Annotated in this window: 95 protein-coding genes, 1 pseudogene, 3 riboswitches and 1 other annotated feature (1 of these 100 running past the window's edge); of the genes and pseudogenes, 64 read left to right on the forward strand and 32 right to left on the reverse strand. The window is 45.2% G+C overall.

The genetic code is table 11. From position 1 onward, the window contains the following. Positions 1–183: 183 nt before the first annotated feature. Together ACFQ0C_RS27225 and ACFQ0C_RS27230 are read right to left on the reverse strand one after the other, a co-directional pair. Positions 184–894, reverse strand: coding sequence for a DNA alkylation repair protein (locus ACFQ0C_RS27225; RefSeq protein WP_379371337.1), 711 nt, complete (start codon positions 892–894; stop codon positions 184–186). A 142-nt stretch (positions 895–1,036) separates the two neighbouring features. Continuing rightward, positions 1,037–1,810, reverse strand: coding sequence for a hypothetical protein (locus ACFQ0C_RS27230; protein ID WP_379371339.1), 774 nt, complete (start codon positions 1,808–1,810; stop codon positions 1,037–1,039). A 131-nt stretch (positions 1,811–1,941) separates the two neighbouring features. Between ACFQ0C_RS27230 and ACFQ0C_RS27235 the strand changes: the two genes are divergently transcribed. Continuing rightward, complete coding sequence (locus ACFQ0C_RS27235; protein ID WP_379371341.1) at positions 1,942–2,859, forward strand: M15 family metallopeptidase; 918 nt, start codon at positions 1,942–1,944, stop codon at positions 2,857–2,859. Positions 2,860–2,993: 134 nt separating this feature from the next. Here the strand turns inward: ACFQ0C_RS27235 and ACFQ0C_RS27240 are convergent, their stop codons facing one another. Beyond that, positions 2,994–3,995 (reverse strand): DoxX family membrane protein, encoded by a 1,002-nt coding sequence (locus ACFQ0C_RS27240; RefSeq protein WP_379371343.1) that lies wholly within the window; start codon positions 3,993–3,995, stop codon positions 2,994–2,996. 89 nt (positions 3,996–4,084) lie between these two features. Continuing rightward, positions 4,085–4,690 (reverse strand): DUF2087 domain-containing protein, encoded by a 606-nt coding sequence (locus ACFQ0C_RS27245; RefSeq protein WP_379371345.1) that lies wholly within the window; start codon positions 4,688–4,690, stop codon positions 4,085–4,087. Between the two features lie 190 nt (positions 4,691–4,880). Between ACFQ0C_RS27245 and ACFQ0C_RS27250 the strand changes: the two genes are divergently transcribed. Both ACFQ0C_RS27250 and ACFQ0C_RS27255 read left to right on the forward strand, forming a co-directional pair. Continuing rightward, complete coding sequence (locus ACFQ0C_RS27250; RefSeq protein WP_379371347.1) at positions 4,881–8,084, forward strand: bifunctional cytochrome P450/NADPH--P450 reductase; 3,204 nt, start codon at positions 4,881–4,883, stop codon at positions 8,082–8,084. Positions 8,085–8,316: 232 nt separating this feature from the next. Beyond that, positions 8,317–8,553, forward strand: coding sequence for a DUF6953 family protein (locus ACFQ0C_RS27255; RefSeq protein ID WP_258214110.1), 237 nt, complete (start codon positions 8,317–8,319; stop codon positions 8,551–8,553). 21 nt (positions 8,554–8,574) lie between these two features. Here the strand turns inward: ACFQ0C_RS27255 and map are convergent, their stop codons facing one another. From map to ACFQ0C_RS27280, 5 genes are all read right to left on the reverse strand, one after another. Beyond that, positions 8,575–9,324 carry a type I methionyl aminopeptidase gene (gene map / locus ACFQ0C_RS27260; RefSeq protein ID WP_379371349.1) on the reverse strand — a complete coding sequence of 250 codons (750 nt, stop codon included), beginning with the start codon at positions 9,322–9,324 and terminating at the stop codon, positions 8,575–8,577. Between the two features lie 3 nt (positions 9,325–9,327). After that, on the reverse strand, positions 9,328–10,026 hold the full coding sequence (locus ACFQ0C_RS27265; protein WP_379371351.1) for a TetR/AcrR family transcriptional regulator: 699 nt from the start codon (positions 10,024–10,026) through the stop codon (positions 9,328–9,330). Positions 10,027–10,070: 44 nt separating this feature from the next. Further along, entirely contained in the window at positions 10,071–11,000 is a 930-nt protein-coding gene (locus ACFQ0C_RS27270) for a hypothetical protein (RefSeq protein WP_379371353.1), read from the reverse strand. A 231-nt stretch (positions 11,001–11,231) separates the two neighbouring features. Beyond that, entirely contained in the window at positions 11,232–11,531 is a 300-nt protein-coding gene (locus tag ACFQ0C_RS27275) for a helix-turn-helix domain-containing protein (RefSeq protein ID WP_379371356.1), read from the reverse strand. A gap of 651 nt (positions 11,532–12,182) precedes the next feature. After that, positions 12,183–12,371 (reverse strand): hypothetical protein, encoded by a 189-nt coding sequence (locus tag ACFQ0C_RS27280; RefSeq protein WP_379371358.1) that lies wholly within the window; start codon positions 12,369–12,371, stop codon positions 12,183–12,185. 309 nt (positions 12,372–12,680) lie between these two features. Between ACFQ0C_RS27280 and ACFQ0C_RS27285 the strand changes: the two genes are divergently transcribed. The 17 genes and pseudogenes from ACFQ0C_RS27285 (at position 12,681) to mgrA (ending at position 34,084) form a co-directional block, all read left to right on the forward strand. Next, positions 12,681–13,358 (forward strand): response regulator transcription factor, encoded by a 678-nt coding sequence (locus ACFQ0C_RS27285; protein ID WP_379371360.1) that lies wholly within the window; start codon positions 12,681–12,683, stop codon positions 13,356–13,358. A gap of 3 nt (positions 13,359–13,361) precedes the next feature. Continuing rightward, a complete protein-coding gene (locus ACFQ0C_RS27290) occupies positions 13,362–14,777 on the forward strand; it encodes a sensor histidine kinase (protein ID WP_379371362.1) in 1,416 nt (471 codons plus the stop codon). A gap of 73 nt (positions 14,778–14,850) precedes the next feature. Further along, positions 14,851–15,636: a DUF3919 family protein gene (locus ACFQ0C_RS27295; RefSeq protein ID WP_379371364.1), complete on the forward strand. Its 786-nt coding sequence runs from the start codon at positions 14,851–14,853 to the stop codon at positions 15,634–15,636. A gap of 27 nt (positions 15,637–15,663) precedes the next feature. Next, a complete protein-coding gene (locus ACFQ0C_RS27300) occupies positions 15,664–16,698 on the forward strand; it encodes an ABC transporter substrate-binding protein (protein WP_258214120.1) in 1,035 nt (344 codons plus the stop codon). 84 nt (positions 16,699–16,782) lie between these two features. After that, a complete protein-coding gene (locus ACFQ0C_RS27305) occupies positions 16,783–18,438 on the forward strand; it encodes an ABC transporter permease (protein WP_258214121.1) in 1,656 nt (551 codons plus the stop codon). Between the two features lie 18 nt (positions 18,439–18,456). Then, the gene (locus tag ACFQ0C_RS27310; protein ID WP_379371367.1) at positions 18,457–19,542 is read left to right on the forward strand and encodes an ABC transporter ATP-binding protein; all 1,086 of its coding nucleotides are present in this window, start codon (positions 18,457–18,459) and stop codon (positions 19,540–19,542) included. A 139-nt stretch (positions 19,543–19,681) separates the two neighbouring features. After that, entirely contained in the window at positions 19,682–20,692 is a 1,011-nt protein-coding gene (locus ACFQ0C_RS27315; protein ID WP_258214123.1) for an extracellular solute-binding protein, read from the forward strand. A 602-nt stretch (positions 20,693–21,294) separates the two neighbouring features. Then, positions 21,295–21,407: pseudogene (locus ACFQ0C_RS27320) on the forward strand (carbohydrate ABC transporter permease); the annotation flags it as partial. Positions 21,408–21,460: 53 nt separating this feature from the next. Then, positions 21,461–22,414 (forward strand): uroporphyrinogen decarboxylase family protein, encoded by a 954-nt coding sequence (locus ACFQ0C_RS27325; protein WP_379371370.1) that lies wholly within the window; start codon positions 21,461–21,463, stop codon positions 22,412–22,414. A gap of 46 nt (positions 22,415–22,460) precedes the next feature. After that, positions 22,461–23,795 carry a Sapep family Mn(2+)-dependent dipeptidase gene (locus ACFQ0C_RS27330; RefSeq protein ID WP_379371372.1) on the forward strand — a complete coding sequence of 445 codons (1,335 nt, stop codon included), beginning with the start codon at positions 22,461–22,463 and terminating at the stop codon, positions 23,793–23,795. 42 nt (positions 23,796–23,837) lie between these two features. Further along, positions 23,838–25,037, forward strand: a complete 1,200-nt coding sequence (locus ACFQ0C_RS27335) for a trans-sulfuration enzyme family protein (protein ID WP_379371374.1) — start codon at positions 23,838–23,840, stop codon at positions 25,035–25,037. Between the two features lie 1,240 nt (positions 25,038–26,277). Beyond that, positions 26,278–27,999 carry a sensor histidine kinase gene (locus tag ACFQ0C_RS27340; RefSeq protein WP_379371376.1) on the forward strand — a complete coding sequence of 574 codons (1,722 nt, stop codon included), beginning with the start codon at positions 26,278–26,280 and terminating at the stop codon, positions 27,997–27,999. A gap of 122 nt (positions 28,000–28,121) precedes the next feature. Beyond that, the gene (locus tag ACFQ0C_RS27345) at positions 28,122–29,702 is read left to right on the forward strand and encodes a response regulator transcription factor (RefSeq protein WP_379371378.1); all 1,581 of its coding nucleotides are present in this window, start codon (positions 28,122–28,124) and stop codon (positions 29,700–29,702) included. A gap of 144 nt (positions 29,703–29,846) precedes the next feature. Further along, positions 29,847–31,196, forward strand: a complete 1,350-nt coding sequence (locus tag ACFQ0C_RS27350) for an ABC transporter substrate-binding protein (protein WP_379371380.1) — start codon at positions 29,847–29,849, stop codon at positions 31,194–31,196. Positions 31,197–31,278: 82 nt separating this feature from the next. Beyond that, positions 31,279–32,190 carry a carbohydrate ABC transporter permease gene (locus ACFQ0C_RS27355; RefSeq protein ID WP_379371382.1) on the forward strand — a complete coding sequence of 304 codons (912 nt, stop codon included), beginning with the start codon at positions 31,279–31,281 and terminating at the stop codon, positions 32,188–32,190. A gap of 3 nt (positions 32,191–32,193) precedes the next feature. Continuing rightward, the gene (locus tag ACFQ0C_RS27360) at positions 32,194–33,048 is read left to right on the forward strand and encodes a carbohydrate ABC transporter permease (RefSeq protein ID WP_379371384.1); all 855 of its coding nucleotides are present in this window, start codon (positions 32,194–32,196) and stop codon (positions 33,046–33,048) included. Between the two features lie 40 nt (positions 33,049–33,088). Further along, positions 33,089–34,084, forward strand: coding sequence for an L-glyceraldehyde 3-phosphate reductase (gene mgrA, locus ACFQ0C_RS27365; protein WP_379371386.1), 996 nt, complete (start codon positions 33,089–33,091; stop codon positions 34,082–34,084). Between the two features lie 118 nt (positions 34,085–34,202). Here the strand turns inward: mgrA and ACFQ0C_RS27370 are convergent, their stop codons facing one another. The 4 genes from ACFQ0C_RS27370 to ACFQ0C_RS27385 form a co-directional block, all read right to left on the reverse strand. After that, positions 34,203–34,766 (reverse strand): guanylate kinase, encoded by a 564-nt coding sequence (locus tag ACFQ0C_RS27370; protein ID WP_379371388.1) that lies wholly within the window; start codon positions 34,764–34,766, stop codon positions 34,203–34,205. A 251-nt stretch (positions 34,767–35,017) separates the two neighbouring features. After that, a complete protein-coding gene (locus ACFQ0C_RS27375; RefSeq protein WP_379371390.1) occupies positions 35,018–35,557 on the reverse strand; it encodes a DinB family protein in 540 nt (179 codons plus the stop codon). A 67-nt stretch (positions 35,558–35,624) separates the two neighbouring features. Beyond that, positions 35,625–36,572, reverse strand: a complete 948-nt coding sequence (locus ACFQ0C_RS27380) for a helix-turn-helix transcriptional regulator (RefSeq protein WP_379371392.1) — start codon at positions 36,570–36,572, stop codon at positions 35,625–35,627. A 50-nt stretch (positions 36,573–36,622) separates the two neighbouring features. Next, positions 36,623–37,558 carry an RluA family pseudouridine synthase gene (locus tag ACFQ0C_RS27385; protein WP_379371394.1) on the reverse strand — a complete coding sequence of 312 codons (936 nt, stop codon included), beginning with the start codon at positions 37,556–37,558 and terminating at the stop codon, positions 36,623–36,625. Between the two features lie 199 nt (positions 37,559–37,757). Here ACFQ0C_RS27385 and ACFQ0C_RS27390 point away from each other — a divergent pair, with 199 nt between their 5' ends. Further along, a complete protein-coding gene (locus ACFQ0C_RS27390; RefSeq protein WP_258214139.1) occupies positions 37,758–38,717 on the forward strand; it encodes an ABC transporter ATP-binding protein in 960 nt (319 codons plus the stop codon). Between the two features lie 28 nt (positions 38,718–38,745). After that, entirely contained in the window at positions 38,746–39,846 is a 1,101-nt protein-coding gene (locus ACFQ0C_RS27395) for an ABC transporter permease (protein WP_379371396.1), read from the forward strand. A gap of 743 nt (positions 39,847–40,589) precedes the next feature. On the opposite strand, the gene ACFQ0C_RS27400 is transcribed toward ACFQ0C_RS27395, so the two are convergent. Both ACFQ0C_RS27400 and ACFQ0C_RS27405 read right to left on the reverse strand, forming a co-directional pair. Then, the gene (locus ACFQ0C_RS27400; RefSeq protein ID WP_379371398.1) at positions 40,590–40,964 is read right to left on the reverse strand and encodes a hypothetical protein; all 375 of its coding nucleotides are present in this window, start codon (positions 40,962–40,964) and stop codon (positions 40,590–40,592) included. A gap of 40 nt (positions 40,965–41,004) precedes the next feature. After that, positions 41,005–41,466, reverse strand: coding sequence for a hypothetical protein (locus ACFQ0C_RS27405; RefSeq protein WP_379371400.1), 462 nt, complete (start codon positions 41,464–41,466; stop codon positions 41,005–41,007). 109 nt (positions 41,467–41,575) lie between these two features. Beyond that, a riboswitch (cyclic di-AMP (ydaO/yuaA leader) is annotated at positions 41,576–41,749 on the reverse strand. 331 nt (positions 41,750–42,080) lie between these two features. Beyond that, positions 42,081–42,274, forward strand: a riboswitch (cyclic di-AMP (ydaO/yuaA leader). A 76-nt stretch (positions 42,275–42,350) separates the two neighbouring features. Then, a riboswitch (cyclic di-AMP (ydaO/yuaA leader) is annotated at positions 42,351–42,559 on the forward strand. Between the two features lie 232 nt (positions 42,560–42,791). Here ACFQ0C_RS27405 and ACFQ0C_RS27410 point away from each other — a divergent pair. From ACFQ0C_RS27410 to ACFQ0C_RS27455, 10 genes are all read left to right on the forward strand, one after another. Beyond that, complete coding sequence (locus ACFQ0C_RS27410; protein WP_379371402.1) at positions 42,792–43,199, forward strand: hypothetical protein; 408 nt, start codon at positions 42,792–42,794, stop codon at positions 43,197–43,199. A gap of 147 nt (positions 43,200–43,346) precedes the next feature. After that, positions 43,347–43,424: a K(+)-transporting ATPase subunit F gene (kdpF, locus tag ACFQ0C_RS27415; protein WP_379371498.1), complete on the forward strand. Its 78-nt coding sequence runs from the start codon at positions 43,347–43,349 to the stop codon at positions 43,422–43,424. Between the two features lie 38 nt (positions 43,425–43,462). Further along, on the forward strand, positions 43,463–45,142 hold the full coding sequence (kdpA, locus tag ACFQ0C_RS27420) for a potassium-transporting ATPase subunit KdpA (protein WP_379371404.1): 1,680 nt from the start codon (positions 43,463–43,465) through the stop codon (positions 45,140–45,142). A gap of 28 nt (positions 45,143–45,170) precedes the next feature. After that, on the forward strand, positions 45,171–47,201 hold the full coding sequence (gene kdpB / locus ACFQ0C_RS27425) for a potassium-transporting ATPase subunit KdpB (RefSeq protein WP_379371406.1): 2,031 nt from the start codon (positions 45,171–45,173) through the stop codon (positions 47,199–47,201). Positions 47,202–47,257: 56 nt separating this feature from the next. Continuing rightward, a complete protein-coding gene (kdpC, locus tag ACFQ0C_RS27430; RefSeq protein WP_379371409.1) occupies positions 47,258–47,875 on the forward strand; it encodes a potassium-transporting ATPase subunit KdpC in 618 nt (205 codons plus the stop codon). A 75-nt stretch (positions 47,876–47,950) separates the two neighbouring features. Next, on the forward strand, positions 47,951–50,299 hold the full coding sequence (locus ACFQ0C_RS27435) for a universal stress protein (protein WP_379371411.1): 2,349 nt from the start codon (positions 47,951–47,953) through the stop codon (positions 50,297–50,299). Positions 50,300–50,502: 203 nt separating this feature from the next. Then, positions 50,503–50,733 (forward strand): hypothetical protein, encoded by a 231-nt coding sequence (locus ACFQ0C_RS27440; RefSeq protein ID WP_379371413.1) that lies wholly within the window; start codon positions 50,503–50,505, stop codon positions 50,731–50,733. Between the two features lie 157 nt (positions 50,734–50,890). Further along, positions 50,891–52,654 carry a B12-binding domain-containing radical SAM protein gene (locus ACFQ0C_RS27445; protein WP_379371415.1) on the forward strand — a complete coding sequence of 588 codons (1,764 nt, stop codon included), beginning with the start codon at positions 50,891–50,893 and terminating at the stop codon, positions 52,652–52,654. Positions 52,655–53,412: 758 nt separating this feature from the next. Further along, the gene (locus ACFQ0C_RS27450; RefSeq protein WP_379371417.1) at positions 53,413–55,503 is read left to right on the forward strand and encodes a hypothetical protein; all 2,091 of its coding nucleotides are present in this window, start codon (positions 53,413–53,415) and stop codon (positions 55,501–55,503) included. Between the two features lie 457 nt (positions 55,504–55,960). Next, a complete protein-coding gene (locus ACFQ0C_RS27455; RefSeq protein WP_379371419.1) occupies positions 55,961–61,675 on the forward strand; it encodes an S-layer homology domain-containing protein in 5,715 nt (1,904 codons plus the stop codon). Between the two features lie 243 nt (positions 61,676–61,918). Here ACFQ0C_RS27455 and ACFQ0C_RS27460 read toward each other — a convergent pair whose 3' ends face one another. From ACFQ0C_RS27460 to mnmL, 4 genes are all read right to left on the reverse strand, one after another. Then, a complete protein-coding gene (locus ACFQ0C_RS27460) occupies positions 61,919–62,884 on the reverse strand; it encodes a type I phosphomannose isomerase catalytic subunit (protein ID WP_379371421.1) in 966 nt (321 codons plus the stop codon). Between the two features lie 49 nt (positions 62,885–62,933). After that, positions 62,934–63,518, reverse strand: coding sequence for a tRNA 5-(aminomethyl)-2-thiouridylate-methyltransferase MnmM (gene mnmM / locus ACFQ0C_RS27465; RefSeq protein ID WP_379371423.1), 585 nt, complete (start codon positions 63,516–63,518; stop codon positions 62,934–62,936). Positions 63,519–63,542: 24 nt separating this feature from the next. Beyond that, complete coding sequence (locus tag ACFQ0C_RS27470; RefSeq protein WP_379371425.1) at positions 63,543–64,226, reverse strand: c-type cytochrome; 684 nt, start codon at positions 64,224–64,226, stop codon at positions 63,543–63,545. Positions 64,227–64,355: 129 nt separating this feature from the next. Further along, positions 64,356–65,312, reverse strand: a complete 957-nt coding sequence (gene mnmL, locus ACFQ0C_RS27475) for a tRNA modification radical SAM protein MnmL/YtqA (protein WP_258214152.1) — start codon at positions 65,310–65,312, stop codon at positions 64,356–64,358. A gap of 260 nt (positions 65,313–65,572) precedes the next feature. Between mnmL and ACFQ0C_RS27480 the strand changes: the two genes are divergently transcribed. The 3 genes from ACFQ0C_RS27480 (at position 65,573) to trmB (ending at position 67,279) form a co-directional block, all read left to right on the forward strand. Further along, positions 65,573–66,139 carry a WGxxGxxG-CTERM domain-containing protein gene (locus ACFQ0C_RS27480; protein WP_379371428.1) on the forward strand — a complete coding sequence of 189 codons (567 nt, stop codon included), beginning with the start codon at positions 65,573–65,575 and terminating at the stop codon, positions 66,137–66,139. A gap of 24 nt (positions 66,140–66,163) precedes the next feature. Next, a complete protein-coding gene (locus ACFQ0C_RS27485) occupies positions 66,164–66,367 on the forward strand; it encodes a hypothetical protein (RefSeq protein WP_379371430.1) in 204 nt (67 codons plus the stop codon). A gap of 162 nt (positions 66,368–66,529) precedes the next feature. Beyond that, positions 66,530–67,279 carry a tRNA (guanosine(46)-N7)-methyltransferase TrmB gene (gene trmB, locus ACFQ0C_RS27490; protein ID WP_379371432.1) on the forward strand — a complete coding sequence of 250 codons (750 nt, stop codon included), beginning with the start codon at positions 66,530–66,532 and terminating at the stop codon, positions 67,277–67,279. A 91-nt stretch (positions 67,280–67,370) separates the two neighbouring features. Here trmB and ACFQ0C_RS27495 read toward each other — a convergent pair whose 3' ends face one another. Further along, positions 67,371–68,495: an MGDG synthase family glycosyltransferase gene (locus tag ACFQ0C_RS27495; RefSeq protein WP_379371434.1), complete on the reverse strand. Its 1,125-nt coding sequence runs from the start codon at positions 68,493–68,495 to the stop codon at positions 67,371–67,373. Between the two features lie 74 nt (positions 68,496–68,569). After that, positions 68,570–69,097 (reverse strand): phosphatase PAP2 family protein, encoded by a 528-nt coding sequence (locus tag ACFQ0C_RS27500; RefSeq protein WP_379371436.1) that lies wholly within the window; start codon positions 69,095–69,097, stop codon positions 68,570–68,572. A gap of 330 nt (positions 69,098–69,427) precedes the next feature. Here ACFQ0C_RS27500 and ACFQ0C_RS27505 point away from each other — a divergent pair, with 330 nt between their 5' ends. The 14 genes from ACFQ0C_RS27505 to ACFQ0C_RS27570 all read left to right on the forward strand — a co-directional run bounded on the left by ACFQ0C_RS27505 (position 69,428) and on the right by ACFQ0C_RS27570 (position 82,990). After that, positions 69,428–70,600, forward strand: a complete 1,173-nt coding sequence (locus ACFQ0C_RS27505; protein WP_379371438.1) for a glycosyltransferase family 4 protein — start codon at positions 69,428–69,430, stop codon at positions 70,598–70,600. 272 nt (positions 70,601–70,872) lie between these two features. After that, positions 70,873–72,108, forward strand: coding sequence for a glycosyltransferase family 2 protein (locus ACFQ0C_RS27510; protein ID WP_258214159.1), 1,236 nt, complete (start codon positions 70,873–70,875; stop codon positions 72,106–72,108). Between the two features lie 282 nt (positions 72,109–72,390). Continuing rightward, positions 72,391–72,529, forward strand: a sequence feature (ribosomal protein L20 leader region). A 22-nt stretch (positions 72,530–72,551) separates the two neighbouring features. Continuing rightward, positions 72,552–73,067, forward strand: coding sequence for a translation initiation factor IF-3 (gene infC, locus ACFQ0C_RS27515; RefSeq protein WP_258214268.1), 516 nt, complete (start codon positions 72,552–72,554; stop codon positions 73,065–73,067). 24 nt (positions 73,068–73,091) lie between these two features. Continuing rightward, on the forward strand, positions 73,092–73,295 hold the full coding sequence (gene rpmI / locus ACFQ0C_RS27520; RefSeq protein ID WP_171651260.1) for a 50S ribosomal protein L35: 204 nt from the start codon (positions 73,092–73,094) through the stop codon (positions 73,293–73,295). A 40-nt stretch (positions 73,296–73,335) separates the two neighbouring features. After that, complete coding sequence (rplT, locus tag ACFQ0C_RS27525; RefSeq protein WP_171651261.1) at positions 73,336–73,695, forward strand: 50S ribosomal protein L20; 360 nt, start codon at positions 73,336–73,338, stop codon at positions 73,693–73,695. Positions 73,696–74,084: 389 nt separating this feature from the next. Further along, entirely contained in the window at positions 74,085–75,089 is a 1,005-nt protein-coding gene (locus ACFQ0C_RS27530; RefSeq protein ID WP_379371441.1) for a sugar phosphate nucleotidyltransferase, read from the forward strand. A gap of 5 nt (positions 75,090–75,094) precedes the next feature. Beyond that, entirely contained in the window at positions 75,095–75,325 is a 231-nt protein-coding gene (locus ACFQ0C_RS27535; protein ID WP_379371443.1) for a hypothetical protein, read from the forward strand. After that, positions 75,301–77,658, forward strand: coding sequence for a cyclic di-GMP-binding domain-containing protein, MshE-related (locus tag ACFQ0C_RS27540; RefSeq protein ID WP_379371445.1), 2,358 nt, complete (start codon positions 75,301–75,303; stop codon positions 77,656–77,658). Before ACFQ0C_RS27535 ends, ACFQ0C_RS27540 begins: the two co-directional genes overlap by 25 nt. 57 nt (positions 77,659–77,715) lie before the next feature. Beyond that, on the forward strand, positions 77,716–78,825 hold the full coding sequence (locus tag ACFQ0C_RS27545) for an NAD(P)-binding protein (RefSeq protein ID WP_379371447.1): 1,110 nt from the start codon (positions 77,716–77,718) through the stop codon (positions 78,823–78,825). A 9-nt stretch (positions 78,826–78,834) separates the two neighbouring features. Further along, positions 78,835–79,737: a glycosyltransferase gene (locus tag ACFQ0C_RS27550; RefSeq protein WP_379371449.1), complete on the forward strand. Its 903-nt coding sequence runs from the start codon at positions 78,835–78,837 to the stop codon at positions 79,735–79,737. A 22-nt stretch (positions 79,738–79,759) separates the two neighbouring features. Continuing rightward, on the forward strand, positions 79,760–80,704 hold the full coding sequence (locus ACFQ0C_RS27555; protein WP_379371451.1) for a glycosyltransferase: 945 nt from the start codon (positions 79,760–79,762) through the stop codon (positions 80,702–80,704). Positions 80,705–80,730: 26 nt separating this feature from the next. Continuing rightward, entirely contained in the window at positions 80,731–81,672 is a 942-nt protein-coding gene (locus ACFQ0C_RS27560; protein WP_379371453.1) for an aldo/keto reductase family protein, read from the forward strand. A 21-nt stretch (positions 81,673–81,693) separates the two neighbouring features. Beyond that, the gene (locus ACFQ0C_RS27565; protein ID WP_379371455.1) at positions 81,694–82,509 is read left to right on the forward strand and encodes a sugar phosphate isomerase/epimerase family protein; all 816 of its coding nucleotides are present in this window, start codon (positions 81,694–81,696) and stop codon (positions 82,507–82,509) included. 43 nt (positions 82,510–82,552) lie between these two features. Then, a complete protein-coding gene (locus tag ACFQ0C_RS27570) occupies positions 82,553–82,990 on the forward strand; it encodes a GtrA family protein (RefSeq protein WP_379371458.1) in 438 nt (145 codons plus the stop codon). Between the two features lie 75 nt (positions 82,991–83,065). On the opposite strand, the gene ACFQ0C_RS27575 is transcribed toward ACFQ0C_RS27570, so the two are convergent. Then, positions 83,066–84,637 carry a glycosyltransferase family 39 protein gene (locus ACFQ0C_RS27575; RefSeq protein ID WP_379371459.1) on the reverse strand — a complete coding sequence of 524 codons (1,572 nt, stop codon included), beginning with the start codon at positions 84,635–84,637 and terminating at the stop codon, positions 83,066–83,068. A 648-nt stretch (positions 84,638–85,285) separates the two neighbouring features. Here ACFQ0C_RS27575 and ilvB point away from each other — a divergent pair. The 4 genes from ilvB (at position 85,286) to ACFQ0C_RS27595 (ending at position 90,450) form a co-directional block, all read left to right on the forward strand. After that, positions 85,286–87,028: a biosynthetic-type acetolactate synthase large subunit gene (gene ilvB, locus ACFQ0C_RS27580; protein WP_379371460.1), complete on the forward strand. Its 1,743-nt coding sequence runs from the start codon at positions 85,286–85,288 to the stop codon at positions 87,026–87,028. Further along, positions 87,025–87,513: an acetolactate synthase small subunit gene (gene ilvN, locus ACFQ0C_RS27585; RefSeq protein ID WP_379371461.1), complete on the forward strand. Its 489-nt coding sequence runs from the start codon at positions 87,025–87,027 to the stop codon at positions 87,511–87,513. The genes ilvB and ilvN overlap by 4 nt, the downstream gene beginning before the upstream one ends. Before the next feature lie 240 nt (positions 87,514–87,753). After that, positions 87,754–88,746, forward strand: coding sequence for a ketol-acid reductoisomerase (gene ilvC / locus ACFQ0C_RS27590; RefSeq protein WP_258214167.1), 993 nt, complete (start codon positions 87,754–87,756; stop codon positions 88,744–88,746). A 153-nt stretch (positions 88,747–88,899) separates the two neighbouring features. Further along, positions 88,900–90,450 carry a 2-isopropylmalate synthase gene (locus tag ACFQ0C_RS27595; RefSeq protein ID WP_379371462.1) on the forward strand — a complete coding sequence of 517 codons (1,551 nt, stop codon included), beginning with the start codon at positions 88,900–88,902 and terminating at the stop codon, positions 90,448–90,450. A 101-nt stretch (positions 90,451–90,551) separates the two neighbouring features. On the opposite strand, the gene ACFQ0C_RS27600 is transcribed toward ACFQ0C_RS27595, so the two are convergent. The 5 genes from ACFQ0C_RS27600 to yiaK are packed head-to-tail and all read right to left on the reverse strand — an operon-like array spanning position 90,552 to position 96,170. Continuing rightward, the gene (locus ACFQ0C_RS27600) at positions 90,552–91,433 is read right to left on the reverse strand and encodes a carbohydrate ABC transporter permease (RefSeq protein ID WP_379371463.1); all 882 of its coding nucleotides are present in this window, start codon (positions 91,431–91,433) and stop codon (positions 90,552–90,554) included. A 37-nt stretch (positions 91,434–91,470) separates the two neighbouring features. Next, positions 91,471–92,418, reverse strand: a complete 948-nt coding sequence (locus ACFQ0C_RS27605; protein ID WP_379371464.1) for an ABC transporter permease — start codon at positions 92,416–92,418, stop codon at positions 91,471–91,473. Between the two features lie 3 nt (positions 92,419–92,421). After that, a complete protein-coding gene (locus ACFQ0C_RS27610; RefSeq protein ID WP_379371501.1) occupies positions 92,422–93,933 on the reverse strand; it encodes an extracellular solute-binding protein in 1,512 nt (503 codons plus the stop codon). Between the two features lie 36 nt (positions 93,934–93,969). Further along, on the reverse strand, positions 93,970–95,133 hold the full coding sequence (locus tag ACFQ0C_RS27615) for an oligogalacturonate lyase family protein (RefSeq protein WP_379371465.1): 1,164 nt from the start codon (positions 95,131–95,133) through the stop codon (positions 93,970–93,972). A gap of 38 nt (positions 95,134–95,171) precedes the next feature. Then, positions 95,172–96,170: a 3-dehydro-L-gulonate 2-dehydrogenase gene (yiaK, locus tag ACFQ0C_RS27620; protein ID WP_379371466.1), complete on the reverse strand. Its 999-nt coding sequence runs from the start codon at positions 96,168–96,170 to the stop codon at positions 95,172–95,174. A gap of 268 nt (positions 96,171–96,438) precedes the next feature. Here yiaK and ACFQ0C_RS27625 point away from each other — a divergent pair, with 268 nt between their 5' ends. Then, positions 96,439–98,769 carry a helix-turn-helix domain-containing protein gene (locus ACFQ0C_RS27625; protein WP_379371467.1) on the forward strand — a complete coding sequence of 777 codons (2,331 nt, stop codon included), beginning with the start codon at positions 96,439–96,441 and terminating at the stop codon, positions 98,767–98,769. A 110-nt stretch (positions 98,770–98,879) separates the two neighbouring features. Next, entirely contained in the window at positions 98,880–98,990 is a 111-nt protein-coding gene (locus tag ACFQ0C_RS27630; protein ID WP_379371468.1) for a YjcZ family sporulation protein, read from the forward strand. A gap of 766 nt (positions 98,991–99,756) precedes the next feature. On the opposite strand, the gene ACFQ0C_RS27635 is transcribed toward ACFQ0C_RS27630, so the two are convergent. Both ACFQ0C_RS27635 and ACFQ0C_RS27640 read right to left on the reverse strand, forming a co-directional pair. Further along, positions 99,757–100,953, reverse strand: a complete 1,197-nt coding sequence (locus tag ACFQ0C_RS27635) for an aminotransferase-like domain-containing protein (RefSeq protein WP_379371470.1) — start codon at positions 100,951–100,953, stop codon at positions 99,757–99,759. A gap of 498 nt (positions 100,954–101,451) precedes the next feature. Next, on the reverse strand, positions 101,452–102,027 hold the full coding sequence (locus tag ACFQ0C_RS27640; RefSeq protein WP_379371472.1) for a hypothetical protein: 576 nt from the start codon (positions 102,025–102,027) through the stop codon (positions 101,452–101,454). 202 nt (positions 102,028–102,229) lie between these two features. Between ACFQ0C_RS27640 and leuB the strand changes: the two genes are divergently transcribed. From leuB to gcvH, 3 genes are all read left to right on the forward strand, one after another. Then, on the forward strand, positions 102,230–103,309 hold the full coding sequence (gene leuB, locus ACFQ0C_RS27645; protein ID WP_258214178.1) for a 3-isopropylmalate dehydrogenase: 1,080 nt from the start codon (positions 102,230–102,232) through the stop codon (positions 103,307–103,309). Positions 103,310–103,519: 210 nt separating this feature from the next. Beyond that, positions 103,520–104,068 carry a peroxiredoxin gene (locus ACFQ0C_RS27650; protein WP_171651278.1) on the forward strand — a complete coding sequence of 183 codons (549 nt, stop codon included), beginning with the start codon at positions 103,520–103,522 and terminating at the stop codon, positions 104,066–104,068. A 106-nt stretch (positions 104,069–104,174) separates the two neighbouring features. Then, positions 104,175–104,558: a glycine cleavage system protein GcvH gene (gene gcvH / locus ACFQ0C_RS27655; protein WP_379371475.1), complete on the forward strand. Its 384-nt coding sequence runs from the start codon at positions 104,175–104,177 to the stop codon at positions 104,556–104,558. Between the two features lie 103 nt (positions 104,559–104,661). Here gcvH and ACFQ0C_RS27660 read toward each other — a convergent pair whose 3' ends face one another. Together ACFQ0C_RS27660 and ACFQ0C_RS27665 are read right to left on the reverse strand one after the other, a co-directional pair. After that, a complete protein-coding gene (locus tag ACFQ0C_RS27660; RefSeq protein ID WP_258214180.1) occupies positions 104,662–106,626 on the reverse strand; it encodes a glycoside hydrolase family 15 protein in 1,965 nt (654 codons plus the stop codon). A 318-nt stretch (positions 106,627–106,944) separates the two neighbouring features. After that, the gene (locus tag ACFQ0C_RS27665) at positions 106,945–107,160 is read right to left on the reverse strand and encodes a KTSC domain-containing protein (RefSeq protein WP_258214181.1); all 216 of its coding nucleotides are present in this window, start codon (positions 107,158–107,160) and stop codon (positions 106,945–106,947) included. A gap of 356 nt (positions 107,161–107,516) precedes the next feature. On the opposite strand from ACFQ0C_RS27665, the gene ACFQ0C_RS27670 reads away from it, so the two are divergent. The 5 genes from ACFQ0C_RS27670 (at position 107,517) to ACFQ0C_RS27690 (ending at position 113,420) form a co-directional block, all read left to right on the forward strand. Then, entirely contained in the window at positions 107,517–107,945 is a 429-nt protein-coding gene (locus tag ACFQ0C_RS27670) for a hypothetical protein (RefSeq protein WP_258214182.1), read from the forward strand. A 228-nt stretch (positions 107,946–108,173) separates the two neighbouring features. Continuing rightward, positions 108,174–108,968, forward strand: coding sequence for an RNA polymerase sigma factor SigI (gene sigI, locus ACFQ0C_RS27675; protein WP_258214183.1), 795 nt, complete (start codon positions 108,174–108,176; stop codon positions 108,966–108,968). A 17-nt stretch (positions 108,969–108,985) separates the two neighbouring features. After that, positions 108,986–110,485, forward strand: a complete 1,500-nt coding sequence (locus tag ACFQ0C_RS27680; protein WP_379371479.1) for an anti-sigma-I factor RsgI family protein — start codon at positions 108,986–108,988, stop codon at positions 110,483–110,485. Between the two features lie 256 nt (positions 110,486–110,741). Beyond that, complete coding sequence (locus ACFQ0C_RS27685) at positions 110,742–111,758, forward strand: aldo/keto reductase (protein ID WP_379371481.1); 1,017 nt, start codon at positions 110,742–110,744, stop codon at positions 111,756–111,758. Between the two features lie 177 nt (positions 111,759–111,935). Beyond that, positions 111,936–113,420, forward strand: coding sequence for a leucyl aminopeptidase (locus ACFQ0C_RS27690; RefSeq protein WP_379371503.1), 1,485 nt, complete (start codon positions 111,936–111,938; stop codon positions 113,418–113,420). A 3-nt stretch (positions 113,421–113,423) separates the two neighbouring features. On the opposite strand, the gene ACFQ0C_RS27695 is transcribed toward ACFQ0C_RS27690, so the two are convergent. Beyond that, positions 113,424–113,999: a hypothetical protein gene (locus ACFQ0C_RS27695; protein WP_379371483.1), complete on the reverse strand. Its 576-nt coding sequence runs from the start codon at positions 113,997–113,999 to the stop codon at positions 113,424–113,426. 155 nt (positions 114,000–114,154) lie between these two features. On the opposite strand from ACFQ0C_RS27695, the gene ACFQ0C_RS27700 reads away from it, so the two are divergent. Continuing rightward, positions 114,155–115,343, forward strand: partial view of an MFS transporter gene (locus ACFQ0C_RS27700; protein ID WP_379371485.1) — the 5' portion only. Its footprint extends 89 nt past the window's final position; the window shows 1,189 of its 1,278 coding nt (coding positions 1–1,189); its start codon is at positions 114,155–114,157; the stop codon falls past the right edge of the window.

Raw genomic sequence — 115,343 nt, forward strand, 5'->3', positions numbered from 1 at the left:
CTGGCTTTTAACACCTAGATTGAGCTTTGCGAGAACACTATTGAGAAATAGGGTGTATGGATTAAAATTTGAGAGATATTGAAAGCGCTTAATTCGACAGCCTGATCATTTCCATGTATAGGGTCAGTAGAGCGATTGGAGGGTATAATTAACAGGAGTTTTTCCAGTTACTGTTATTGCTATTTATTCAACCTCTACTAATAGGATCTTTCGGTCCGCATGTTTGAGCGCTTCCCGCACACTAAGAGGGGACAGCACTGTTTCGGCAACGAATTGGCGGACTGCGGATTCATCGGTCTTGCTGTATTCCCGCAGCGTCCACCCTATTGCTTTCCGCAGGAAAAACTCCTGCGAATGTGCTGTGCGGCGAATATAGTCGAACAATAGAGCGCTGTCGGTTCGGCTCTTATAGCTCAGCTGAAACAGAAGAGCACTCCTCTGCAGCCACATGTTGTCGGACTCGATCCAGCGTTCCGTATAGATAGGGATCAGATCCGGATATTTGGTGAAGTGGGAGCCGATAAGCCGGCTTGCCAAGGTATCGACAGTGTCCCACCATGAATGGGTGATGACCAGCTCTTCCAGCAGATCGATTGCTGCTGGATCGAGCTTCTTGAGCTGTTTTTCGAGCAGCTGTAAGGCTGCGTAGTGGAACTCACGCTCGGGAAGCTTCCACACCTCACGGATAGTGTTGGTTAATTCTTCACCCTGCGGTGGTACGCCGTGTTCCTGGATGAAGCCTTTAACCAGTGCCACGCGCTCTGGGGATTTGATGCCCAGGAATGGGAACAGATGGCGCATATAGGCTTCCATGGGGCCTGCCTTGTCCAGGTTGGCATGGGCCCTTAGATGGGTTTCCAGAAGATTGGAATATGAAAGGGACAATCGAATCAACTCCTTTTTTAACTTATTCTAATTAGCATTCTACTCATATTGGAAGAAAGCATATGAGATGCATGTATCGATACAACTTGCTGGTAAGGTAATGTTCAAACTAGCTGGCTAGCCCTATGATCAGCCGGTGCAGTTTTGATAACTAATCGCTTTGGATGCCCGGTCTGGGGCGGCATGAGGATTGAAACCAATCCCAAATCGCTTGCACAGTAGTCTCCATGTTGGGGACGCCATCTATGTTGAGATAAGGGCTGCTTTCCCTGAAATAATCGGGATGACCGCCGATGACGGGGATATGAACAATGGCAGTGGGAGCGAACTGCTTCCAGCTCCATGTGGTCAATCCTCGCTCATTTCGCTGCCACCCGCTCCAGCTTCCCAGCCGGGTTATCAGGTCGGAGGATTTGCCTTTGGCGTTGAGCGCCCCGGCGTACAGGACGGACTCCCGCATCCATTCAGGGATCGGGCACTTCGGTGAGCCGATCTGTACGATGCGGTGAGGGAAGGGCCGGCGTGGGCCGGCGCCGAACCGACCGTTAGCCCTGCCGCCAACAGCCCCGCCCGCATCCGCGAGAATCTGCACGGCGTGCACGGCGGCCACGCCGCCGCCGCTGTGCCCGATCAGCAGCGGCAAGCTGTCTTCGCCGCGCGCCTTGATGGCGGCCGCAACACGCTGCCCGCCGATGGAGCGAAGCGGGCGCGTACGCGCGCGCCACAGGTCATGGCTCATTTCGCGGAGCTGACTGGACAGCTTCCGGCTCCAATCGCCATAGGGAAAGAGCAGCTCGGATTGCACCAGCCATCCGTCCTGCAGGAGTCGGGCTTCCATCGTCTGCCGCAAGCCTTCCATGAACAGCGGGGCGGTAGCTACACCCGCCAGCAAGTATAGCGTTATTTTCCTGTTGGCTAAGTCCATATGACTGAAATCTCCCTTATTAGCGTCACGGCATCCTCCACAATCATCCTCTTTATTGGCAACTTTTTACCTTTGCGCTGCGTCATTGTATACTAGAGAGGCAACTACAACAGGGATAGGATGGTTGATTTATGAAATTATTTGCAAGCTTGAAGCCAGCAGCGGTTCTTCTCCTAGCAGGAGTCCTTATTATATCTGCCGCAGGCTGCGGCAGCGATCCGAAAGCCCCACCGTCAGGCGCTGGCACAGGTGATAGTAATGCTCCTAAGACTGCTGTGGATCCAGCCAAAACCTCTGGAGCTGCGCAGCCGGTTCAAACCGATTCACCCGCAAAGACCGGTTCACCGGCAGCACCATCACCAGGCGCAGCAGATCCTGCCAAGCCATCGACACAGCCAATTACATCTTCGCCGAAGCCGGCAGATACTGGCGGGAAGGGCCAGGCCGTCCAAGTTGCAGCTAATCCTGCAGATAAAACCGTACTTGTAAATAAAACCTATAAATTGCCTGATAGCTATGTACCTCAGGATTTGGTCGATCCTAATGTTCCTTTTATTTTCAAGGAAAAAACGGAAAAACGCAAATTGCGCAAGGAAGCGGCTGCCGCTTTGGAGAAGCTGTTTAAAGCAGCGAGTGACGATAAACTGCCTTTATCGGGCGTTTCCGCTTACCGTTCCCATGAAACCCAGAAAACCGTATATGCGAATTATGTTAAGAAGGACGGGGAGGAAGCAGCCAACAAGTACAGCGCCAAGCCGGGACATAGTGAGCATGAGACAGGTCTGGCTATCGACGTTGCGGGCATCTCAGGGAAATGTGCGGCTTCTGATTGCTTCGCAGCTACGAAAGAAGCCAAATGGCTGGATGAGAATGCGGCGGAGTTCGGCTTCATCATCCGATACCCGAAGGGGAAAGAGTCCATCACGGGCTATCAATATGAGCCATGGCATTTGCGCTATGTAGGCACGGAGATGTCCAAGGAAATAGCTAAGCGGGGCGTAACAATGGAGGAATATTTAGGGCAAGCGGTTCCTGTAAATAAACAGTAAAGCCTTATAATCCCTCACTTCAAATAAACGCTGATATTATAAAAATAAAAAGTTGGCCCTTTCACTATTAAGGTGAAGAAGGGGCCAACTTTTTGTTTTGTAACAAGGAAATAAACTCGCCTTAGAAGCAGCTTTTAGGCAAAACGGTAGTAAATTAAAACAAATGAGGACAGGACAAATATAAAATTAAGGGAAACAAACACCATCTGATCCAGCTTTGTTTTATGCATTTTGATAGGAGGTTTATAGAAGCTGACGCCTTCAATAATGAAGATGAGCAGCACGACGTGAATCATGAAATGTCCGACCAATTCAGTCATGCCGAACAGCATCGTTGTTGATACGAAAATACCTGTTAACACAAGGGAGAGCAAACGATTGAGTATGCCTACTACAAGCAGATAGCCGACAACAAATTCAATGAACGCCGCCATCACGACAAACGCCTCAGGTGCGAAGCCGAATGTTGGCACACTATGCTGGTGGATAATATCAATAGCCAGCGCTGGATACACCCACTTTTCCACCGCAACCCAGCATAGCGACAATCCGGTACCAAGGTAGAGGAACGGGAAGCCTAGCGCAGAAGCCTTCGTTTTGTCCACAAGCAGGGTGCAGGCAATAGCCAGATAGAAGCCGTAATCCAGCATATGGAATAAACCGACCTTCACCGTCAAATCGATTAATAAATACAAAATGACGAGCGCCGCTGCTTTGGTAGCATAATGTTGAGGTATAAGCAGCAGTACGATCGCGACCCACAGAAGGACGGTCTGGAGCTGAGTTTGGATCGAAAATTCGGGTACGAATAGAGAACCGGACAACACTTGAATCGTCAGTGCAGCTGCCAATCCGTATTTAAGAATAAGGATCGAATATTTACGCAGCTGATCCAATTTGTTGTCGGCCGCTTGCATGAGCTTCCATTCACTTAATGCCGGTAAAATTTGTGCTAACAAGGCAAGCAGCACAGCGACCATAATTGCAAGAAACATAAATAGGGGAGAAATAATATGGATAATACTCTCCTTCTGAGGGGGAAGCTCCGTGAACCACTTTACGTGTGCTTCCGCAGTCAACGGTGCTCCAAATCCGGCTGCGATGCCTATAAGGAGTAAGATGATAAGGGCTCTCACAATATCTTCCTTTCAAAAAATACAAATAGATTCATAGATTTTAATGTTACCCCAATCACCCTGTTTACTCAAGCGTTCAAGCAGCCAGGTCACGACAATTTTTCCCACTTGGCCCACATTTCCCGCGGATTTAGCTCATAAATTTCACTTTCCCTGTACATAAATTGATGCATAATAAATTCCCTGCGGATCGTTGCGAAGTCGCTATGGAACTTTTTAATAAATTCATTAAGCTCCTGCTCGCTATACTTCCGGCCCTTTTCCAATTGGGATACCAGATGCTCGAGAACGATCAGCTTTTTCTTGAGCTGTGCAGGAATATGCTTCAAAGTGCCTTCTGATGTGAAAAAGTTTCGAATAACGGATTCCATGAACAGTTTGCTTGATTCATCCAACGTACCGGCACCCCCTTCGGAATGAGCTTGCTTGTAGATCAAATCTAAGGCTGCCTGGGCATTATTCTTAATAAAATAATGATTCAGGGTAAAGTAAATCGTATTCTTGTCTCTGCGCTCATTAATCAGACTGGCTTCCCGAAGCTTGGCTGCGTGATGGGTAATAGTAGCAGGGGAGAGACTTAGTTTCTCCGCAAGAACTTGACCGTTCAGCTCCCCTTCAGAGAGCAGAATCAATATTCTTATTCGGGTCCGATCAGCTAGCGCCTTATGGTAGTTAACAACTTTATCTAACTGCATAGTTTCAAAACACGCCCCTCTCTTGAATTCCAATTGAATCAAAAGTTCTAATTTAATTATTATCTAATTAGATGTTAATTAAATTAGTATTTTTTGTCAATAGTATTTCGCGCTTTGTAATAATTCCCTCGTAATGATCACATAGTAAACTGGTAAAAGCTGTGGGAACATCGCCAAGGAGGTTATAAGTATGACAATATTAACTAGTCCACAAATTCCGCAACCCAAAACATACGGTCCGCTTGGCAACCTGCCTCTGATCGACAAAGAGAAGCCCGTACAATCGATGGTCAAGCTTGCCGAGGAGTTCGGTCCCATTTTCAGAATGGAAATGCCTGGGAGATCCATGGTTATTATATCGGATAATGAGCTGGTGGCTGATGCATGTGATGAATCGCGTTTTGATAAAAAGGTGCATCCGGCTTTAATGAATGTTCGCGCATTTACGGGTGATGGGCTGTTCACGGCTCATACCGAGGAGCAGAATTGGCAGAAGGCGCATCATATATTGCTGCCGAGCTTTTCACAGCGGGCGATGCAGGGCTACCATACGATGATGGTCGACATCGCCTTGCAGATGATCCAGAAATGGTCACGCTTGAACCCGGATGAGAGCATCGATGTTCCGGAGGATATGACGAGGCTGACGCTGGACACGATAGGTCTCTGCGGCTTCAATTACCGGTTCAACAGCTTTTACAGGGAGGAGCCGCATCCCTTTATTACGAGCATGGTCCGCTCGCTGCATGAAGCGATGAGCCAACTCCAGCGTCTCGGGTTGCAGGACAAGCTGATGGTGCTGACGAAGCGCCAATTCCGGCATGATATTCAGTCCATGTATACTTTGGTCGATAAGCTGATAGCCGAGCGCAGAGTACAGGGAAGCCAAGGTGTCGACGATCTGATGTCGCACATGCTTGAGGGAATCGACCCGGAAACCGGAGAGGGCCTGGATGACGAAAATATCCGCTACCAGATTATTACTTTTCTGATAGCCGGGCATGAAACGACAAGCGGTCTACTGTCTTTTGCGATCTATTATTTGCTGAAAAATCCGGAAAAGCTGCAAAAGGCTTACGAAGAAGTGGACCGCGTCATGACAGGGCCTATTCCCAGCTATGCGCAAGTTCGCGAGCTGCGCTACGTCCGTATGGTGCTGAGCGAAGCTCTGAGGCTGTGGCCTACGGCTCCCGCTTTCTCGCTATATGCGAAAGAGGATACGCTGCTGGCAGGCACTTATCCGATGGCGAAGGGCGAGGCCGTGACTGTGCTTATCCCACAGCTTCATCGTGATAAGACTGCATGGGGTGAGGATGTCGAAACATTCCGGCCTGAGCGATTCGAGGATCCTAGCCGGATACCTCATGACGCCTACAAGCCGTTCGGCAATGGCCAGCGAGCATGCATCGGACAGCAGTTTGCGCTGCAGGAGGCAACGCTTGTGCTCGGGATGGTGCTGAAGCAATTTGAGCTGATTGATCATACAAATTATCAGCTTAAGGTGAAGGAAGCGTTGACACTGAAGCCGGACGGCTTTACAATCCGCGCCCGTCCCAGAGCGTCTGCCGCTTCCAGCACGGTAGTGCTCCCGGGAGCAGCAGTTGCTTCATCGGCAACAGCTGTACTGCCCAAGGCGGAGCAATTGAGTGATGCTGCCGCTGGAGTACAAGCCCACAATACGCCGCTGCTCATCCTGTACGGCTCGAACATGGGCACGGCCGAGGGCATTGCAAGAGAGCTGGACGATGCGGCCAAGCTGCAGGGCTTTCACTGCAACGTTGCAGCACTGAACGATAGAGCGGGCAAGCTGCCGAAAGAAGGAGCGGTGTTTATCGTAACCGCATCCTACAACGGCAAGCCTCCCAGCAGTGCCAGAGAATTCGTGCAGTGGCTGGAAGATGCAGAAGCCGGCGAGCTGAACGGAGTGAAGTATGCGGTGTTCGGCTGCGGCGATCACAACTGGGCGAGTACCTACCAGCATATTCCGCGCCTGATCGATGAGCAGCTTGCCGCCAAAGGCGCAACCCGTCTTGCCCAGCGAGGCGAAGGGGATGCCAGCAGCGATTTCGAGAAGCAGCTCGAAGACTGGCGCTCCCGCCTGTGGCCCGAGGTAATGGGGCAGCTCGGCTTGCAGCTGAACGTTAAGACTGACAGCGAGCGGAGCACGCTTACGGTCCAATTCGTCAGCGGTTTTGTCGGTAATCCGCTGGCAGAATCCTATGAGGCGGTGCACGCCAAGGTATTGGAAAACCGCGAGCTGCAGGGAGCTGGCAGCGGACGCAGCACACGCCATCTGGAGATTGCACTGCCGGAAGGCATTGCATATCATGAAGGCGATCATCTTGGCGTGCTGCCGTGCAACCGTCCAGAGCTGGTGGATGAAGTGCTGCGCCGTTTCCGTCTGAACGGTAACGACCATCTCATCCTCAAGGCGAGCGGACGCAGCGCCGCACACCTGCCGCTAGACCGCCCCGTAAGCCTGCACGATCTGCTGTCACACAGTGTAGAGCTGCAGGAAGCGGCGAGTCGCGCCCAGCTGCGAGAGCTGGCGGCGTACACCGTCTGTCCGCCGCACCGCAAGGAGCTGGAAGCTATGCTTGCCGAGGAGGTCTACAAGGAGCAGATACTGAGCAAACGGATCACGATGCTTGATCTGCTGAATCAATATGAGGCATGCGAGCTGCCGTTCGAACGGTTTATCGAGCTGCTGCCGCCGCTGAAGCCTCGCTATTATTCGATCTCCAGCTCACCGCGTGTCCAGCCGAATCAGGCAAGCATTACGGTCGGTGTTGTACGTGGACCGGCTCTGAGCGGACGCGGCGAATACCGGGGTGTAGCATCGAACCATCTTGCTGCGAGCGAAGCAGGGAAGGATATAGTGATGTTCGTGCGGACACCGGAGTCTGGCTTTCAACTGCCCGATGATCCCCAAACGCCGATCATCATGGTTGGTCCCGGAACAGGTGTGGCGCCATTCCGCGGCTTCCTTCAAGCACGAAGCGCCATGCAGCAAGAAGGGGCGAAGCTGGGAGAGGCGCATCTGTTCTTCGGCTGTCGCAGCGATGCGGACTACTTATACCGCGAGGAGCTGGAGCGGTTTCAGCAAGAAGGGATTGTGACGCTGCACTGCGCTTTTTCACGCAAAGCAGATGAAGCGAAAACATACGTCCAGCATCAAATGGGGCAATGCGGCAATGAGCTGATCGCAATACTTGATGGCGGAGGAAGACTCTATGTATGCGGGGACGGCAGCCGGATGGCGCCGGATGTGGAAGCTTCACTTGAACAAGCGTATGCAGCAGCTCATGGCGTCGATGAAAGCAAGGCGAAACAATGGCTGGACAGTCTGCAGAAAGACGGTCGCTACACCAAGGATGTGTGGGCGGGAGCGTAGATACACATGGATAATTTACCGTATCGTATATAAAAGAACAGTCCAAAAGCCCTCCGAATAATGAGAGGGCTTTAGTATTGTCCAAGCTTATAATACATTCTAAGGGCTTAGATTTGTGTTAATAGACAATTATTAACTCCCCGATTGTACAATACATCTGATATTAGTCAGATTCATGACAAATAGGGTATACTTGGTTTGTATTTGCATCATAAATGGAGGAGCGATAAGTTTGGAATTTTCAGCAGATGATGTTGCCGGATGGATGATAGAGGAAGTGAAGTTTGCCGGGATACTGTATCAAAGTGACGCTGTAGAACGGATTAAAGCTAAATTTGGCGAGCATTTTATTTATGTGAATGAAAATGGGAATCCGTCCATATCCAAGGATGTCAAAAAAATATTCAAAAAGCTGCATGGTGGAAGGGTAGCTTGGGATAGGGACGGATTCTTCTGGGGCTGGACTTAATTTATTGAATTATTATCAGTCTTATTCCTGTTCTGTCAAAATAATCGGACCGTCCGCGGTAATAGCAATGGTATGCTCGTATTGTGCGGACAATCGGCCGTCGGCCGTTCTTGCCGTCCAGTTATCAGAGTCGATAGTCATTTCATAAGTACCTTGGTTAAGCATAGGCTCAATGGTAATAACCATACCTTCTTTGAGCCTGAAGCCTTTACCTGGTTTGCCGGTATGTGGGAAGTTAGGCTCCTCATGCACAGACCTTCCAACCCCATGTGCTAATAGATCGCGAACTACAGAATAGCCGTTACGTTCGGCATGCTGCTGTAAAGCGTGCATCACATCTCCAATTCGATTGCCAACTACCGCGTGCTCAATTCCAATGTAGAGACATTCTTTGGTTACTTCCATCAAGCGTTTGGCTTCCTCGGACACATCTCCTACGGTGTAGCACCAAGCCGAATCACCTACCCAGCCATCAGCAATTGCGACAATATCGATCGTGAGGATGTCACCGTTCTTCAAAGGGACTTTGCTCGGGAAACCATGGGCAATGACATCATTGATGGATGCGCAGGTTGCGAATTGGTATCCCATAAAGCCTTTGGTAAATTGGCTTCCTCCCATTTCTGTAATTCGATTTTCAACGTAATCGTTAATTTCGAGTGTAGTCACTCCTGGCTTGATCATAGGAGCAATTTCTTTATGGCAGGCCGCGACAATTTGCCCGGCTTTTTTCATTTGTTGAATTTCATCAAGCGTTCTGAGAGTGATCATATGTCATACCTCCAAAATTCCTTTTATTAACACATCTGCTGTAAAGTTAGCGTCAAACCGTTGGTTGTCATGTCCGGAATAAATGCTGAAAGCTCCAATCAGCGCACCGAGCAGCGTGTTAGCAGTCCGATGAGGATCGAGCTTGTTGGGCAGCTCCTGCAAGCTAATGGCTTTTTGAATTAGAGTAACTACAGGCATATAAATAAATTTCTCGAATCGATCGTTGTATGCTTGCTGAATATCCGGTTCAAACATAGAAAAGTTCTCTGAAGCCTTCTTGTAAATGGCAAAAGCCGCCCGGCTCTTCGTCCAGCTATCGGGTAAGCATCTCAGATAAGTATGTAGCATGGACAGGGGGGACTGCGGCGCATTAAGCTGTTGGGCTGTTTCCTCCGCGGCGCTGAAGCCGGATTCCATAATATCGTGAATCAGCAGATGTTTGTTATTGTAGTAATGATATACCGTTCCATAGCCTAATTGGGCTGCCAGGGCTACATCTCTAATATCCAGGTTCATGCCGTTTCTTATAAAAAGTAATTCAGCTGTTTCAATAATTTGCAGTTTTCTGCGCTCTCTGATTTCATCGTTCTGTTCCTTGGTTCTGGGAGACATGGCTTCACCGCCTTTTTTATTTAGACCTGCAAAAATGTCGATAATAAAATAATACAGAAGTTCGATGACAATTTCAAGCCTTGCTGACAAAAGAAAGAAGCTTCCGTAGGCTCATTAGCCCATAGGAAGCTGATTTAAATAAGTCTGTCCAAACCAATGGCGCTGATCATCATTCTTTCTTTTTTGCTGCCGAGCAGCTTCTGCGACCAGTCAACAAAGCCCCCATCGCCTATATTTACTTCTTGTCCTTTTAGAGTAACCGTAACCGTAAACTGCAGTCCTTTATAGTATTGATTTGAATTTTCATCCGTGTTTACTATAACGGAAATTGCTGGAGCGGCTTCTTGGAGATGTTCACTTAATCTTTGAAGGAGCCCTTCGCTGTCTGTATAACCGTCACGACGGTTTAATTTCACGGTTACATCGGTATGATATAAGGATGAAAAAATACTTTGATAAACTAATATATGTTCCAAAAGCGTCTGTTTTTCAAATGAATAGGAACCTTTGTCCTTTCCGGAGCTAACCATTGCGTATAAATGAAAATGTGGGAGTAATCCGGGTCTATTAAAATTTTGGGCTCTTACATGCCGGTGTGTGGTGCTGAATCTTAAGGGATTCACTTCATTAGCTGCCTTTTTTTCCTTTAATAAATCACAGATATGTAAGGCTAATAGATTGGTGGCATCGGCTACCACCTCGGTTCCTCTTAATGCAGATATGATTTTATTCTGATCGGAAGTTGCGACTACAGAGCATGAGCCTAGTGGAGCGACGGGCGATAGTTGAATGGCTTGGTAGGAGGCTTGCTGCGCGATTGTAAGAATATGAAGCTCCAGCCGCTTAAGGGCGAGGGGATCCAGTTGTGCAGGCTGGACAAACCGGTTCGTTGAATAAGCTCTCAGCAAGTCGGCATACGATGTATCCAGAGTTCGTTGTCTGAACAGTTCGAGCAGCAAGGTGTTTAAGTCTGATAAGGATAGCTCTTTACTGAGTACGTCTAAAAGCTCCTGATTTCCCAGTTCGTCTAATATGCGCTTGACTGCTTTACTTGTTGGATTCATACCATTCACCGTCTCCTTTTAATAGTATATCGAGAAGTTAGTTTGTGCAGCCCTTTTTGCTGCGGATTGGTCATTAAACGAGATCGTAGGCGTCTCAACTCTATTATCCATTTTGTGGTAAAATATTGGCAACATAATTTATCTGGATGGTGATACTAATGGGGAGCAATGGATTGGATATATGTGAGTCAAAGCCTTCGAAAAGAACCCACTCCGCTCACAATTTGGTTGCTAGACATGTGCCACTTGATTGAGAGTGGCTGCTTCTTCTTCAGTCGCGTTCAAATGAATATACATTCCAAGGGCTATAGCCACTTTAATCAGTGTGTCAACTCTAGGAATTTGTGAACTGTTTTCCAGTCGTGCTACCTGTGCTTGAGAAAGACCGGCCTTCTTGGCAACTTGATCTTGGGTTAATCCAAGCATTTTTCGCCGTCTGACAATATCAGCAACCATATGTGCGATTTGGCGAATCGTTTCCGCTTCAATTGAATTTTCACCGATTTCTTCCATAAAATCATCGAACTTCATTGTCTTTCCTCCATTTATATATCAGACTTCTAGTTTTTAACAGTCAATGATTACGCTTATTCCAGTCATCCCTTAATTGTATAACTTTTTTGATTTGCATTGTTGGAGTTTTCTGCGTTTCCTTTCGGAAGTGATTTAACCACGCAATTAGCAGGAAATTGTCACGTTATTTTCCCAAAAAAATAGCGTTCCAAGCCCTATAACTGGAATTTCTCCTGCTAATTCTACGGATTTTGGCTGATCTCATCCCTATCACCTAGATTAGCAGGAGCTTTTCCAGTTAGAATGATTTCAAACCATATTAAGGCTAGATTAACGGGAGGATTTCCATCTATCGTCTTTCTTTCGGCAGCTGTAAGAATATCCTGGTCTCCTTTACGATGCAAAGCAACCTTTGAACATCTATTCTCGCGCCATCACTTAAGCAAAATTAGAAAGGGCATTTCCACTTTAAATTCCTGTAGGGGCCAAGAAAACGCCTTTGCACAAAAAGGAGCGCCTCTGATACGATGGGGTTGCAATGGGGCAGTGCCCTTAAAAGCCCATCACATCATCCTAGGAGGACGCTCTTCTATGAAGATTAATCGACCTTCTTTTTTTGGAAAAACATAACCCTGTATTTATCAGTACGTAGTTCCCATATGTCATCAGTTATACTTTGGCGATTTCCTCAGGAGCATATGTACCCTCCAATTTGATACGTTCTATGCAATAATGTATCTGATTAAGTACAATTCTGGCATCCTTTATTCCCTTATCTTTACGATGTTTTTGTTCACGAAGCCAATCTTTCAGATCTGAATTACCATCCTCATCTTCATAAATCTCAACTTCATACACAGTCGAAATGACCCCTTTATATCTATTTTATATGGATGAATTATGCCGATTATGATATATATTATATCATAATCGGCATAATTCATCCATCGGTTTATCTATTTTTATTGTCCTACTCATTAGTAGCTTTTCATTCAATCATTGACTCCTCACCGCTCGGTGGGGACCAAATTTTGCGTCAAGGAAAAGTTCATTAAGTTTAACAGTTTTTATGTAAATACAGATTAGCTCTGGTATTCTTCAATAAAATTTTGTACAGTCAGTTACATAACAAACGCACACAAGCTCGGAAAGAAAGGGTGACCCTTAGTGAATATATTAATTATTGAAGACGATCCCAGCATTCAAATGCTGCTTAAATTAAGCTTAGAGGTTGAAGGCTTCCATTCCATAGTTGCAGGCACAGCAGCGGCAGGCATGAGGGAGCTTGATGATCAGCAGCAGCCGATAGATCTGATCTTGCTTGATTTAATGCTGCCAGACCGTTCAGGGTTCGAGCTTTTGCAAGCGCTCCAGCTACAATATAAGTCAATTCCCGTAATCGTGCTGACTGCGAAAAATGAGATGAATGATAAAATACTCGGCTTTCAACTGGGCGCAGACGATTACTTGACCAAGCCTTTCGAGACAAGGGAGCTTATACTTCGTGTACGGGCGGTCATGAGACGGATGAAGGCGACTGCAGCCCCCCTGTCCGAAACTATTCAAATCGGGCTGATTGAAATTGACAAGGGAGAGCGGAATCTGCTGGTCGCGGGCTCCTATGTCAAAACGACCAGCAAAGAGTTTGATTTCATGTGGCTGCTGTGCACCAATCCGAAAAAAGTGTTCACACGCGAGCAAATATTAGATCAAGTGTGGGGCTTTGAGTATTACGGCCAGACGCGTTCCGTTGATATGATGGTTAACCGTTTGAGGGAAAAAATGAAGCCTCATGACCATTTGGTGGCAACCGTACACGGCACAGGCTATAAGCTGGAGGTATAAGCGATGGGCTTGCGAAATAAGCTGTTTCTCCAGCACACGGTCACCATCATCATGCTGCTTACGGCGATGTATTTTATCGTGAATTATACGCTTAGCAAAAGCATGATTGAACGCGACACTCAAACTTTGAGCCAATATTTTGCGCTGCACCGGATTGAGGCTTTAAAAATTGTTAATGATAAAAAGATCAATATTGAGCAATTGTTTTCAGGTGCCTATGCACCGCTCATTGCTTCCCATCTGGCCGCGAACAGCAACTTTCAGGTACAGCTATTTGCGTTGGATGAAACGATTGTCGGCAATAGCGGCGATAAAGAGAATTTGCTTAAACGCAGTGATATCGAGACTGTGCTCAAAGGCGAGACAGCGACGGTTATAACGGAGGCGGCGGATACTCAATATTTAATTTATTCAGCCCCATTCAGATATGAGGGCAAGATTGTGGGCGGCTTTCGTTATTTGCTCGATTTGAATCAGCATGTGCAGACACAGAAACAAATGCGATATTGGTTTATCGGAGTGGCTCTTGTTTGCTTATTGATTTCCCTACTGGCGAGCTACTCCTTTTTTTCCATCCTGATGAAGCCATTGCAAGATTTGCAGCAGGCGCTTAAGCTTGTATCCGTCGGTAATTTCAGCAAAAAAATTGTCGTTAATAGTCAAGATGAAGTGAGGGAGCTGGCTGCAGACTTTAATCATATGTCTGATGCGCTACAACAGCATATTGAGCTGCTGCATTATGAGCAAGGCAAACAAAAGACGTTTTACGACAATATGACGCATGAGCTAAAGACACCGCTGACCTCGATCATCGGGTTTTCCGATTTGATTGCCAAGATGGATCAATTGGATGATATCAAGACCTGCAATATGTACATTCGCAAAGAGAGCGACCGCTTGTTAAACATGGTAGAGGATCTTTTGCAAACTTCTCTTAAAGGAAATGAGATTTGGCGGGTTAAACTCGAGCAGGTAGACCTGTCGGCGATTCTCTCAGACAGCCTGAGGATTTTAGAGCCCACTATTCAAAAATCATCTATCATCACAAATCTGCAAGCGGACGCCAGCGAAGTTTATTTGGATCCGAAGCTTACGCAGCAGGTGTTGTTTAATGTTATTGACAATGCCATTAGACATGGGGAATGTACGCATCTGGATATTAGGCTGGAATGCTGCGAGGGAGAAGGCCGGGTACATATTGTTGATAACGGCAGAGGTATTTCGGAGCAGGACAAGCAGACCTTGTTTCTTCCCTCTGAATATAAGCAGGACCGTATTATATCAGCGCAATCGCATGGGCTTGGTTTACCGCTGTGCAAACAGTTCATGGAGCTGCAGGGCGGCAGTATCCTCATCACAAGTCAGGAGGGGAAAGGGACGGAAGTGCAGCTGAGATTTAGTACATTGCCACCCTTATAAGTCCCATGTAAGCGCTTGTTACAAAATTGATACAAACCTATGATTTTTTTGAGATAAAAGGAGGGTAAAGTAAATGCCAGGGGAAAAGAAAGGGCTTTCATGGTTTCGTCTCATTCTACTGCAAGTCGTTGTTGCCTGCATCTTGGTTGGCATTTGCGCCTATGCGTTCCGAATTCCATATGATGAAGTGCATGTTGTACCTCCTCAGCAGGATGGCCGCGATATGTTCGCCGGTGTTCCAATGCGCGTCGATGTTACTTACCCTGGTTTAGGTACCATCTCGATCGATGAACCGAAGGAACTGCTGAAGCTGAAGTCCTCGTTTGCCGGACTGTTGGTTCTAGGGAAGCAACAGAATTCAATCAGGCCTCCCCGGCTGCTTCTTACAGGAGTAATGGCTTATTTGGATCAGGAGGACATTCCGTTCCAAATCGAGACGAATACATTTCGCTTCGGTCAGGAGTCGGTGAACTCACTTAATGTAAGCGCTGAGATTCGCAAGCTTCAAAGCATAATGATCGATAAAACGTTAACTTCAGCTACGGTTGGAATGGCTATTGATGATAGCCGTAACGAGGTGTTTGCTCTACAGAACGGCGAGCTTACACTACTGTCCAGAGTGGAGCGGGCAGAACTTACCGCACAGGTACAAGCGGCGGTTCGAGTGATTGATTTCAGTCATTTTGACGACTTGGCTCAACAGCCTGACGCCCACTATGTTATACAGCTGGCAGACGATCATATAACTAAGAAGCATTGGATTCACATCGACCGCTATAACAACGCTTACATTGTCGTTTTTGATTTACTGGATGAGACCAACCAAAGAGCCTATTTCAAGCTGAACGATGCCTCATAAATAATTTTTGAAGGGATGGTTGATGAAATGGCTAGAAAGAAAAGCAATACTTCGCTCATTAGTTTATCTGTAATTGTAGTTGTGCTGATAGCAGGTTTTTTTATGTACAAATCGGGAGTGTTCGGAGGTAAGGTTCAGGGGAAAGTTACCGTGTATTCGATCTTCCAAGAGGAAGAAGCTCGTATGCTTCTTGAAAAGTTCAAAGCGGAAACAGGCATTGATTACGATGTTCTGCGTTTGCCGAGCGGGGAAGCGGTTTCACGTGTACAGAATGAAATGGGTAAGCCGCAAGCCGACTTTTTAATGGGTGGTCCGGCAGATTCTCATGAGGTATTGAAAAAGGCAGGGGCTTTGGAAGCTTACGTCTCGCCGAATGCATCGGATATTCCTGACAACATGAAGGATAAAGACGGAGCTTGGACCGGATTTTATTTGAATCCAATTGCAATCGGTATCAACGAGAAGCGTTGGAAGGAAAAATACGGAACAGCCGCCTATCCGCAGACGTTTAAAGATTTGCTGGATCCAAAATTCAAAGGTGAGATCGGTATGTCCGATCCGGCTACATCAGGTACGTCCTACACAGCCGTTGCATCTCTCGCTCAAGTATGGGGCAAGGATGAAATGTTGAAGTATATGACCCAACTGCTGCCAAACTTGAAGGAAAGACCGAAATCCGGTATTGAGCCTATCCAAAAAGCCGGTAAAGGTGAATATACTATCGGAATTACTTTCCTGGGCGACCAGATTAAAGTGAAAAACCAAGGCAATCCGATTGTTAGTATCGTTCCGGAAGCTGCAGGCTATGAAGTAGGCGGACTTGCTATTGTTAAGAATGGCCCGAATACAGCCGCTGCCAAAAAACTGATGGATTACATGCTAACTAAAGAACCAGGAATGATTTATACACAATCGGCCTATTCCGTTTCGGTCAAGCCATCCGTGCCTATTCCACAGGGCGGTGTTGATATCAAAACAACCAAATATAACAAAACATATAGCTTATGGACAGCAGCTGAACAAAGAAAAGCTCTGCAGGATGCTTTGAAGGATTTGAAATAAGTTGTGCCAGAGGGGTACTGCAGGCACATGGAGTTCCCGCAGTACCCCTAACGGAACAAGAAGAAAGGTGGTAGCTCTCCCCCTATGAAAGAGAAAAGTGGCATCGGGGAGTCGATCGGCAGGCTCTTAAAGGATCCTTCTTCGCTCATGCTCGTATTGATTTGTTTTGCGCTGTTGCTTCTGTTTGTTATTTACCCGTTAGTATTCGTCATTTTTATTCCAAGTGGCGGAGATTGGGGTACGTTTTTTAGTAAAAGCCGTTACGGAACAGCTCTTCTTAATACAATAGTCAGTTCCTCTCTGTCAGCAATCACGGCAACGATATTTGGTTTTATCTATGCTTACGCGATTAATTATAGCAACATTGCAGGGAAGAAATTTTTTCGATTCATTGCTTTTTTACCGCTGCTGGCGCCTTCAGTGATGAGCGGCTTGGCCTTCCTATTGTTGTTCGGCCGGGGTGGCTCTGTATCCCAATGGATGAAAGCATGGTTTGATGTCGAGCTTGATTTATATGGGCTGCCTGGTCTATGGATTGTCCAGACGATTTCTTATTTTCCGCTTGCTTACATGACCATTACAGGAGTACTTCGTTCTATATCTCCGAATCTGGAGATTGCAGCACAAAATCTGGGCGCTAGAGGCTTTAAGCTGTTTCGTACGATTACCTTTAAGCTGGCGCTGCCCGGAGTCATTAACGCTTTCTTACTCGTAGCTATTAACTGCTTTGCTGATTTTGGAAATCCGAAGCTGATTGGCGGCAATTATTCCCTATTGGCTGTTGAAATTTATGGAGAAATCATTAATAACCAACCTGGACTTGCTTCCGTTATGGGTATTATTCTCGTTATTCCAGCCCTGCTAGTTTTTGTCCTTCAGAACAAGATCATGTCCAAGGGCTCTTATTCAACCATTACAGGTAAGCCTGTATCAGGCTTGAATCGGATTACGACCTCAAGAAAGACGAATATCCTGCTTTTTTCGTTTAATAGTCTAATCTCCTTATTCATCATAGCGATGTTTGCGATTACAATTTTGTTCGCTTTTACGAAAAATTTCGGAAGAGACAATACGTTTACACTGGATCATATAATGAAAGTCGTATTTAATCCGTCCAGTCCTGCGGTGCTTAACAGCTTGGTGTTATCTCTAATCAGCTCTTTGCTTGCTGTTGCGTTTGCGTTGGTGTTAGCTTATGTCGTTGTGCGCAAACCGTTTCCAGGCAAAAGATTGCTGGACTTCACAGCTGTGCTGCCGATTGCCTTGCCGGGTACCTTCGTAGGGCTCGCCTTGATTGTAGCCTTTAGCTCAGGACCGATCATTCTTCAGGGCTCTGCCGTATTGATTATCGTAGCGATGCTTCTTAAGCAGATGCCTGTCGGGTACCGCGGATTGACCGCATCGTTCAAGCAGGTGGATAAATCCATCGAAGAGGCTGCAACGAACCTTGGCGCCGATAGCCGCAAGACATTGACGACCATTGTATTCCCAATGCTTCAAAAAACGGTCGTAGCTAATTTCGTCTATGCTTTTATGAAAAATATGAATACGTTAAGTACGATTGTTTTCCTCATTACGCCTCAATGGGTTGTAGCGGCTGTATCCATTTTTAATTACGCAGAGACCGGAACTTATTACTGGGCTGCCGCCGTGGCGGTGGGACTGATGGGTGCAACGCTTGGGACACTGGGCATAATGAAGTTGATTTTTGGCAACAAGGTAAAAATCTTTGATTTCTAGATGCAGGGAGTGGTCGTAATGAGCACACAGGTGCTGCTTGATCTCAAGAATGTGAATAAGGTGTTCGGTACCAATCACGTTCTCAAAAATATTGATTTGCAGATTGAAGCAGGTAAATTTATTACTTTCTTAGGGCCAAGCGGCTGCGGGAAGACGACCCTGCTGCGTTCCATCGCAGGGTTCTACACGGTAGATGAGGGTGAAATCTGGATTGACGGGAAGCTTGTGAACGATCTGCCTCCTTACAAACGGGGAACCCCGATGGTATTTCAAGAGTATGCCCTATTTCCTCATATGACGGTGTTCGATAATGTCGCTTACGGACTGGATATTCAGAAGCGCCCCGAAGCCGAGATACAGGACCGGGTCAAGGCAGCTTTGGCTAAGGTGAAATTAACCGGCTTGGAGGAGCGCTATCCGCATGAGATGTCTGGTGGGCAGCAGCAGCGTGTTGCGATGGCACGAGCCCTTGTCATGGATTCCCCGATCATATTGTTGGATGAGCCGCTAAGTAATTTGGACGCCAAGCTGCGGGAAGAGGTACGGGTCGAGCTGCGGAATATACAGCTGGATCTTGGTTTAACCGTCATTTACGTAACCCACGATCAGCTGGAGGCTTTGTCCATGTCGGATCAGATTGTTGTTTTTAATAAAGGTGTTATTGATCAGCACGGCACGCCGCATGAAATTTACTATAAGCCGCGTACGCAATATGTAGCCGATTTTATTGGGACAACGAATTTTGTTGAAGCTGTCACGGTTCATATAGATGGGGAAAACGTGACTGTAAAATACGGCAGTGCTGATGATACTGTAACTATAAGCACCAAAGAGCAGCTAAAGGTTGGAGAGCAGGTGCTGCTAAGTATTCGTCCGGAATCGATGCGTATCAATCAACAGCCCGATCCAGGAGATTTTGAAATGAACGGTGTCGTAGTTAAATCGTCTATGTTTCTCGGTGAGAAAGAGCGGTATTTCCTAGCAGGAGATGGGGGGAAGGAATGGATCGTTGATGCCTATGACATAGGCCAGACTTCCTTTCAAGGTATTGTGAAAATACGAGCTGCAGCGGATAAAATTCATTTGATTAAAGTGGCGAAGTAAAATAGAATAAGCTCACTATAGTGAATACTAAAAAGGAAAACAACGGTTTTCCTTTTTTGGCCTTGATACAATTAAGAGACTTGAAAGAAAGCTGGCGAAGCTATTAATCCTTGGATTCTATGCGCAGGAGGCGGTTGGTATGTGGAAGAAAGGAATCGTTATTCTAATATTGGCAGCAGCGGCGTTCATAGGCTATTCCTTTTATTCAGAGAAAACAAGCAGCCAGCCCCTTAAAGTTTACGTTATATTTCAGGAAGACGAAGGCCGCATTTTGTTGGAAAAGTTTAAAAAGAAGGCCAATCAGCCGTATGAAATGATCCGTATGTCCAGTGGGGAAGCAAGCTACCATCTATTGACTATAGAGAAAACAGGGATTGATGTTGTGCTGGGGGGTCCGGCTGATCTCCACGAGCAGCTGAAAAACAAGGGAAAATCCGTTCATTACACCTCCTACATGGCTGATGGAATATCTGCACAATATAAAGATAAGGAAGGCTATTGGACAGGTATGTATATGGGGGCGCTTGCTATTGGCGTTAATCAAACGGTATGGCGGCAGGACCCGCAATTGGCCTCCTTGCCGCTGCCGCAGAAGTATGAAGATTTATTGCGACCTGAATTGAAGGGGAAAATAGAAATCCCTGACCCGGAAACCTCAGGCACAGGCTATACACTGCTTGCTTCGCTTGCCCAGCAGCGGGGTGAGGATGAAGCCATTCAATTGATGCAGGCACTTAAGAAGCAGAGCTCATCGACCACTTTTGCAGGGATCACTTCTGCACAACGTTTAGCCGTCGGGGATGTGGCAGCAGTAGTGAACTTTCTCGGTGACCAGCTGCGCTTTAAAAATTCGGGCTATGACATCAACTCCTATATTCCCCCTCAAGCAGGCTGGGAGATTGGTGCTGTATCCATATTGAAGAGTGGGAACAATACAGCAGCGGCCCAAAAGTTCGTTGATTTTGTGTTATCCAAAGAGGCGCAGACCGAATACATGAATACCGCATTCTCTTTTCCTGTACTTCCCAACATTACGGTCAATCCGTTGTTAACTCCTGTAAAGCTGGAAAATCTGCTCGTGACTTATCGCTTTGATATCGCCGCACGCCATCGTGAGCAATTATTGAATAGATGGCGCTTGGTCAAGTAATTGAAACGTCATTTGAGCACTGAATAATGCCCTTAAGATGGTAAAAAGTGGATATTGTAAGAGAAACCAATCTAACGATACCCTGTTATGATTTCGGTTTTTCTCACAAAAATGTCTGCTTTTTTTTATGTTTATTTTGGAATAAAGATAGTAAACTTACTCTAATTTCAACTAGACCTGACTAAATTGAACGAAAGATAGGGGGAATGAACAACGAAACAGGCACTTGCGAAGCAAGATTTTACTACGTAAAAACTATAAAGAAAGTCAAAAAAGTGAATCCCTGCACATCCACATGTAAAAGGAATTACGGCAGCTGTGCTGGCTGGCCAGCCGGTGTTGTCAAGAGCCTGCTCAAGCCGCTCGGGTCCTGCAGCAGCCGAGAAGCTGTTTAATCTGCTAAATATTTTATTCATGATACTGCTAATGCTGGTAACTATTTACCCCCTTTATTAAGTGATCATCGCGTTGCTTAGCGAAGCCTCGCATGCTGCTAAAGCATGAAGGGCCATTATGGACGATCCTTGTGCAAATGAATTTGAGTGGATAGAGCATTACATTATCCAATCCTAATATTGCTGTTGGGTTCAAAAACACGCAAAGAATTGGTGAAATATTGTACGATTGTCATTTTACGGTTCCGCTCCAGTTTGTTTATCCCTTTCTGCAAAAATATTTTGTCAAAGGCGTAATGATCGGAGCACTTAAAGGGTAGTAAAAACGGGCTTTAATGAACAAAAAATTATATAGCGAAGGATAGTGATTAGATTGGATAAAAAAACTAGAGTTCTTAACGCATTGAACAAGCAAGCTGTAGACAAGGTTCCTGTTGGCTTCTGGTTTCATTTCTCTGGCGAAGAGGCCAAAGGGGAAGCATGCATAGAAGCTCATGTTCAGCATTACAAGGATAGCGATATCGATTTTATCAAAATTATGTGTGATGGTTATTTCGTTTTTCCAATTAATGCGGAAATCATAGAGGCAGCAGATTGGCGTAAATTGAAGCCGCTAGGCAAGGACCATCCATATATCAAAGAGCAGGTTGAACGGGCAAAAGGGATCAGCGACCGTGTTAACGGGGAGTGCTGCATATTTTACAATGTGTTCGCACCTTTCTCCTGCATTCGGTTCGGAACTTCAGATGAGCTTGTTATGAGGCATTTGAAAGAGGATCCTGAGGCAGTCATGTATGCATTGGATGTAATTGCGCAGGATCAGGCTATGCTGGCTGAGCTTATTATTACAGAAGGTCAATGTACGGGAGCTTATTATTGCTTACAGGGCGGAGAGATGGATCGTTTCACCTATGACGAATACCGGAAGTGGATTACGCCAAGCGACAAATATGTGCTGGACCATGCCAATAAATTTAGCGATAATAACATGCTTCATCTATGCGGTTGGGCAGGGATTAAGAATCGTTTGGAATGCTGGCGGGATTATCCGGCAAAAGCTTTTAACTGGGCTATATATGTAGAGGAATTAGGATTAAAAGAGGGGATGGAATTTTTCGGTGGAAAGGCCGTTTTGGGCGGATTCGATAATACAAAGGAAGGCCTGTTATATAGCGGTACGAAAGCCGATGTCGATCAATTTACAGCTAATCTCATAGAGGAAACGGGTACTACCGGGGTTATTCTAGGCGCGGATTGTTCACTTTCTGGCGATATCGACAGGCAGCGCATTAAATGGGTAGTCGAAGCAGCCAAAGCGGCCCAATAACCGTACATCGGGAAGGGCTTAGCGAACCCAGGTGAGGAGAGAGAAAATGGCGATGCACATAGGACACTCAGTTCGGCAATACGAGAAGGAAATGATTCATCACTTGCGCCAGCTTATTCAAATACACAGTGTAATGGAAGAGCCTAAGCCGGGGATGCCGTATGGCGAGGGAGTAAACCGAGCTCTGCATTACATGCTGGATCTGGCTTCAGAGCTGGGATTTCGGACGGCCCACGTGAATGGCTATACTGGGCATGCTGAATTTGGTTCTGGAGACGAGATAGCTGCCGTTGTAACCCATGTCGACACGGTGCCCATCGGTGATGGATGGACCTATCCTCCACTGTCGGCCGAGATTGTGGACGGCAAAATTTATGGACGGGGTGCATCCGACAATAAATTCGCAGTCATTGCGGCGCTTTATAGTCTGTATGCGCTTAAGCAGGCAGGTTTCATTCCGGATCGGAGGATTCGGGTTATCTTCGGCACGAATGAAGAGAATGGCATGAACGATCTGGACTATTATTTCGAGCAGGAGCCGCTGCCGGACTACGCTTTTGTGACCGATGGGGGATATCCAATATCAAATGCTGAGAAAGGAGTCATCACCTTTTCGTGGATACAAAAGCTGGAAGCAAGTGCAAGCGCCAACTGGATCCGGATCGAGGGTGGAGACGCCGCTAATGTCGTGCCTGACCTGTGTTGTGCCGAAGTGCTTGCGGTAGATGGCAAACAGTTATTAGCGCTGGAGAAGACAGGAAAGGCGTCTCACGGAGCTTGGCCGCATAACGGGATCAATGCGATCACTCGTTTGATTGAGGAAATTACGTCTAACCCGCTCTGTTCGGGTCTTACGGCTGAGCCGTTTCTGCAGTTTATGCAGCAGCGAGTCGGGAAGGAGCTGGATGGAACTTCTCTTGGCATCGCTTTTGAGGAAGAGATACATGGCAGTGTTACCGTGAACTTGGCAAGCATCGCTGTAAACCGTGAGGAAGCTAAAGTTACGTTGAACATTCGTTACCCCGTGTCGGCGAAGGGGGATGAAATCATTTCCCTTCTTACAAAGATCGCTGCAGATGCCGGATTGGAAACTGTCGTTAAGGCACATATGCCTGCACTGTATATGGCACCGGACCATCCGTTAATCGGGATGCTAAGCCGTGCTTATGAGACGGTGACCGGCGACCCGGCGAGGTTGATTTCCATGGCGGGAGGAACCTATGCGAAGAAGCTGCGTAATCGCGGAGTCACCTTCGGTCCTTCTTTTCCAGGATCGCCAGCCACTAATTTTCACCAGACAGACGAGAATATCGGAATTGATCAATTGATGCGGCATGCTGAGGTTTGCACCCAAGCGTTATATGAGCTGTCGAAGAAATAGCAAATAACAAAAAGTCAGAATTACCAGAAAGGGGGTATTCGCTTGAACTCGCAAAAGAGCCCTTTACCGTTTACATTTGTTGCCCATGATAAGCATGATGAGAGGCATCAAGGGGCTGTTTCGATCCCCATCTATCAAAATACATTATTTTCTTACGCCAAAAGCGATGAGCCGGGGCATTCCTTCAAATACAGCCGGATGGGAAATCCGACGGTACAGGAATTAGAAAAGCGATTGGCCGCACTGGAGTACGGAGAGAAGGCTCAATGCTTCGCTTCCGGTATGGCTGCTATTTCTGCGGCTATCTTATCTACCGTACGAACGGGTGATCATATCATATGCGTTGATCAGGTGTATTTCGGCACCAGAGAGTTTTTGGAGTTTTTCTTGACCCGGTATGGCGTTGAAGTAACCTATGTGGACGGCACATCCATGGATAAAATTACGGAAGCCATTCGTGAAAATACAGCTCTTATCTATTTGGAGAGTCCGACCAGCTACTATTTCCAGCTGCAGGATTTGGCTGCCTGCGTCCAAGCTGCCAAAGCGCGCAGCATTAAAACAATCATTGATAATACATGGGCATCTCCATGTTATCAAAATCCGCTGCGGATGGGCATCGACCTGGTTGTTCATTCGTTAACGAAATACGTCGGTGGGCATAGCGATGTTCTAGGTGGCGCTGTGATTGGATCATCGGAGCTTATTGATAAATTAAGCCGTATCGACCATCAGCTGTTGGGAGGGGTGATGACTCCTCATACGGCGTCCTTATTGCTGCGTGGAATGAGAACTCTTCCTTTGCGGATGGAACGCTTAAGCAAGTCAGCACAGACATTGGCGGAATACTTCAGCACAGTTTCCTGCATAAGAAAGGTCAATTTTCCCGGGCTCTCCACGCATCCTCAGCATGAGCTCGCCCTTTCACAGATGGGCGGCTACGGCAGTCTGATGTCCATCGAGGTGGAGGGCACACTTGAGCAGGCCAAAGCATGGGCGGATCAGCTCGATTATTTCAGAATCGGCCTCAGCTTTGGAGGGTATGAAAGTCTGGTGCTGGTGGTAGGCTTGGTGCTCGATGCCTCGCCCGAGCGTCCAGTAACCTTGATTCGGTTGAATATAGGGCTGGAAGATACGGCTGATTTGATTGAAGATGTGAGCAGCATCCATTCGTTTTTTCAGCCTAAACAAAGTCCCGGCAATCAGGATAAGGGCTTTGATTTTAACATAGCCAGCGTATAAACAGCGTTATCGGAAAATCGGCCGGGCCTTAGTTCCCGCACCGATTTTTCGCTGTTTAGGAATGGGGATGCAACAGGTTTTTATGAACATCGGAGGCGCCATTCACTAGCAACTGGATTCGAATGCGTTGGTTTACTTCATCTCCGCTACTCTTTTGTCACGTCAGAGGAACAAGGATGCGCTATTTTGAACTGCACACGTGATCATTCGAGTGAAACGGAACTACGATCACTTATTTACTTGAAATATGGCATTTCAGCCTATTGGTGGATGAAATAAGGCATCGTAGTTCCGTAGCTCCATGAATTTGTGTAGGAGAATGACAAATAAGGGACTGACGTTCCGCTTAAGAATATGAGTGAGCAGTAGCCCCTCTCAATAGAGCAACTCGATCGATGAAATGTTAACTCCCTCCTGGAGGAGAAGCTCTTTCCTCGGTATCGGATCGAACACCGGTTAGAATGCTGGGATGGGAAGTAGGGAAACAAGGAGTAAGGAGCACGGAGCAAGGAAACAAGGAGCAAGGAAACAAGGAACAAGGAACAAGGAACAAGGAACAAGGAGCAAGGAAGCAAGGAGCAAGGAAGCAGGGAAACAGGAAGCAAGGAGCAAGGAGCAAGGAGCAAGGAAGCAAGGAAGCAGGGAAACAGGGAAACAGGAAGCAGTGAGCAGGGAAGCAAGGAAAAAAGGAGCAAGGAAGCAAGGAAAAAAGGAGCAAGGAAGCAAGGAGCAAGGAAGGAGGGAAGCAAGGAAGCAAGGAGCAAGGAAATCAGGAAATAGGGGGGCAGGAAAGCAAGGAAACTGCCAAGCATAGAGTAGAACAAGAGAGGGAATGGGTATGGGGTGAAGGAGCGATAGCGTCCGCCTTTGAAGGTGTGTTCCAACCGCTGCAAGCCGTTTAATCAAGGAACATGACTTCAACAGTGGCCGTAACCCCATACCCTATTCCCACCCAACGCACCAACGTATGGGTCTAGCCAAGGAACTAGGGTCTGGTTAGAGATCTGGTTTTAGGCGACGCACCAAACGTATGGGTCTAACCAAGTAACTAGCGTTTGGTTTTAGAGTTCTGGTTTTAGACCCCCGCACCAACGTCTGTTTTTAGGCACTGTATTACGACAGGAGCTGGTGATCGGCGAGATTTACTGGTTGAGAATATAAGAGCGCAGCTCCATTTCCTCAAAGGAATTTGGCGATCTGCCATCTGAGAGGCTATGGTATAATTTACACAGGTGATCCTATGAGAAACTTAAAAATCAAACATAAGCTGTTCATTTTTATCATTATGGGGGCTTTCTTGACCAGCTTCCTGGGCTGGCTGTTTGTACAGCTTTCGCAATCCTTGTATGATAGCTTGATCTATCGAGAAACAACGGATAAGTTTCACCTGTTCTCGCAGCGGATCGAAGAAAAACTGCTGAATATCGATAAATTATCCCTTTCGATCATGTCCGACGCAGATGTCCAAAGGTATTTGAAAGAAATCAAGACAGCTCCCGGGACCTATGAGGCTTATTTTGCAGCAAATGAATTAAAGAAGAAGCTGCTTACCTATCATTTATTCGATTATGCGGTCTCCTCCATTACGATTCTTGATACAAACAATAACTCCCACGGTGTCGGATTAAATGTCAAAACCATCAATTCCAGCGATATGGAAAGCCTGCGTGAAAAAGCTTCGGAACATAAAGGGGCCAGCGTCTGGGTGGGGGGGATACTGCAGGACGACGCTTTTTTCTCCCTTCGCGAAATTCGTGAGATTGATGATTCCAGCATGGAACCGCTCGGGACTTTATTGATTAGAACCTTTGCAGATAAAATTATTTATGCCTCACCGAGTGAAAGCAGGTATTATGATTCTACGCTGCTCATCGTATCGGGAGATAAAGTTATATATCCTGGTGAAAGTCCAATCAGTTATCAGGAGCAGGAGTTACTTTTTAATGATGTGAATAATTATAGCCTGATCACCTTGAATCACGAGAAATATTTGGCGGCCTATTTTACCCTTCAATATACGGGGTGGACCTTTATCCATCTTGTGCCCTATGGGTCCATCTTCAAAGATACGTTTATTATGAAAATTGTATTGATCTGTTTGTATGTTGTTGTTTTGCTGATCATTCTGCTGGTTGGCCTGCGATTTTCCAAAAGCATTACCCAGCCGATCGAAAAGTTAACGAAAAAAATTACCGTGGTAGAGAAGGGGAATTTCGAGCTGGATAAGCTGGAGTTTCCAGAGAATCGGGACGAAATCGGCCAGCTTAGCCGTAATTTCGATAAGATGATAGATAAATTGGATACATTGATCAAAGAAAATTATGTGAAGCAAATCATGCTTAAAGATGCCGAGTACAACACGTTAAAGGCCAAATTAAACCCACATTTCCTATACAATACATTGGATTCGATCAATTGGTTGGCGAGGATGAACGGACAGCAGCAAATTTCGGGTATGGTCAAGGCACTGGGAAGTCTGCTTCGAAGTACAGTGAATGATAAGGAATTTATTACGCTGAAGGAAGAGATCGGGAATTTATCCAATTATATTTACATTCAGCAATTCCGGTTCGAAGACCGCTTGGTTTATCATATGCAAATAGAAGAGCATCTTCACTCGTTGTATATTCCATGTATTATTTTGCAGCCTATCGTTGAGAACAGTATAAAATATGGGGTGGAGACCGCATCCGAGATGTGTGAGATAACCGTATGCGCGGAGGAGTTACCTGATAGGCTCGTCATTATTGTCCAAGATACCGGACCGGGAATGGATGCGGATTATTTGAGCAAATTGGAGCTTAATGAGGTAGCAGCGGAGGGAACGGGTATTGGATTGCAAAGCATTAATGAACGGCTCAAAATTTTATTCGGAGAGCCCTATGGTATCTGTATAGAGAGTGAACCGGATAAAGGCACCATCATTAAAATTTCTATCCCCTATACGAACAGCTTGGCGTAGGGCATCTGAGTGGAGTGCCGTCCCTTTCCCGCAATAAGCAAAATAATGAATAAATATTAGCGGATTTGCCTTCATCAGACAGACTCCAACGCAGCAAATGACAATAGGTGAGGTGTTGAAAATTGATTGATCCGAGCTATAAGGTGTTCGTGGTTGATGACGAAAGAATCATACGGGAAGGCATTGCCAAATTAATCGATTGGGATCGATTGGGACTGGATTTTACCGGCTGTGCTCCTGATGGATTATCTGCATACGAGCAAATGCTGGATATACGGCCGGATATTATCATAACGGATGTTAAGATGCCTCGAATGGACGGATTGGAGCTTATCCAGCAAACGATGAAGCTGCTGCCGGATGCCAAGTTTGTCGTTCTATCAGGCCATGGTGAATTTGAGTTTGCCAGCAAAGCGATGCAGCATGGCGTTAAGCATTATTTATTAAAGCCTTGTGACGAGATGGACATAACTCATGTATTGCAGCAGGTTATCAGCGAATTGGATGAGCAGAGAAATAAGATCAGCTTCTATCAGCTTATGGAAAACCAGCTTGCCGAAGCGCTGCCTAAAGTAAAGGAGCAGCTCCTAAGGGACTGCTTGCTGAACAGAACCTTTTTTAAGCATGAGATGGAGCATTATAAAAAGATTTTACACATCCAAGATGAGAAGGTAAGATTGATTTTGTTCCAGCTGGAGGCTGCTTTTGAGTTCGTTGAATTATATGCGCTCAAAAATATTTCCGAAGAGCTGATCAAAACACGCAATGTTATGCTCAGCACGATAGTAGGAGATAAGTTTATCATCCTGATCGAAGATATGGAATTACAAGAAATGGTAAAGATGACCAGTAAAATCAAAGAGGAATTTGAGAGTAAATATAAAGTCGATTTGACTTTGTCGATCAGCAATCCTTGCACATTTGAAGATATTCCAAAGATTTACCATGATGCCCAGCAGTATTTGAAATACAGGTTTTACCTTGGCGAGAGCAGTATTATTACAAGCGAAGAGGTTGATTTGGAGCTGTCATCGACCGCAACGGAAATCGTGAATTTGAATTATAACAACATCGTGATGGCAATAAAAATCGGGAATACGGAAGACCTTAAAGACGAATTAGCCTATTTCTTTGATAAGCTGCGCGAGTTTCGTTGTGAAATTAATATGGCGATCAGCTATTGTATCGAATTGATCACGACCATTGTTAGACAGACGATGCCGGATAAAATAAACGAGAATATTCCCAAAATCGTACCTATCCTTCAGATGAAAACATTGGAGGAAATCCATAGATATATTTTTGGCGTGTCTCATGTCATTACCAAAGAAAACTACGAAGTCTATTCACAAAAAAACCGCATGCTCGTTCACAGCATGGTTCAGCATATTCAAGAAAATTTAGGGAATGAGGAGCTGTCGCTGCAGTGGCTTGCCAAGCATTATTTCTATATGAATGTTGATTATTTGGGGAAGCTGTTTCGAAAAGAAATGAACGAGAAATTCTCGCAGTATGTAACCAGGGTCAGAATAGAGTGGGCCAAGGAAATTATGACAAAATTTAACAATTATAAGGTATATGAAATTGCGGAACAAACAGGATTTGGCAGGGATTCGCAGTACTTCAGCAACCTTTTTAAAAAGTATACAGGCTATACGCCGGTGGAATATAAAACGATGATAAAACATGACACTCATTACTGATTTTCAAGTAAAAAGTGTCTGTTTTTTTTATTATCATTTGATGGGCAACCAAGTAGAATTAACTTGAAAATGCAAATAGGGGGGGCCAACCTGTTTCATTCTCTTATACACGATTTTAGAAAATTCAAGATGGGGAGTGTCGTTATGCAGAAGGTTACTTTTCTTTGTTTGACTGCTTTATTGACATTATCGTCCACGCTCGCCGGATGCTCGCAGGGTTCAAGCACCGATGCCGGTGGAACCAAGGGCAAAGAGCCAGCTGCTTCTCAGCCTAATACGGCGGCTCCAAAAAAGAATGACCCCGTCACCTTAAGAATGACCTATTGGGCAGGCTCACAATTGACGGTTGATAAGAACAACGCGGTTATTGAGCTGTTCCAGAAGGCCAACCCGAATATAAAGATAGAAGCGGAATATTATGCGGGCGATGCCTACAATGACAAAATTAATGTACAAGCAGCTTCGAATAGCTTGCCGGATATTGTTCGTGTAGACTACTCGCAAATTCAGAACTATGTAAATAAAGGGATTTTGAAGCCTTTGGATGATTACATAGCCAATAAAACCATCGACATGACCGGTGTAGCGGAAGTTAACATGAAAGGCGGTATCATTAACGGAAAAACCTATGGCATTAACATAGGAAACAATGCCCTTGTTATGTTCTATGACCCTGAGAAGCTGGAAAAAGCCGGCGTTAAGGCACCTGGTCCGGATTATACATGGGATCAATATGAGAAAGACCTGCAGACGATTAAAGACAAGCTGAATATTTATGGCGATACCCATATGATGCAAAGCCACTTTGAAGTATGGCTCAGACAGCAAGGCAAATCCTTTTATAATAAGGCGCAGGACGCACTCGGATATGATGACGATAAATTGTTCATTGACTATATGAACCTGCAGCTCAATTGGCAGAAAAAAGGCATTATAAGCCCAATTGGCGTTGAGCTTGAAGTTAGAGGGCTGGAAGACGGCCCGTTTCCTAAGGGGCAAGCGGCATTCGGTGGATTCTCCTACTGGAGCAACCATGCCGATATTATGGAAACCCAGCTGAAGAAGCCTCTTGGCTATGCGATGTATCCGGGATCAGGCGATGGCAAGGGGATGTATATGAAGCCTTCCTTCTTCCACGGGATTGCAGCCTCTTCCAAACATCCTGATGAGGCGGCCAAGTTTATCGAGTTTTTCACAAACAATCTTGATGCTGCTAAATCCTTGAACGCTTATTTTGGAATGCCGTATCATCCGAAGCTTATTGCGGGTATGCAGAACAGCTTCAGCGATACGCAAAAGAGAGTGTCCCAATATCTTCAAACGGTCGAAAAGCATTCAAGCGTCATTGACCCTCCTGCTCCTGTTGCAGGATCGGAGGTAGGTAAAATATTTACGAATATACGTGCCGAGGTATTCTACGAGAAGATTACTCCGCAGCAAGCGGCGGAAAAGTTCAGGAAAGAAGCGAATGCAGTATTGGCTAAGAAAAAATAATGGAAGGCTTGGGATAAGCCTGTCTGCAGTTGCATCGGTTTATCCCAAGATTTATCCCAGGACACAACCGAGGTGATGGAGCTTGAGAGGAGTCGGCAACAAAACATTTTGGAGATCCGACAATACGGCGGGATATGTATTTATTTTCCCTTGGTTGTTTGGTTTTCTTGCTTTTTCCATTATTCCTATAGCCGCTTCGCTATATCTTGCTTTTACCAAATACGACATCTTATCTCCTCCGGAATGGGTAGGATTGGATAATTTCAAAGAGATGTTTATGGAAGATTCCCGCTATTGGATTTCGGTTAAGGCGACCCTGATTTTCGTGTTTACTGCTGTACCCTTACGCCTCTGCTTTGCGCTCGCCGTAGCGATGCTTCTGAACATGAAGTTGAAATTTCTCGGTTTTTTCAGAGCTACTTATTATTTGCCAACTTTGATTGGAGGCAGTGTCGCCGTATCGGTCATGTGGAGGCAGTTATTTGGTGCATCGGGTGCGTTTAACTCCTTTTTGGAGGCATCCTTTGGAATTACAGAGAAGGTTTCATGGATCACCCATCCTTCAACAGCCCTTCTGTCGCTGATCGTTTTGTCCGTATGGCAATTTGGTTCCTCTATGCTTATTTTTCTTGCAGGGTTGAAGCAAATACCCGCTGAATTATACGAGGCGGCTCAGGTAGACGGTGCGAACACATGGCGGAAATTCAAAAGCATCACGCTCCCCTTGCTGACGCCGGTTATCTTTTTTAATCTGGTCATGGGGATTATCAATGGATTCAAGGTGTTCACCGAAGGCATGATCGTAACCGGAGGCGGACCTTTTGATAAGACGTTATTTTATGTGCTGTATTTGTACGAAAAATCTTTCCGCTATTATGAAATGGGATACGGCTCTTCTATGGCGTGGGTATTGCTGCTCATGATCGCTTTTTTTACGGCCATCGTGTTCAAAACATCTAAACATTGGGTTCATTACGAATCGAAAGGGGATTAGAGCATGAACAGCTCAGCAAAAACAATCAAGCAGTCCGGACGTATTTTTGTTCATGTCTTTGTTACTCTATTTGCTTTCGTCATGATCTACCCTGTGTTATGGATGTTGTCCAGCTCCCTGAAGGATACCACTGAAATTTTCACCCATGCGCATCAATTAATTCCTCTGAAATGGAACTTTGACAACTACGTTAACGGATTTAAAGGGTTCGCGGGCATTTCATTTTCTGTCTTTTTCAAAAACTCCTTCATCATTACTATTCTCTCTGTAATCGGGACGGTCATCTCGTCAACCATGGTTGCGTACGGTTTTGCCAGAATACGGTTCAAGTGGGCATCCTTTTGGTTTGGCTGTATGATGCTGACCATGATGCTGCCAGGCGAGGTGCTGATGATCCCACAGTATATCTTTTTTCACAAAATCGGATGGATTAATACATTTTTACCTTTGATTGTCCCCGCTTTTTTCGGAGGAGCGTTCTTCATCTTTCTTACTACCCAATTTCTAAGAGGAATTCCCAAAGAATTGGATGAATCGGCTTATATTGACGGATGCGATAAGTATCAGATTTTTATCCGAATTATGGTACCTTTGCTTGTCCCGGCCATTATTACGGTATCGATCTTTAAGTTTTATTGGACATGGGATGATTTCTTCAGCCCCTTGTTATATTTAAATTCGCCCAAATTGGCGACGGTTTCCTTGGCTATTAAAAATTTCTCCGACCCGACGATGAAGACGGACTGGGGAGCGATGTTCGCGATGTCTATCTTGTCTTTGGTTCCAATAGTAGTCGTATTTTTCGTATTTCAAAAGTATATTGTGGAAGGCATAAGCACAACAGGACTGAAGGGCTAGACAGGCAGCCTTTACTAGAAAATGAAATGGAGCTAAGATAATGACAACTTATGTACCGAATGAACAAAGGTATGATTCAATGGTGTATAACCGCTGCGGGAGATCGGGGCTGAAGCTTCCGGCGGTCTCCTTAGGGCTGTGGCATAATTTCGGCGATGTCGATATTTTGTCTAATGCCAAGGCAATGATCTGCCGTTCGTTTGATTTAGGAATCACTCATTTTGATCTGGCTAACAATTATGGACCATCCGCCGGCTCCGCTGAGGAAACCTTTGGTAAAATACTCAAATCAGATTTGGCTGCTTATCGCGATGAGATGATCATATCCACGAAGGCTGGCTATTATATGTGGCCTGGACCGTACGGAGAGTGGGGCTCTAAGAAAAATATGATTTCCAGTCTGGATCAGAGCTTGAAGCGTATGGGACTCGACTATGTGGATATTTTCTATTCTCATCGCCCTGATCCAAATACTCCAATGGAAGAAACAATGGGTGCTCTGGACCTAATCGTGAGACAAGGCAAGGCGCTTTACGTTGGAATTTCGAATTATAACGCGGAGCAGACCAAACAAGCGATTCAGATCTTAAAATCACTTGGAACACCTCTGCTGATTCATCAAGCTACCTATTCCATGTTTAATCGTTGGGTTGAGGATGGATTATTGGAGGAGCTGGAGGAAGGCGGGGCAGGCTGCATTGCCTTTAGCCCATTGGCTCAAGGTGTGCTGACCAACCGCTATTTGGATGGAATACCTAAGGATTCCCGTGCTGCGAGCTCGAATAGTCCGTTTCTTAAGGAAAAGGATATTACCGAAGAGAAGCTGAATAAAATAAAACGATTAAATGAGCTTGCCATGGGTCGTGGGCAAACTCTGGCTCAGCTCGCGCTTGCCTGGGTGCTGCGCAAGGAACGCGTTGCTTCTGTGCTGATAGGAGCGAGCAAGGTGAGTCAGATTGAAGATAATGTAGGTACAATTAACCGATTGGAATTAGATGCGACGGAAATTGAACAGATCGAGACGATTCTGCGTTAAGCAACCTAGTAGGTTGACTAAACGACAAAAGGCTGGGCAGGGAAGGACCTGCACAGCCTTTTGCAGTATAGGAAATAAGGACAAGCCATAAGCATTCAAAAGTTATTGGAGTGCGAATTTACATATAGGTTTTCAAAATTTCAGCAACTTCTTCTACCGTATCGTCCAGATCATAATTTTCAACATTGGCGTCACATTCTTTTAAATAACCCATTTCTAGTTCATAACGGTCTAAATTTTTATAAATAACCTCGGTTGTATCTCCACGTTCCAGCAATCGGCTCATCACCTTGTTTCGATCGGCATAAATCATGATCTGAATGACTTTATCGCCATATACTTCCTTTAAAAGCTTCGAACCCTGACGGTTCAGAATAAGGTATATATAGGGATGCTTTTGAAACGTAGCTTCAATTTCCGAAGATTTGATTCCGTAAAAGACCCCTTCAATTTCAAGAGTTTCAATAAATTCTTCGTTTTGCTCCGCTTCAATAAATTGCTCAGGAGTGATGAAGTGATAGTCTACTCCATCTTTCTCATATAGTCTGCTGGGTCGGGTAGTATAGGACAAGACTCTTTGCAGTTCACACAATGCACCTACTTTTTGGGCTACGGTTTTTCTCCCGGAACCATCGGGGCCGGTAAATACAAAAATTAATCTTTTATTATGGATCTCATTCACTATAATGACCTCCCAATATTTTGAATATAATGCAGCTTTATTTAAATTATATCTGAACTCTATGTAATAATATATAGATTTTCTTTTCAATGATCTGACCAGCACATCATTTCAATGAAAAAGAAGACCTCATCTTTTGGATTCGATTCATCGAATACCTGATGGGGTCTTTTTATCGCGGAAATGTGTTGAACTATTGTTACTTAGAGCCTGTATGATTCAAATTCTTCAATTGGGAAGATACTTTAGATTTATACGTTGATTTCTAATACTTTTTTCAAACGGTCCATCTGAAGAAGGTGGTGACGGTAGTGCATTTCAATGAGCAAAAACCATTCTTTCGCACGCAGTGCACCGAATCGCGGATGGGAGACCGTAGCTTGCAGGGTTGCCTTTTCAAGCGTCGGCTCGATTTGTTTCATTCGATGGATCACGGTGTTCAATCCTTGAATCAACTGTTCTTTGCTTTCTGGTTGCTCCGGTGTATATTGTGGGGAGGGAGGGACTTGAATACGTATGGGCGGGAAGCTTCCTTGTTCAAATATAGCTGCACCCTCCTTTGTTATTTCCGCTGTAGAGGCAATGGAATCATCGCTTGCCCTGATGCAATGTTCAATATTGCGAAGCTGCATATAAAGAGCCGAGTTAATCAGATGCTGATACATTTGACCAAGCGACCACTCGTTCTCACTTGGCTGACGTTTCAACTGGTCCATGGTGAAGTTATCCAATTCATGAAGATAATGATTCGCAATTTCTTCAAATCGCTGTAAGGCTTCGTTTGTATTCATATTTTTTAAACAGCTCCTTTAGGATCATCTAGCCTTACTATACAAAAACGCTACTGACAACAGTGTGTCAGTAGCGTTTGAACATTTTTTCAGCTTCATCACGAACCCGCTTCCGGAAAGATTCCGGCTCCAATACAACGACATCCGCCCCCCAGCCGAGGACCCAGTGCAGCAATTCCTCGGGCTGACGGACACGAAAGTTCACTTGCAAACCTTCCGCATGGTCCTCTGCAGCTTCCATGTAAAAGTTATTCGATTCCTTGACTTTATCCGCGATGTCAGGGTTGACCAGAATGGATACTCGTGTATTCCGGTCATCCAGAGGCGTGTAATTATGCAAATTAAAATCGGATGGTACCTTGAATCGGTCTTCCAGAACGGTAAGGTCAGTCATTCGTGACAACCGAAAATGGCGAATGTCTTGCCGCAGATCACACTGTGCAATCAGTATCCATGATCCTTGGACAAGCACAAGTCCATAAGGGGCAGCCTCACGAACACTTCTGCGATTCCCATCTTCTTCGGGCATTCTTTTCGAATAACCGAACCTTACCTTCCGCTCCTCCAATATCGCTCGACGAATCGTTTCGATGTACTCTCTATTTTGTCCGCTTGATATATCCTCCTTAGAAGCGAGAAGTCGGATGGTCTTACGTACTCGAGATGCTTCGCTTCGAACATGCTTAGGCAGGATGGCTTCAATTTTTCCACGAGAGCTTCGTGCCCTAATTCCATAGTCGATATCGAATCTTTGCTCGATAAAATCCGTCCCAATGAGCAATGTCACGGCTTCTTCCGCTGTGAAAGTAATCGGCGGCAGGAAGTACCCTTCCATCAAGGAATATCCCTGTCCAGGAGCACCTGCCACCGGCACTCCAGCTTCGCTAAGTGCTTGAATATCTCGATAGATGGTCCTCACGCTTGTCTCGAATGTAGCTGCCAAATCCTCAGCTCGTAAAATCGATTTGCGTTGCAGCTCCAATACTATGGCTAACAATCGGTCTGTTTTGTTCATGTATGCCGCATCCTCCTGGTGAGAATCGTATCGAAGTCTACCATTCTCAGTTACTGCGGAGGTGTTATACGTGATTGATTGATAAATGACTTAGGAATTTCCGTTTCAAAACGGAGCAGCTCGCCGGATCGTGGATGTATAAAGGACAAGACACGTGCGTGCAGCCCTAGCCGATTGATGGGCTTGGTGGTGGAGCCATATTTCTTATCGCCCGCAATGGGATGACCCATATCTTGCATGTGAACCCGAATTTGATTTTTCCGTCCGGTTTCGAGATGGACCTCCAGCAACGAGAAGTTGCGATTGGACTGGATGACTTTATAGTGGGTCACAGCATGCTGTCCATCATTAGGGTAAGAGCTAGAGTACATTTTTAACGTAGCGCTCTCTTTTAACCACGATGAAATGGTGCCTTCCTGCTTCTTTACCATTCCTTCAACAAGGGCAACGTAAGTACGCTCCTTCACCGTATCCTGCCATGCATTTTGCAGAGTTTGCTGGACGCGCTCGCTTTTGGCAAACAGCATGACTCCCGAGGTGTCGCGATCCAGGCGATGAACGATAAAAATACGATTTTTCGGATTGCCAATACGAACATGGGCTGTAAGCTGCTTATAGGCTGTCAGTTCATTTTCATGAGCTTGATCGGAAGCTACGGACAGCAGGCCGGCATCCTTTTGAACGACAATGATATCCTCATCCTCATGTAAAATTTTAAGTCCTACCATAGGCGGAGCCTCAGAAGCTCTGTCCTTGCGGATGGATACCGTCTGTCCGGGCTGCAGCGGATAGTTATATACGGTCACGACTTGATTGTTCACGGATACTTGCCCACGGCTCAGTATGGATTTAATGGAGTTGCGCCCTTGATTCGATAAAGTGGTTATTAAAAAGCTCAATAGCTCCGCAGGTTCTTTTACTGTGTATAGTTTAGTTGGAGATGGATTTGGCTTATGGTTCGCAGGTTGGTTCTTTCTTCTATTCATGATTTAGTTCTCCTTTTGCACAGCTGTTTCCACATTGACGCATCAGCCCGGGTTCATTCAGGTGCATTGATTTATAGACCTTACTATATCATGTTCCGAGGTCATACATCCAATGAAAGCATGAATGTGCTTTATGTATTTGGAGAATGGTATACTGTGGAAGATAAGGGAAATAGGTGAGTGAAGGAGGATGAGACCGTTGACTGCACCGCAAGCGATAATTGAAGTGAAGGGCTTAATTAAGAAATATGGCGATTTTACTGCTGTCAAGGGAGTAGATTTTGAAGTATATAAGGGTGAAGTGTTTGGATTGCTCGGTCCCAATGGGGCAGGTAAAACTACTACGATGGAAATGATCGAAGGTCTTCGAAGGCCTGATGGAGGCAGTGCGAAGGTGGCAGGCTTTGATACACAGACCGACTTGAACAAGGTCAAGCAGGTTATCGGTGTTCAGCTTCAATCAACCTCATTGTTCGAGCTGCTGAAGGTGCATGAGATTATGCGCATGTATGCAAGCTTTTACCCGGAATCGGTTCCTCTTGAGCCGTTGATGGACGATATGATTTTGCGTGAAAAAGTAAATGACCGCGTCAAAAATTTGTCCGGTGGACAAAAGCAGCGCTTGGCTATCGGACTTGCGTTGGTTAACGATCCTCAGGTTGTTTTTCTGGACGAACCGACGACAGGACTTGATCCTCAGGCACGCCGAACGCTGTGGGATATTATTTTACGATTAAAGGAGCAGGGCAAAACGGTTGTGCTCTCGACTCATTATATGGAAGAAGCGCATGTGCTCTGTGATCGGATCTGCTTGATGGACAGCGGTCAGGTTATCGCGCTGGATACGCCGCGGAGCCTCGTGAGCAGTTTGCAGTCGGACAGCGCTATTGAGTTTCGCCTGACGGAAGAAGGGGGGAAGCTGACGGAACAGCAATCCACTGAGATGCTAGACCAGCTCCATAACGTGCAAAAAGTGAAGCAGGCTGATTTGCGCAAAGATGTTTTTGTATTGTACACCGACCATTTGCAGACCTCGCTTATTGACTTGATACAACGTGCTGAGGCAGAGCAATGGAAAATTATTGACCTTCAGACGCGGACAGCTACATTGGAGGATGTCTTTATCCATATGACTGGGAAGAGCTTGAGAGAGGAATGAAACGCAAAAAAGGAGGCGGCCGAGCCGAATGAATGCATATGTACAATTAACGTTGGCCCAACTTAGAATTTTTATAAGGAACCGGCAAGTTTTATTCTGGACACTGCTGTTTCCGGTCTTTTTTATGGTCATGCTGGGCTCATTTCTCGGAAACGGAAATTCTGTTTCTCTGGAGGGAGTTGTTATTGATCAAGACCAAACGGCTCAATCCCAAACCATTAGCGGCTTAATGAAAAGTAGTGCGATTGTAAAAGCGACTGAATCGAAGGATGCGGAGCAAGCACTTGCACAGCTAAAGCAGGGAGACACGCAATTCGTTCTGATCATTCCGAAGGGGACCGGTCAAACGATTCAGAGTGGAAATAAGTCGGGTGCGCCAGCTGAGCTAAAAATGTACTACGATGAAACGAACTTGTCCGTATCGGAGCTGGCCAAAGTAGCTCTAAACCAGATCATCGATTCGGTGTCCAAGCAGAGCGTGAATTATACTCCTGTCCTTAGCTTGAAATCAGAGGGCGTGCAATCTTTGAAATTGCGTTATATCGACTTCCTGGTGCCAGGTATCCTAGCTATGATGATTATGTCGAATAACTTGAACGGGGTTGCCGGCCAAATCGCATCTTGGAGGGAGAGAGGGGTGCTTCGCCGTATGCAAAGCACAACCTTGCGAGCATCTACGTTCATCGCGGCGCAAATTACAGCCAGGCTCGTTCTAAACGGAATTCAATCGGTTATTGTTCTGCTAGTGGCGTATTTGTTCTTCGGTACCCAAGTGAACGGGTCTTGGCTGACTTTACTGTTTTTCGTCGTTCTAGGCACACTTGCTTTCATGGCTACAGGCTTCATTGTGGCGGGAATTGCCAAAACTCCGGAGAGCGCGGGACCGATTGCCGGGTTCATTTCCTTCCCGATGCTGTTTGTCGGAGGCGTATTTTTCCCTATCAAAAATATGCCGGAATTTTTACAAGGAGCTGTAAAGCTAATACCGATATCCCATCTTACTGTTGCATTACGTCAGGTCATGAATGTAGGGACTGCAATGTCAGGCTTATGGGTGGAGGCAGCTTTCCTGGGCGGCTGGTTAGTGCTTGCATTTATTGCAGCAAGCTTGACCTTCAAGTGGGAGTAGCTAGCACGATTATACAGCCAGGTGGAGCTGTCCCAAAAGTCATTTTGAAACAACCCCTCCACCATTTTATCCTGAATAGATGGTTGCAAAAGAGCCCTCAATTCCACTTTAATAATTGAAGGCTTTTTTGCATATTCTTGTGTATTCTTAGTGATGAATAAGATGAGGTCGCATTTAGCGCGTACTCATTGCGGGTATCGGGTTCGTAGTTCGTTGTTCGTGGTTCGTGGTTCATGGTTCGGGGTTCGGTTACGGCATTACATGGCAGTCTGGCGTACTCCGTACAATTATCAGGAAAATGTCAAGTTAGTTACTCCGAAAATAGCGTTCCAAGCCTTATAGCTGGAATTCCTCATGCTAATTCTACGTATTTTGGCTGATATCCACCATTTCCCCTCTATTAGAGTTAGTTTTTCCAGTTAGATTGATTTCAGGCGATATCCACGCTAGATTAGCGTTACAATTTCCATCTATTTTCTTTCCTTCCGCAGCGGCCCGACAAATCATGGTCTCCTCTAGATTGAAAGCAGCCGCCCCATCACTTAAGTAACATCCAAAAAGCGGCCGGACTCATTTTTGGATTTTCGAACCCCCACTCTGATGGGAATTTCCCTACAAAAAAGACGCTTCCATTTCCGCTTACATGGTGGTTTTGGAGGCGTCTTTGTACATAGTTTGGGCTGATTCATTCACTGAGATCCTTTTGGGACAGCCTCTTTTTTGCAATGCATTGGAGGACACCTTTACAACAGCATAATAAAACAAAATAGCTCCATAGCTATTAGAAAGAACGAGAAAAACATGCCTGAGTAGCAGGTTGACCGGAATACTTGTCTGCTGTTCATTATGTAGACTCTAAGGCAAAGGATGCAAACTAGCCCGATAAACAAAGTCGTAATGAAGGTTAATGATGTCATTTGGGAAACGGGCATTACAGCCGCCGCTTGTGCAAGGACGTAGCTTAAGATCAAGGAAACTATAAATAAAGACAAGGCACCGAGCCGATATATCCGCTTTTTTTCACGCCGCATTTTGCGTATTTCGGGGTAACGTGAAATCAACCAATAAATCCACTGGCATAATAAAATGAAAACTACAATGAAATATAAAATACTCATGGAATGATCCCTTCCCTTACTATATAATAGGTTATTTTGCTTAAAAGGAAAAATAGGATCGCGATTGATCAATCAAGTAAGAACGCTCCAGTACAATACCGTTTTCCTTTTGCGGACGGGTTATATCCGTTTTTTGAAGCTGATTAATTAGATCCTGAAGAGCGGAATAGGCCAGCGAGCAGCGGTCTTGTCCCCATGCTTCCTGTTTGTTTTGGATGAAGGCCATGGCTTCAAGTACGGAAAGTCCTTTTAACTTAATGAACACAGAAGCCCATGGGATCAGGTCGAATTTTCTCCCGTAGGAAGGCAGGATGCATTCCTCCCAGCCGTTGATTCCATTGCTCGATATTTTTAGCAAGCCGCATGCGCATTCGTTTGTGACTTGCGGAATTCGTCTTTTTAATAGAAGACAATCAAATTGATAAATTTCCATGGAACCAATTTTAAAGCCTTCCAGGGTTCGGTCGGATGGAGCATCCAGAGGGTCAGCAAGCTTTAACATAATGAATACACTCCTTGTTATTTGTTTTGGACAACAAAAAAAAGCCCGGAGAGCAGAGAATCTCTACTCACGGGCTTCCTGACAAGCTGGTTAGGAATAGCACGATCGTTGGTTCTCTCTCAATTCGCTTACGAGGTTAGCTGTCGGATTCGGGCTTGAGAGCGCCCTACCAGCAGATATGTGTTGGCATACCTGTAAGGATTCACCCCGTGAACCATCTATACTAAGATGGCTTTAAGTGGGTCCCCCGTTTCCCTATGCGGGAATTAAGCGTGAAAATAAAATATGAAGTTATTGAAACGTATCATACGCTGACTGGAGCATATTGTAAACCGTCAATCAGGAGGTTATTTTAGTTATTTCTGCTGTATAAGCAGATGTAAGCGAATTCAACTGAGGTTAGCGTTTATTATCTACCCTAATGCTAGGTTATGCTATGTTTTTTGATAATTCCTTTAAAAATGGAGATAGAGTGAGGTAGATGCAGTAAATTGAAGAATGAACCTTATTAAGAGGTTCTAGCTATCCGTTATAGACGCATTTGAAAGTCATGCTTTATTTACAGTGTTAAGCTACAGGAGTATGATACGACTCATGATTTACAACAAAGTTTCCAATTCTAACCGCTTAATTTCCTAATAACAGGGAAAATGGGGGAACCAACAAAACGATGCCAATACGGTGTGAGAGCCGTATTTCAAGTCGTTTGGGGTGAATCCTGAAGATGCACTCAAGTTTGCATCCAGGTAGGGTGACTCTCACCATCCGAATCCGTCAGCTAACCTCGTAGGCGTTGGGTAGTAAAAACTTTTAAGCTTGAACTGATTCGTATAAGTTGAAAGCAAACAGCTTTAGGTACACTATTTCATCAGTAAAATGAACATGCATCTTTATCGCTGAGTCCTTGAATGGAAAAGGAACGGGGGAACCAAAGGAGCGCAGGATACTTCATTAGTCTGTAAGTCAGACACAAGTATCGGGCAAGCTTCATGGGGTGAATCCTGCAAGGTATGCTGGAAGTATACCTGCAGGTAGGGCGACTCTCACGCCCGAATCCGACAGCTAACCTCGTAAGCGTATCGAGAGAGGCAACGATTGTCGTGGGTAAGACACGGTTTAATTTTCTGTGCCTTAGGAAGCCGCGAGAAGAGTTCACCTCTTTTCGCAGGCTTCTTTTTGTTGCGCTTAAAGAATGAAGCGAAGCAAATTTCTGCAGATAATTGGGGGCTCCCCCAAAAGTAATCGGAATTCACTATAGAGCTTCGTGTCACTTTTGGAGGATAGTTGGTTGCCTTCTTTTCGGGGAAAAAAGGAGGAAAATCGAAATGGAACAGCAAGAATTTATTTTGGTATCTGCGCCTAACAAGACCGGTGAAGGATTCATATGCCAGTTGATCCGGCAAGGATTGCCATTCGCCGCCATTGCTAACAATAAAGGGGAGAAGCAGCGGCTGGATGGTCTGGGTGTAAAAAATATCATTTTGATAGATACTATTGAACAAGCCAAATGGAAAATTCCAGAATTACCTATCGGTAAAATATTTCTTTTTGAACAGAGCATGAACTTATGCTGCCGTTACATTCAAATATGCCGCAGCTGGACGGTAAAGCCTATTTATGTGATTACACACACGAGTAACCCGCGTCTTATTTATAAAGGGCTCGGCGCCACTTATGTGATTCATACGACCAGTGAGGATGTTTCTTTCCTGGTTCAGTCGCATGTCGGATAAATAGTCAGCAATCTTAATGATATTAATGGAGGGAATATACATGTTGGATCTCTACATGGTTTTAATGCTAGTAGTGACCTATGCGCTGTTCACAGGATTTCTGTCCTGGTGCGGAAGAGTGATCCAGGAATCGGGAGGCGACCGTAAATGATAGTCGTCGTGATATTTACTGTATTTATTTTTGTTTACTTGGCCTACGCGCTGATTAATCCGGAAAAATTTTGATAAAAAACAGATAGGCTTAGGAAGGGAAGTAATTAACTATGGGCATTTTACAAATTGCCGTTGTCATTGTGATTCTGGCGCTGCTGGTTAAGCCGGTGGGGACCTACCTGTATCACGTATTTTCGAATGAAGCTAACCGGACGGACAAATGGTTCTCCTTTATAGAAAAACCTATATTTTCACTGATTGGCTTGAAAGAACGAAAAGGCATGACCTGGAAAACGTATGCGCTCAGTTTTATCATTACTAATATTGTGCTCGTTGCTGTCAGCTATTTGATATTGAGAATGCAAAAGTATCTGCCTTTAAATCCGAACGGAATTGACAATATGGAAGAAACGCTGACCTTCAATACGGTCATCAGCTTCATGACCAATACGAACCTGCAGCATTACAGCGGAGAGTCCGGGTTGTCCTATTTCTCGCAAATGGCGGTCATCATGATGATGATGTTCACCTCGGCAGCGACAGGCTTTTCAGTGGCGATAGCTTTTATAAGAGGGATTACCAGTAAAGGAGAAACCATCGGTAACTTCTTCGAGGATTTTGTGAAAGCTCATGTTCGTGTGTTTTTCCCGCTTGCCTTTGCGGTTACCCTGCTTCTTGTGGCTTTGCAAGTGCCGCAGACGCTGCAGCCTACTATAACGGCAACAGGGCTCGAGGGAACGGGGCAGCAAATCGCCATAGGGCCGGTTGCCTCACTGGAATCTATTAAGCATTTGGGCACAAATGGGGGCGGCTTTTTCGGAGTCAACTCAGCCCATCCGTTCGAAAATCCGAACCCGTTGACCAACGTCATTGAAATTTTGTCGATGTGGGTATTGTCTGCCGCACTTCCTTATACGTTCGGCTTGTTCGCCAAAAATCGCAAGCAAGGCTGGGTTATTTTCTCGGCTATGATGATTTTGTTTGTCATGTTCCTCTCGCTATCGTATGCAGCGGAATCCAGTGGAAATCCGGTACTCAATAAGCTGGGTATCGACGCTTCTCAAGGCAGCATGGAAGGGAAAGAAACACGCTTTGGAATCGCCCAATCGGCATTGTTTACAACGGTAACCACAGCGGCTACCACTGGCAGTGTAAACAATATGCATGACACACTGACGCCGCTTGGAGGCATCACTCCATTAGCCTTAATGATGCTGAACTGTGTATTTGGCGGTAAAGGCGTAGGATTGGTCAATATGCTTATGTATGCTATTTTGGCGGTCTTCCTTGCAGGGCTGATGGTCGGCCGAACACCGGAGTTTCTGGGCCGGAAGATAGAAGCGCGCGAGATGAAGCTGATTGCGATTGCGATTCTAGCGCATCCGCTGATCATTCTGGCTCCGACAGCTATCGCGCTGGCCACGGAGTTGGGGAAAGCAGGGGTTTCTAATCCTTCTTTCCACGGCATTTCGCAAGTGCTGTACGAGTATACATCTTCAGCCGCCAATAACGGATCGGGCTTCGAGGGACTTGGAGACAATACTCCGTTTTGGAATATTTCAACGGGGCTTGTTATGCTGTTTGGCCGCTACGTTTCCATGGTAGCAATGCTGGCCGTGGCCGGTTCCCTGCTGCGCAAGCAATGGGTTCCTGAGACCATCGGGACTTTCCGCACCGATAACCGTCTGTTTGCCGGTATTCTCGTAGGAACTGTATTGATTATAGGGGCTTTGACGTTCTTGCCTGGTATTGTGCTCGGGCCGATCGCAGAGTATTTGACGATCCGTTAATGGAAATGGAAGAGGTGGATAACTACAAATGAATACGAATAGACGAAAATTATTATCCGGTGATATTGTTGCAAATGCCGTTAAAGATAGCTTTGTGAAGCTGAACCCGGTCACGATGATGAAAAATCCAGTGATGTTTGTGGTTGAAGTAGGTACGCTCATTGTTTTATTGATGACCATTTTGCCTGGATATTTTGGTACGGAGGATAGCATAGGCTTTAACCTTACCGTATTTGTGATCCTGCTTTTTACCGTGCTGTTCGCTAACTTTGCGGAAGCTCTGGCAGAAGGGCGGGGGAAGGCTCAGGCTGACTCGTTGAAAAGATCGAAGCAAGAGATTACCGCGATAAAAGTAGTTAACGGGGGCTTGAAGGAAATTCCGTCAACAGAGCTTCGCAAGGGCGACATCGTAGTAGTCTCGCAAGGCGAGATGATTCCTGGTGACGGTGAAGTGATAGAGGGACTTGCGTCCGTTGATGAGTCAGCGATTACAGGTGAGTCTGCCCCTGTTATTAAAGAAGCTGGCGGCGACTTCAGCTCTGTAACTGGCGGTACGCGAGTAGTCAGCGACAAGATTAAGGTTCGAATTACGAGCGATCCGGGAGAATCGTTTATCGACCGGATGATCGCTCTGGTTGAAGGGGCCAAACGGCAAAAAACGCCGAATGAAATTGCCTTGAACACATTGCTTTCGAGCTTGACACTGATTTTCTTGATCGTAGTCGTCACCTTGGCTCCCATTGCTAAATTTTTGGAAATTGAATTGCAAATACCGGTATTGATTTCCCTGCTGGTCTGCTTGATTCCTACAACGATCGGTGGCTTGCTGTCCGCTATAGGAATAGCTGGTATGGATCGGGTAACTCAATTTAATGTTCTCGCCATGTCAGGTAAAGCAGTGGAAGCCGCAGGAGATATTAATACGATGATTCTCGACAAAACCGGGACCATCACTTTTGGTAATCGGATGGCAAGTGAGTTTATTCCAGTCGGCTCCGACAATGTAAGAGTACTGGGCGAATGGGCGGCAATCAGCTCCATGAAGGATGAGACACCGGAAGGGCGATCCGTGCTGGAGTTAATGAAGAAGCAAGGCTTGGCTTATAACGAAGGACTTGCGGCTGGCGGAGAATTTATTGAATTCAAGGCTGAAACGCGGATGAGCGGGATTGATCTGACAGACGGGCGCAAGGTTCGTAAAGGTGCCGTCGATGCGGTGAAGAAATGGGTGGAAGCCTCTGGAGGCACGATTCCAAGTGATTTGGATGTCAAAAGCAATGCGATCGCCTCAGAAGGCGGCACACCTCTTGCAGTAGCTGTAGATAATCAAATATTCGGATTGATCTATTTGAAGGATACCGTGAAGCCCGGTATGAAAGAGCGGTTCGAGCAGCTTCGTAGAATGGGTATCAAAACGATTATGTGCACAGGCGATAATCCTTTAACGGCGGCAACCATTGCTCGTGAAGCGGGTGTGGATGATTTTATTGCCGAGAGTAAGCCGGAGGATAAAATCGCGGTTATCCGCAGAGAGCAGGCGGAAGGAAAGCTGGTTGCGATGACAGGGGATGGAACCAACGATGCTCCTGCGCTGGCCCAGGCAGACGTAGGGCTAGCTATGAACAGCGGCACTATAGCGGCTAAAGAAGCGGCGAACATGGTCGATCTGGATTCCGATCCATCGAAGATTATCGAGGTCGTTGCCATTGGCAAGCAACTGCTTATGACTCGCGGAGCTTTAACAACCTTCAGTATTGCCAACGATGTGGCGAAATATTTTGCAATCATTCCCGCCATGTTTACATTGGCGATTCCTCAGATGGAGGCGCTGAACCTCATGAGACTGGGTTCTCCGATGTCGGCGATTTTATCGGCATTAATTTTTAATGCCATTATTATTCCGCTGCTGATTCCGCTGGCGATGAGGGGCGTAGCTTATAAGCCAATGAGCTCTACGAAGCTGCTGCAGCGAAATATTCTGATTTATGGTCTCGGAGGTATCGTTGTTCCTTTTGTAGGCATTAAACTGATTGACCTTATCGTTCACGTTTGGATCTAACATGCGTTGGAATGCTTAGCTGAGCTTTTAGTATAGAGAAAAGAGGTTGGAAAAGGATGAATAAATCGGCACAGGCAGGAACTGAAACGGCCAGGTTGTCTCTGGGAATCGCCATTCGCGCGAGTCTTGTGTTTATCGTTTTATGCGGCATTGTATACCCGCTGGTATGCACAGGTATTGCTCAAGTGCTCATGCCGGGAAAGGCCAACGGCAGCATGATTTACAATAGTAAGGGAGAAATCGTCGGTTCGGAGCTGATCGGGCAAAAGGTTACTGATCCGAAGTTTTTCGAGGGTAGGGTATCGAGTATCGATTATAAAGCGGAAGCTTCCGGGACTAATAACTATGCTCCTTCCAATCCGGATATGCTGAAGCGCACACAGGAATCCATTGAGTCATGGAAGGCGAACAATCCTGATGTTCCCATAAGCAAGCTCCCGATTGGCCTGATTACCAACTCGGGCTCAGGGCTGGATCCTCATATCAGTCCCGAATCCGCTAAAGCGCAGGTGCCGCGGATCAGCAAGCTGACCGGATTGCCGACAGCTCAGCTGAATACGCTGGTTGATGCAAATACGGAAGGGCGCGATCTCGGCTTGTTCGGTGAGCCGCGCGTGAATGTTCTAAAGCTCAATCTGGCTTTACATGGCTTAGGCATCCAAGCAACCAAATAAGCTGCGAGATGACCACCCAGTAACATAGGGTGGTCTGTGCGCTTTTCTTTTATAGTATGAGGAAGGAGCGGCTGCATGGACAATTTTAAACGCAAGACGCCGGAAGAAATCCTGCTGTCTATCTCCAAGCTGCATAAGGGACGGCTGAAGGTTTATATCGGCGCTGTGAGCGGCTCGGGTAAAACTTATCATATGCTTCGCGAGGGACAGAGCTTGAAGCAGCAAGGCATTGATGTCGTGATCTGTGCTGTGTCGACGATGCAGCGTCCGGAAACGGTGGAACAAATCGGCGATTTGGAGCGTGTTCCAAGTATCCACTGGATGAAGGAGCAAGAGGAGAAAAAAGACTTGAATCTGGATGCTTTGATAGCGCGTAATCCCGAAGTTGTGCTGGTCGACGGGCTGGCGCATCAAAATCGCAAAGGTGCAAAATTTCCGACCCGGCTGGAGGATATTCGCTTCCTGCTTAGCCATGGAATCAGCGTCATAACAACGGTGAATGTGTATGAGCTGGAAGGCGTCAAGGAATTAGCCAGGAAGCTGACCGGTATCGAGGTTAAGGAGACGGTTCCTGCCGATACGCTGGAGCTGGCCGATGAGGTAGTGCTGATTGATGCCACGCCGGAAGCGTTGTTGAGCCGAGTGGCTGATGGGCATTTGCGTATCGATCAAGGCCAAGGCAGCCGTTTGTTCAAGCAAGGTAATCTGGCGGTTCTTCGGGAACTATCGCTGCGTTTAATGGCGGAAGGCGTAAATGAGTCATTGGAGAAACATAGGGAGGAGATTGGGCTCATAGGTCCGTCAGGTGCAACGGAACGGATTCTCGTTTCCGTCCAATATCATTGGAACGGTTCGATCTATGTACGCAGAGGCCAGCAAATCGCCAAGAGGCTGAACGGTGACTTGCTTGTCGTTACTTTTGTAAACCTGAAGAATGATCTCTCGAAGGATGCGGCAACCTTTAAACGGTCAATAATTAAGCTGGTAGAGAAGGTAGGGGCACAGTTCGAGGAGCTGCCTCTATGCTCACGCAGAGCATTGCCGGGTATTTTAGTTAACTATGCTCTGACTAATAATGTAACCCGAATTGTTCTCGGTCATTCCAAGCAGACGGGGTGGCAGGAATTTTGGCAGGGCTCGATTGTCCACGATATTTTGAAAAAAACGAGAAACATCGATATCTTTGTTGTGGCTGACCGTGCTGAGCATGAAGGAGAACGAATATTGCCAGCCAAGCTGTCCAAGCCGGAGGAAGAAGCGGAATGGTTCCGCCGGTTAAGCTCTCAAGAGGTGGAGCGGAAAATTCAACGAATGAAGAGAGGGCAGTTTAAAGTATATATAGGCGCCGCACCTGGCGTTGGAAAAACGTATAAGATGCTGCGGGAAGGCAATGATCTGCTTCTAAAAAAGCTCAATGTGCTTGTTGGACTGCTGGAAACGCATGGGCGGGCAGAAACGCAGCTGCAGGTGGGTGAACTTGAACTGATTCCCCGCATGATAGTTGACTATAGAGGTACCCGGCTGGAAGAAATGGATACGGATGAAATTATACGCCGCAATCCGGATGTCGTGCTGGTGGATGAGCTGGCGCATACGAATATACCCGGCAGCAAAAATAAAAAAAGATACGAGGATGTACTGGACATTCTGGCTGCCGGCATCTCGGTTATTTCTACAGTGAACGTTCAGCATCTGGAAAGCCTGAATGATTCCGTAGAGCAAATCACCGGAGTGCGGGTAAGGGAAACCGTACCTGACCATATACTGAGGCTTGCTGACGAAGTACAGCTGATTGATGTGGCGCCCGGATCATTGCAGCAGCGGATGAGGGAAGGCAAAATTTACGCGATGGATAAAGTGAATCAGGCTTTGAACCATTTCTTCAAAACCGGTAACCTGATCGCATTGCGGGAGCTGGCGCTAAGGGAAATAGCCGATGATGTGGATGAGCGTTTGGAGTCGTGGGAACGAAGAGGCTCGCTGCGGGGACCGTGGAGAAGGAAGGAGGTCATCTTCGTATGCGTGGATGCGGAACCTCATGCGGAACGGTTGATTCGCAGAGGCTTCAGGATTGCGCACAGGCTTAAAGCGGCATGGCATGTCACCTATGTACAGCTGGAGCATGTAACCTTGACAGATGAAATGACACAAAGGCTGGAGGTGATCAATCGATTGACCACCCGGCTCGGAGGAACCTTTGAAATAATCAAGTCAGACCGCCGTCATTCTACTTCCGATGTTTTGGTAAAAAGAGCAAATGAGTTCAAAGCAACTCAAATTATTTTGGGACAATCGAAATTATCGATATGGAAAGAACTATGGAAGGGCTCTATTGTGAAAAGGCTGCTCCGTAGTGCACGGCATATGGATGTGCTTGTGGTTGCTGATTATGACCCATTAAATGCGGTAGTTCAAGATAAATAGCTGTTGAAAGTGGAGGCATCTTCGAGGTGCTTTTATTTTTTTAGCATAATGCGTCATCGTTTTACATATATTTCATCATTATAGGGAATGCTACTGATAGTATTTAATATTTAACAAAAGGTTTATGCTCCGTTAATCTTGGCTTCATATTCACAGGGTAAGATTACAATGTTCAAACAATAACGGAAAAGAGGAAATAAATCATGATTTTATATCAAATGGCCAAACGTATGGAGCAGCGAGAGCAATTGAAGCATTCTATCGAACAAACCGGAGAAGGCAATACGGAGCATCTGGTCTCACAAAAGGAAATGGTTGAAGAGCAGCTGTTAACACAAACAAACCGGTGGGCAGAAGAAGGTAGTGACGAGTTTATGCTCGGCGCAATGACACCTGAAGCCGTAGTACCGCAAGAAAATTTATCATGGTTGTAGCGAGAAAATGGGATGAACCTGAAAAGGTGTTCCATTTTCTTTTTTTTGTCGAATGGAAGAAGGTATAGAGGCTTGGCAAAAAGTAATTTTGTGTTCGCTCTCTTTTCCGTGTAAAATAAGGATACTAAAGAGACTGTAAGTAAAAGAGGTACTATACATGAAAGTAGTTTTATCTACATTGAACGCCAAGTTTATCCATACATCGCTCGCGCTCCGCTATTTGAAGTCGTTTTGCGGCGATGATTTCGACATAGACATAACGGAGTATACAATCAAGGACCCGGCCATGAACATTGTATCGGATCTGTTTTTGAAACAGCCTGATGTCATCGGGTTTTCTTGTTATATATGGAATATTGAAGAGACAATAACCGTAATTAGTATGCTCAAAAAGATCAACCCACAGCTTATTATCGTTCTCGGCGGGCCCGAGGTATCTTACGATACGGAATATTGGATGAAGAGAATACCTGAGGTCGACTACATCGTTGTAGGCGAGGGCGAGGAAACGTTCCACCATTTGTTGAAGGAGCTGAGCGGAGATCGCGCGTTGTATAGCGTGTTTGGCACGGCATACCGCAAGGAAGACCGAGTTATTATTAACCCTCCGCGTCCGAAGCTTAAGCTTGATGATATTCCTTCTCCGCACCGTTTTCCTGAAGATATTCCTAGCTTGGCTAACCGTGTTGTATATTTTGAAACGAGCCGGGGTTGTCCATTCAGCTGCCAGTTTTGCCTGTCATCTATAGAGGTGGGTGTGCGGTATTTTGATATGGAGCGGACCAAGAGCGACCTGTTGTATTTGATCGATTCAGGTGCCAAGCTTATTAAGTTTGTCGATCGGACCTTTAATATTAAACGTGATTATGCGATGGAAATTTTTGAGTTTCTAATCCAAAATCACCGGGGCTGCGTGTTCCAATTCGAAATCACTGCAGACATTATGCGACCCGAAGTATTGGACTACTTGGCTACGGAAGCGCCGCCGGGGGTGTTCCGCTTTGAAATTGGCGTGCAGTCAACGAATGACGAGACGAATTACCTTGTCAAACGCAGACAAAATTTCTCCAAGCTCACGCGTACGGTAACCATGGTGAAGGAAAGCGGCAAGATCGACCAGCATCTGGATTTGATCGCAGGCTTGCCTGAAGAGGATTACGACTCGTTCCGCAAAACGTTCAATGATGTTTTCGAATTGGGACCTGAGGAGCTTCAGCTGGGCTTTCTGAAAATGCTCCGTGGTACAGGCATGCGAGCCGACGCTGAGAAATACGGATACAAGTATATGGATCATGCGCCGTATGAAATTCTAGGCAACGATATCCTGCCGTTTTCCGATTTGGTACGAATTAAGCGAGTTGAGGATGTGCTGGAGAAATACTGGAATGCGCATCGGCTGGATCATACCGTAAGCTACTTGATTCGCGAGGAGTTTCCGTCGGCATTTGATTTCTTCCAACAGTTTGGCGATTACTGGGAAACGAGAGGGTGGCAAAAAATCGGCCATCAGCTTGAGGATTTATTTACGCGCTTACGTTCTTTCTTGATAGACCGCGGTACGCAGCGGCTAGATATAATCGAGGGCTTGATGAAGCTCGACTATTTCTTAAACCATAAATACAAGCCGCGTAAAATTTGGTGGGAATTCACTTTGGACAAAGCAAGACAGTCTGAGTATTTCCGGATGCTGACCGAAAGTCCTGAAGCGGTGTCGGATGCTTTCGCGGAATTGAGAATCAGCGAGAAGGATCTGCACAAGCATGTTATGCTGGAAGTGCTTCCGTTCGAGCTGGACCGCTATTTAGAAAGTAGGGAGATGGTCAGCGGTACTGAACAGCTGCTAGTCGTATATTTCCCTCCGGATGCAGCCTCTCGTGCGAAGCATTTTACGCTTGACCTGACAGCAAAGGCAGCAACATAGATAATCAGTAGTGTGGTACACTGCCTTATTAAATATATGGTTGCAAAAAAACCTTCAAATCCACATTGATAGTGTGATTTGAAGGTTTTTTCACATTTTATGGGATTCACCAGGTAGGGTGTACCCTTTCCCAACAGCCCTTTCTTGGGTGTTCTTTAGCGAATGCAGAAAATAGGTCACATTCCAACGCGTGCCAATCTCGGATATCGGGGTTCGGGGGGGGCGACCGACCGCCATGTTATGCCGCAACGCGAACCCGGGATTCGCGCGCGGGGTTAGGTTACGGCATTATATGGCGAACTCCACAATTATCAGGAAATTGTCAGGTTAGTTGATCTGAAAAATAGCATTCTAGGGCTCATAGCTGGAATTTCTCATGCTAATTCTAAGGATTTTGGCTGATATCACCAATACCACCTATATTAGCAGGAGTTTTTCCAGGTAGATTGATTTCAAACGAAATCCTGGCTGAATTAACATGAGGATTTCCTTCTAATGTCCTTCTTTCGGCAGCCGCTCGAAAACCCTAATCCCCTCTAAAATGCAAGCAGCCATTGAATATCCGTTTTCACGCCATCACTTAAGCTTCATCCAAAAGCATCAGAAGTCATAAAAAGACAAGTGGCGCTACCCCTAGTAGCTAAAGCTGCTTTTGGGATAATCATCCTATTTGTGGAAAATAAGGCGGTTGAGAGGAACAAAATGGGGGTATATAGCGTCTATGAAGGTAATTGAAAAATATGAGGCGGTGCGCGGCTATGGGATGGTTGAAGCACAAAAATAAAGGTACAGTGGCACTTACAGCAGGGCTTGCTGTTCTTTTTTTGGCATTTGGTATATGGATCATGTTTCCGGTGAATAGCAGCGGTAATCATTCTGAGCTTGGAAAGATTGAGCAGAAGGAGCAGCCGCTTCAAGCAGCTGAAGGTTCTGCTGGTACTGTTGCTCTAAAGCAGCCGGCGGCTGGTGAGGCAGAACCGACTGCAGAAACGGCGGGGGCACCGGAAGCTGCAATCGAAAGTCCGGGGCAGAGCTCGGAGGCATTAGCTGGAGAAGACTCAGCGGAAGACGAGCTTTATTCGTTGATTGAACGGGATAAACTGAACTATTTAAGAATCGGCGATAGCGACTCCTATTGGGATTACAAGCCCAAAGATAAAATTTTCTATAGCGACCCTGAAGCGAATATCTTTGTATCTCTGACCATCCCGGATATGTCTTTTAAGAGTCAGGAGGATTATGAGGCATTACGCAGAGGTGTCAAGGTACTGACAGCTTCAGGGGAGCCGGTAGCTTTTACAGTGGAAGGGCAGAACTCAAGAGGAGACGAGGATCAGCAGGTTGTCATTCATCTCAAGAATGCTCCCAAGCAACCATTACAAGTAAAGTTTACATCAAGAGACGGCAAAAGGAGCAAAATTATTGAGCTGCATTATATAGAAAAACTATCCTATAAGGTGCATTCCGAGCAGGATGCGGGATTGGAGAAAGCATTTAGGGTATCGTTCCCGGAAGGAGTCAGCATGCCTAGAAGAATGGATGCGGCAGTACCTTATCAGCTGCAAGCGGATTTTTCGGCAGACATGGATCGCGGCTCGGTAGAAGAAGTTCTAAATAAGCAGCTTGCTAATGTAAAAAGGACATTGGAATGGAAAGGGAATCGTTCTCTTAAGCTGACCATTGAGTTTGCAGAAAGCAACATCGGCCAAACTTATTTTTTTAGTATGGCTGGCGCACGCAGCATGCAGGGCCTTGAGCTTAAACAGAACGAGCACATGATGTTCATTCCGGTCTCAAGGGTTGAAGTGAAAGCAGCAGATCTGTCGACTCATCATACAGCTAGTTTGTTTAGCGGATTAAACAACTTTGATACCTTATCGGTTTCTCCCAACGGGCAGTGGGGATTGATGGGGGAATATGTTGAAAATCAGATGTATGCAGAGTTAGTTTATACATTGGTGGACCATCAAGGTCAAATCATCCGTTCTTTTGATTACGCCGAAGTTGGTTATCCTCAATGGCTAATGGATGGCCATACTCTGATTTATATGAAGCATACGATGAAGCGACAAGAGGTATGGTTGTATAATGCTTCTACTCGCGAAGAAAGATTGTTTTGGAAAGTACCGGATGCGGCGGACGATAAATCTAATCAGCAGCGGATTGTAGCTATTGCAGTTGATCCTTATAGCGGGGAAATCGCAATAGGAGCGGGAGCATTCAATGAGGAAGCTGAAATTTCTGTCGGCGTACAGTGGTTTGCCTCGTCGCAAGAAACAAAACCCGGCAAAACCTTCAAGGATATAAGCCGTTATACATGCTATGAAGGCCCTTGCTCTGCTTGGATTCAGTTTATTGGCAAGAGCAAGCTGTATTTTACTACTATGAATTCACTTCGGCCGCAAGCTTATCCGGAAGCATATATCATGGATACCGCGACAGGTAAAAAGAGTAAGATTGATGGCGTGGAGCGGACTGGCGGGTATTCAGAATATAGACAGTTGGTTCCGGGCAGCAATAATGGGATTTATTTGCGAATTGACCAGCAGGAGAATGGAAACGAGGTTTGGAAAATATACGATGTGAAAACAGGCAGAAGCAGTGAGTGGCAAACAGATCTGAAGCTGCTAAAGCAAGCTCCTTACACAGGCTTCCATCTGGAGAAAGATGGGCGTATTGTGTTCCTCACGAAGGAAAAGAGCTGGTATGCAGCAGACCCCACCCAAAAGACGGTGATGCCGTATACAAACGACTTATTGCCCAAATCGTCTGAAATTGTAAAGACTTACGGCTCCGAAAGAAATATTCTTTGGTTTGGGACTGATAGCAGAACCTGTGGAACAGAGTGAAGAAGACTGCATTTCAACAAAAGCATCGGCTAAACCAGGTTCGTTTGTAAAGTGGGAGGTTTATTAAGGAAGTGGGCCAAGCGTTGTCAAGTAATCCTCGAATAAAGTAAGAAGGTAGGCGAAGGAGGGGATATAACTTAAGTTGAATACTAGAGAGCTGTAAGGAGATGGAGCCTTGCAGCTCTTTGAGTTGCTTATATGCTTACTCTCCCGTAAAGGCCTCTCTTGCTAGTTACCCCTGAAAAAGTCGATTTTTGAAATGACCCTACTTTCCCGACATACTTACAGAGATCATATTATATTCATCCTTGTCCTCTACATAAACATTTCCGTAAACTGTTCATGAGTTAGGCGGACTTGCTGAACCTTTACTAAAAATTAACAGTAAGATGATAGATAGCAAATAATTCATTGTTATGATGATCAAGCCTTTAAATATAACATCCGGAGGAAGACAATGAAAAAGATTTCACAGAAATGGATGGCGTTAATACTTCTTATCGTTTTGTTGGCAAGTAATTTACCAGTGACCGGTGTAAGTTGGGCAACTCCAAATGACTCGGTTCCGAAGCTGCTTATTACCGAACTGGTGGTCAACCCAAAAGGTGCAGCGCCAGACTTGTACGAATTCGTCGAAATATATAACAACTCGAATATACCTGTTTCGATGCAGGATTATTCGATGACGAATGTTGCTCCCAATTTATCGAAGCAAGACTGGGTTTTTAGCGAAAACAAAGTTGTTCAGCCCTATCAATCGATCGTTGTATGGGTTCGAAATATCTCTACCGTATCCTGCTGCACACCAACCACCACACCCAAGGCTGAAAATAGCAAGTTAACGAATGCAGATTTTTTAAAGTTCTACAACCTTCCATTAGATACTAATATGACGTCGGTTGAATCAAACGGCGGGATGATCAATTCCGATACCAGAACCATTACTATACTGAATAAATCAGACAACCGGGAAATTGTTAAGGCTAAATATGTCTATACAACAGCGGGAGGAGCTCCAGATGGGAAAGCGGATGTCTTCAAATATCCCGCGGATGATTCCATTAATATGCAGAATATCGGCAACGCTATCCCAACTCCAGGTGTGGTCGATCCTACGCAAGTTCCGGCCATTCCAGCTCCACCGGATAAATCTACGGTACCAGATTTACTTATTACCGAACTCGTGACGAATCCGGCCGGCCCGGCTCCAGATTTGTATGAGTTTATTGAGCTTTATAATAACTCTGACAGTCCCATTTCACCTACAGGCTACTCGATTACGAGTCTTGCTCTCGATGGTTCGAAGGAAACTTGGCGGTTGACCGAAGATAAGATGATTCAGCCGCATTCCACGATGATTGTTTGGGTTCAGAATGCAACGTCAAATGGCAATTTAACCCTAATCGATTTCTTGAATTTTTATAAGCTTCAGATGCGTCAAAGCGGTATTGCCGTCGTATCCACAAAAGGCGGAATGCCTAACAGCGACACCCGAACGATTATTGTTGCAAACAACAACGATCAAGAAGTGGTGCGTGCTACATATACGACAACTGAAGGCTCTCCTGACGGAAAAAGTATTGAATATAAATATCCGGTGGATAGCACCGATGTCATGCAATTGGTCGGGCTGGCAGACATTCCGACGCCGGGTGTAGTAAAGCCTTCACAAGTTCCGACTACGCCGAACTCTGTGATGGTTGATCTCCCGCCCGAAATTATACATACTCCGATTACGAGTACGGAGAAAATGGATTTAACGGTGACGGCCTATGTGTACGATGAGACTCCGGTTCAACAAGTCGTATTGTCCTTTAGCAAAAAAGCGGATATAGAGGATCAATACTTTCAAGATATTGTCATGCAGCCGACTGCTGCAAATCCGCTTATCTTTAAGGCTGTAATTCCACAGTCGGAACTTCAGAATGCGACCGAGCTGGAATATTATATTACGGCGAAAGATTCACAAAATAAAACATCGCGTGTTCCGACAAGCTCAACTTACAATGTGCATGTGAAAGTACCTGTAGAACCGGAAAATCTCTCTTTAAACTTGAGTGATAATCAGTATGTACGCGGCAACCTGCAAGTTAAGGGGATGGGCGGAAGTCTATCGGATTTACAGCTGAAAATAGATAGTCAATCCATAACGAATACGGGAAATCTATTAATGCTCCCGGCAAAAATTATATTTGAAGGCAGCGGTATTGAAGGATCCAAAGGGTACAAAAACGGGGTATACTTAAACGATCAGCTCATTTATACGATTACAAAGGATCTCGATCTATATGCTGAATGCGAAGTGCCGGTTCCAGTCAACGTTCTTCGTGCCGGCGTGAATAAAATCACCGTTCGTTCGGGGAATACGGTAGCTCCGGACGACTTGGCGGACAACCATGATGATTTTACAATTCGCAATATGAGATTAGTTCTGAGCGACGGGACACAACTAACCGATCCGAATGTACCGGTTGCTCAAAATATTAAATTGGGTGACGGTTTCCCGCCAAATCCGGCTACAGCAGTGTTATCCAAAGATTTTAATATGTCGATTCCAACTACTTTGGCTAATTCTTTGTTGTATCAATGGGATACAACCCAATTAGCTGATGGGAACCACAAATTAACATTAACGGATACAACAAATGCATTTGTTCCAATTCAAGTGACGGTTCAACTGGATAACACTTTGCCGGTCTTATCCGTTGCTTCGCCGGTAAATAATCAAAGCTATAAAGGAACGATTCCCCTTACTTATGAAGCTAAGGATATCGGATCCGGTGTAAAGAAGATTCAAATGACATTGGATGGATCCCCTATTGCAGACAGATCCTCGTTACGTGCAGTGGATTTACAGCCAGGGGCGCATCTTCTGAAGGTGACCGTCGAAGATAATGCCGGTAATGTTACGGTTAAAGAAGTGAATTTTACAAGTGCTGAAGAAAATCCACGTCAACCGCAGCTTGTAGTTCCTGCGGATCAATCCGTTGACGTCTCCACGAATCCAATATTGAAGGTAAAAGTTGAAGATCCGACAGGAGATGCTCTAAACGCCACATTCTTGAAGGCTAATAAATATGATTTTAAAGACGGTTTAAGCCATAAAGCATATACGAACGCTACTAACATGGAACCGCCGCTTGAATTGACACCTGCCGGCGAAAAGCTGCTGACCTCCGATCAAATTCAGGCCATTTCCGCTCCGGACGGTCAATATATGATAACGGATGATACGGAGAAGTTTCCTTATCAGCGGTATGAATTTATAATTAACGAACAATTGATGTCTGCAAAAACGGTCGATGCAATCTGGAAAGGTCATTCGCTACCGGGTCGGCGTGTTGCTCTATATGGATTCAACCACACGACAAGCCAGTGGCAGGAGCTCGACTGGAAAATAGCTCAGGACGAAAATGACTTTACCTTAAAAGGTGCAATTTCTGTAGCGGATATGGTTCGTGACCATAAGGCGAATGTAATCGTACAGGATCTGATTCCGTCTCCGCAAGCGGCAGATCAGTACAATTTTGGCTTTGTTTGGATGCCGGACACGCAGTTCTATTCAAAGACATACCCAAACATATACGATGTGACAAGCCAATGGATTGTTGATCAAGCGTCCGCTCAGAAGTTCAAATATGTCATTCATACGGGAGATATTGTTGATGACGGCTTTCGACCTGAGCAATGGGTAAATGCAAACAAAAGTATGAAAATATTGGACGATGCCCACATCCCTTATGGCGTGCTTGCAGGCAACCACGACGTGCAACCGAATATTGACAAGCCGATAGATTATAGCGAATATGTCAAATGGTTCGGGGCGGACCGCTTCGCCAACCGTTCGTACTATGGCGGACAGTTCCAAAACAACCGGGATCACTATGATCTCATTTCGGCAAACGGGTACGATTTTGTCATCGTCTATATGGGTTGGCAGCCGGAGCAGCAGGATTTGGATTGGGCAAACGGCGTATTGAAAAAATATGCCGACCGCAACGCCATCATTGCACTGCACCAATATATGGACGGAAATGGAAAGTATGGGGGACCAGCGGAAGAAGTATACAAACAATTGATATTGCCGAATAAAAATGTGTTTTTGGTCGTAAACGGACATCATACTAATACACCCAAGCACAATATGCGTACGATCGGCGATCGCACTGTGCATGAAGTATTCACCAACTACCAAACACAACCGGAAGGCGGCATGGGTTACATGCGTCTGCTGAAATTCGATACCGCGAACAATGTGTTGTATATGAATACGTACTCGCCTTACAAGAATGATTACGACTGGTTTGATGTAAGTCTGGATGAATTGGCTCTACCGGTGAAGCTCTTGCCGATTCAAAAGCGAGTAGCAACCGATTATATCAGCATTCAGGCACGGACGAATGAAGTGATCGGCGACAAAGTGATTGCTGCTCCGAGTGGCAGCGAGGTGAGCGCCACATGGAACGGGCTTCAAAATAATAAGCTGTATAACTGGTATGTGAAATTAGAAGATTCTTTTGAAGGAATGGCTGAATCGGATATTTACACTTTTGTAACTAAGCCGTTATCCAGCAATGCGAATTTGAGTGCCTTGACTTTGTCGAATGGCGTGTTGAGTCCATCATTTGCATCCGGGACTACCTCTTACACATCCCAAGTGTCTAACGCTGTGTATAGCGTTACCGTAACGGCAAGCGTGTACGATAGTAATGCCACCACAATCACTGTGAACGGCAACCCGGCGGAAAGCAATCAACCAAGCGGCGCGATCAACCTGAATGAGGGAAGCAACCCTATCGCCATTGTAGCGGTGGCACAGAACGGCATCAGCCAAACATATACCGTGAACGTGACTAGAGCGGCAGCAGCAAACGGCAGCGCAGACTTGAGTGGATTGACGCTATCAGGCGGCACGCTAAGTCCTGCCTTTGCGTCCGGAACAACCGCCTATACTTCTAATGTGCCTAACGGTGTATCGAATATAACTGTAACGGCGAGCGTGTACGATAGTAAAGCTACGATGACTGTGAATGGTAATCCGGCAGCAAGCGGTCAAGAAAGCGGTGCTGTCAACCTGAACGTGGGAAGCAATGCCATCACGATAGTTGTTACGGCAAAGAATGGTACAAGCAAAACGTATACCGTGAACGTGACTAGAGCGTCCGCTGCGAACAATAACAAACATAGTGGTAGCAGCGGAAGTGGCGGGGCTCCCGCAAACTCCGGGACGATCCAGGCAACCAGCGGGGGTACGTTAACCTTGATTGGAGCTCAAATCGATGTGCCGGCCGGAGCGACGGATAACAACATTCAGGTTACCGTAGAAAAAGTAAGTGACACCTCGATCTTGCCCGTAGACAACGTATTGAAATTGTTAAGTGATGTCTACGAGATTAAGAAAGATAAAGATGGAGATTTTAGCAAGCCTGTCGTCATTACTCTGTCTTTTGATAAGACTAAGGTGGATTTTACTAAGTCGACGGTAGGCTTGTATTGGTTGAACGAACAAACCCATAAGTGGATACAACTGGATGACCTGCAAGTTGTCCAAGCCAAAGCGACAGTATCTGGATCTGTTAAACATTTCACGAAATTTGCCGTTCTGGCTTCGGAGAAAACAGAGGCCGTGAAGCCTCCGGCTAATGAAGTAGATTTTGCAGATATCAAGGGGCATTGGGCCGAAAGCAACGTTCGGGAATTGGTTAAACTAGGTGCGATTAACGGCTATCCGGACAACACCTTTAAGCCGGATAACAACATCACGAGAGCCGAATTCGTTTCTGTAATCGTCAAAGCTTTTAATCTCAAAGTACAAGATGGCAAAAACTTTGCCGATACCTCAACCCATTGGGCCAAGAGCGAGATTGGGACAGCCGCTGCGCTTGGTGTTGTTGCTGGGTACAGCGATAGTACCTTCGGTCCTGACGACCTGATTACCCGCGAACAAATGGCAGCAATCGTAATTCGTGCCGCTCAGATCGATTCGGCGGACAAGAACATCAGTTTCTCGGACAGCTCGAATGTATCCGACTGGGCGCGTACTGCTCTTGCTGCTGCAACTGCTAAAGGATTGGTAAAAGGTTATGAAGACGGTACAGTGAAGCCTAAAGCGAACAGCACACGTGCCGAAGCGGTTACTGTAATTCTAAGAGCTTTGCAACTAAAGAAGTAATTGTCGCAAGGCCCAAGAGACCTGTAAAGAGCCTTGACTGCTATCCGTATTTATTATAGAGAGTACCATCCAATGTAAACTAATTGCCAATGCGGACCGTTTGAGCGAAGCATTGGCTTTTTGATTTCCAAATAGTAGTGGGATACAAGCAAAATCTGTTGGGTGTCGGGATCATGAACAAGCCTACGCCTGTTTGAAGGCGTAGGCTTGTTTGGCATCTCATGTGAATCTGGAATCAAAGGATTAAGGTAAATAACTGCGAAGTACGGTCATGGATCCGGTGAGTGTATAATCGCCAAGGTTGGCAGGTATTAAGTAGCATTCGCCCGGTTTGACTGTCAGCTCACCATCAGCCCAACGTAGGGCTCCAGAGCCGTCGCAAATAATATGAATGACGAAGCTATCATTGCTTGTTTGCAGCGGCCAAGCCTGCTCGACTTTTCCTTTTTCCGTTACAAAAAATGGGGAACGAGCTAAGGTCAGCCATTCATTCGTTGAGGCAAGCTCTGTTTTCATATGAGAAGCACCGGAGCCTTCATAGGCAATAACATTTAAGGAATCTTCAATGTGCAGCTCCCGTGGGTTGCCGTCCAAGCCTAATCGGTTGTAGTCATATAAACGGTAAGTGCTGTCCGAGTTTTGCTGAATTTCCGCAACTAGCACGCCTGCTCCTAATGCGTGCACCGTTCCGGCTGGTATGTAGAAGGAGTCCCCGGCTTCAACGGTAATTTCTTGGAGACAATCCAGGATGCGGTTACCTGCAATAGCCTCAGCCAATTGTTCGCGGGTTACTCCATCGTTAAGGCCATAGATTATTTTGGCACCCGGTTTGGCGTCAAGAATATACCACATTTCGGTTTTGCCGAGCTCACCCTGCGGCAGTCTATCGTAATGGTCATTTGGATGTACTTGAACAGATAGATCGTCCTGGCAATCCAACAGCTTGATGAGCAGCGGAAAGCGGCCGTTCTTCTCCGAGAAGCCTTTGATTCCAAAAAAGTCTTGTCCATACTGCTCGCGTATTTGATCTAAACCGAGACCTGCAAGCTCGCCATTAACGACTTTGGTCGTTCCGTTCGGGTGATCCCCAATCATCCAGCCTTCGCCGATGTGGCCTTCAGGCAGCGTCAGGCCGAATTGCTCCAACGCGCGTCCTCCCCAAACTCGCTCTTTCATTTCTGGTTGAAATAACAAAGGGTACGGTTTCAATATGGTTTCCACCTCTTCTATTAAAGTATTCTCTCTATCAAGTATTATATCAATCGAAAGATCGTTTTTCTACCGCAATCAAATAGGGAGGATGGTTTTTCTGGTTGACGAATCGATATTCTAACACTTGAAACTGCTGTTGGGGCAGTCCCTCAGCCCATTCTCGAACGGCCGCTGCTTCCTGCTCGCCACCTTCATGACCTGTATACAAAGCTATGGTAAGAATACCGCCCTTGCGCAGTAATTGGGCAGCCTGCTGCAGGGCGGGGATTGTAGATGCTTCAGACGTAATGGTCTCATGATCATTCCCGGGCAAGTAGCCCAGATTAAACATCACCGCACCAATAGACACATGCTCAGTAGCGGGAATCGTATGCTTGAGCTGGTCATGGCTGCATAAAAGAAGCCGGACATGAGAATAGTCCGGCCGTTCTTTGGCTAAGCGCTGCTGGGTTTTCTCAAGTGCCTGTTCTTGTATGTCAAAAGCATAAACCGAGCCTTTGGCGCCAACAAGCTTGGCAAGAAACAGTGTATCCACTCCATTGCCTGCTGTAGCGTCCACTACTGTTTCTCCCGGTGAAACCCGTTCTTCTATCAGCTTATGGGCGTAGCTGAGTATGGACAGAAAACCCATAGTAGCCTCCATTCATAACTAACCTTATTTTTTCGTTGCAAGCCAGGCGGCCAAGGCTTCCACTTCTTCCGGTTTGATTGCATCCTTGAAAGCAGGCATGACCTTACCGCCATTTTGAATTTTAGATATTAATTCTTCCTTTGTTCTTCGTTCCCCTACCTTGGAAATGTTCGGTCCAGCTCCGCCCTGCAGCTGGTCTCCGTGACAGGCCATGCAATTATCCTTGAATAACGGCTCTGCTTTAGCTGCCAAGTCAGCTGCGGCAGGCGCCTTTGCTTCCGGCTTAGCCGCCGCGGGCGCAGCCTCAGCCTTAGGTGCAGGCGCCGCTTCGGGCTCTTTGGCGGCAGGGGCTTGCGCTGGAGCTGGTGCTGGCGAAGCCGGTGCGGCTGCCTTCGGCGCCTCCTGCGGCGGTGCCGGTGCCGGCTTGGGCGCCTCTGCCTTGGAAGGCGCCTCATCCTTCGCCGCGGGCGCGGGCTCCGGCTTAGCCGCCTCTGGCGCCTTCGGCGCTGCGGCTGTGCCGCTTGCCGCCGGTGCGGCGGCGTTACCGCCTGAGGCGCTTGCGGACGGCTTCGTGTCCGCTGCCGCTGCTGGCGGTGCTGCTGCAGCCGGCGTCTGGCTGGCCGGCTGTGCCGCGGGCTTGTCGCTGCCGCAGCCCGCAAGCAATGCAAGTGCAAACATTCCTGCGATAATGGGTAATTTCCGATTCATAAACATCGCTCCTTCATGCAAGAGGTGCCCGATTTTGCATCACTCTTTATATAGAATAGTAGACCTTACTATAAGAAACGTAAGGTTCGCCCATTCGGTTTGGTTCATGCATGAAGGAGAGTTGAAGCTTTAGCTGCGAATAAATTTTTTCCCCTGCCAAGTATCGCGGAGCTTCAGCTCATCATCGAAAGCATTAAGCACTTCCCATTTCTTCAAGCTCCACATGGGGCCTATTAACAAGTCCCGCGGCGCATCCCCTGTCAGGCGATGCACAATCATGTCGGAGGGCAGAAGCTCTAACGTGTCGACGACCAGCTTAACATATTCATCCTTTTCCAAAAACTGCAGCAATCCAGCCTCATATTGTTTGACCATCGGTGTTTTGCGCATCAAGTGCAGCAAATGGATTTTGATACCTTGAACGTCCATTTGAGCTACGGCCCGACCTGTGTCAAGCATCATCTCGTGGGTTTCACCGGGCAGTCCATATATAATGTGAGCGCATGTACGGATATTATGTTTTCTTAGCTTGGCTACGGCATCCTCATAGCATTGGGTATCGTGAGCACGGTTAATCAGCTGTGAGGTTGACTCATGAATGGTTTGCAAACCCATTTCTACCCATAAATAAGTGCGCTCATTCAATTCAGCCAAATATTCTACAACATCGTCAGGCAAACAATCCGGACGTGTAGCAATGGATAAGCCAACAACTCCCGGCTGCTGTAAAATAACCTCAAAATATTCCCGCAGCTCCTCCACAGGAGCGTAGGTGTTTGTATAAGCTTGGAAATAGCCGATATATTGCGCTTCCGGCCATTTTTTATGCTGCAAATCCCGGATTTTATTAAATTGGGTAACCAGATCGTCGCGGCGGCTGCCTGCGAAATCGCCTGATCCACGTGCACTACAGAATGTACATCCACCGGCCGCAATAGAACCGTCCCGATTCGGGCACGTAAAGCCTGCATCCAGCATAACCTTAAAAACCTTGGTGCCGAATTGTTTGCGCATTTCAGTATTCCATGTATGAAACCGTTTGTCTCCCCAATCGGAAGGAATTGTGAGCGGCTCAGCTTGCTTCATATTATAAGGCTCCTTTTTGTCGAAACAGCTCTGTCGAAGATTGGCTTCGATTAAAAGCTTTTTTCTTATGCAGATACGCATGCTTGAAATTTTAACAGTGCATCACTGCAAGCTGATCTTATTTTACCGCAAAATGATGGGGGGTGCGAACTTTTTCCTTAACAATACCCTCCTAATCACCACAAGGATATTTGTATCTTTAACCGACCATGCTATTAGTGCACCAATAATCCAATTTGCTTCGAAGGGAGAATACAACAATGCACAAGTTTCGTAAAGTTGTTTTATCTTTGGCAATGGTCGCGTCTTTAGGTTTCGCTGCACAGGCTCATGCTGAAATGGGGAATACGGGGACTACCGGATTAACAACAGGAACCTCAACCACTCCTGCAGGAGCGTACGGCTCAACTAATACTCCTACCGGTACTATAGCAGTGCCAGGGACTACGGATACGACTAACACAACAACGGGAACCGGAACCGGAACTTACGGCAGCGGCTATGGATCGACTAACACTTTGACGGGAACTGGAACTGGAACTTATGGCACGGGTACTGGCTATGGTACAACGACCAATACGACAGGGACCGATGGTATCAGAGGTCATCATTTGCTGGATCGGATGAACACCTATGGAACTTACAATACTACTGGCAAGGGCACAAGCACTGGATATGGCGGGAATTACGGTACTTATAGCTACCGCGCTAATGCGGACACTACTACAAAAGGAACAAACTGGGGTTGGCTTGGTTTGCTCGGTTTGCTAGGCTTAGCCGGTATGCGCAGCAAAGGCCGAGATCGTGATGATTCCTTCAACAAATAAATGCTGTAAATTGAGGTGAGCATCATGAATAAAGCTAGCATTCCCCGTTCGGACGAAAAGCTGACGATAGAGCTAACGGTTAAAGAAGCAATGGCTCTTGGCAGTGGCGTTAACTTCTGGGGAGATCCACTCTTAGCGGCTCAGGCCCGTAAAAAGGTAAGAGCTTCATTGGAGCAGCTTCTCATTCCAGGCAATCATCGGCTCTATTATGAGGCAATTGACTTATAAAATCATCTAATTTTCGGGTATCAGTGAAGCTGTAGGATCAAGGTGAAGGCGTGGAGACGTAGAAAGCTTGCGTTACCCGCCTTTTCTTTAATCGCAATTAAGGGTATAATTTTTTCTGACCATTATAAGTAGAAGTTACAAGTACCGATTTGGAGGAAAATTATGCGTTTACGCGGCAGAAAAGGTATCAGAGAAGCGCTGGAAGCTCAATCAGACCTTATTGAGTTAAATCCGGCTGCATATAAAGGAAAGTGGAATGCCGTATTTGGCAACGATCGGCCTATCCATGTAGAGCTGGGTATGGGAAAAGGACGATTTATTAGCCAACTTAGCTCGCTCAATCCTGAAATTAACTACATAGGCGTAGATATGTATGACGAGCTTCTTCGCCGAGCTGGAGAGAAGGCCGTATTATCACGTGAAGAAAACGGCGGCACCTTGGCAAATCTGAGGCTTGCTTTGTTTAACATTGAAAAAATCGAGGATATATTCGATACGGATGAGCTTGAACGTATTTACTTGAATTTTAGCGATCCTTGGCCGAAAAAACGGCATGCGCGGCGCAGGCTGACACATTCCGGCTTTGTTCGCAAGTATATGGATGTATTAAACGAAAATGGCGAAATTCATTTCAAAACTGATTCACGCTCATTATTTGAATTTTCCTTAAATTCTTTTTCCGATATGGGCCTTCGCATGCGTAATATTTCATTGGACCTGCATGCGGATGGACCAAGAACTGACTTGGTTATGACTGAATACGAAACAAAGTTTTTCGGGCAGGGAATGAATATTCACCGTCTGGAAGTCGTTATAGGGTCGAATGCTCTTAAGAATCATTTGAGCGGGCTGGAATTAAACGAGAGAGAAGAAGAAAGCAATAAGGATATATCGACTCAGGACGACCTGTAAGCCCAGTGAAACGGCAGCAGAATGTTCCTGCTCGATATGTAGTAAAAGAAAAGCATGCGAGCCTTTAGAGAGGACGCATGCTATTTTTTAGTTATTGGTTTAAAATCTCCATTATAGCCTGCGAACAGTCCATAGGATTGTATGGATTCGTGTGCTGGGACAAAGACAATAGGGCGCGGCGCTTGAGAACTTCAGGATAACCATCCACAAGCAGCTTGAGCCAGTGATCGATAGTTGCGTCGGATTTAATATGCTCCCCAAACCCATGCTGGGTAAAATATTGCAGATTCTCCTCTTCCTGACCGGGTATCGGATTATAGAAGAGCATGGGAATCCCTTTGGCTAACCCTTCCGTACAGGTCATTCCTCCGGGTTTGGTTATCAACAAATCAGATACGTCCATCCATTTGTCAATTTCATTGGTAAAGCCCATGATCCGGATGTTCTCATGCTGAAAGCGTTTATCCTCGGATAAGGCTGCTAATGCTTTGTCATTGCTGCCAAGGCAAATGATCAGCTGTATTTTTTCACGCCAATCTGTAAAGTAGTGCAGCATTTCCCCGTTATTCATCAACCCCCAGCCTCCGCCCATCACTAAAACGGTTGGCATGGCTTTAAGTCCATATTGGGCGCGAAGCTCGTCACGGTTATGCTGACCCCAGAAATTAGGGTGAACCGGTATGCCGGTCACTTCAATGGCATCGGAATTAATTCCGCGGCCTAGCAGCTTATCCCTCACATCGGAGGTGGAGACCAAATATTTGTTTACCTCTGAGCTTAGCCAGGTTCCATGTGCATCATAATCGGTTATAACGGTGCACAAGGGGACGTTGAGTCCAGCACGTTTTAACCGGGAGATGACGGCATTTGGAAATGGATGCGTACAAACAATAGTGTCGGGGCGCAATTGATTGATGATCTCTGCTGTTTGAGCATAGAAAATACGATGCAAAGCCAGCTGAGTAAACCGATTTAAAGACTTCTTATACTGGGAACGGTACATATATCCGTACAGCTTAGGCTGAGTTGTCACGGTTTTACGATAAGCTGTAAAGATCCATGGAGCCAACGTCGGATGGAGAAAGGAGCCGAGCTCCAGCACCCTGGTCTGGATTCCAGGCGAGAGCATGCGAAGACCGACGGAAAGTGCATGAGCGGCTTGCGTATGCCCGGCCCCAAAGCCTTCGGATAATAACAACACCCTTTTTTTACGCATTAGCGTTTCACCATACCTTGTGACAATGGATTTACACAATTTTAACATTAAACATTTTATAGGCAAAATGCAACTTATCCGAAAAATGCGACAATTGACAACGCTGAAATGGTCCCGATGAAGGCTCCAGCCAAGCAATCGGAAGGATAGTGCAGACCTAAATAAATTCTCGATATGGCGACAAGGGTGGCTAGCGGCAAGAGAATGGTTCCGATCCACAAGTTAGCACATACAAGTGGCAGCACAATGGAGAAGATAGCGGTTGTATGCCCGGAAGGGAAGGAATGATCTTTCAATGGCTTTTTATAAGTATTAGTATCGGGAACAACAAGATAAGGGCGAAGCCGCGGATATTTTTTTTTGATAATTGCGACTGGGATGTGACTCAATGCTAAAGCTAGACAGCTATAAATACCCGCTGTTTTCCAGTTTCCTTGCCCAAATAAGGCTAAGCAGAGCGCAGTAGTAATTGCAATAGCCGCACCGCCAAGATGTGTAATCGTTGTAAAAAACAGATCCAAAGAGGTGTGCTGAATCCGTTGGTTTACCCAACAAAACATACGGTTTTCTCGCTGCTGCAGCCAAGCTACAACACGGCTCATCAAGTTCACCTCCTCAAACTTTCACTGGGATAAGCTGTGCCTACCCGTCATATATTTATTATAACCTTCTATTGTTAGTGGAGTATTAAATCTGCAATAAATCCAACTTTAACATTGCTCAATCTCTTCCTGTTGCTTCATTCAATAAAATAGGCTTTAAAAACTCGCATTTCAAGCAGATTTAATCTTGGTCTGATGTTCTGCTAACATTCCGATGCTAGGATGAAAGTGATAATGAATTTGAACCGGAGAACACAGATTTCCGGGACTTCACTCGTCCTTCCATTCGCGCTCCTATGTACAGATTTGTATTATGAGGAGGGAATAGCCATGCGGGTAGCATTGTTTACAGATACGTATTTGCCAGATGTCAATGGGGTTGCCAAAACGTTGGGGCGATGGGTTCAATTCCTGCAGTCACGAAATGTGGAATGCAAAGTGTTCGCACCGCTGAGCAGCTCGGCTGATGATTTGGGTATGAGTATAGTGGAACGATTTTATAGTATTCCCTTTTTGCTCTATCCTGAATGCCGGATGGCGATTCCTAACCCAATTCAACTTAACAAGTCGTTAAAAGCTTTCGCACCTAACCTGATTCATGTGGCCACTCCGTTCAATCTAGGGATAACAGGACTGCATTACGCCAAAAAGCATCATGTGCCTATTGTTGCATCGTATCATACACATTTTGACCAATATTTATCTTATTATAAGCTGCAATGGATGGAGCCGATGCTTTGGAAATATATGCTCTGGTTTCATCAGGAGTGCCAAAAAATATATGTTCCTTCACAATCAACTCTGCTGCATCTGCAGGATAAAGGCTTAAAGCGGTTGGAAATTTGGTCCCGCGGGGTTGAGGAGAGCCTTTTCCGCCCGATTGTGAACCGTCCTCAAGTGTGGAGGCAGTATGGGATTAATCCTGACCGGTTTGTCATCCTTTATGTGGGCAGATTAGCTCCTGAAAAAAGCGTGGACGTGCTCTTGCAGACGTTCCTCGCTCTTTCCGACACGATTCGTGCCAATTCCCATCTTGTGATCACAGGAGACGGACCGCTGTACCAGCCATTGCTTGAAAATTATGGTGGGGCGTCTAACATCACCTTTACAGGCTTTCAGCAGGGGAGGGAATTAAGTCGTCTATATGCCGCTGCCGACGTGTTTTTGTTTCCATCGGCTTCCGAGACTTTCGGCAATGTTATTCTTGAAGCTATGGCCTCTGGAACTGCGGTGATTGGAGCGGCGGCAGGCGGGGTAAAAGATCTTATCCATCATAATCAAAATGGACTTTTATGCAAGCCTGGAAACATCGTAGAATTTGTGAATACAGTGGAATTGTTGTATCATAATGAAGGGCGACGGTTGGAAATTGCCGAAGCAGGACGCACCTATAGCATGCAGCAATCATGGGAGCAGATTTTTTCACGGTTGTACGATAGCTACCTCCATGTCCTAAGTGAATCAGCCGGCCTTGCAAGAGAACATAAGGCGGCAATGAAGTAAACTAATGACTCTAAAAAGTATGAAATACGGTGATAATAAGACGTAATAAGCTGGATGACAAAGAGTCGCACGCCATATGTCCATAATTCTCGTTATAATTCAGGGATCTGGCGTAATGGAGCTCCTTGGGGCTTTTGACAAAACCTCTTAAAGAGAGGAAAATCATATTCGGTTACCCACTCAAATCCAGACAAAGCCATCGAAGTTCATAGATATAGCTATAGAGAGAGAACAGAGACTTTGGGGTACATAAAAAAAGGGGGATTCTTTAAATGCTGGATTATTTTTTGTTAGGCGTTCAGGTTATTTTAGCAATGATCGGAGCCTATCAGCTGTTCTTGACGTTCTTTGGTTGGTACCGTCGAGAGCCAAAAGCAACTCATGCGCCGCAGAAGTCGTTTGCAATCCTGGTTGCAGCTCATAATGAAGAGCAGGTGGTTGGGGCGCTTCTGGACAACTTAAAAAAACTTGATTATCCGAAAGAATTATATGATGTATTCGTTATTTGCGATAACTGTACGGACAGCACGGCCCAAATCTCCAGAAGCAAGGGAGTATATGCTTGTGAGCGCAGCAATCCGAAGCTAAGAGGCAAGGGTTATGCGATCGAATGGATGCTTAAGGAACTGTGGAAAATGCCCCGCAGCTACGATGCGATTGTAATGTTGGATGCTGATAATCTGGTGAACCCGGACTACCTGAGTCTGATGAACAATGATCTTATCAATGGCTCGCGTGTAATTCAAGCCTATTTGGATACTAAGAATCCGCATGATTCCTGGATTACTGCAGCATATGCAATCACTTATTGGTATTGCAACCGCTTGTGGCAGCTGCCGCGCCAAAACCTTGGCCTGGCTAATTTCTTGGGCGGAACCGGCATGTGCTTCGAAACCAACCTCATCAAAGAAATTGGTTGGGGCGCGACAAGCTTGGTAGAGGATCTGGAATTTACGATGCGTTGCGTTCAGCGTGGAGTGAACCCAACTTTTAACTACGACGCTAAAGTTTTTGATGAGAAGCCACTGACCTTTAAAGCATCTGCGAGACAACGTCTAAGATGGATGCAGGGTCATTTTGATGTAGCGCGGCGCTATTTCTTTCCTTTGTTTTGGAAGGGGCTTAAAGAGGGCAGCTGGGCAAAGCTGGACACAGCTATTTATGCATTGAACGTGTATAACGTTCTGATCGGCTCTGTAGTCACTCTTATATTATGGGTCAATTTGCTGATGCCGGGAATCTATTCGCTGAAATCACTGTATGACTACGCACCAAGCCTGTTCATGATTATCGGTGCCCTCAGTTTTATCCAATTCCCGTTAGCGCTCATTATTGAGAAAGCGACTTGGAAAACGTATGCGTACCTGATTACGTTCCCTGTGTTTATGCTTTCTTGGTGGCCGATCACTGTTTACGCCTTTTTCACTCAGAACAACAAGCAATGGAGCCATACGGAGCATACGCGTGTTATTCGCTTGGAAGAGATGCAAAGTAAGCAGGTTAGCTAGGATGTCCTCACCCAAACCCACCCCGCCGGGAGGGCTCCAAAGGGCTCTGCCCTCTGGACACCGTGGGTGCGCCTGAGTGACGTTATGTGGAGGATCGCTTTTCGTCCCTTCGGGACACGCTTTAAGTTTGATCTTGTTTCCGCAACACCTGCAGGACCTCGGTACACAGGGCTTCCCGAAACGTCGGGAGGGACGGTGTGTCAACCCGCATAAAATCTTACCGAAGTTACCGAAGCATACACGTTGACTTAATTGATGCGGTTATGTTATGATGTTTTGGTGTTAAAAAAGAAGAAGCGCCCGCTTCTCACCTGACCGACTTGGTTGGCTGGTAATTAAAGCTAAAGTGAATTTTTTATAATGATAATCACTTGAACCTTTTAAGACGTGGGCCATTGCGCCCTCGTCTTTTTTAATTTTACAATCTCTGGAGGTGGAAGGTTATTAGTACAGAGCATTTAATTAACGATGAGATTCGTGTGAAGGAAGTACGTCTGATCGGTGCAGACGGCGATCAACTCGGCATCAAGCCGATTCGCGAAGCGCTTCAAATCGCGATTGACGCCAACCTGGACTTGGTCAACGTTGCTCCGACGGCTAAGCCGCCGGTTTGCCGGATTATGGATTACGGGAAATACCGTTATGAAATGCAGAAGAAAGAAAAGGAAGCCCGTAAGAACCAAAAAATCGTTGAGCTTAAAGAAGTTCGTCTGAGCGCTACAATCGATGAGCATGACTTCCAAACGAAGCAGCGCAACGTTGTTAAATTTCTAGGTGAAGGCGACAAAGTAAAACTGAGCGTGCGTTTCCGCGGTCGTGAGATCGCGCATGCGAGCATCGGTCAAAAAGTGCTTGAGCGTATGGCGACTGAAGTAGAGGAGCTGTGTGTAGTTGAACGCAGACCTAAACTGGAAGGCCGCAGTATGATCATGATTTTATCGCCGAAGCAGCAAGCATAATTATTAGGGAGGACTAAAAACATCATGCCAAAAATGAAAACACACAGCAGCTTAAAAGGCCGCTTCAAGATCACAGGTACAGGCAAAGTAATGAGATACAAAGCCTACAAGAACCACTTGTTGTCCGGTAAATCCGCTCGTCAAAAGCGTGTATTGGGTACAAACCCTACTATGGCTCCAGGCGATGTAAAACGCTTGAAACAGCAATTGGGTAACATCAAAGGTTAATTCGTATTTTATTCTACTTAAATTCTGGAGGTAATCAATCATGGCAAGAGTAAAAGGCGGGTTCGTCACTCGTCGTCGTCATAAAAAGATTTTGAAGCTGGCTAAAGGTTATTTTGGTTCCAAGCATCGTTTATTTAGAACAGCTAAGCAACAAGTAATGAAATCCTTACTGTATGCATACCGTGACCGTCGTCAAAAGAAACGTGATTTCCGCAAATTGTGGATTACACGTATCAATGCTGCGGCTCGCATCAACGGCTTGTCCTACAGCAAGTTCATGCATGGCTTGAAGCTGTCCGGTATCGAAGTAAACCGCAAAATGTTGGCTGACCTTGCTGTCAACGACCTAAGCGCATTTAACGATCTGGCTACTGCTGCTAAGCAAAAAGTGAACGCGTAACAAATACAAATACAACCCTGTTTCTTTGGATGAATAATCCAGGAGATAGGGTTTTTTAGTTTGCTCAACTGTCGCGGCAGCTGTTTAGTTTTTGTTCAGATAGCTAGCTGTATGATGAAATGAGTCGGAATATGGGTAATTAATATAACAAATTTCTAACAATTCACCTTTAATTGACCACAACTTAATGAATATCTAATATTTACTTAATTTTTTTATAAATCAAATATGGTATCATGAAATTAATAAAAACGAATGGGTCTTAGGTCTTATTGTTTTGGTTATGGGTCTTTTGGCTTATGCCTGAATTGTATGTGATCTAATTCCTTATAAACTGCGTAGAATTCATAGGATCCTCCACTTTTTGAGAGAATTTAGGTGAGCGAGAAATGAACATTATTTTGCTTTCCGGAGGTTCAGGTACTAGGCTATGGCCTTTGTCTAGTGAACAGCGCTCCAAGCAATTTATTCCTTTATTTAAAAAGGATAGCGGTGGCTCGATGTCAATGCTGCAAAATGTATGGAGTCAGCTACAGGAGCGTAACCTTCATCGCTCAACTATAATTTCAACTTCGATCAGGCAGCGTGATCAAATACTGGAGCAGCTCGGCCGAGAGGTTGATTTGGTACTGGAACCGGAAAAACGAGATACGTTTCCTGCCATCCTGTTGTCAGTGGCTTATTTATATTCCCATCGTGGAATTTCACGGGATGAGGTTGTGGCTGTGATGCCTGTGGATACCCAAGTGAATGGCTCTTTTTACGATGCGCTTCAGCAGCTTCCCAAAGCCTTAGCCGAGACGGGGGCGAATGTAGCTCTCATTGGAGTAAAGCCTAACCATCCTTCAATTAAATATGGTTATATGATTCCCGAGAAGTCCTTTGATGAATCCGTTTTTACGATAAAGGAGTTTCATGAAAAGCCATCCTCTGAGGAAGCTGCACGTTTTATTGATCAAGGAGCTTTGTGGAATTGCGGAGTGTTTTGTTTTAAAGCCGGCTTTTTGCTAGATATGCTTGCCTCCTTAGGATTGCCTGAAACCTACGAGGAACTTCTCCTAGTTTATTCTGATATTGAGAAACGAAGCTTTGATTATGTGGTAGTTGAGAGAGAAAAACATATAGCAGCGATAGCCTATGACGGTCCTTGGAAAGATTTGGGCAGTTGGTGCTCGTTAGTTGAAGAACTGGACAACCCAATAACAGGCTCAGGAATTATCTCTGATGACAGTCAAAATGTTCATATAGTCAACGAATTAGAAATACCGGTTGCCGTTGTGGGTCTTTCGGATATTATTGTGGCCGTTAGCCGTGAAGGAATATTGATTACTAGAAAAGGTGCAAGCGCCGGGCTGAAGGACGTATTAACCAGAATTCAATTTAATGAGGAGTGAATGATGTGAGAGGTGGGACGCTGATCGGTTATGACCGCCGTAAGGCGGAACGTTACTTTGTCTCATTGGAATCGGAAGAGGCAACTCTCAGTCAAGAGCTCGAAATGCGGGAGCAGACGTATAGGTTGAAGGAAGCGGAGCTTCTATACGAAATCAATCGGGTTAAAAAGAAGATAGCTGAAATAAATCAACTAGAAACGAGCTTGAAGCAATGGATTCAAAGAAACGAGAATTAGAGCCATCATTTGGCTTTGCTTGGTGGGGACTCCGCAGAAACTTGACCGACAAGCATGCCAAAGCTTTAGAAGACCGTGTGCGCCAAAAATCCAAAAAAGTTGAAAACCGCTATCTGGAGCAAGAGAGACGGCTGCAAGAGCTTGCCCGACAATTGGATTTTTTGAATAGAGAATATGAAAGCAAAGAAGCTTATGTCGATGAATTAATATCGCAAAAGATGAAGCTTCTGAATAAAGACGGCTTCCAACCTTCTTTTGAGAATGGACCGAAGAAGCCGAAGTTAAGAATGGGTGACTTGATGGTCGCCGAAGGCTTAGTAACCCAAGCCCAACTGGAGCAAGCCATGGAGCATCAGAAGAAATTCGGTGGTCGTCTTGGGGATATCGTCTCGGAGATGGGTTTTGTAGAAAAAGGACGGGTGTCGGCTTTGTTAGATGGCCAGTCACAGAAAGGCCGTCTCGGTGATATGCTAGTCAATACGGGTGCAATTGAGCAGGAGCAGTTAAACCAAGCTTTGGAGTTTCAGCGTAAAAGCGGCGGGATGCTCGGTGATATTCTTATGGCGATGCGGATTATTGAACCGGAGAAGCTGTACCGCCATATCGCTACGCAGAACAATCTTGGCCGGATAGGCTCGGAGTTTGACTTTCATGATCTTAACAAGCTGCCTGAATATTTAGCCAGACAATATGACGCAGTAGTTATCAGTCAGGATTTAAATCGTTACTTGGTAGCAGTGGGAGGTCCATTGTCAGATGAAGCGCAGAGAGCAATTGAAGCTCTGCTAGAGCTGCCTGTGGAGCAAGTTCTTGCAACACGCGAGGAAATGGAGTACTTCTGGAAGCAGATCTACGAGTCTGAGCTTATGGTTGAAAGCACACAAAAGCTGGTTAATGAGCAGCCGGAAAATTCAGCACATGTCACCTTCACAACTCCTCAAATAGTTACAGCTGTAGCCGTGGTGTTATTGCTGATAGGAAGCTTGGCAGCGGATTGGTTCCATACACTCATAATAGTCAATGTGATGATTCAAATCTTTTATTTCTCGATGACATTGTTTAAATTTATGATCGTCATGTACGGAACACGTGATTACGCACAAATCCGCTTTACTCAAGAGCAGGTAGATGCTGTTGATGAACGGACACTTCCCATTTATACAATTTTGGTTCCTATGTATAAGGAAAGTAAGGTCATACCGTATTTGTTGGCTAATCTCGAACGATTGGATTACCCCAAAGCTAAGCTGGATGTCAGGTTATTGATTGAAGAGGACGATGTGGAGGCGCAGGAGCTGCTAAAGAGTATGAACCTTCCTGCGTACTATACAACGATTGTAGTACCTCACAGTTTGCCTAAGACGAAACCTAAAGCTTGCAATTACGGATTAATCCGTGCGCGCGGCGAATATGTTGTTATTTACGATGCTGAAGATAGGCCTGATCCGGATCAGCTTAAGAAGGTGCATGCGGCATTTGTAAATGGCCCCGATAATCTGGCTTGTATCCAGGGCAAATTAAATTATTTTAACAGCGATCAAAACTTGCTAACGCGCTGGTTCACTCACGAATACAGCATGTGGTTCGAGCTTCTATTGCCAGGCGTTATGCAGCTCAATATTCCGATCCCTCTTGGTGGGACATCGAATCATTTTAAAATGTCCGTGCTCAAGGAAATTAATGCGTGGGATCCTTACAATGTAACGGAAGACGCCGATCTTGGGATACGTTTGTATAAATCAGGCTATTCAACTGCGATTGTTGATTCTCGAACCTGGGAGGAAGCAACCAGCCGCACAGGTAACTGGATACGGCAGAGATCTCGATGGATAAAAGGGTACATGCAGACTTGGCTCGTGCACATGCGGAACCCATTCAAGCTTTATAAGGAGCTTGGTTTTAAAGGATTTATGGGTTTTCAGGTAATGGTTCTGGCTACGCCAATTCTTCCGCTCTTGAACCCGTTCTATTGGGTCATGATCATCCTTTGGTACGTTTGGAGGCTCCATTGGATACCGCAATTTTTTCCTGGAGTGATTTACTATTTTGCATCCATCGAGTTTTTAATAGGTAATTTTTTATTTGTATTTAGTAATGTTGTTGGCGTATATTGGGTCATTTATGAATTGGAAAAAAGAAATGAGGACACGTTCTCGTACGGCTTGGTCAAGTATGCGCTGCTGACGCCTTTTTATTGGGTTTTAATGAGCATTGCTGCTGTTAAGGCTGCATGGCAGTTGATTACCAAACCGTTTTATTGGGAAAAAACGACACATGGTCTTTCCAAACACCAGCCCACTTCTACTGGGAATGCGCTGGATGAGAAGGCATAGGCCGAGTTCGACAATGACTACAGAAATTATCCTAGTCCTACGAAGGATGAAAATGATATGAGGGAAACATACGATAGGGTTATTTTCGGTGCCGGAATGTATGGTTTATATGCTGCAGCTCAGTCCGTTAGGCGAGGTTATTCCACGCTCATCATAGAGGCAGAGGATGAAGGATTTAAACGGGGATCCTATGTCAATCAAGCAAGATTGCATAATGGTTATCATTACCCCAGGTCGTATTCTACGGCTGTCAAATCTCAGAAATATTTCGACAGGTTTTTAAACGACTTTAAAGACTGTATTAATACGGATTTTAATAAAATATACGGCATTGCATCCAACTTTAGCTGGACAAATGGAGATCAGTTTAAGCACTTTACGGATAATCTGCAGTTGATGTGCGAAGAAATTGAACTAGATAAATATTTTAATAAGGGCTTAGTGGAAAAAGCTTACCATACTGTTGAATATAGTTTTGATGCACAGCTTTTAAAAACTAAATTAATAAATGAAATCAATTCAACTATTAGGTTTGGCTCACAAATTAAAGAAGTAGTAAAAGAGGACAATCACTTCATTATAACGTTGGATAGCGGTGAAGAATTTGAAACAGGCTTCATATTAAATGCAACGTATGCCGGTACGAATCAGATTCACAATCTTATGGGATATGATCCTCTACCTATAAAATATGAGCTATGTGAAGTTGTTTTATGCGACGTTTCTGACAATTTAAAGGATGTAGGAATTACATTAATGGATGGCCCCTTTTTTTCAGTTATGCCATTTGGCTTTACCGGTCATCACTCTCTTACAACGGTTTCAAGCACGCCACACTTAACTTCCTATGATTCTCTACCTACTTTTATGTGTCAGCATGAGAGCGACGGCTGTACTCCTGAATCTCTTTATAGTTGTAATCAATGTAAATATAAGCCTGAAACGGCTTTTGTTGAAATGAATCAAATTGTGAAGAAGTATCTCAAAAGTGATATAACCATTGAGTATGCCAAGTCTCTTTATACTATAAAACCAATATTGAAGACATCAGAAGTTGATGATTCCAGGCCGACAGTCATAAGACAATATTCACAAGATCCTGAATTTTACACGGTTTTCTCCGGGAAAATAAATACAATCTATGATTTAGATGATATTTTAAGGTAGGGTAAAAGGATGCTATTAGAAGAAAACTTTTTATCAGTTATAATGGTAGCCCGCGACTGTGCTGACACAATTGAAGAAAAAGTTATCCAACTAGACGATTATTTAAAAACAAAGTTTAAAAATTATGAGATTATTATTGTTGAAAACTTCTCAAGAGACAATACCCTGCAGATATTAAATGATTGCGATAGAAAAATTACAATTTTAGAGCTAGCCAGATTTCATAATGAACAGCAAGCCTTAAGAGCCGGTGTTGACATTAGTATTGGCGATTATATACTTGAGATTGAAGATGTCAGCTTTAATTTTAATTTTGATATCATTCATACGATGTATCAATCAAGCCAAAAGGGAAATGATTTTGTAATATTGTCTCCCAAAAAAGTCAGTCTATCATCTTATTTGTTTTACTGGATTATTAACAGGTATTTTAGACACAGATTGAATTCAAGAATAGCTTCATCCTTGCTTGTATTATCATCAAGACGCTGTCAGAACAAAACGATAGAAACAGGTAATGTTATAATAAACCGCAACGTTTCATATTTTCTATCGGGACTTCAGTTTGAGATTATTTATATGAATATTAAATATAAAAACACGCGCAGCTTTTTCGAGAACATTAATCTAATGGTAGATACTTTAACTTATTATACAGATGTGCTTACCAAGTTGGCCTTATGCGTTTCTATATTGTTTTTCTCAATTTCTATTGGCGCATTGTTGTTGAGTCTAGTGTCTTATTTTATTAAGGGTGCTGTAGAAGGTTGGACATCAATAATCATGTTTCTAGGTTTTTCTTTCTCCGGAGTCTTTCTCATGTTTGCGATCCTTACCAAATATCTCAATAGTATTTTGCAAAGCACGGTGAAAACCAAGAGCTATATTTATAAATCTGTAATCAAGAAATAGTTTTTATGGGTAGGAGGTTGTGATGAAAAAGTTAATCTCAGTTGTAGGTCCTATGTTTAACGAGGAGGGGCTGGTTTCAGAATATTGTGCAAGAACACTACATGTTTTGGAGCAGTTAAGTGATAAATACGATTATGAACTTATACTGGTTGACGATGGCTCATCAGACCAGACCTATAGTAAAATGCTGGAAGAAAGAAGAAGAAATCATCATGTAGGCGTTGTTAAGCTGTCTCGAAACTTTGGCTTGGAGGGTGCGGTAAACGGAGGTATTGAGGTATCTAAAGGTGATGCAGTAATCGTCATGGATGCTGATTTACAGGACCCGCCAGAGCTCATTTTAAAAATGGTGGATGAGTGGGAGAAAGGCTATGATGTGGTATCTGGAAAAAGAATTGAAAGAAAGAACGATTCCTTATTTAAAAGGATAAGTGCCCAGTTATTTTATAAAATAATAAGCAAGTTTTCCAACAAAATGACCATTGAAGAAAATGCAGCAAATTATAAGCTTATAAATAGAAAAACTGTTAATGAAATAAAAAAGCTGCCGGAAGTCAATCGAGTTTTTCGTGTCTTGGTCCCGTATATCGGTTTAAAAGTTGGCAGTGTTGAATACTCAAGAGATATCCGAACAGCGGGCAAGACCAAATATAACTTAAAATCAATGATTAGATATGCTCTGAATAGTATAGTGGGAACTACAATTGAACCGCTTCAGGCAGTTATCTCTGTAGGAATAGCAACAGTATGTTTAGGAGTATTGATGACCTTTTCGACGTTTTTTATGCCGTTAGTATCCAGAGACACATCATTGATACTGGCGGTTTTATTGTATCTATTCGGTGTGATGTTTATTTGCTTAGGATTGATAGGAGAATATATCGGTCAAATATTAATTGAGGTAAAAAGAAGACCAACGTCCATTATTGACCTATATTCTGCCCCGAATTTTGAGGAGAATGAGTAATTTAAACACTACGTGAGGAGAGTATCATGGAATATTTTAGAATAGGCAATTCGGGGCTAAAAAGCACTATCCTCACATTGGGTACTGCTCTTACCATAGGAACCGAAAATACAAATGATGGGTATGCGGATAGTCTTATAGATACTGCCTGGAGGTTAGGTATCAGGTCTTTTGATACATCAAACAATTACGGTATGGGTGAAGCAGAAAAGCTTCTTGGCCGTGCACTGAATAAATATAATCGCAATGAATATATCCTATCAACAAAAGGCTCATGGCCGATCGGTGATTCACCCTACAATCGTGGACTTTCCAGAAAGCATATAGCTGAAGCGATTGACAGCTCACTTTCAAAATTGGGACTGGACTACGTAGATATTTATTACGCCCATAGATATGATCCGGAAGTATCGATGGAAGAGATTGTACGAACGTTCAACAGTTTAATTAACCAAGGTAAAATAAGGTATTGGGCAACCTCGGAATGGCCGGCTGAAGCGCTACAAGAATGTCATGAAGTATGCGGTAAGCTGAACCTGGAGAAACCGATCCTGGAGCAGTTCATCTATTCCTTTGCTATTAGGAAATCGGAAACAAATGGAGTCATGGATTTTTGCCGTACTCACCGGGTTGGCATGCTGGGCTTCTCTCCTATTGCGCAAGGCCTTCTTACCGGAAAGTATAAAAACCATATACCCAGCGACTCCAGAATAGCCAAAAAAGATTTAATAGGATATTCTAAAACAGAAAATATATATATGCAGAACAAAGATAGAATTGATACATTCATAAGCATTTGTGATCAGTATAAGGTTAAAGGCAGCCAACTCGCTTTAATGTGGTGTATAAGAAATGGTGTATATCCTGTTGTTGGGGCATCCAAACCGGAGCAGATTGAGGAGAACGTAAGGGCGCTCGAAATAACATACCCTGATGAAATATGGGCTCAGCTTGAAACTGTTTTGTGATAACAATCCTAGAAGAATTGGGTGATAGAACTGAAATATTGCATATCCAATATTGCTTGGGAAGAAAAGGATGATGATCTTATATATGAGCTTATGCGTTCTCACGGGTATGAAGGGCTTGAGATTGCACCGACACGTGTGTGGGATAAGCCCTATACGCTAGATCATTCAGATTACTTAAACTTCAAAGGAAAAGTTAATCGCTATAGCATCCGTTTAGTGGCTATGCAATCACTTTTATACCGGGAAGAAAGCTTGCAGTTGTTTAGTGATGAGCCCACACGACAAAAAATGTTAACTGAGCTTGAGAAACGGACTATATTGGCATCTAAGCTGGGAATAAAAAGCCTAGTGTTCGGTTTGCCCAAGAATAGAAGTTACTCCGGTATAGAAAAGCAGGAAGCGTTTGAAATAGCTGTGGAATTTTTCAAGCAAGCAGGGGATATGGCAGTGAAATATAACACCGAGTTTTGTATAGAAGCCAATCCGGTGTGCTATGGAACCAATTTTATCAATTTTAACAATGAAGCTTTGGATTTAGTGAGAGAAGTTAATTCCGAAGGCTTTAGATTACACTTGGATACCGGTACAATGATTGAAAACAAAGAGGATCTGAGCATCATTCCTTCATGCATAGATTACGTCTCCCATGTTCATATAAGCGAGCCGTTTCTCGAGATGCCGATATCGAAAGATACTCACGTTGCAATAGGAAAAGAACTTCATAAAGCAGGGTATACAGGGTTTATCTCTATTGAGATGAAAAGAAACCCTGAATTGAACTCAGTGGAAAATATCAATTCAACTCTTTTGAATGTGCGGGAATGGTATTCATGACGATTTGATGTAAATGTAACAAAAGAATGAGGTCAAACGATAAGTGGATAAAATAATTCAGTTATATACAAAATATAAACAAATTATTGCATACCTTGTATTTGGAGTCTTTACAGTCGTAGTAAATTTCGCTTTTTATTTGTTTTTTGCCAAAATTCTGACTGTTGATTACATTATAAGTAATGGTATTGCTTGGATTGCAGCCGTTATGTTTGCTTTTGTCACAAACAAGTTATTTGTATTTAAAAGTGAAGCAAAGGACATCAAATCAATATGTATGGAGTTCACGGTATTTGTAGGCTGCAGAATTGTATCCGGAATAATGGACATGCTGATCATGTATGTATTTATTGATGCATTAAAATATAATGATGTCATAATAAAAGTCCTGTCCTGTGTATTGGTCATAATAGCAAATTATATTTTAAGCAAAGTGGTTGTCTTTAGAAAAAAGTCTATGGAGCAGAACTTTAGCGATTAGAGAATTGTGAAGGCACAAAAAAGCTATAACATGTCACTATTCAGTGATGTGTTATAGCTTTTTTGTCCAAAAAGACTACGGAATAACACGATACAATTTCCAGCCCCCACCATAGTCCTTTTCCAGTTTGGCCCAAGGGGCCCCTTTGTTATAAAATCCTGGATATGTCTGATTTACGGCATTTAGACTTGCAATACCGTTTGGATCGGGTACAAGAATATAATTTACATTTAACTTTTTTGGTTCTATCAACGATTCTTGAAAATCGCGGTCGCTTGTAATGACTAGATTGTTAGGACGTTTACTGTTAAGAACAATATAAAAGGCATTGAACGAATCCATTAGTATCTTTATTTGGTTATCTTGATCAACTCGATTGTCTAAATCTGCAGCAATCTCAATAGCGTGAGGGAGAGATTTATTTTCTTTATAATGAATAGCATCGTATTCTTCAGGGGCCATTGCTTTAATCTGCATAACATTCCAGGTATACATACCACATCCTACCATTACGCCTAAAGCTAACAAGCAACTTGTCCGATAGCCGCTGCGTGACTTTTTTTGCTTTTGAAGCTCATAAGGGAGCCATGCCATAGCAAGCGGTAAGGGGTAGACGAAAAATCTAAGCCAACCATATGAGGAGCCTTTAACAAGCATTACAAACTGCATTGCCGGAATAGAAGCAATTAAGAGAAGGATCACTAAAAACTCCATTTGGAAGAGACTTTTTCGCCAAATACGCATGACAATCACACAGGCTAGAGGCAATAGAAAACAAGCGATCCTTTTGGAGATATACAAAGCAGTCTCAAGGGGATTGCCGATCAATGGACTGATTGATTCATTGCTCACAAGCTGCTCAGCTTGTCCTAGGTTAGAATAGCTGGAACGCAAAAAATAGAGCGGATCGCCCATTATGGAATAATTCAGGAAAATCCAGATTATACCGGCAAAAAAGGCAGGTGTAAGCAAGACGATCTCCGTAGCCTCAATTTTTCTGTATAGTTCTTTATATTTAAATTTATGCGAATTTTTCTTGGATTCACTCCAGATAAGCAGAATAAAGGCCAGCGATAAGCAAGCCCCGAATGCCACGGCTTCGTAGCGTGTAAGAAAGGCGAGCGCTAAAGCAAAGGCTGCAAATATAATGCTGTTAATTTTACCTCCATCCAACCATTTTGTCATAGCGATTACGATCCAAACAAGAAAGAAAATGAAAACACTTTCACTCATTCCATTAGAGCCATATAAAAATATAAAAGGATTTAAGCTGTACAAGAGGCATATCAAAAGGCTGAATAGAAGGGGCAACCCCCGCTTAATAAAATGATGGCATATCATCATCACTGTCGCTGTTGTGCAAAGACTGGACAAAATGACTCCTGCAATTCCTGATGAGGCCAGCGCGGGAAAGATCGGTCTGGCCAGTAGAATTGGCAACATCAGAAGGCTGGGAAGCGGATTCCAAACGAATCCGATTGCGGCCAAATGTGGATCTCGGCTATAGCTGACATAATAAGCGTTTGCCACTCTACTGAAGGCATCAACTGCAACGAAATGATTCACATGGGCCATCCAATAGCCAAAGGCCAATTCCGCAAGAAATACTAGTATGCCAAGCAGCCATACAGTTTTAGAAAAACGCATGCAACAATTATTCCTCCATTTCCAAAGCTGAACAAGGCAAGAGATTCATTATAATTTTTGTGAAATAGCAATAGTTCTATTGTACGATTATTTTCAGTTTTTGACAGCTAATTTCTAATAAAGTTTATAGTCATTCAATACGGATATGGATTCTAACCAGTGAATGGTCAACTTCTCTTTAATATCTTATTTTATCTGAGAACTTTGACGTATCCCTGTGAATTCACCTAATATCGCTTGACTCTTATTTGGATTCGGCTTATAATAATTAAAAAGCACACAGACTCAATCGGCAATGATGAGGACGAAGTTATAAGGGCACTTATGTTCAGAGAGCAGAGGATTTGCTGAAACCTATGCCATTAATCCCTTATGTACGAGCTCACCTCGGAGCTGTTTTCCTGAAAAGTATGTCTCAGTGACATAGCTATTAGGGAAAATCGGAATAGCACACGTTACCGTGCTGAAGGTATAACAGCTTGTGTTAAGCTGCGTACCTGCTAAGGTTATTTGCTGTGAGGCATTTAACAAACTCTGGGTGGTACCACGGAAGATTAGAACCCCTTTCGTCCCTTCAGACGCTATTTTTGGCGTTTTGGGATGAGAGGGGTTTTTCGCGTTTTGAGTTTACGGGAGGAGGACAAAATCATGATCGTTCAAACCACACAAAAGTCGAAAGAAGAGCTGCGCAAGGAACTGCTTCAACCGGATGTTGTTACGGGGTCGGAAATGCTGCTTCGCAGCTTGCTGTTGGAGGACGTGGATTGTGTCTTTGGATATCCAGGTGGAGCCGTTTTATATATTTACGATGCCATGCATGGCAATCCGAATTTCAATCACTTGCTAACCCGCCACGAGCAGGGAGCTATCCACGCAGCAGACGGTTATGCGCGCTCTACAGGTAAGGTAGGCGTATGTATCGCAACGTCGGGTCCTGGTGCTACAAATCTTGTTACTGGTATTGCAACAGCCTACATGGACTCGGTGCCGCTTGTCGTCATCACAGGTAATGTAGCAACAAGTGTGATCGGAACAGACGCTTTCCAGGAAGCGGATATTACCGGGATTACGATGCCAATTACGAAACACAGCTACTTGGTACGTGACGTTAAGGATTTACCGCGTGTTATTAAAGAAGCCTTCCATATTGCTTCCACAGGTCGCAGAGGACCGGTTCTTATCGATATTCCGAAGGATGTATCCAATGCGCAGGCGCCTTACTATTATCCGGAGAAGGTAGAAATCCGCGGCTACAATCCGACGGTTCAACCGAATAAGCTTCAAGTGGACCGCATGATCGAGGCTATTGCCGAGGCGGAGCGTCCAGTTATTCTTGCCGGGGGCGGCGTTGTGTACGCAGATGCTTCCAAAGAGCTGCTGGAGTTCGTAGATAAAACGGGTATTCCTGTAACAACTACCCTGTTGGGTTTGGGAGGCTTCCCAAGCGCTCATGAGCTATGGCTGGGAATGCCGGGGATGCACGGAACGTACACGGCGAACCACGCGCTGCAGGATTGCGATCTGTTGATTGCTATCGGGGCACGGTTTGATGACCGTGTGACGATGAAGGTGGACGGCTTTGCACCGAGAGCGAAGAAGATCGTTCATATCGATGTAGATCCTGCCGAAATCGGTAAAATCGTAGAAGCAACCATTCCGGTTGTAGGCGATGTAAAAGCTGTGCTTCAATTGGCATTGCCAAAAGTTAAGCCTTCCCAATCGGAAGCGTGGATTAAGGAAGTTACTGAGAACAAGCGCAACCGTCCGCTGCGGTATAAAGATTCCGATACGGAGCTGAAGCCTCAGTATGTAATCGAGATGATTCACGAAACAACCAAGGGCGATGCAATTGTAACGACAGATGTTGGACAGCATCAGATGTGGGCTGCACAATACTACAAGTTCAATCATCCTCGGTCATGGATTACATCCGGCGGCTTGGGAACAATGGGCTTCGGCTTCCCTTCAGCCATCGGTGCTCAAGTAGCGCATCCTGACAGATTGGTTGTTTCCATCAATGGTGACGGCGGCATGCAGATGTGTTCTCAGGAACTGGCGATCTGTGCTATCAACAAAATTCCGGTAAAAATTGTTGTTATCAACAATCAGGTGCTGGGAATGGTTCGCCAGTGGCAGGAGATCATTTATGACAACCGCTACAGTCACATCGACCTGGCCGGCAGTCCGGACTTCGTTAAGCTGGCTGAAGCCTACGGAGTTAAGGGCTTGAGAGCAACGAATAAAGAAGAAGCCCGCCGTGTTTGGCAGGAAGCGCTGGACACCCCAGGTCCGGTACTCGTCGAATTTTTCGTCCGCAAAGGCGAAAATGTGTATCCGATGGTTACACAAGGCTCGACGATAGATCAAATGATAATGGGGGATTCGGAATGAGCCACAGACATACCATTTCCGTATTAGTAAACAATCAGCCTGGCGTGCTTCAGCGGGTTTCCGGTTTATTCGGCCGCAGAGGCTTCAACATTGAGAGCATTACCGTAGGGGAGTCCGAGGAATCGGGCTTGTCCCGTATGGTAATCGTAACTACAGGCGATGATAAAACTTTGGAGCAGGTTTCCAAGCAGCTGTACAAATTGATTGATGTCATTAAGGTTATTGACTTGAGCTCTAACCCAATGGTAGCACGCGAGCTGGCGTTGATTAAGGTCAATGCGGAGCCAAGCGCCCGCCCTGAAGTGCTCGGTGTAGTTGAAACTTTCCGCGCGGCTGTGGTTGATATTGGCCCCAGTTCATTAATTGTACAGGTAGTCGGAGATTCACTGAAAATCGATGCAATGATCGAATTATTAAAGCCATACGGTATCCGTGAGATTTCTAGAACAGGCGTTACGGCGATGATCCGCGGATCAGTTAAATAAAAAAGTACACATAAGGTTTTCTAGAAAGCAGATTTAGAGTAAAATGTACCTTGGAGTGGGGGGTACAGCGGATAACTTCGTGCAGGAGTCAAATGCGAAAATGTCGGTCTGCTGCGGACTGCAAAGTTGAACGGCAGTTAGCAGTTATGCAGAGCAGCACATCCGTAGCTTTACCGATGAGGGTTGTCCGTTATATCGCCCACTCACAGGGTTTTTAAATTAAAGGAGGAACTATTATCCATGGCAGTTACAACTTATTATGAAAAAGATGCAGATCTTAACGTATTACAAGGTAAAACAATCGCTATTATCGGTTACGGAAGCCAAGGTCACGCTCAAGCACAAAATCTTCGCGACAGCGGCTTGAAAGTAATCGTCGGTCTTCGTCAAGGTAAATCCTTCGAGCAAGCTAAAAACGACGGATTTGACGTATACTCCGTAGCAGAAGCAACTAAAATTGCTGACATCGTACAGCTTTTGATGCCTGACGAAACACAAGCAAGCGTATATAAAAATGAAATCGAGCCGAACTTGAAGCATGGCGCAGCAATCATGTTCTCCCACGGCTTTAACGTTCACTTCGGTCAAATTGCTCCGTCCGCGGACAAAGACGTATTCTTGGTAGCACCTAAATCCCCGGGCCACATGGTTCGTCGTGTATATGTAGAAGGCTTCGGCGTTCCTGGACTTATTGCTATCGAGCAAGATGCAAGCGGCAAAGCTAAAGAAATCGGTCTTGCTTATGCTAAAGGTATCGGCTGCACACGCGCAGGAGTTATCGAAACTTCATTCCGTGAAGAAACAGAAACTGACCTGTTCGGTGAGCAAGCCGTTCTTTGCGGTGGTGCTTCTGCATTGGTTAAAGCAGGTTTCGAAACATTGGTTGAAGCAGGCTATGCTCCTGAAATGGCTTACTTCGAATGCTTGCACGAATTGAAGCTAATCGTTGACCTGATGTATGAAGGCGGCTTGGCTACAATGAGACATTCCATTTCCAATACGGCTGAGTACGGTGACTATGTAACTGGTCCTCGTATCATCACTGACGAAGTTAAGAAAGCAATGAAAGATGTGCTTACAGATATCCAACAAGGTAAATTTGCTCGCGACTTTATCTTGGAAAATCAATCCGGCCGTGCATTCCTTACAGCGACTCGTCGCCTGGAATCCGAGCATCCGCTTGAGCAAGTAGGTTCCCAGCTTCGTGAAATGATGCACTGGATCAAGAAATAAGATTTGCTCATTTGTGGTAATATAGTGTTGAATGAGGTCGGCTTGAAGACAATGGGGAATGCTCTTTTTTCTCACCTTCGAGCCGTACCTTTTTCTGCTTAAAGGCTTATGATGTAATTTTCTTACGAAAACTCTTAGGAGGTGACCCAACCCATGAGAAAAATATACATATTCGACACTACGTTGAGAGACGGGGAGCAATCGCCGGGTGTGAATCTCAACATGCAGGAGAAGGTGGAAATTGCGCTGCAGCTGGAAAAGCTGGGTGTCGATCGTATTGAAGCTGGCTTCCCGGCTGCATCTCCTGGTGACTTGGCAGGTGTAAATGCGGTTGCCCGCGCAGTCAAGAACGCTTCTATAATCGGCTTGGCGCGTTCGCGCGAGCAGGATATTGATGCGGTGCGTGAAGCGCTGAAGGGAGCTCAAGATCCTTCTATTCACGTATTCTTGGCAACGTCCCCTATTCACCGTAAGCATAAGCTGCGGATGGAAAAGGAACAAGTGCTGGCAACAGCCGAAGCGGCGATTCGTTATGCGAAGAAATATTTCGACAAAGTCGAGTTTTCACCTGAGGATGCCGGCCGTACGGAGCTGGACTTTCTTTGTGAAGTAACAGCTATGGCTATTCGTGCTGGTGCGACAGTTGTTAATATTCCGGATACGGTAGGCTACTTGAATCCGAGCGAATTCGGTAACATTTTTAAAACTTTGAAGGAAAATGTAGTAGGTATCGAGAAAATTCAACTAAGCGCACACTGTCATGACGACTTGGGAATGGCTACCGCTAATGCGCTGGCTGCTGTATTGAACGGTGCCGATCAAATAGAAGGTACGATCAACGGAATCGGCGAACGTGCTGGAAATACTTCGCTGGAGGAAGTAGTTATGGCGCTGGAAACGCGTCAAGATTTCTTTCAAGCGAAAACATCGCTTGTATTGGGCGAGATTGCCCGTACAAGCCGTTTGGTCAGTAAGCTGACAGGAATGGTCGTTCCTGGCAATAAAGCGATTGTAGGCGCCAATGCGTTCGCGCATGAGTCCGGCATTCATCAGGATGGCATGCTTAAGGAGAAGACGACCTACGAAATTATGTCGCCTGAAATGATCGGCTTGAAGGACAGCAAGCTTGTACTGGGCAAGCATTCCGGCCGTCACGCATTCCGTGAGAAGCTGGTTGACATGGGCTACGATATGATCGACGAGCAGCTGAATGCAACCTTTGCCAAGTTTAAAGACTTGGCGGATAAGAAGAAAAATGTAACCGATGAGGACATTCGCGCATTGATCGAGGAGAAATTGATCGAAACGCCGGAAGTGTTCGTGTTGGATACGATGCAGCTGTCTTACGGTAATCAATCGGTACCTACGGCGACTATTCGCGTTAATAAGATTGAAGGCGGTACGGCGGAAGAAGCTGCTGTCGGCAACGGTTCCGTCGATGCCATCTATAAAGCGATCGACAAGGTAACGAACGAGGAGGTCGAGCTGGAGGATTACTCGATCAAATCCGTTACTCAAGGCAAGGACGCGCTTGGCGAAGTGCATGTAGTCTTGCGCCAAGGCGATTACTCTGTTCAAGGCCGCGGCGTAAGCACGGATATTTTGGAAGCAAGCGCGAAGGCGTACATTGATGCGATCAATCGTTTGATCGAGAAGCGCAAGTCGCCTGCCCGTAATAGCCGTGATAATGTAACCCTGATCTAAAGCAGTGTTAACTTAGACACCCCGATACCGAGCCTGATTTCAGGCGAAGTACCGGGGTGTTTTTACATTTTTCAATAGACGATAAGCTGTATACTTTGGCTTCAGCCTTTGACGGAGCCGACCAAAGCCCCTTTGGCAAAATGCTTTTGCAGGAACGGATATACGATAAGGATCGGTAATGTAGATACAACGATAACCGCCATTTTTACACTTTGCTCCGGTGGACGCACATAACCTTCATTGAAGACAGACGTATCTGCGTTGAACCCGCTGGCCAGGATGACAATCTGACGCAATAGTATTTGAATCGGCCATTTTGAAGCATCATTCAGGTACATGACGGCATTGAAATACGTATTCCAGTAGTTAACGGCATAAAATAAGGATATCGTTGCAATCGCAGGCATAGAAAGTGGAATCACGATTTTGAATAAAATTCCGATATCATTACAGCCATCGATTTTGGCCGATTCCTCCAAGCCGTCAGGTAAGTTTTGAAAAAAGCTTCTCATAATGATTAAATTAAACGCATTAATTGCCGTCGGAAGTATGAGTGAGAAGTAAGAATCAATCAATCCCATAGCTTTGACGATCAGAAAGGTCGGGATCAATCCTCCCTGAAACAGCATCGTGAATACAACCAGAAAATTTATGAATTTGCGACCGTCCAAATCTCTCCGCGTCAAGCCATAGGCCATCAAACAGGTCAAAAACATACTGATGGCCGTACCGACCACGGTTACGCCGATGGATACCCCTAATGCGCTGAAAAGAGCATCCGTTGATAAAATATATTGATAGGCATTCAAGCTGAATTGTGACGGAATCAATATAAAAGGTTTTCTGGCCAGTTCCTCGGCAGTTGTAAAGGATCCCATGAGGACGTGCATTAACGGAAGAAAAGTAATTACTGCAACGATAGTCAATAATAATAGATTGCCTGTATCAAATAAACGGCTTGCCCATGTTTTGTCATGAACCATGGCGTGAACCTCCTTATCCGTTTAGTGCGTTATCTGGCTAATAGATGCCGTCTTCACCGAACTTTTTGGCTAATTTATTTGCTAATACAACCAATACTAAGCCAATGAACGATTTGAAAAATCCTACAGCTGTACTGAAGCTGAACTGTCCTTGCTTCAAGCCGGCTGTATATACATACGTGTCCAGTATTTCTGCGACATTGCGGTTCATCGAGTTAAGCAGCAAGTATACATGCTCAAAGCTTAAATCAAGAACATTCCCGATACGCAGAATGAGCAGTACGACGATGACGGTACGGATCGATGGCAAAGTTACATGCCAAATTTGTCTGAACCGACCGGCTCCATCCATCCGGGCCGCTTCATATAGCTGGGGATCGATAGCTGCAATGGCGGCCAAGTATACAATCGTGCCCCATCCGGCTTCTCTCCAAATGACCTGAATAATATAAATCGGATGAAACCAACTATCGCTCAGCAGGAAATTGATTTTGGGAAAACCGTAATAAGCCATCAATTGGTTAATGATACCATCATCCATTGTAAGCATTACATAAGAGATAGAAACAATAATAACCCAGGATAAAAAGTGGGGAATATAAATGATCGTTTGCACAAAGCGTTTAAAGAAGGTATTCCTCACTTCATTCAACATAATCGCAAGCAAGATGGGTATAGGGAAATAAAACAAAATGTTGTAGACAAACAAGATGAGTGTATTTCGAAATATAATCCAAAATTGCGGCTCGTTGAAAAGCTTGTTGAAATGCTTCAAGCCAACCCATTCACTACCGGCAAATCCTTTATAGGGAAGGTAGTCCTGGAACGATATAATCAATCCCCACATAGGAATGTACTTAAAAATAAGGAAGTATAGCAGGCCTGGTAAAATCATCATATACATGAAGCGGTTGCGCAGTAATCTCTTCATTAACGGACTGCTGGAACTCACGGCCGTTATTGTGGCGGTAGCAGTATCGTTCATAGGTTACTTGCCGTCCTTGAACGCAGCATTGTACTCTTCGATAATCTTGGCTCCGCCTTCGTCTTGCCATTTCTTCACATCTGCCTGGAAGCCGGTTTCATCAATCTTGCCCAACATAAATTTGTAGGTTGCGTCTTTAATAATATCTCCGATTCTTGCGCCTTTTTCGTTAAAGGTAGGCGAGTTAAGGGGCACAGTTGGATCTTGAACCGCAAAGTTTACCGCTTCATCGGATAGCTTAAATCCTTTTTCCTCCACAGGGATATTGTACAGCAAAGGCAGAACGTTCATGGAGTCAGTCAGAGCAAGAGTTGAATAGGGCTTGACGTCTTTTTCCAACAATTTCGTATCGGCGTTCGGAACGACCTTGCCATCTTTTAACGTGTAATGCTCGCCTTCAACGCCATATTTCAAATAGTTGACAATATCTTTATCGAACCATTTATCAAAGAAAGTTAAAATTTGCTTCAGCTCTACTTCCGACTTGACGGCTGATTTCGGAAACATTACGAGCGTTCCATAACCGGGAAGCGCCCAGACGCCGGGTTTTCCATTTGTTCCTAGAATTTGGTTGGCGACATCGTATTGTGCTTCCTTGACGTTTTTGGAGGTTTTATCTTGAATAACCCCTGCATCGGTTAATGCCCCGATATACATGCCCGAGGTTCCCGTATACATCATGTTTTGCTGATCGGTCTTGGAGGTAACCGGGAAATCCTGGTTGATCAAGCCTTCATCGCGAAGCTTTTTAACAAATTTCATTGTATCCATATACCCTTTGGTCATAAACTCGGGAACAAGCTTTCCATTTTCAACGCCCCAGCCGTTCGGCGTCCCGAAGTAGGAGCTTAATGTTTTGAATGAACCGTAAATCAAGTCGTTGCGGTCTGCGAGTGGAACGGTTTTGGGGCCGCCGGCTTGCGATTCCTTGAATTTCTTTAACATATTGTAAATATCATCGGTTGTTTTGGGAGCTTGCAATCCCAGCTTGTCTGCCCAGTCTTTTCTGTAAATAATCCCTTGCCGGGCAAGAGGTCTCTCTTTATAAAGCGAATAGATTTTTCCATCTACAGCCGTATTATTTAAAATTTCCTTATTTAGCTTGCTCAAATTCGGATAATCCTTCAAATAAGGGCCGATCTCCCAAAATTGCTGGCTTTTAATCGCATCACGCAGTTGAATGAAGGAAGATTGGTTTTTAATATAAGCGGCCTGCGGAAGGGAGTTTGTTGCAAATGCAGCCTGGAATTTCTCATCATAGGTACCGTCGGGAACCCATTCGAACTTGATGTCCATCCCGGTTTTCTCTTCTATTAATTTCTCGATTCTGTCCGAAGGTACAACCGGTGTTTGCAAATTAACCATGATCGTAATCTTGTTGGATTGTGGTTGAGCTTTACTTGATTTGGCCTCTTTTTTTTCATTGCTGGATGCAGGGGAACAGCCGGCCATAATACCGGTTACCAGTGCGAGTATGCTTAACGCATTTAACCATCTGAAACTACGCGCTTGCATGTTCATTTTCGTTAGACCTCCCATTAATAAGTTGATTTACTCTTGATCCAGTTCTATCAAATATAAATTGTTTTTGTTGCCGTCCCGGTCAGAAGCAAACAAAATGAGCTCTCCGTTCCAGCTGAAGCAAGGATGGGCATGTCTGCGTCCGTCATACCAAGAGGTTCCGTGGTAGCACAGTGTTTGTGGAACCGGCTTTTCTTGAGTCATATCTATAAGGACCAGATCATCAACCTCATCGCCCACCAGGAGCGAGTTGTCCGTATTGGCATGATAATGGTTGCAATAATAAGGCAGCTCGACCTTCTTGAGAACTTCGCCTTTTCTATCCACTATAGCAACGTAAGGCATTTGATCAGCCTCAATGTCGTGTACAGCTTCTACTGTTGCTTGTGTGCGGTCGGAAGTGATGGTACCATCATGCCCTTTTCTGCGGTTATCGAAGAAGATGTTGCCTTCCCGGGTCCAGAACTCATGGCCAATGCTGTCATCCTCCTCTTGCCGGAAGCAGGGGGTTACTTTGCGAGAGACGGCATCAAGCATCCACATCCGCTGCTGTACCAGATTCCACGGGCCTTCATGACAAAATAAGGCAACGGAGCTGTCATCCGGTGAAAATTGAAAATGATTGATATAATGCGTGCTCTCATACACATCGACCGCCCTGGAGCCATCCATGTACGCAAACGTGATCACCGAATTTTTTATCGCATACATCATTTCTTTAAATCCTGCATAATTGGCGCCGCGGACTAAACCGACCTTCTCGTTACGTGGAATGCCCACATATTTCTTGTCCGGGCTTATGAAAGGGCCGCCCATCGTGTAGTTGCCGGTTTCTTCGTATATAACTTCGGACTCCATTGTTCTGGTATTCAGCTTTTTCATCAGGCTGCCAACGGTGTAGATTAAGTACTCGCTGTCAGGGGTTTTCGTATATTTGGTTAATCCTCGCTTTTCGTCAGTCATCTGAGTGATGATTCCGCTGTCCAATTCCATTTTGAAAAAGTTGTATTGCTCTGGCTTCTCAGACCCTCGGTCGGACAAGAAATAAATGTCTTTATCCCCTATGGTGAAAGAGTTATCCGTAAAATATAATTGAAAGTTGTTGCTCTCCCCGGATGTTAATTGGGTAACCATCTTGCCTGTCTTTGCATCTTTATATGTTTTCTTCTCAGAAGGATACGTTTTACCGATCATTGTAAGTAACTCCTCCGCAAATTTCTAGTAATTTGTAATTAGCTTTCCAACACTTGCTGCCAGATGGCAGCATCAACCGGGATACCATGTCTCAGGTTTTCAAGACGCCTGCGCAGCGTGTCTTCTCCCGGATATCTTATATCATCTTGAGGAGACACTGGATTAGCCGAATGTATGTCACGGATGGTTTCGTTTATACGCTGCGTCAGTTCATTGTAATCCGAAAATATTTGCGTATCGAAAGCAAGGAACACTTGAGACACTTGAAGCTCCACACCAAGCTTTCCTATGTCTCGGGTTGATTTTCCCCCGGAAAGAACCATCCCGATCATATCTAGCATGAGGGATAGGCCAGAGCCTTTCCAAAATCCAATGGGCAGTGGTCGCTGGCTTTGCAGGATAGCCCCAGGATCGCGGGTTGCGTTGCCCTCATTATCGAAGCCCCCATCGACAGGAAGCTGTTTTCCTAGAAGACTGTAGTTCGTTAATTGCCCGTAGGAAAACTGCGACATCGCCATATCCAATACCAAATGTCCTTCAGGCCGGGGAACGGCAAGTACGATCGGATTATTGCCTACTTTAGCTTCGGTACTGCCCCAAGCCGGCAGGTTCGGATTCGTGTTCGTCCAACAAATCCCGATACATCCGGCTTCAGCAGCCTGCCAACCGTAGCTGCCGCCACGCATCCAATGGTTGGTATTGCTCAATGCGACGCAGCCCATGCCATGGAGCTTAGCAAGTTCAATGGCACGCTTCATGGATGCATGTGCATTAAGGTTGCCGGGCCCGCTTCCTCCGTCCCAACGCTCGGATGCTCCGAAACTAGCGGTCAGTCTCGGCTCAGCGTCAACATGGATATACCCCTTACGAATAAATTCCAGGAATAAGGGGAATCGGTTCAGCCCGTGTGAAGGAATGCCGTCCAGGCTTGCTTCAGCAAACAAGGCTGCACAAAGCTCGGCTCGATCCGTGCTCAGCCCATATTTCACTAATACATGAAGAAACTGCTGCTGCATTTCGTAGTAAGGTACTCGCAAGATGTGAGATCACCCTTTCTTTTCATTACTTTTTGTGGCGGTTCTGAAAAACTAGTCTGATCATATAAGGGATAACCCCATTACGCATAGAATCATTACGTTGGCTCTTGAAATAACCGTTAAAATCAACACATTTAAGCGATATGATGCGAAATATACAATTTAATGATTATGTGCGGGCTATGCATGATTATTGCCCTGCCAGCATCCTTCTACTAAAATGGGTATACGCTTTCAATCTTTAGATGGAATTTCAGGAGGATCTTGAATGTTGAATAAACGGAGTATCTTTTTAAAAATGATCCTGTTCGGCAGTGCTCTATGTATTTTGCCTGTAATCGCACTCGGCTTTTTTTCGTATTTACGCTCCTCCGAAGCTATCCAAATTCAAGTAAAGCAGGGGAACGCCCAATTTTTAACTCAATTAAAAGGAAATATAGAACAAGTGCTGGTTACTTTGGACAATAATTTAAGTCAGGTTGTCAATTCTACGACATTTCAGGAAGCCTTTTACCGTCAGCTCACCGTATATGATTTTCAGCTGTTAAACAGCCTTAAAAAAAATATGAGCTTTACCCAATCCGTGGATAGTAAGGTGACGGACGTTCTGCTGGCTAATACGGAAAATAATTGGTTGATTAGTAATGACGGACTTTATGCCTTTGACAAGTTTCCCAAAAAGGATGAGCTGTTAAGCTTTATAGGACTGCCGCTAAGCTCTAACTGGATATTGAATCGAAGCGAATTGTCCGCCTCCCGAATGACGGAAAGCTACGAGTGCGAGTACATTGTAACTTTAGTGAAGAAGCTGCCTGTGTTCAGTATGCAAAAAAAGGGGCTGGCCGTAGCCCACATTCCAAGCTGCAGTTTGTCGGCAATGATAGATAATCCGTCTCAACTGCAGGATGTCGTTGTATTCAAGGACCAACAAATTCTCATTCACCCTAATGAAAAGATGATTGGGAAATCTGTTTTGGAGACTGGATATGTAAGCAAGGAAGATTTGGCGATGTTTAACGATCCGGAGGGTCAGTTTGAGATTAAGCGGGGGACAGGCCGGTATTCTGTATCCTACATCAGATCCGAGTATAACGGCTGGATATATGCGTCTTTTACAGATATTAACCACATAACTGCCCAATCAAGAGCTATCGGCTGGTTTACACTGTATCTTTGCCTGCTCATTATTGGTATATCGGTCTGTTTCGTTTGGTTCGGTTCCCGTAAAATTTACACGCCGATTCGTCAAATTATGAGAGCCGTTATCGAGCGGTTTCCCCACCATGATAAGAATAGGCAGGATGAGTTTCAGATGATCCATGAGCACATTACTCAACTAATCGAATCCAACTCAAGCTTGCGGGGAGAAATGCAGCAATATACCAAACAATTGAGAACGACGTTTATTCATAAGCTTTTTCAAGGGAAAATGAAATCGTCTGAAATTGGGGAAGCGTTGGTTCATTTTGATTATGAAAAGCGTGTGGCCGCTTGGGAGAGGATGGCGGTGCTGACCCTGCAGATTGAGATGCATGAGCAGATTCGGTACAGTACGAAAGATTTGGATCTTTTGCAATTTGCCGTTAGCAATATTTTGGAGGAAATGGTACCAGCTCATCAATGTTTAGGACCAGTAATCCATGATCAAACTCAAGTGGCGTTGGTCGGATGCAGCGGAATGAATGACAGGCAGTTCAAAAGCTACATCTTCGAGCTGGCAGAATCGATACAGCATAATATTAAGAGCTATTTAAAGCTCGTGGTAAGTATCGGCATCAGCTTGCCTTTCAGTCAGCTGGACGAAGCTTCAAGAGCCTATCAGGAAGGTTTGGAAGCATTGAAGTACCGTTTGAAGCTGGGAGAGGGGATCATTATTTCCAGTGTCGCTATGACTTCTGGCAAACAGCCGGCTGTTTTTTCATACCCGCAGCATATTTCCGGAGAATTGATCGATTCCATCAAGCTAGCTGATCAAGACAGGGTGCGGGAGCTGCTTAAAGAATGGATGGAATATGTATTTAGCAAAGAACGTATGCCGTGGGAATATCAGAATATGTTAATGCTATTTCTCAACGAGCTGATGGTTGTGCTTCAGGAGTCCGGTATCAGTATGGCGGAGCTTGGCTTGGAGGGCTGTTCCTTGTATGAGGAGCTGCTTCAGTTGTATGTTGGCGCGGATATTGAAGCATGGTTTCAATCTCGAATCCTTATACCGATGATTCAAGTGTTTACCAACAGGAGAGATTCGTTATACCATAACCTTTCCGCTCAAATTATCGACTTTATTCAAACTTGTTACCTGGAAGATATTACACTCGAGCAGTGCGCAGCCAGGCTTCATTACAACTCCTCTTATTTAAGCACTGTTTTCAAGCAGGAAACGGGCATGACATTCAGCGATTATTTGGCCATGCACCGTCAAAAAGCAGCCAAGCAGTGGTTAATTGAAACCAATATGACAGTAAAAGAGATTGCCAAGCAATTGAATTATAACAATCCGCAAAACTTTATCAGGTCTTTCCGTAAACAAGAGGGGATGACTCCTGGGACATATAGAGAAAAATTCGGCAAACAAGTGCCGGAAGGTGAAAGTCTGTGAGTAGGAGCCTAAATTCGAACAACAAAGGCCTATTATGCCAAAAGCCCAAACTTTACGCTACATGGTCACATACCATAAAGAAGTTCCTTTAAGAAGGGAGGATGAGATCTATGGGATTGGCAGCTGGAGTAGGTGCAAGTTGCGGAGGTTTTTTCACTAGCACTGGCGTGATCTTGGTTTTGTTCATTCTATTGGTTATCGTTTCGCGTGCCTGGATCTAAGTATGTCTTATGAAGTTGGTCTTCTAAGGCTATTTTCGCAAATGGACTAGGGACCAACCATACAGTATGGCATGAACCCTCGGGTATTCCGGGGGTTTTCCATTTGTAGTCAGACACGAATGTATCTTCATCGAGAGGGCTTGATCTAAGCTTCTCTTAAAATATACGAAAGTTTAAGTTGCTTTACAGCGATAAAGTGAAAATACCCTTTCTAATGTTGCTTAAGTCATGAGCGAAAACAGATAACAGATATTCAAAGGTTGCTCTCAATGTAAAGGAGACCAGAATATTCTTACGGCAGCCGAAAGAAAGATGTTAGATGGAAATCCTCCCGTTAATCCAGCTTGGATATCGGTTGAAAGCAATACAACTGGAAAAACTCCAGCTAATCTAGGTGATGGGGATGATATCAGCCAAAATCCTTAGAATTAGCGGGAGAAATTCCAGTTATAGCGCTTGGAACGCTATTTTTTGGAGAAAATAACGTGACATTTTCCTGTTAATTGCGTGGGGTTCGCTTGGCTGCCATACAATGCTGTAAACAAACCCCCGAACCTCACAATTAGCATACGCTGGAAAGCGACCTCATCTCATTTGCTATTCGCTGAGCATACCCAAGAAGAGTTATCTCAAAAGGGTAAACCCTAGTGAGTGAGTGAATCCCATAGAATGTGCAAAAGAACCTTTAATGGAGGTCTCTTTGCAACTCGATATTCAGGATAAAATGCCGGAAGGGCTGTCCCAAAATGAATTTTGGGACAACCCTTTATACGGTTTGCAGCATTTTTTGAATAGCGCGGTCTAATCGGGCAAAGCCCTCTTTCATCTGCTCATAATCCGTATGGGTGAAGTTGAGTCTCATTGCATTTCTTTTGGGCTCATCTGCAAAGAAACTTACGCCCGGTACGAATGCAACGCCTTCTTCAACAGCCAGCTTCATCAGCTTCTCCGTATCGATTTCCTCTGCTAGTTCTATCCAGATGAACATACCACCTTTGGGCTCATTCCAGTGGAGTCCTGGCCAGCTCTGCTGATTCAGCAGGTCAGCCATCTGGCGCATCCGAGTTTCATATTCGCTGCGGACCAGATCGATATGTGAATATAGATCGAAATGTTCGAATAGCTGATGCAAGGCTTGCTGATCCATCGTACTGGAATGCAGGTCGGCAGCCTGCTTAGCACGGGTCATCTGACGAATAACGTCAGGATCGCCGATTGCCCAGCCGGTACGTAATGCAGGTGCTACGATTTTAGAAAAGGTGCTTGTATACAAAACGGCACTGCCATGCGGATGCTTGTCTAATGAAAAGATCGAGGGCATTGCTTCTCCGCCGCCAAATCGAAGCTCTCCGTATGGATCATCCTCGAGGATAAGCACATTGTTACGTTTGCAAATATCCAATGTTCCTTGACGTCGCTCGAGGCTCCAAGCTTTGCCCGCTGGGTTGGAAAAGGTAGGAACTACATAGATCATTTTAGGGTTATACTGCTTGATTTTTTGTTCCAAATCGATTAAATTCATGCCGTCCGCATCACCATCTACCGAAACAATTCTCGCTTTGTGGGACTGGAAGATTTGGATGGCTGCCAGATATGTCGGGCGCTCCACCAGAATGATATCGCCTGGATCGATGTAGACGCGGGTAAGCAAATCAATCGCTTGCTGGGAACCGGTCGTGATCAGCATATCGTCTACGCCGACATGGATGTTCTTGCGCTCCATGTGCTTGGCGATGCTTTGCCGCAGCGGTGTATAGCCTTCGGTTAGGCCGTACTGCAAGACCTGCTTTCCTTCTTCGAAGACACGCAAAAAAGCCTCACGCACAGCGTCGATCGGAAAATACTGCTCATTCGGCAGTCCGCCGGCTAGTGAAATAATGGACTTTCCTTGAGTGAGTTTCAAAATTTCTCTTACAGCAGAAGATTTAAAGCTATCAATAGTATCGGAGAAACGGTAATCCATATAGATGCTCCTTTAGCCTGAAATAATATTCCTGATTAAACAATATAACTATCATTTTAATCCTTTAATAGCGATAAAACAACATGGAATATAGTTCGTAAGGCGAAGCAATGGAAGCCGTTCGAAAGGCGATTAAAGTCTTAGTAAAGATTGGCGCTCCGCTTGGGGTTTGCAGGATCGGCAGACCCCAACCACCTTTTCGACTCCAGAATAGAAAGTCAGCTCCTTCGGATTAACCTTGCGCTTACAGTAAGAACAGCTTTGCTGTTGTTTGGAAGGGGGCAATTTACCGGATGAAGCAGATGCCGCAGAGCGATTAAGTCTGGAAGAGCGTTTTTTTGCAAATGGATTACCAGGATTCCGCCGTTTACGGATTTTAACAAAAACAAAGACGACTAAGATAACAAAGAGGAGGGAAATGACGATAATGGAGCTTGGGGTCCATATGTTATTGAGCATCTGTATATCTCTCCTTTACCTATTGATGACCCTATGAGCTTACATAAACGCAACAATTAGAAAACTGGCTATTATGGATAAAAGCCCCAAAGGTATTCCTATTGCCAGACCGATCAGGATGGATTTGGAATTATAGCCCTTCAGCGATTCTGTAGTACCTTTATCTATTTTTTTTACATGGTAGACCAGGCTGATATTAATGCCGATTATTGTGAGAAGAAGGACTGGGATAGTGAACAGCATCATATCCTGAATGGTTATAAGGGTTGGTGGAAGCTGCATAAAAAAGGATTGAGCCAGCATCATCAATGCCACAAACAGCTGTGCTGAAACTTGAGTCCATCTAACCTTGGTAAATTCCTTTCCGAGCTTTTTCGCTTCGTAAGTAATGAGCTCTCTCATTGCTGGGAATAATCCGAACAAATTATAGTTCAATGTTTTGGAAATAATATTCATTACGGCCAGGATAAGAATGATAACGCCCAAGGTACGTTGAAAAACTACCAAAGAATAAACATGAATGATAAAAGTAAATAAAATTGTCGCTATCAATATAAAGGAATTGACTAAAATGAACTGTGTAGTTCTTAGTTTTCTTAGTCGAAGCACGTCCATGGAGCCACCACCTAGTATGAGTTAACCTAATTTTACCATAAATGAAGCGGGGTGTTAATAAATATAGGTATTCGAAAGCTGCCGTCCTGAAAGCTTATTGTTTTTTCCTATTAAGATCATAGATTTTATATCTTTGTAATGAACGGCTAATTATGGTACAAAGGATATTATCTATAACTTTATGAAATAGGAGTGAATATAAGTGGCGGATGTAAAAAAAATCGCAGTTATTGCAGGAGACGGTATCGGTCCTGAAGTTATCGCTGAAGCGGAAAAAGTATTGAAGAAAACGGAAGAGATTTTTGGCTACCGTTTTGAAACCGAGCACGGCTTATTTGGCGGAATCGCAATCGATGAGACAGGTACCCCTTTGCCGCAAAATACATTGGAGCTTTGTAAAAAAGCGGATGCAGTTCTGTTAGGCGCTGTAGGCGGTCCGAAATGGGACAACAATCCGAAGGAGCTTCGTCCTGAAACAGGATTGCTCGGCATTCGTAAAGAGTTGGGCTTGTTCTCCAACATTCGCCCAGCAGTTATTTTCGACTGTCTGAAGGATGCTTCCACATTGAAGCCTGAAGTATTGGAAGGAACGGATCTGATCGTTGTCCGTGAATTGACTGGGGGCATTTACTTCGGCGAGAAGTTCCGCCGCGAGGGTGCGCACGGTGAAGAAGCGGTTGACACTTGCGTATACAACGTGCAAGAAATTGAGCGCATTGCTCGCCAAGCGTTCGAAATTGCCCGCACGCGCAGCAAGAGACTCGCTTCCGTTGATAAAGCTAACGTTCTTGAAACATCCCGCTTGTGGAGAGAAACCGTTATTCGTATCTCCGCAGACTACCCGGATGTAGAGCTTGAGCACATTCTGGTTGATAACTGTGCGATGCAATTGCTTCGCCGCCCATCGAGCTTCGATGTAATCGTTACTGAGAACATGTTCGGCGACATTCTGAGTGATGAAGCAGCTATGTTGACAGGCTCCATCGGGATGCTGTCATCCGCTTCCCTGGGCGAAGGCGCATTCGGCTTGTACGAGCCCGTACACGGTTCTGCACCGGATATTGCAGGCCAAGGGATCTCCAACCCGATCGCAACCGTTCTTTCCGTAGCATTGATGTTCCGTTTGACATTCGGTTACCACGATGCAGCCGAAGCTATTGAACGTGCAGTAAAAGAGGTGTTGGATGCCGGTCATCGTACGGGTGACATCGCTGTTGACAAGAGCAAAGCAATTGGAACAACAGCCATGGGTGACTTGATCGTGAACGCTATTAGAAAATAAGGGCGGAAGCTTAGTGAAGACTCTTAGGTCCATTCGGTCAAGAATGCTTAAGGGTCTTTACTTTGTATGATATTAAACTTATATTTCACAAAATAGTCAGTAAATTATAATTATTATTAAATAGTAATTATTATAATATTGACTTTCAAGAGGTCGAATGTTACGATTTTAATCGAATAATCTCTAGTAATAAAAGGAGGAAATAAGCAGATGGCAGAACGTTTGGTAGCTAAGCAAGCTCCGGATTTTACACTTGAAACAGCTAATGGAGACGGTGTAGGCTTCGGCAAGGTTTCTTTATCCGATTATAAAGGTAAATGGTTGGTTTTGTTCTTCTATCCGCTTGACTTCACTTTTGTTTGCCCTACAGAAATTACAGCATTAAGCGAAAGCTATGATGAGTTCAAGAAATTGGACGCTGAAGTACTTGGCGTTTCTGTTGATAGCGTACATACCCACCGCGCATGGATCAACACTCCTGTTGACAGCAATGGTCTTGGTAAATTGAACTTCCCGTTGGGCGCAGACTTGACTAAACAAGTTGCACGCGATTACGGCGTATTGATTGAAGAAGACGGTATCGCGCTTCGCGGCTTGTTCATTATCAGCCCTGAAGGCGAATTAAAATATCAAGTGGTCAACCACAACGATGTAGGCCGTAGCGTAGAAGAAACTTTCCGCGTTCTGGAAGCATTGCAATCCGGTGGATTGTGCCCAATGAACTGGAAAAAAGGCGATAAGCACCTGGTAGCTCAATAAGCCGGCTTTCTAAATTTAAACAGCCTTTATCATATTTTAAAAAATCCCTCTGGTCTGCTATACTGCAGCTAGAGGGATTTTTGTAAATGGGCAGGAGGACATTCGAGTGGAAGTATTAGAGAGTTTAAAATACAGCGAGAATCATGAATGGATTCGAGTGGAGGGCAATCGCGCTGTAATCGGTATGACTGATTTTGCACAAGAGGAGCTAGGTCAGATCGTATTCGTGGAGCTGCCTGCAATCGGCGATGTTTTGAAAGCGGGAGAACCTTTTGGCAGCATGGAATCGGTTAAGACTGTATCGGAGATGTATGCTCCCGTGTCAGGGAAAGTAGTGGATATTAACCGTTTACTACAAGCGGATCCAAGCGCGATTAATATGGCGCCCTATAGTGGTGGATGGATGATTGTGATAGAAATTGCCGACCCGGCCGAGCTTGAGCAGTTATGGGATGCGCGGAAATACGAAGATACATACGGACATGAGTAAAAGCTTGAACACGAATAAACAAGGAAGCCTCCAAAGTCACTGCTGCCAGTGCGATGGAGGCTTTTTTTGTTTTAAGTCGTGGTAAGGTTTAGGCGCTTTGTTATTATTTCTTGGTAAGCTGCTTGTATTTTTCCATATACTTGACCACTGCCAGCACATAAGTGGCATGTGACCAGGTTAATGGCGCTACGGAAACCGGTGCTCCGTCAAAAGGATCGAGCTGTTCAGGCAATATGCCGCTTTCTATTGCATGTTTGACGACCCACTCCAGTGTGCCTCGCGGCTTTTCAAGGTCCTCAACCGTTTTGGCATATTCGATTTCCCATTCCGCAATCCAAAGCGTACAGATAATCCAGGGATTACCGGGTACTTTCTCAATGTCGGATGAACGTTGGAAGTAATAATCGTGATAATAGCGGGCCACTCCGCCAATATCGGTTTTGATGGTCAGATGCTCACGGTTTGCTTCCATCGTTTTGACAACGCGGTAGTCATCAGCGGGCAAAACGCCGAATTCGAATATTCCGTATACGCTGCTCTCGTAAGTACGGTCTCTTACCCATTGACCATTCTCCTGATACAGTCCTCTTACAAAGCGCTGCTCTTCTTCATCCCACAGATGCTTCAGAATTCCAGACTTGATACGCTCTGCGGTATGTCTGTAGCGGCTGCTTCGTTCCTCATCGCCGAACAGACTACAGAAATTCGCTGCCGCGATCAGCCCGCCGTATACAGCGGAGGTTGTGAACGTAAAGATGCCATAACGTTCCTCCCACAAGTCGTAGCTGGGCTTAGGCAGGTTCAAATCCTGATCAATATAGCTCGACATGAATCGAGCTGCACGACGAATCAGGGTGCGATATAAGGATTGCGGAAGCTCGATAGTACCGTGCTTCTGGAAGTCCTGCCACAAGGCAAACAGGACAAGTGCTGTTTCATCCTCTTGAATCGGCAGCTGTTCATTGCCGGCATGAATGTAAGGATGCCAGCTGGAGCCGACGGTTCCGTCTGGATTGTATTTATGATGGAGATAACCCTCCGGTGATAGAACATTGGCACAGAAATGGAAGAAAGGCGTAATCATCCCTTGATAGCCGGCCATGGACATCGCATAAGCGATTAAGGCGCCATCACGAGGCCACATATAGCTGTAATGGTCACGGTTGCTTTGCATGATATCAGAGTCATTGGCTGCAATAATCGCACCATTGACATCCGTTTGTGTACGAACAATGAGCAGGCTTTGCTTATACATCCGAATAATCTCCGGACTTAGATTGCCATAATCTCGTTCTGATTTGTTAACCCAACGCTGCCAATATACTTTGATGCGATCCAGCAGCTTGCCGGGATGGCTCTCTTTAACATAAGTGTCGAGCTTCTTGACTTCCTCCAGGTTTTTCCCGGCAGTCATCCAATAATACATCGTTTCGTTCGAGTTCGGCGGTACATGCAGCCGGAAGCTGATGGTGCTGTCTACAGAGCCTTGGGCAATGGCATTGCCCATCAGATGGCCATCTTCAGCATCCCTCCATGTTCCTTCAGCATTATAAAACCTTTTGACACCTGTCGTATATTGGAAAACTCCATCGGGTCCGGTGCTGCCGCTAAACATGAAATATTTATCCTTTTTATAGTGAAAGACGGTATTGTTAGAGGGGTAATAAGCTGCCGTATCCCCCACTTCGGTCTCATTGATAACCAAATCCTGATTGAAGAAAACACGAACCTCACGAACGGTATCCCGCTCATTATGAATTTGTATTCTTTTCAAGTAAATATCTTCTCGTTGATGAACTCCATCGTTAATAATAAGGGTGATACCCAAATGAGGATGTGTTGCTGTAACCTCGGTGATCAGGGAATCCTCGACATAGGAAAGATTAAAATCCCATTCCGGATCGCTTAGCCAAGCAAAGGCTCCATCAACCCATAATCCCACTCTACATTGATAGCCGCCGATGTGGTTTAATTGGCCCACATAAGGATAATATAAATCCCGCATATACGTGTACTGATCTAAGTTGATCAAAAATTTCCCGTTTCCGATGACTAATTGTCTTGGCAATCGACCCACATCCTTCTATTTCTGGAGTGTACTTCTTCAATTTAGAGTACCTTTTTCTTCCTGTATGGTCAATCCTAAGTAACGGATGAAAACGGATACTTAACGAAATTTTGAAAATATTTTCATTATTATCCTTAACCATTTCTATAATTCTACTATTTCCTCTATGAATAGGAACTATACTTGCTAATTTCGATTCTTGGACAAAATAAAATCTCCTGCCCGAAAGCGGAGATAGGGAAGCCCCTAAGCAGGACGTATATGAGTTTAATTTTACTTAGTCAATACATCGACGATAAGCTAAGGGTCAACGATCTGTTAAGTTGTTTGTATATTAGGAACTCGTTGAAGTTGGGTTAGCCGCATGACTAAATCGTAAGGATTATCGGATTGTATCAGCTGCTGTACTTGTTCTTGATCGATATTGTCGCAAATATGGCTGTGACCCGTATGATACTGGATATGCATCTGCGAAGATTGGTCGTCGTAGCTTACATAGGCAATCTGTTTGGAACTGATGGGAATATACTTCATGAGACCCTCTCCCTTCAAGATGGGAATGAAAAATCCGTATGCTGTGCAGAAGCTGCCCGGCAACGGATTTTCATCGTCTGTTTATATTTATGATTATTGAATCATGTTTAGACCGCAACATTTGGAGCTATTTTCCGTCTATAGTATAGGCATTTAAAATTTGCCCCTGTAAAGCGCTATCACAACAGATTTTGAATTATACAGCAGTTCATGAATATAATATTTCCTATGGAAACCAAGTAAAAGGAAACATTTAACTGTACGTTCATTTCGACAAAAAAAGAGGATTTCAGCAAGGTCAGGTAGAATAGAATAAAAATCGCTTTTTGCTGGAGATATCAAGGAGGCGTGATTCTATGAGTTTTTGCTGCGGCGCCAGTATGATCGGAACCCAAGGAACCTTGAAGCATATTCGTACCCAGATCCACAATGTGCCTTTGTTGTTTTGTCCTGTATGCCATCGTGTCGAGGTACATCATATGGTAGAAAGCGAATACGAAATTTTAGCCGAATACGCCCATGGGGACGGAGCTCCGGAAGTGGACTTTCAGGAATATGTAGATACCCGCAGTCAAGCGGAATTATATGAGAACTGCGTCAACCATGAGAATGAGGACCCGATGGAGGTCGTGCGAAGCCAGATTGATATGTCTTTGGATCTGCTAATGGTAGCCAAAACATGGCACGATGTCGAATGGGAAGAACAGCTTAAGAAAAGGCTGAACATTCTAAGCAAGCGCAGAAACAAGCTGAAGAACAAAAAGACGACGCGAGGCTTAACATAATCGGACTTGACAACGTCTCGTATAGGGACGTTGTTTTACTTTCAGACGAGTTGTTCTGACACAGTCATAATTTTCTCACATATTCATGTCAGAGAGGCTCCAAATTAGACAAAAGTCTGTGATCGGAGACGGCCATTAAAAGTTTACAATATAATGTGCCTGAAGACCTAGAACGACCCCCATAATCATCGCGGTCACAGCGAAAAACTATAGTGTGAGGTGGAACGATTGCTGCTTGTTTTATTTAAGAAGTTTCTCGGAAAACGTCAATCTCACTCATCAGAAACGTCGGATTCGCTGCCACCGGAACAACTGGTGCTTCAAATTCAACAAGGTGACTTACGATTACGCAATCAATTTATTACGGATTATCAGCCGTATGTTGCGAAAGTGACGAGCCGTTTTTGCAAAAGATATATAGACCCTGCAAGAGATGATGAATTCAGCATTGCTTTGGGTGCTTTCAATGAAGCCGTTAACCAATTCTCATCGGAGGCGGGGCGGTCGTTTCTCGGTTTTGCGGAGCAGGTCATACGGCGTCGCTTAATTGACTATGTCCGCAAGGAGCAGAGATTCGCACACCAGACCCCTTACAGCACTTTTGAGGTTGAGGATGATGAAGATAACATTGTAAATCCGGTGGAAATTCATCAGGCTATTGAGCATTATGAGAAGCAAAAAGGGATGGAGGAACGGCGAGGAGAAATAATAGATTTGAACCGTTGCTTATCTGATTTTGGCATTCAATTTGCGGATTTGGTAGACGCGTCTCCCAAGCATGATGATTCCAGGCAAGCTTTGTTTGCTATAGGCAGACAGCTGTCGGGGAATCCCGATTTAATGCGGACCATGCTGACGAAACGGATGCTGCCAATCAAAGAATTATTAGATTTGGTGGAGGTGTCTAGAAAGACATTGGAGCGTAACCGCAAGTTCATTATAGCTGTTGCTTTAATTTATAATGGTCCTTATCCGTACCTTAGGGATTATCTACATATCAAGGATCAAACACAGCTTATATAGAGAGTGGGGGGAAGCAAATGAATAAAGGCATCGTCATGGAGATGACGGATAAAAGCATCATAGTCATGCGTCAGGATGGCAAGTTTGATAAGATTTCCAGAAAAAACCGTTCTTGCGAAGTGGGCGAGGAAATTCTATATGCTGACGCAGGTGTTAATTGGGCTAATCCGTCTGTAGCCGGCCGTTCCGCAATGGTTGCGGCGGTCGTGTTCTGCCTCGTAGTTTTCGCCAGTTTTGCAGGCAAAATAGGCAGCTCCGAAGTCGTTGCCTATGTATCACTCGACATCAATCCTTCGGTTGAGATGGGGATTGATGAGAAGGAGCAAGTGCTCGAGCTTCGCGGCTTAAATGATGATGGATCGGAACTGATCCAGGCGGTTGATTTTAAAGGAAAGACATTAGAGAAAGTGACAGCTTCCCTGTTGGACAAGGCTGAACAGAAATCGCTGTCTAAGGGTGAAGCGGACATTGTAATCGCTAGTTCAATAGTCCTGGATAAAGGTACTGTGGATGATGCGAAAATTGCTGAAAAGCTTCGGCAGCAGGTAACAGAGCATATTAAGCAAACTCATCCTGACCAGACAGCCTCCTACCAGGTAGAGGCTTTCGCTGCGCCCCAGGAGATTCGCGCGGAAGCTAACAAAAGCGGCGTATCCATGGGTAAATATTCCGTTTATTTAAACGCTAAAAGCAACGGGGTTGAAGTGACGGTTGATGATTTAAAGAAAGAGTCTATTCATAAAATCATCAAGGATAATTCGGATAACAAATCCGCGGTTATTCAGCCCGAGAAAGTACCGACTAAGGAAGCTATAAAAAAGCTGATAGAGGAGGAGAAGTCGGGCGAACTGGATAAGAAGCTCGATGAGAAGAAGAAAGAACGGGCAGCCAAAGATAAAGATACCGGGAAGAACACGAATACAACCAATAACGGTAAAACAGATAACTCTAAAACGGATCCGAAAAAGCCTGCTGTTGGAAACAACAATAACAATAACAATAACAACAATAAAGAGGATGACCGCAAGGATGACAAAAAGACCGGCGGCTCTCCTGCCACTACCAAACCAAATACTTCAAAGCCGGATACTACAAAACCAGGAACTCAGTCTCCTGGTGCTGTTCGTCCCGTAGATAACAAGAAGGATGATGGTAAGGACGATACTAAGCACGATAATAAGAACGATAGCAAAAATGATAATAAAATCGATAACAAAAACGACAACAAGAAAGACAATGATCCTAAAAAGGATGACGGTAAGAAGGACGATAACAAAAAAGATGACCCCAAGCGTAATGATGATAATAAACAGCAGGACAGCAAGAAAACCGACGATAAAAATGATGATAAAAAAAACGATGATAAGAAGAAAGCAGATGATCTGAAAAAAGAGCTGGAAAAGAAGAACGAGACTCAGAAAAAAGATGATAAAGCCGATGATCGAAAAAAAGAAACGGACACTAAAAAAGAATCGGACAACAAGAAAGACACGGATAACAAGAATGATAAGCGCTAAACGCTTCTTGCTTGCTTAATGCTTGACACAAAGGCCCATAAGGGCCGATGTGTCTCTTTTTTTACGTATAAATTTACAGACCTTCATGACGGACGATGGATGGGTGTGATAAAATGAGAACTTGAATATACATAGAAAATTGAGTAAGGGAAATTTAAAAAAATCTATCTGTAACATGCTCATTGGCGGGGAGAATTGCAGGCTTTTTTAGTGAAGTGATGTTATAAGTTAATATGGGAATAGGGGAGAATAAGCCGTGAGATATACTTTATTTGGTCAAACAGGTCATCGAGTATCAGCTCTGGGATTCGGAGCGATGAATCTGCCAGGAGTTCCGTTGCAGCAAGCAGGAGATGCGCTAAATTACGCATTGGATCACGGCATCAATTATATCGATACGGCGGCGGGCTACCGCAACAGCGAGGAAATTATCGGTGAAACGATAGCTCACCGTCGTTCGGAATATTTTTTGGCAACGAAGACGAATAAGCGGGATTACGCATCAGCTAAGGAAGAAATCGAACGCAGCTTGGTACGCATGAAAACCGATGTTATAGATTTATTGCAAATTCACTATGTCAACTATGTTAATGAGTACAAAGCGGCTATGGATGAGAACGGAGCTTACAAAGCCGCGCTGGAGATGAAAGAAGCCGGAAAGGTTAGATTTATTGGAATCACTGGACATAGACCGGAGCTGCTGACGAAATGGATCAGTAACGGGCAATTCGATCAGGTTCTGTTTCACCTGAATTTAGCTCAACCATTTGCATTGAATGAGCTGATTCCCAAGCTAACGGAAATGGGAATGGGCAAGGTAGCGATGAAGCCTCTGTCAGGGGGATTTATTCAACCGGTTGAGAAAGCGATACGTTTCCCTTACAGCCAGGATGTAAACGTAATTATATCCGGTATGGTAAGCGTGGATGAGGTTAAAGAAAACTTGGCAGCCATGGAGCAAGAAGTTGGACAAGCTGAGCGTCAAGAGTTGGAAGAGCTGGCACTGCAGCTGGGAACTCATAATTGCCGCCGCTGTAATTACTGCTCCTGTCCCGTTGATGTAAAAATTCCGGATATTATGATTTCGAGCAAAATTCGCGATGTATTCGGATTGCTTCCGAAAGGCGAAGGATTTTTTGAAAAGCAAAAGGACAGTATCATGTCCTGTGCTGATTACGAGCCCTGTAAGGAGAAGCCGCTTTGCGAGCAGCAATGTCCGTATCATCTACCGATGCAGAAGGTTGTGCAAGAGGCGGCTTCGTACTATAGCTAATAGCTGAGCAGAGAAATGAAGAACCCGTCTCTGTGAGGTACAAATTGGAGGCTCATACCGATGGATTTAGACCAGCTGATGGTTAAGGATGATTTGGAAACCAGCCTGCATATTATGGAGCGGGATGTTGGGGATACCGCTGCCGAAGCGCTGCAGCGCGTTAATGCAGACGCGCTGATGCTTCTGTTAACGCCAGCGGAGCTAGACGACGCGGAGAGCTTGAAGGAATGGCTGCCGGCTCCATTGGCAGCCGAGGTGTCGGGGATGCGCGAACGGGGACAGTTCGCGGCCGGATTGGGCCAAGCGGAGGTGCTGCCGACGCTTGGGCTTTTGCCCTGCCGCTCGCTTGTGCTGGGCGGCCTTGGCCGCGCAGCGGCCGGCACGGACGCCTGGCGCGACGCAGGCGTCTACGCGGTCCGCGCGGCGCTGGCCCGCGGGCTCGAGCGGCTCGCGGCGCCGCTGCCGCGCACAGCCGCTGACGCGGCGGCTGTGCCGCTAGGCGAGCGTGTTCACGCGCTCGCCGAAGGGCTCTTGCTCGGCGGCTACCGCATGCCGAGCTACGCTGTGGCGGCACAGCCGCCCGTGCCTGCGCTGCGCGAGATCGCCCTGATCGCAGATCAGGCGACACTCGCGGCGCTAGGCGGCGGCAGCGCCGCCAAGGCTCTTGCGCAGCCGCTGGAGGCTGCGCGGGCGTTCGCGGTCGCGACGCAGTACGCGCGCGACCTGACGAACCTGCCCGGCAATGTGCTTGTGCCGGATACACTGGCCCAGGAGGCTGCCCGGGTGGCCTCCCAATACGGCATGGCCTGCACAGTGCTGGATGAGGCAGCCATTGTCGAGCATGGCATGGGAGGACTCCATGCCGTTGGCAAAGGCAGCGCCAATCCTCCGCGCATGATCTCTATCCGTTACCAAGGAACGGATTCATGGGATCATGTAGTAGGCTTGGTTGGTAAAGGCATCACCTTTGATACCGGGGGTATCTCGCTCAAGAAGCCGGACGGCATGGAAGAAATGATCAGCGATATGGGCGGTGCGGCTGTGTTGTTAGGGCTGCTGCATGCCGTAGGTAGACTGAAACCGAGGATTAACCTGGTCATTGTTATTCCAGCAGCCGAAAATATGCCGTCTGGAGCTGCTTTTAAGCCAGGCGATGTAATCAGGATGATGAGCGGCCATACCGTTGAGGTTTTAAATACCGATGCAGAAGGCCGTATTGTATTAGGAGACGGAGTCACTTATGCCAAACAGCTGGGCGCAACCCGGATTGTCGATGTAGCGACCTTGACCGGCGCTGTGCTGGTTAGCTTTGCCGATGTGGCTACAGGAGCAGTGGCCAATGATGAAGTACTGCAGCAGGAAATTATTCAGGCTGCTAAGCAGGCAGGGGAAAAAGTATGGCCGTTCCCTAATTATCCGGAATATCACGATATGCTCAAGAGTGATGTAGCAGATATAAAAAACGCCGCCTCACGCGATCGGTGGGCGGGCAGCATTACAGGCGGGCTGTTTATTGGATTTTTTGCCGGAGACACACCATGGCTTCATTTGGATACCGGCGGAACAGCCTGGCTGTGGAATGACCGCGGTACAGAGCCGAAAGGCGGCACCGGGACGATGGTTCGCACCTTGGCTCACTGGCTATGCAGTTCACAGATGTGAAGCTTAGGCCGAAATGCTTTTATTTTTACTTTTGCCCAGAGGGACGGTGTTTGTCGCAGACATCATCTGCAGCGCCGTATCCTCAAGATCGTTCATAGGGATAACCAGACGGGTAATTTCATCCGTTGTATAGGATAGATTGGCGGTTCTTAGCGCAAGCTGGGTAAGATCAATGCCGATCCAGCCGGTCTTGCTAGGGTGTGGGGTTAGGTCGAAGCCCAGAACGGAAAGTGATGCATGATTTTCGTTCGCGAGCTCTTGTGGATGTGGGGCAGGTTGAATATCGTTTAAATGAAAGTACAGCTTCTTGCTGTTCCAGCGAATGAAGCCTTGCTGGAAGGTAATGATCAATAGCGGGTCGTCCTCATTGGACTGTTTATAAATACGAACAGCTTTAAGGTCTTTCACACCGCGAATGTACTGGTTTTTTCGAGTATCCGGCAATGCCATCACAATGAGTATAGGCAGCGCGGTTGCCGCATACAAATAAAATGCTGATTGAAGAAAGATAGCGACACCAATTAAGGCCAGAAATACGAAGATATAAATAAATAATAATGATGATTGTTTTTTCGACATGAAAGCAATCCCCCAGATGGAAAACAGATATGGCCAAACTACACAGCATTTTCATTCTATCACATTGGTGGTAGTTTATTAAAGGGCTTCCCCTTTTAAGAGTTCGTTAAATTTTGTCAGACGCTCTTGTTTCCTGTCGAAGGAGTTACATTTCTATGGATTTATCGAATCTCATTAACCGACCTAGAAGAAAACCTTCTGCATACCGGAGGGGATTATGGGTTGCAACGCTGGAAGGCTTCCCTGCGATCGTTTTGCTGCAGATGCTGGGCGGCCCTTTTCTGACAGGCTATTTATTATTTCTAGGGGCGACCTCAGAAGAAATTGGCCTGGTCCTCGCTGTTACTACTCTTGTTAACGTAGCTCAAATCATGATAGCTTTCTGGATGCAAAAAATAACCAACCGCAAATGGACTCTGCTTATTTTCGGAGGATTGCACAGAGTGTTATGGGCGGCAACAGGGATTATTCCTTTTGTAATTGCCAAGGAGTGGTGGGTTCCTGTTTTTATAGTGATGTATTTTACGGCGTTTTTGTCAAATGCCGCAGGCAGCGTTGTATGGTCATCCTTAGTTAGTGATATGGTGCCTGCGCCGATTCGCGGCAAATATTTTGGACTTCGCAACACAATTCTATGGGCTATTGGAGCTGTAGCTATCTATGCAGGTGGACAAATCTTGGAGGCTTATCCAGGAGGAGAAGGGTTCCGGTATTTGTTTGTGATATGCGCCGTATGTGCAGTGCTTAATATAGTTGCCTATGCCTTTTATCCGAGCCCGCCTTTTGAGAAATCAACCGAAAGCCAATTGGGGCCAATGCTTCTCAAGCCTTATAGAGACAGGGGATTTCGGGCTGCGATCCTGTTTTTGTCGCTCTTCTTGTTCTTACAGGGTGTTGCGGTTCCTTTTTTTAACTATGTTATGCTGGACGTTATGAAATTAAGCTATGAAAGCGTTTCATTCTACACGATTGTGATGACCTTAGTCATGATGGCAAGTTATTACATATGGGGATTGCTGAATAGCAGATTTTCGGCCAAAACACTACTGCTATGGACTCTTCCTATTATAGCTGCATCTTGTCTGGCTTGGGGTGGCTTGGCGTTAATGCCCGCAGTTGTTGTGCTAACTTTGGTTCATGTCCTGCTAGGAATTGGGACCGGAGGATTTAATCTACTCGTATTCAATTATATTATTGGTGAAACTCCAAAGAGTGAAAGGCCTATGTTTTTCGCCGTATACTCAACTATAACAGGAATAGCCGGTTTTCTTGGTCCGATGCTGGGAGGATTTATGTATAAGCAGCTGGCCCTGTTTCCTTTATGGGTTCAGCAATATGGAGTTT

The sequence above is a fragment of the Paenibacillus sp. GCM10027630 genome (assembly GCF_042676305.1).
Classification (GTDB): domain Bacteria; phylum Bacillota; class Bacilli; order Paenibacillales; family NBRC-103111; genus Paenibacillus_S.

Excerpts from the sequence above, each read along its gene's own strand:
- ACFQ0C_RS27230 (WP_379371339.1), bottom strand. The coding sequence starts at position 1,810 with ATGGACTTAGCCAACAGGAAAATAACGCTATACTTGCTGGCGGGTGTA.
- ACFQ0C_RS27235 (WP_379371341.1), top strand. The coding sequence starts at position 1,942 with ATGAAATTATTTGCAAGCTTGAAGCCAGCAGCGGTTCTTCTCCTAGCA.
- ACFQ0C_RS27245 (WP_379371345.1), bottom strand. The coding sequence starts at position 4,690 with ATGCAGTTAGATAAAGTTGTTAACTACCATAAGGCGCTAGCTGATCGG.
- ACFQ0C_RS27250 (WP_379371347.1), top strand. The coding sequence starts at position 4,881 with ATGACAATATTAACTAGTCCACAAATTCCGCAACCCAAAACATACGGT.
- map (WP_379371349.1), bottom strand. The coding sequence starts at position 9,324 with ATGATCACTCTCAGAACGCTTGATGAAATTCAACAAATGAAAAAAGCC.
- ACFQ0C_RS27270 (WP_379371353.1), bottom strand. The coding sequence starts at position 11,000 with ATGAATCCAACAAGTAAAGCAGTCAAGCGCATATTAGACGAACTGGGA.
- ACFQ0C_RS27275 (WP_379371356.1), bottom strand. The coding sequence starts at position 11,531 with ATGAAGTTCGATGATTTTATGGAAGAAATCGGTGAAAATTCAATTGAA.
- ACFQ0C_RS27290 (WP_379371362.1), top strand. The coding sequence starts at position 13,362 with ATGGGCTTGCGAAATAAGCTGTTTCTCCAGCACACGGTCACCATCATC.
- ACFQ0C_RS27295 (WP_379371364.1), top strand. The coding sequence starts at position 14,851 with ATGCCAGGGGAAAAGAAAGGGCTTTCATGGTTTCGTCTCATTCTACTG.
- ACFQ0C_RS27300 (WP_258214120.1), top strand. The coding sequence starts at position 15,664 with ATGGCTAGAAAGAAAAGCAATACTTCGCTCATTAGTTTATCTGTAATT.
- ACFQ0C_RS27305 (WP_258214121.1), top strand. The coding sequence starts at position 16,783 with ATGAAAGAGAAAAGTGGCATCGGGGAGTCGATCGGCAGGCTCTTAAAG.
- ACFQ0C_RS27310 (WP_379371367.1), top strand. The coding sequence starts at position 18,457 with ATGAGCACACAGGTGCTGCTTGATCTCAAGAATGTGAATAAGGTGTTC.
- ACFQ0C_RS27315 (WP_258214123.1), top strand. The coding sequence starts at position 19,682 with ATGTGGAAGAAAGGAATCGTTATTCTAATATTGGCAGCAGCGGCGTTC.
- ACFQ0C_RS27330 (WP_379371372.1), top strand. The coding sequence starts at position 22,461 with ATGGCGATGCACATAGGACACTCAGTTCGGCAATACGAGAAGGAAATG.
- ACFQ0C_RS27340 (WP_379371376.1), top strand. The coding sequence starts at position 26,278 with ATGAGAAACTTAAAAATCAAACATAAGCTGTTCATTTTTATCATTATG.
- ACFQ0C_RS27350 (WP_379371380.1), top strand. The coding sequence starts at position 29,847 with ATGCAGAAGGTTACTTTTCTTTGTTTGACTGCTTTATTGACATTATCG.
- ACFQ0C_RS27360 (WP_379371384.1), top strand. The coding sequence starts at position 32,194 with ATGAACAGCTCAGCAAAAACAATCAAGCAGTCCGGACGTATTTTTGTT.
- mgrA (WP_379371386.1), top strand. The coding sequence starts at position 33,089 with ATGACAACTTATGTACCGAATGAACAAAGGTATGATTCAATGGTGTAT.
- ACFQ0C_RS27375 (WP_379371390.1), bottom strand. The coding sequence starts at position 35,557 with ATGAATACAAACGAAGCCTTACAGCGATTTGAAGAAATTGCGAATCAT.
- ACFQ0C_RS27380 (WP_379371392.1), bottom strand. The coding sequence starts at position 36,572 with ATGAACAAAACAGACCGATTGTTAGCCATAGTATTGGAGCTGCAACGC.
- ACFQ0C_RS27385 (WP_379371394.1), bottom strand. The coding sequence starts at position 37,558 with ATGAATAGAAGAAAGAACCAACCTGCGAACCATAAGCCAAATCCATCT.
- ACFQ0C_RS27395 (WP_379371396.1), top strand. The coding sequence starts at position 38,746 with ATGAATGCATATGTACAATTAACGTTGGCCCAACTTAGAATTTTTATA.
- ACFQ0C_RS27400 (WP_379371398.1), bottom strand. The coding sequence starts at position 40,964 with ATGAGTATTTTATATTTCATTGTAGTTTTCATTTTATTATGCCAGTGG.
- ACFQ0C_RS27405 (WP_379371400.1), bottom strand. The coding sequence starts at position 41,466 with ATGTTAAAGCTTGCTGACCCTCTGGATGCTCCATCCGACCGAACCCTG.
- ACFQ0C_RS27410 (WP_379371402.1), top strand. The coding sequence starts at position 42,792 with ATGGAACAGCAAGAATTTATTTTGGTATCTGCGCCTAACAAGACCGGT.
- kdpF (WP_379371498.1), top strand. The coding sequence starts at position 43,347 with ATGATAGTCGTCGTGATATTTACTGTATTTATTTTTGTTTACTTGGCC.
- kdpA (WP_379371404.1), top strand. The coding sequence starts at position 43,463 with ATGGGCATTTTACAAATTGCCGTTGTCATTGTGATTCTGGCGCTGCTG.
- kdpB (WP_379371406.1), top strand. The coding sequence starts at position 45,171 with ATGAATACGAATAGACGAAAATTATTATCCGGTGATATTGTTGCAAAT.
- kdpC (WP_379371409.1), top strand. The coding sequence starts at position 47,258 with ATGAATAAATCGGCACAGGCAGGAACTGAAACGGCCAGGTTGTCTCTG.
- ACFQ0C_RS27435 (WP_379371411.1), top strand. The coding sequence starts at position 47,951 with ATGGACAATTTTAAACGCAAGACGCCGGAAGAAATCCTGCTGTCTATC.
- ACFQ0C_RS27440 (WP_379371413.1), top strand. The coding sequence starts at position 50,503 with ATGATTTTATATCAAATGGCCAAACGTATGGAGCAGCGAGAGCAATTG.
- ACFQ0C_RS27445 (WP_379371415.1), top strand. The coding sequence starts at position 50,891 with ATGAAAGTAGTTTTATCTACATTGAACGCCAAGTTTATCCATACATCG.
- ACFQ0C_RS27450 (WP_379371417.1), top strand. The coding sequence starts at position 53,413 with ATGGGATGGTTGAAGCACAAAAATAAAGGTACAGTGGCACTTACAGCA.
- ACFQ0C_RS27455 (WP_379371419.1), top strand. The coding sequence starts at position 55,961 with ATGAAAAAGATTTCACAGAAATGGATGGCGTTAATACTTCTTATCGTT.
- mnmM (WP_379371423.1), bottom strand. The coding sequence starts at position 63,518 with ATGGGTTTTCTGTCCATACTCAGCTACGCCCATAAGCTGATAGAAGAA.
- ACFQ0C_RS27470 (WP_379371425.1), bottom strand. The coding sequence starts at position 64,226 with ATGAATCGGAAATTACCCATTATCGCAGGAATGTTTGCACTTGCATTG.
- mnmL (WP_258214152.1), bottom strand. The coding sequence starts at position 65,312 with ATGAAGCAAGCTGAGCCGCTCACAATTCCTTCCGATTGGGGAGACAAA.
- ACFQ0C_RS27480 (WP_379371428.1), top strand. The coding sequence starts at position 65,573 with ATGCACAAGTTTCGTAAAGTTGTTTTATCTTTGGCAATGGTCGCGTCT.
- ACFQ0C_RS27485 (WP_379371430.1), top strand. The coding sequence starts at position 66,164 with ATGAATAAAGCTAGCATTCCCCGTTCGGACGAAAAGCTGACGATAGAG.
- trmB (WP_379371432.1), top strand. The coding sequence starts at position 66,530 with ATGCGTTTACGCGGCAGAAAAGGTATCAGAGAAGCGCTGGAAGCTCAA.
- ACFQ0C_RS27495 (WP_379371434.1), bottom strand. The coding sequence starts at position 68,495 with ATGCGTAAAAAAAGGGTGTTGTTATTATCCGAAGGCTTTGGGGCCGGG.
- ACFQ0C_RS27500 (WP_379371436.1), bottom strand. The coding sequence starts at position 69,097 with ATGAGCCGTGTTGTAGCTTGGCTGCAGCAGCGAGAAAACCGTATGTTT.
- ACFQ0C_RS27505 (WP_379371438.1), top strand. The coding sequence starts at position 69,428 with ATGCGGGTAGCATTGTTTACAGATACGTATTTGCCAGATGTCAATGGG.
- ACFQ0C_RS27510 (WP_258214159.1), top strand. The coding sequence starts at position 70,873 with ATGCTGGATTATTTTTTGTTAGGCGTTCAGGTTATTTTAGCAATGATC.
- rpmI (WP_171651260.1), top strand. The coding sequence starts at position 73,092 with ATGCCAAAAATGAAAACACACAGCAGCTTAAAAGGCCGCTTCAAGATC.
- rplT (WP_171651261.1), top strand. The coding sequence starts at position 73,336 with ATGGCAAGAGTAAAAGGCGGGTTCGTCACTCGTCGTCGTCATAAAAAG.
- ACFQ0C_RS27530 (WP_379371441.1), top strand. The coding sequence starts at position 74,085 with ATGAACATTATTTTGCTTTCCGGAGGTTCAGGTACTAGGCTATGGCCT.
- ACFQ0C_RS27540 (WP_379371445.1), top strand. The coding sequence starts at position 75,301 with ATGGATTCAAAGAAACGAGAATTAGAGCCATCATTTGGCTTTGCTTGG.
- ACFQ0C_RS27545 (WP_379371447.1), top strand. The coding sequence starts at position 77,716 with ATGAGGGAAACATACGATAGGGTTATTTTCGGTGCCGGAATGTATGGT.
- ACFQ0C_RS27550 (WP_379371449.1), top strand. The coding sequence starts at position 78,835 with ATGCTATTAGAAGAAAACTTTTTATCAGTTATAATGGTAGCCCGCGAC.
- ACFQ0C_RS27555 (WP_379371451.1), top strand. The coding sequence starts at position 79,760 with ATGAAAAAGTTAATCTCAGTTGTAGGTCCTATGTTTAACGAGGAGGGG.
- ACFQ0C_RS27560 (WP_379371453.1), top strand. The coding sequence starts at position 80,731 with ATGGAATATTTTAGAATAGGCAATTCGGGGCTAAAAAGCACTATCCTC.
- ACFQ0C_RS27575 (WP_379371459.1), bottom strand. The coding sequence starts at position 84,637 with ATGCGTTTTTCTAAAACTGTATGGCTGCTTGGCATACTAGTATTTCTT.
- ilvB (WP_379371460.1), top strand. The coding sequence starts at position 85,286 with ATGATCGTTCAAACCACACAAAAGTCGAAAGAAGAGCTGCGCAAGGAA.
- ilvN (WP_379371461.1), top strand. The coding sequence starts at position 87,025 with ATGAGCCACAGACATACCATTTCCGTATTAGTAAACAATCAGCCTGGC.
- ilvC (WP_258214167.1), top strand. The coding sequence starts at position 87,754 with ATGGCAGTTACAACTTATTATGAAAAAGATGCAGATCTTAACGTATTA.
- ACFQ0C_RS27595 (WP_379371462.1), top strand. The coding sequence starts at position 88,900 with ATGAGAAAAATATACATATTCGACACTACGTTGAGAGACGGGGAGCAA.
- ACFQ0C_RS27600 (WP_379371463.1), bottom strand. The coding sequence starts at position 91,433 with ATGGTTCATGACAAAACATGGGCAAGCCGTTTATTTGATACAGGCAAT.
- ACFQ0C_RS27605 (WP_379371464.1), bottom strand. The coding sequence starts at position 92,418 with ATGAACGATACTGCTACCGCCACAATAACGGCCGTGAGTTCCAGCAGT.
- ACFQ0C_RS27610 (WP_379371501.1), bottom strand. The coding sequence starts at position 93,933 with ATGCAAGCGCGTAGTTTCAGATGGTTAAATGCGTTAAGCATACTCGCA.
- ACFQ0C_RS27615 (WP_379371465.1), bottom strand. The coding sequence starts at position 95,133 with ATGATCGGTAAAACGTATCCTTCTGAGAAGAAAACATATAAAGATGCA.
- ACFQ0C_RS27625 (WP_379371467.1), top strand. The coding sequence starts at position 96,439 with ATGTTGAATAAACGGAGTATCTTTTTAAAAATGATCCTGTTCGGCAGT.
- ACFQ0C_RS27630 (WP_379371468.1), top strand. The coding sequence starts at position 98,880 with ATGGGATTGGCAGCTGGAGTAGGTGCAAGTTGCGGAGGTTTTTTCACT.
- ACFQ0C_RS27635 (WP_379371470.1), bottom strand. The coding sequence starts at position 100,953 with ATGGATTACCGTTTCTCCGATACTATTGATAGCTTTAAATCTTCTGCT.
- ACFQ0C_RS27640 (WP_379371472.1), bottom strand. The coding sequence starts at position 102,027 with ATGGACGTGCTTCGACTAAGAAAACTAAGAACTACACAGTTCATTTTA.
- ACFQ0C_RS27650 (WP_171651278.1), top strand. The coding sequence starts at position 103,520 with ATGGCAGAACGTTTGGTAGCTAAGCAAGCTCCGGATTTTACACTTGAA.
- ACFQ0C_RS27665 (WP_258214181.1), bottom strand. The coding sequence starts at position 107,160 with ATGAAGTATATTCCCATCAGTTCCAAACAGATTGCCTATGTAAGCTAC.
- ACFQ0C_RS27670 (WP_258214182.1), top strand. The coding sequence starts at position 107,517 with ATGAGTTTTTGCTGCGGCGCCAGTATGATCGGAACCCAAGGAACCTTG.
- ACFQ0C_RS27680 (WP_379371479.1), top strand. The coding sequence starts at position 108,986 with ATGAATAAAGGCATCGTCATGGAGATGACGGATAAAAGCATCATAGTC.
- ACFQ0C_RS27690 (WP_379371503.1), top strand. The coding sequence starts at position 111,936 with ATGCTTCTGTTAACGCCAGCGGAGCTAGACGACGCGGAGAGCTTGAAG.
- ACFQ0C_RS27695 (WP_379371483.1), bottom strand. The coding sequence starts at position 113,999 with ATGTCGAAAAAACAATCATCATTATTATTTATTTATATCTTCGTATTT.